Annotated in this window: 111 protein-coding genes and 1 pseudogene (2 of these 112 only partly in view); 70 read left to right on the forward strand and 42 right to left on the reverse strand. The window is 68.9% G+C overall.

The genetic code is table 11. The annotated features are described in order from the left end of the window. From sdhA to QZH52_RS05205, 4 genes are all read right to left on the reverse strand, one after another. Positions 1–1296, reverse strand: the 5' portion of a protein-coding gene (gene sdhA / locus QZH52_RS05190) for a succinate dehydrogenase flavoprotein subunit (RefSeq protein WP_301805032.1). It extends 513 nt beyond the left edge of the window; 1296 of the gene's 1809 nt are visible here — the first part of the coding sequence; its start codon is at positions 1294–1296; the stop codon falls past the left edge of the window. A 4-nt stretch (positions 1297–1300) separates the two neighbouring features. Next, positions 1301–1666, reverse strand: a complete 366-nt coding sequence (gene sdhD / locus QZH52_RS05195; protein WP_301805034.1) for a succinate dehydrogenase, hydrophobic membrane anchor protein — start codon at positions 1664–1666, stop codon at positions 1301–1303. A gap of 18 nt (positions 1667–1684) precedes the next feature. Then, positions 1685–2131, reverse strand: coding sequence for a succinate dehydrogenase, cytochrome b556 subunit (sdhC, locus tag QZH52_RS05200; RefSeq protein WP_301805037.1), 447 nt, complete (start codon positions 2129–2131; stop codon positions 1685–1687). A 145-nt stretch (positions 2132–2276) separates the two neighbouring features. Continuing rightward, positions 2277–3038, reverse strand: coding sequence for a GntR family transcriptional regulator (locus QZH52_RS05205; RefSeq protein ID WP_286536989.1), 762 nt, complete (start codon positions 3036–3038; stop codon positions 2277–2279). Positions 3039–3229: 191 nt separating this feature from the next. Between QZH52_RS05205 and QZH52_RS05210 the strand changes: the two genes are divergently transcribed. The 5 genes from QZH52_RS05210 (at position 3230) to QZH52_RS05230 (ending at position 9276) form a co-directional block, all read left to right on the forward strand. Further along, positions 3230–4216, forward strand: a complete 987-nt coding sequence (locus tag QZH52_RS05210; RefSeq protein WP_286368413.1) for a malate dehydrogenase — start codon at positions 3230–3232, stop codon at positions 4214–4216. A gap of 13 nt (positions 4217–4229) precedes the next feature. Beyond that, entirely contained in the window at positions 4230–5006 is a 777-nt protein-coding gene (tam, locus tag QZH52_RS05215) for a trans-aconitate 2-methyltransferase (RefSeq protein ID WP_301805043.1), read from the forward strand. Next, positions 5003–6010, forward strand: a complete 1008-nt coding sequence (locus QZH52_RS05220) for an HpcH/HpaI aldolase/citrate lyase family protein (RefSeq protein WP_301805046.1) — start codon at positions 5003–5005, stop codon at positions 6008–6010. Before tam ends, QZH52_RS05220 begins: the two co-directional genes overlap by 4 nt. 28 nt (positions 6011–6038) lie before the next feature. Further along, positions 6039–6620 carry a hypothetical protein gene (locus QZH52_RS05225; RefSeq protein WP_301805049.1) on the forward strand — a complete coding sequence of 194 codons (582 nt, stop codon included), beginning with the start codon at positions 6039–6041 and terminating at the stop codon, positions 6618–6620. Between the two features lie 70 nt (positions 6621–6690). After that, a complete protein-coding gene (locus tag QZH52_RS05230) occupies positions 6691–9276 on the forward strand; it encodes a bifunctional aconitate hydratase 2/2-methylisocitrate dehydratase (protein WP_286536993.1) in 2586 nt (861 codons plus the stop codon). A gap of 66 nt (positions 9277–9342) precedes the next feature. Here QZH52_RS05230 and QZH52_RS05235 read toward each other — a convergent pair whose 3' ends face one another. Both QZH52_RS05235 and QZH52_RS05240 read right to left on the reverse strand, forming a co-directional pair. Continuing rightward, positions 9343–9843 (reverse strand): pyridoxamine 5'-phosphate oxidase family protein, encoded by a 501-nt coding sequence (locus tag QZH52_RS05235; protein WP_301805053.1) that lies wholly within the window; start codon positions 9841–9843, stop codon positions 9343–9345. A 134-nt stretch (positions 9844–9977) separates the two neighbouring features. Then, on the reverse strand, positions 9978–10799 hold the full coding sequence (locus QZH52_RS05240) for a helix-turn-helix domain-containing protein (protein WP_436411541.1): 822 nt from the start codon (positions 10797–10799) through the stop codon (positions 9978–9980). Positions 10800–10944: 145 nt separating this feature from the next. Between QZH52_RS05240 and acnA the strand changes: the two genes are divergently transcribed. From acnA to QZH52_RS05265, 5 genes are all read left to right on the forward strand, one after another. Next, positions 10945–13680 carry an aconitate hydratase AcnA gene (gene acnA / locus QZH52_RS05245; RefSeq protein WP_301805055.1) on the forward strand — a complete coding sequence of 912 codons (2736 nt, stop codon included), beginning with the start codon at positions 10945–10947 and terminating at the stop codon, positions 13678–13680. Positions 13681–13816: 136 nt separating this feature from the next. Next, the gene (locus tag QZH52_RS05250; protein WP_286537041.1) at positions 13817–14098 is read left to right on the forward strand and encodes a FeoA family protein; all 282 of its coding nucleotides are present in this window, start codon (positions 13817–13819) and stop codon (positions 14096–14098) included. Further along, positions 14091–15989 carry a ferrous iron transporter B gene (gene feoB, locus QZH52_RS05255; protein WP_436411542.1) on the forward strand — a complete coding sequence of 633 codons (1899 nt, stop codon included), beginning with the start codon at positions 14091–14093 and terminating at the stop codon, positions 15987–15989. The genes QZH52_RS05250 and feoB overlap by 8 nt, the downstream gene beginning before the upstream one ends. 1 nt (position 15990) lies before the next feature. After that, positions 15991–16266: a DUF6587 family protein gene (locus tag QZH52_RS05260; protein WP_301805058.1), complete on the forward strand. Its 276-nt coding sequence runs from the start codon at positions 15991–15993 to the stop codon at positions 16264–16266. Between the two features lie 9 nt (positions 16267–16275). Next, complete coding sequence (locus QZH52_RS05265; protein WP_301805061.1) at positions 16276–17451, forward strand: FAD-dependent monooxygenase; 1176 nt, start codon at positions 16276–16278, stop codon at positions 17449–17451. Here the strand turns inward: QZH52_RS05265 and QZH52_RS05270 are convergent, their stop codons facing one another. The 6 genes from QZH52_RS05270 to QZH52_RS05295 form a co-directional block, all read right to left on the reverse strand. Beyond that, entirely contained in the window at positions 17452–18702 is a 1251-nt protein-coding gene (locus tag QZH52_RS05270) for an SMI1/KNR4 family protein (protein WP_301805064.1), read from the reverse strand. It lies immediately after the preceding gene. Between the two features lie 57 nt (positions 18703–18759). After that, entirely contained in the window at positions 18760–19596 is an 837-nt protein-coding gene (gene kynA / locus QZH52_RS05275) for a tryptophan 2,3-dioxygenase (protein WP_301805068.1), read from the reverse strand. Positions 19597–19610: 14 nt separating this feature from the next. Continuing rightward, positions 19611–20909 (reverse strand): kynureninase, encoded by a 1299-nt coding sequence (gene kynU / locus QZH52_RS05280; RefSeq protein ID WP_301805071.1) that lies wholly within the window; start codon positions 20907–20909, stop codon positions 19611–19613. Further along, on the reverse strand, positions 20906–21553 hold the full coding sequence (gene kynB, locus QZH52_RS05285) for an arylformamidase (protein ID WP_301805073.1): 648 nt from the start codon (positions 21551–21553) through the stop codon (positions 20906–20908). Before kynB ends, kynU begins: the two co-directional genes overlap by 4 nt. A 77-nt stretch (positions 21554–21630) precedes the next feature. Next, the gene (gene argF / locus QZH52_RS05290; RefSeq protein ID WP_301805074.1) at positions 21631–22557 is read right to left on the reverse strand and encodes an ornithine carbamoyltransferase; all 927 of its coding nucleotides are present in this window, start codon (positions 22555–22557) and stop codon (positions 21631–21633) included. Beyond that, entirely contained in the window at positions 22554–23759 is a 1206-nt protein-coding gene (locus QZH52_RS05295; protein WP_301805076.1) for an aspartate aminotransferase family protein, read from the reverse strand. Before QZH52_RS05295 ends, argF begins: the two co-directional genes overlap by 4 nt. 161 nt (positions 23760–23920) lie before the next feature. Between QZH52_RS05295 and QZH52_RS05300 the strand changes: the two genes are divergently transcribed. Continuing rightward, positions 23921–24253 (forward strand): DUF3579 domain-containing protein, encoded by a 333-nt coding sequence (locus tag QZH52_RS05300; RefSeq protein WP_286526800.1) that lies wholly within the window; start codon positions 23921–23923, stop codon positions 24251–24253. 109 nt (positions 24254–24362) lie between these two features. Here the strand turns inward: QZH52_RS05300 and rpsT are convergent, their stop codons facing one another. Continuing rightward, positions 24363–24680: a 30S ribosomal protein S20 gene (gene rpsT, locus QZH52_RS05305; protein ID WP_286526799.1), complete on the reverse strand. Its 318-nt coding sequence runs from the start codon at positions 24678–24680 to the stop codon at positions 24363–24365. Between the two features lie 118 nt (positions 24681–24798). On the opposite strand from rpsT, the gene murJ reads away from it, so the two are divergent. From murJ to QZH52_RS05320, 3 genes are read left to right on the forward strand one after another with little or no spacing between them, the layout of a single operon-like run. Continuing rightward, on the forward strand, positions 24799–26364 hold the full coding sequence (gene murJ, locus QZH52_RS05310) for a murein biosynthesis integral membrane protein MurJ (RefSeq protein WP_301805080.1): 1566 nt from the start codon (positions 24799–24801) through the stop codon (positions 26362–26364). A 56-nt stretch (positions 26365–26420) separates the two neighbouring features. Next, complete coding sequence (locus tag QZH52_RS05315) at positions 26421–27272, forward strand: SirB1 family protein (protein WP_286537007.1); 852 nt, start codon at positions 26421–26423, stop codon at positions 27270–27272. After that, positions 27272–27691 (forward strand): bleomycin resistance protein, encoded by a 420-nt coding sequence (locus tag QZH52_RS05320; protein ID WP_301805085.1) that lies wholly within the window; start codon positions 27272–27274, stop codon positions 27689–27691. The genes QZH52_RS05315 and QZH52_RS05320 overlap by 1 nt, the downstream gene beginning before the upstream one ends. Positions 27692–27707: 16 nt before the next feature. Here QZH52_RS05320 and QZH52_RS05325 read toward each other — a convergent pair whose 3' ends face one another. The 5 genes from QZH52_RS05325 to purM all read right to left on the reverse strand — a co-directional run bounded on the left by QZH52_RS05325 (position 27708) and on the right by purM (position 32069). Continuing rightward, positions 27708–28688 (reverse strand): GlxA family transcriptional regulator, encoded by a 981-nt coding sequence (locus QZH52_RS05325; RefSeq protein WP_301805089.1) that lies wholly within the window; start codon positions 28686–28688, stop codon positions 27708–27710. Further along, positions 28667–29287, reverse strand: coding sequence for a DJ-1/PfpI family protein (locus QZH52_RS05330; protein ID WP_301805092.1), 621 nt, complete (start codon positions 29285–29287; stop codon positions 28667–28669). The genes QZH52_RS05325 and QZH52_RS05330 overlap by 22 nt, the downstream gene beginning before the upstream one ends. Beyond that, on the reverse strand, positions 29284–29853 hold the full coding sequence (locus QZH52_RS05335) for an isochorismatase family protein (RefSeq protein ID WP_301805097.1): 570 nt from the start codon (positions 29851–29853) through the stop codon (positions 29284–29286). Before QZH52_RS05335 ends, QZH52_RS05330 begins: the two co-directional genes overlap by 4 nt. Positions 29854–29955: 102 nt before the next feature. After that, positions 29956–30957, reverse strand: a complete 1002-nt coding sequence (locus tag QZH52_RS05340; RefSeq protein ID WP_301805756.1) for an AI-2E family transporter — start codon at positions 30955–30957, stop codon at positions 29956–29958. Positions 30958–31028: 71 nt separating this feature from the next. After that, the gene (purM, locus tag QZH52_RS05345; protein WP_286537012.1) at positions 31029–32069 is read right to left on the reverse strand and encodes a phosphoribosylformylglycinamidine cyclo-ligase; all 1041 of its coding nucleotides are present in this window, start codon (positions 32067–32069) and stop codon (positions 31029–31031) included. 207 nt (positions 32070–32276) lie between these two features. On the opposite strand from purM, the gene hda reads away from it, so the two are divergent. From hda to QZH52_RS05370, 5 genes are all read left to right on the forward strand, one after another. Next, positions 32277–32963 carry a DnaA regulatory inactivator Hda gene (hda, locus tag QZH52_RS05350; RefSeq protein WP_301805102.1) on the forward strand — a complete coding sequence of 229 codons (687 nt, stop codon included), beginning with the start codon at positions 32277–32279 and terminating at the stop codon, positions 32961–32963. A gap of 19 nt (positions 32964–32982) precedes the next feature. Beyond that, a complete protein-coding gene (gene pcnB, locus QZH52_RS05355; protein ID WP_301805105.1) occupies positions 32983–34584 on the forward strand; it encodes a polynucleotide adenylyltransferase PcnB in 1602 nt (533 codons plus the stop codon). Further along, complete coding sequence (gene folK / locus QZH52_RS05360) at positions 34585–35043, forward strand: 2-amino-4-hydroxy-6-hydroxymethyldihydropteridine diphosphokinase (RefSeq protein ID WP_301805108.1); 459 nt, start codon at positions 34585–34587, stop codon at positions 35041–35043. 95 nt (positions 35044–35138) lie between these two features. Further along, positions 35139–35783, forward strand: coding sequence for a DUF47 domain-containing protein (locus QZH52_RS05365; RefSeq protein ID WP_286510057.1), 645 nt, complete (start codon positions 35139–35141; stop codon positions 35781–35783). An 18-nt stretch (positions 35784–35801) separates the two neighbouring features. Continuing rightward, positions 35802–36812, forward strand: a complete 1011-nt coding sequence (locus QZH52_RS05370) for an inorganic phosphate transporter (RefSeq protein ID WP_301805111.1) — start codon at positions 35802–35804, stop codon at positions 36810–36812. 1 nt (position 36813) lies between these two features. Here QZH52_RS05370 and QZH52_RS05375 read toward each other — a convergent pair whose 3' ends face one another. Both QZH52_RS05375 and QZH52_RS05380 read right to left on the reverse strand, forming a co-directional pair. Next, the gene (locus QZH52_RS05375) at positions 36814–37260 is read right to left on the reverse strand and encodes a TM2 domain-containing protein (RefSeq protein ID WP_301805114.1); all 447 of its coding nucleotides are present in this window, start codon (positions 37258–37260) and stop codon (positions 36814–36816) included. Continuing rightward, complete coding sequence (locus QZH52_RS05380) at positions 37257–37778, reverse strand: GNAT family N-acetyltransferase (protein ID WP_286537019.1); 522 nt, start codon at positions 37776–37778, stop codon at positions 37257–37259. Before QZH52_RS05380 ends, QZH52_RS05375 begins: the two co-directional genes overlap by 4 nt. A 164-nt stretch (positions 37779–37942) precedes the next feature. Here QZH52_RS05380 and rpsP point away from each other — a divergent pair, with 164 nt between their 5' ends. From rpsP to hisC, 7 genes are all read left to right on the forward strand, one after another. Then, a complete protein-coding gene (rpsP, locus tag QZH52_RS05385) occupies positions 37943–38206 on the forward strand; it encodes a 30S ribosomal protein S16 (RefSeq protein ID WP_028248676.1) in 264 nt (87 codons plus the stop codon). A 97-nt stretch (positions 38207–38303) separates the two neighbouring features. Next, positions 38304–38858: a ribosome maturation factor RimM gene (gene rimM / locus QZH52_RS05390; RefSeq protein ID WP_286526785.1), complete on the forward strand. Its 555-nt coding sequence runs from the start codon at positions 38304–38306 to the stop codon at positions 38856–38858. Positions 38859–38886: 28 nt separating this feature from the next. After that, the gene (gene trmD / locus QZH52_RS05395; protein ID WP_301805130.1) at positions 38887–39633 is read left to right on the forward strand and encodes a tRNA (guanosine(37)-N1)-methyltransferase TrmD; all 747 of its coding nucleotides are present in this window, start codon (positions 38887–38889) and stop codon (positions 39631–39633) included. A gap of 119 nt (positions 39634–39752) precedes the next feature. Next, positions 39753–40136 carry a 50S ribosomal protein L19 gene (rplS, locus tag QZH52_RS05400; RefSeq protein ID WP_286526782.1) on the forward strand — a complete coding sequence of 128 codons (384 nt, stop codon included), beginning with the start codon at positions 39753–39755 and terminating at the stop codon, positions 40134–40136. Between the two features lie 172 nt (positions 40137–40308). Then, the gene (locus tag QZH52_RS05405; protein WP_286537023.1) at positions 40309–41025 is read left to right on the forward strand and encodes a CoA pyrophosphatase; all 717 of its coding nucleotides are present in this window, start codon (positions 40309–40311) and stop codon (positions 41023–41025) included. Between the two features lie 53 nt (positions 41026–41078). Continuing rightward, positions 41079–42080: a CobD/CbiB family protein gene (locus QZH52_RS05410; protein ID WP_286526779.1), complete on the forward strand. Its 1002-nt coding sequence runs from the start codon at positions 41079–41081 to the stop codon at positions 42078–42080. After that, positions 42077–43168 carry a histidinol-phosphate transaminase gene (hisC, locus tag QZH52_RS05415; protein ID WP_301805138.1) on the forward strand — a complete coding sequence of 364 codons (1092 nt, stop codon included), beginning with the start codon at positions 42077–42079 and terminating at the stop codon, positions 43166–43168. Before QZH52_RS05410 ends, hisC begins: the two co-directional genes overlap by 4 nt. Here the strand turns inward: hisC and rsgA are convergent. From rsgA to QZH52_RS05430, 3 genes are read right to left on the reverse strand one after another with little or no spacing between them, the layout of a single operon-like run. After that, a complete protein-coding gene (gene rsgA / locus QZH52_RS05420) occupies positions 43162–44157 on the reverse strand; it encodes a ribosome small subunit-dependent GTPase A (RefSeq protein ID WP_436411543.1) in 996 nt (331 codons plus the stop codon). The two genes, hisC and rsgA, sit on opposite strands and share 7 nt — an antisense overlap. After that, positions 44124–44459: a 4a-hydroxytetrahydrobiopterin dehydratase gene (locus QZH52_RS05425; protein ID WP_301805141.1), complete on the reverse strand. Its 336-nt coding sequence runs from the start codon at positions 44457–44459 to the stop codon at positions 44124–44126. The genes rsgA and QZH52_RS05425 overlap by 34 nt, the downstream gene beginning before the upstream one ends. A gap of 14 nt (positions 44460–44473) precedes the next feature. Further along, positions 44474–45745, reverse strand: a complete 1272-nt coding sequence (locus tag QZH52_RS05430; protein WP_301805144.1) for a M48 family metallopeptidase — start codon at positions 45743–45745, stop codon at positions 44474–44476. A 117-nt stretch (positions 45746–45862) separates the two neighbouring features. On the opposite strand from QZH52_RS05430, the gene orn reads away from it, so the two are divergent. Continuing rightward, on the forward strand, positions 45863–46450 hold the full coding sequence (orn, locus tag QZH52_RS05435) for an oligoribonuclease (protein WP_301805147.1): 588 nt from the start codon (positions 45863–45865) through the stop codon (positions 46448–46450). Positions 46451–46697: 247 nt separating this feature from the next. Next, positions 46698–48581: a DEAD/DEAH box helicase gene (locus tag QZH52_RS05440; protein ID WP_301805149.1), complete on the forward strand. Its 1884-nt coding sequence runs from the start codon at positions 46698–46700 to the stop codon at positions 48579–48581. A gap of 174 nt (positions 48582–48755) precedes the next feature. On the opposite strand, the gene garD is transcribed toward QZH52_RS05440, so the two are convergent. Genes garD through QZH52_RS05455 form a run of 3 tightly spaced genes read right to left on the reverse strand, consistent with a single transcriptional unit; the run spans position 48756 to position 52532 of the window. Further along, on the reverse strand, positions 48756–50348 hold the full coding sequence (garD, locus tag QZH52_RS05445) for a galactarate dehydratase (protein WP_301805152.1): 1593 nt from the start codon (positions 50346–50348) through the stop codon (positions 48756–48758). Positions 50349–50380: 32 nt separating this feature from the next. After that, positions 50381–51532 (reverse strand): L-talarate/galactarate dehydratase, encoded by a 1152-nt coding sequence (locus QZH52_RS05450; RefSeq protein WP_301805155.1) that lies wholly within the window; start codon positions 51530–51532, stop codon positions 50381–50383. Positions 51533–51572: 40 nt separating this feature from the next. Further along, on the reverse strand, positions 51573–52532 hold the full coding sequence (locus QZH52_RS05455; RefSeq protein ID WP_301805157.1) for a Bug family tripartite tricarboxylate transporter substrate binding protein: 960 nt from the start codon (positions 52530–52532) through the stop codon (positions 51573–51575). Positions 52533–52815: 283 nt separating this feature from the next. Here QZH52_RS05455 and QZH52_RS05460 point away from each other — a divergent pair, with 283 nt between their 5' ends. Beyond that, on the forward strand, positions 52816–53811 hold the full coding sequence (locus QZH52_RS05460; RefSeq protein WP_301805158.1) for a LacI family DNA-binding transcriptional regulator: 996 nt from the start codon (positions 52816–52818) through the stop codon (positions 53809–53811). 1 nt (position 53812) lies between these two features. Here QZH52_RS05460 and QZH52_RS05465 read toward each other — a convergent pair whose 3' ends face one another. After that, the gene (locus QZH52_RS05465; protein ID WP_301805159.1) at positions 53813–54538 is read right to left on the reverse strand and encodes a FadR/GntR family transcriptional regulator; all 726 of its coding nucleotides are present in this window, start codon (positions 54536–54538) and stop codon (positions 53813–53815) included. Between the two features lie 169 nt (positions 54539–54707). On the opposite strand from QZH52_RS05465, the gene QZH52_RS05470 reads away from it, so the two are divergent. The 4 genes from QZH52_RS05470 to QZH52_RS05485 are packed head-to-tail and all read left to right on the forward strand — an operon-like array spanning position 54708 to position 58507. Continuing rightward, entirely contained in the window at positions 54708–55781 is a 1074-nt protein-coding gene (locus tag QZH52_RS05470) for an NAD/NADP-dependent octopine/nopaline dehydrogenase family protein (protein ID WP_301805162.1), read from the forward strand. Next, on the forward strand, positions 55771–56769 hold the full coding sequence (locus tag QZH52_RS05475) for a 3-hydroxybutyryl-CoA dehydrogenase (protein ID WP_301805165.1): 999 nt from the start codon (positions 55771–55773) through the stop codon (positions 56767–56769). The genes QZH52_RS05470 and QZH52_RS05475 overlap by 11 nt, the downstream gene beginning before the upstream one ends. After that, on the forward strand, positions 56766–57566 hold the full coding sequence (locus QZH52_RS05480) for an alpha/beta fold hydrolase (protein ID WP_301805168.1): 801 nt from the start codon (positions 56766–56768) through the stop codon (positions 57564–57566). Before QZH52_RS05475 ends, QZH52_RS05480 begins: the two co-directional genes overlap by 4 nt. Further along, a complete protein-coding gene (locus QZH52_RS05485; protein WP_301805171.1) occupies positions 57563–58507 on the forward strand; it encodes a quinone oxidoreductase family protein in 945 nt (314 codons plus the stop codon). The genes QZH52_RS05480 and QZH52_RS05485 overlap by 4 nt, the downstream gene beginning before the upstream one ends. 9 nt (positions 58508–58516) lie before the next feature. On the opposite strand, the gene QZH52_RS05490 is transcribed toward QZH52_RS05485, so the two are convergent. Further along, positions 58517–59050 (reverse strand): MarR family winged helix-turn-helix transcriptional regulator, encoded by a 534-nt coding sequence (locus tag QZH52_RS05490; RefSeq protein WP_436411544.1) that lies wholly within the window; start codon positions 59048–59050, stop codon positions 58517–58519. Positions 59051–59132: 82 nt separating this feature from the next. Between QZH52_RS05490 and QZH52_RS05495 the strand changes: the two genes are divergently transcribed. From QZH52_RS05495 to QZH52_RS05605, 23 genes are all read left to right on the forward strand, one after another. Next, positions 59133–61292, forward strand: coding sequence for a thiamine pyrophosphate-dependent enzyme (locus QZH52_RS05495; RefSeq protein WP_301805176.1), 2160 nt, complete (start codon positions 59133–59135; stop codon positions 61290–61292). Positions 61293–61302: 10 nt separating this feature from the next. Further along, on the forward strand, positions 61303–62799 hold the full coding sequence (locus QZH52_RS05500) for an indolepyruvate oxidoreductase subunit beta family protein (protein WP_301805177.1): 1497 nt from the start codon (positions 61303–61305) through the stop codon (positions 62797–62799). Positions 62800–62814: 15 nt separating this feature from the next. Then, a complete protein-coding gene (locus QZH52_RS05505) occupies positions 62815–63807 on the forward strand; it encodes a PDR/VanB family oxidoreductase (RefSeq protein ID WP_301805179.1) in 993 nt (330 codons plus the stop codon). Between the two features lie 77 nt (positions 63808–63884). After that, positions 63885–65198, forward strand: a complete 1314-nt coding sequence (locus QZH52_RS05510) for an aromatic ring-hydroxylating dioxygenase subunit alpha (RefSeq protein ID WP_301805181.1) — start codon at positions 63885–63887, stop codon at positions 65196–65198. Next, entirely contained in the window at positions 65198–65683 is a 486-nt protein-coding gene (locus QZH52_RS05515; RefSeq protein ID WP_286526758.1) for an aromatic-ring-hydroxylating dioxygenase subunit beta, read from the forward strand. Before QZH52_RS05510 ends, QZH52_RS05515 begins: the two co-directional genes overlap by 1 nt. A 7-nt stretch (positions 65684–65690) precedes the next feature. Then, positions 65691–67319, forward strand: coding sequence for an AMP-binding protein (locus QZH52_RS05520; RefSeq protein ID WP_301805191.1), 1629 nt, complete (start codon positions 65691–65693; stop codon positions 67317–67319). Next, positions 67316–68485: a thiolase family protein gene (locus QZH52_RS05525; protein ID WP_301805193.1), complete on the forward strand. Its 1170-nt coding sequence runs from the start codon at positions 67316–67318 to the stop codon at positions 68483–68485. Before QZH52_RS05520 ends, QZH52_RS05525 begins: the two co-directional genes overlap by 4 nt. Next, complete coding sequence (locus tag QZH52_RS05530) at positions 68482–69732, forward strand: SDR family NAD(P)-dependent oxidoreductase (protein WP_301805194.1); 1251 nt, start codon at positions 68482–68484, stop codon at positions 69730–69732. Before QZH52_RS05525 ends, QZH52_RS05530 begins: the two co-directional genes overlap by 4 nt. 18 nt (positions 69733–69750) lie before the next feature. Next, positions 69751–70563 (forward strand): cyclase family protein, encoded by an 813-nt coding sequence (locus tag QZH52_RS05535; protein WP_286526754.1) that lies wholly within the window; start codon positions 69751–69753, stop codon positions 70561–70563. Further along, complete coding sequence (locus QZH52_RS05540) at positions 70560–71297, forward strand: SDR family oxidoreductase (protein WP_301805197.1); 738 nt, start codon at positions 70560–70562, stop codon at positions 71295–71297. Before QZH52_RS05535 ends, QZH52_RS05540 begins: the two co-directional genes overlap by 4 nt. Positions 71298–71442: 145 nt before the next feature. Beyond that, on the forward strand, positions 71443–72597 hold the full coding sequence (locus tag QZH52_RS05545; protein WP_286535399.1) for an ABC transporter substrate-binding protein: 1155 nt from the start codon (positions 71443–71445) through the stop codon (positions 72595–72597). A 153-nt stretch (positions 72598–72750) separates the two neighbouring features. Then, positions 72751–73893, forward strand: a complete 1143-nt coding sequence (locus QZH52_RS05550) for an ABC transporter substrate-binding protein (RefSeq protein ID WP_286535401.1) — start codon at positions 72751–72753, stop codon at positions 73891–73893. Beyond that, a complete protein-coding gene (locus tag QZH52_RS05555; RefSeq protein ID WP_301805204.1) occupies positions 73894–75204 on the forward strand; it encodes an aromatic ring-hydroxylating dioxygenase subunit alpha in 1311 nt (436 codons plus the stop codon). After that, positions 75201–75671 carry an aromatic-ring-hydroxylating dioxygenase subunit beta gene (locus QZH52_RS05560; protein ID WP_301805207.1) on the forward strand — a complete coding sequence of 157 codons (471 nt, stop codon included), beginning with the start codon at positions 75201–75203 and terminating at the stop codon, positions 75669–75671. The genes QZH52_RS05555 and QZH52_RS05560 overlap by 4 nt, the downstream gene beginning before the upstream one ends. A gap of 42 nt (positions 75672–75713) precedes the next feature. Continuing rightward, on the forward strand, positions 75714–76871 hold the full coding sequence (locus QZH52_RS05565; RefSeq protein ID WP_301805209.1) for an ABC transporter substrate-binding protein: 1158 nt from the start codon (positions 75714–75716) through the stop codon (positions 76869–76871). A gap of 217 nt (positions 76872–77088) precedes the next feature. After that, positions 77089–78144 carry a branched-chain amino acid ABC transporter permease gene (locus QZH52_RS05570; protein WP_286526745.1) on the forward strand — a complete coding sequence of 352 codons (1056 nt, stop codon included), beginning with the start codon at positions 77089–77091 and terminating at the stop codon, positions 78142–78144. After that, positions 78141–79925: a branched-chain amino acid ABC transporter ATP-binding protein/permease gene (locus QZH52_RS05575; protein WP_286535408.1), complete on the forward strand. Its 1785-nt coding sequence runs from the start codon at positions 78141–78143 to the stop codon at positions 79923–79925. Before QZH52_RS05570 ends, QZH52_RS05575 begins: the two co-directional genes overlap by 4 nt. Further along, entirely contained in the window at positions 79922–80659 is a 738-nt protein-coding gene (locus tag QZH52_RS05580) for an ABC transporter ATP-binding protein (RefSeq protein WP_286535410.1), read from the forward strand. Before QZH52_RS05575 ends, QZH52_RS05580 begins: the two co-directional genes overlap by 4 nt. Further along, positions 80649–82247 (forward strand): ATP-dependent acyl-CoA ligase, encoded by a 1599-nt coding sequence (locus QZH52_RS05585; protein WP_301805217.1) that lies wholly within the window; start codon positions 80649–80651, stop codon positions 82245–82247. The genes QZH52_RS05580 and QZH52_RS05585 overlap by 11 nt, the downstream gene beginning before the upstream one ends. A gap of 3 nt (positions 82248–82250) precedes the next feature. After that, positions 82251–83000: an SDR family NAD(P)-dependent oxidoreductase gene (locus tag QZH52_RS05590; protein ID WP_301805219.1), complete on the forward strand. Its 750-nt coding sequence runs from the start codon at positions 82251–82253 to the stop codon at positions 82998–83000. Positions 83001–83056: 56 nt separating this feature from the next. Then, positions 83057–83830: an SDR family NAD(P)-dependent oxidoreductase gene (locus QZH52_RS05595; RefSeq protein WP_301805221.1), complete on the forward strand. Its 774-nt coding sequence runs from the start codon at positions 83057–83059 to the stop codon at positions 83828–83830. Continuing rightward, the gene (locus QZH52_RS05600; protein WP_286368490.1) at positions 83827–84366 is read left to right on the forward strand and encodes a MarR family winged helix-turn-helix transcriptional regulator; all 540 of its coding nucleotides are present in this window, start codon (positions 83827–83829) and stop codon (positions 84364–84366) included. Before QZH52_RS05595 ends, QZH52_RS05600 begins: the two co-directional genes overlap by 4 nt. Then, a complete protein-coding gene (locus QZH52_RS05605) occupies positions 84363–84797 on the forward strand; it encodes an acyl-CoA thioesterase (RefSeq protein ID WP_301805226.1) in 435 nt (144 codons plus the stop codon). The genes QZH52_RS05600 and QZH52_RS05605 overlap by 4 nt, the downstream gene beginning before the upstream one ends. 8 nt (positions 84798–84805) lie before the next feature. Here QZH52_RS05605 and QZH52_RS05610 read toward each other — a convergent pair whose 3' ends face one another. Then, a complete protein-coding gene (locus QZH52_RS05610; RefSeq protein WP_301805229.1) occupies positions 84806–85867 on the reverse strand; it encodes a phenylacetaldoxime dehydratase family protein in 1062 nt (353 codons plus the stop codon). 24 nt (positions 85868–85891) lie between these two features. Further along, entirely contained in the window at positions 85892–86947 is a 1056-nt protein-coding gene (locus QZH52_RS05615; RefSeq protein WP_301805232.1) for a carbon-nitrogen hydrolase family protein, read from the reverse strand. A gap of 171 nt (positions 86948–87118) precedes the next feature. Here QZH52_RS05615 and QZH52_RS05620 point away from each other — a divergent pair, with 171 nt between their 5' ends. Together QZH52_RS05620 and QZH52_RS05625 are read left to right on the forward strand one after the other, a co-directional pair. Next, positions 87119–88084 carry an AraC-like ligand-binding domain-containing protein gene (locus QZH52_RS05620; RefSeq protein ID WP_301805235.1) on the forward strand — a complete coding sequence of 322 codons (966 nt, stop codon included), beginning with the start codon at positions 87119–87121 and terminating at the stop codon, positions 88082–88084. 65 nt (positions 88085–88149) lie between these two features. Further along, positions 88150–89589 (forward strand): DUF2252 domain-containing protein, encoded by a 1440-nt coding sequence (locus tag QZH52_RS05625; RefSeq protein ID WP_301805238.1) that lies wholly within the window; start codon positions 88150–88152, stop codon positions 89587–89589. A gap of 11 nt (positions 89590–89600) precedes the next feature. On the opposite strand, the gene QZH52_RS05630 is transcribed toward QZH52_RS05625, so the two are convergent. The 4 genes and pseudogenes from QZH52_RS05630 to QZH52_RS05635 form a co-directional block, all read right to left on the reverse strand. Beyond that, positions 89601–90140 carry a CoA transferase gene (locus QZH52_RS05630; RefSeq protein ID WP_366919268.1) on the reverse strand — a complete coding sequence of 180 codons (540 nt, stop codon included), beginning with the start codon at positions 90138–90140 and terminating at the stop codon, positions 89601–89603. Between the two features lie 76 nt (positions 90141–90216). Beyond that, positions 90217–90351, reverse strand: a pseudogene (locus QZH52_RS38605) (CoA transferase); the annotation flags it as partial. 188 nt (positions 90352–90539) lie between these two features. Beyond that, on the reverse strand, positions 90540–90740 hold the full coding sequence (locus QZH52_RS38610; protein ID WP_366919269.1) for a DUF4256 domain-containing protein: 201 nt from the start codon (positions 90738–90740) through the stop codon (positions 90540–90542). A gap of 298 nt (positions 90741–91038) precedes the next feature. Next, on the reverse strand, positions 91039–91371 hold the full coding sequence (locus tag QZH52_RS05635) for a hypothetical protein (protein ID WP_301805241.1): 333 nt from the start codon (positions 91369–91371) through the stop codon (positions 91039–91041). Positions 91372–91407: 36 nt separating this feature from the next. Here QZH52_RS05635 and QZH52_RS05640 point away from each other — a divergent pair, with 36 nt between their 5' ends. From QZH52_RS05640 to QZH52_RS05665, 6 genes are all read left to right on the forward strand, one after another. Beyond that, positions 91408–91776 carry a hypothetical protein gene (locus QZH52_RS05640; protein WP_301805243.1) on the forward strand — a complete coding sequence of 123 codons (369 nt, stop codon included), beginning with the start codon at positions 91408–91410 and terminating at the stop codon, positions 91774–91776. 270 nt (positions 91777–92046) lie between these two features. Continuing rightward, a complete protein-coding gene (locus QZH52_RS05645) occupies positions 92047–92883 on the forward strand; it encodes a DUF6502 family protein (RefSeq protein ID WP_301805246.1) in 837 nt (278 codons plus the stop codon). Next, positions 92880–94226: a DUF5666 domain-containing protein gene (locus QZH52_RS05650; protein ID WP_301805248.1), complete on the forward strand. Its 1347-nt coding sequence runs from the start codon at positions 92880–92882 to the stop codon at positions 94224–94226. The genes QZH52_RS05645 and QZH52_RS05650 overlap by 4 nt, the downstream gene beginning before the upstream one ends. A gap of 148 nt (positions 94227–94374) precedes the next feature. Next, positions 94375–94557: a hypothetical protein gene (locus tag QZH52_RS05655; RefSeq protein WP_301805249.1), complete on the forward strand. Its 183-nt coding sequence runs from the start codon at positions 94375–94377 to the stop codon at positions 94555–94557. 111 nt (positions 94558–94668) lie between these two features. Beyond that, the gene (locus tag QZH52_RS05660) at positions 94669–95472 is read left to right on the forward strand and encodes a DUF2092 domain-containing protein (protein WP_301805251.1); all 804 of its coding nucleotides are present in this window, start codon (positions 94669–94671) and stop codon (positions 95470–95472) included. A 20-nt stretch (positions 95473–95492) separates the two neighbouring features. Then, complete coding sequence (locus QZH52_RS05665) at positions 95493–95948, forward strand: hypothetical protein (protein ID WP_301805254.1); 456 nt, start codon at positions 95493–95495, stop codon at positions 95946–95948. Positions 95949–96091: 143 nt separating this feature from the next. Here the strand turns inward: QZH52_RS05665 and QZH52_RS05670 are convergent, their stop codons facing one another. Then, on the reverse strand, positions 96092–98416 hold the full coding sequence (locus QZH52_RS05670) for an acyl-CoA dehydrogenase family protein (protein ID WP_301805257.1): 2325 nt from the start codon (positions 98414–98416) through the stop codon (positions 96092–96094). Positions 98417–98571: 155 nt separating this feature from the next. Between QZH52_RS05670 and QZH52_RS05675 the strand changes: the two genes are divergently transcribed. The 6 genes from QZH52_RS05675 to QZH52_RS05700 all read left to right on the forward strand — a co-directional run bounded on the left by QZH52_RS05675 (position 98572) and on the right by QZH52_RS05700 (position 105102). Further along, positions 98572–99354 (forward strand): citryl-CoA lyase, encoded by a 783-nt coding sequence (locus QZH52_RS05675; protein ID WP_301805262.1) that lies wholly within the window; start codon positions 98572–98574, stop codon positions 99352–99354. A gap of 11 nt (positions 99355–99365) precedes the next feature. Next, on the forward strand, positions 99366–100229 hold the full coding sequence (locus tag QZH52_RS05680) for an HTD2 family dehydratase (RefSeq protein ID WP_301805264.1): 864 nt from the start codon (positions 99366–99368) through the stop codon (positions 100227–100229). Between the two features lie 5 nt (positions 100230–100234). After that, entirely contained in the window at positions 100235–101395 is a 1161-nt protein-coding gene (locus tag QZH52_RS05685) for an acyl-CoA dehydrogenase family protein (RefSeq protein WP_301805267.1), read from the forward strand. Then, positions 101395–102585, forward strand: a complete 1191-nt coding sequence (locus QZH52_RS05690; protein ID WP_301805269.1) for a CaiB/BaiF CoA transferase family protein — start codon at positions 101395–101397, stop codon at positions 102583–102585. Before QZH52_RS05685 ends, QZH52_RS05690 begins: the two co-directional genes overlap by 1 nt. A gap of 32 nt (positions 102586–102617) precedes the next feature. Next, positions 102618–103985 carry an MmgE/PrpD family protein gene (locus tag QZH52_RS05695; protein WP_301805271.1) on the forward strand — a complete coding sequence of 456 codons (1368 nt, stop codon included), beginning with the start codon at positions 102618–102620 and terminating at the stop codon, positions 103983–103985. 295 nt (positions 103986–104280) lie between these two features. After that, positions 104281–105102: an HpcH/HpaI aldolase/citrate lyase family protein gene (locus QZH52_RS05700; protein WP_301805273.1), complete on the forward strand. Its 822-nt coding sequence runs from the start codon at positions 104281–104283 to the stop codon at positions 105100–105102. 13 nt (positions 105103–105115) lie between these two features. Here QZH52_RS05700 and QZH52_RS05705 read toward each other — a convergent pair whose 3' ends face one another. The 7 genes from QZH52_RS05705 to QZH52_RS05735 all read right to left on the reverse strand — a co-directional run. After that, positions 105116–105823: an arylmalonate decarboxylase gene (locus QZH52_RS05705; protein WP_301805277.1), complete on the reverse strand. Its 708-nt coding sequence runs from the start codon at positions 105821–105823 to the stop codon at positions 105116–105118. Position 105824: 1 nt separating this feature from the next. Then, positions 105825–106844 (reverse strand): Bug family tripartite tricarboxylate transporter substrate binding protein, encoded by a 1020-nt coding sequence (locus tag QZH52_RS05710; protein ID WP_301805280.1) that lies wholly within the window; start codon positions 106842–106844, stop codon positions 105825–105827. Between the two features lie 32 nt (positions 106845–106876). After that, positions 106877–108031, reverse strand: coding sequence for a mandelate racemase/muconate lactonizing enzyme family protein (locus tag QZH52_RS05715; RefSeq protein ID WP_301805283.1), 1155 nt, complete (start codon positions 108029–108031; stop codon positions 106877–106879). Between the two features lie 108 nt (positions 108032–108139). Beyond that, positions 108140–108511: a hypothetical protein gene (locus QZH52_RS05720; protein ID WP_286368567.1), complete on the reverse strand. Its 372-nt coding sequence runs from the start codon at positions 108509–108511 to the stop codon at positions 108140–108142. Between the two features lie 31 nt (positions 108512–108542). After that, the gene (locus QZH52_RS05725) at positions 108543–109436 is read right to left on the reverse strand and encodes a LysR family transcriptional regulator (protein ID WP_286526433.1); all 894 of its coding nucleotides are present in this window, start codon (positions 109434–109436) and stop codon (positions 108543–108545) included. A gap of 5 nt (positions 109437–109441) precedes the next feature. Next, positions 109442–110344, reverse strand: a complete 903-nt coding sequence (locus QZH52_RS05730) for a LysR family transcriptional regulator (protein ID WP_301805290.1) — start codon at positions 110342–110344, stop codon at positions 109442–109444. 31 nt (positions 110345–110375) lie between these two features. Next, on the reverse strand, positions 110376–110495 hold the final stretch of the coding sequence (locus QZH52_RS05735; protein WP_286535455.1) for an SDR family NAD(P)-dependent oxidoreductase. Its footprint extends 786 nt past the window's final position; 120 of the gene's 906 nt are visible here — the last part of the coding sequence; its start codon lies off the right edge, out of view — the gene reads right to left on this strand; the stop codon is at positions 110376–110378.

Raw genomic sequence — 110495 nt, forward strand, 5'->3', positions numbered from 1 at the left:
TTCCTTCAGCTTGTCGTTGAACTCGACGATGTGATTGCCGGCCGCGCGGCCGAACACCAGCAGGTCGAGCAGCGAGTTGGTGCCCAGGCGGTTGGCGCCATGCACGCTGACGCAGGAGCATTCGCCGACCGCGTAGAGGCCGTTGACCACGGCGCTGTTCTCTTCGCCCTTCTGGATCACGACCTGGCCGTTGATGTTGGTCGGGATGCCGCCCATCTGGTAGTGGATGGTCGGCACCACCGGGATCGGCTCCTTGGTGATGTCGACGTTGGCGAAGTTGACGCCGATCTCGTACACCGAGGGCAGCCGCTTGTGGATCGTGTCGGCGCCCAGGTGGTCCAGCTTGAGCAGGACGTAGTCCTTGTTGGGACCGCAGCCGCGGCCTTCCTTGATTTCCTGGTCCATCGAGCGCGAGACGAAGTCGCGCGGCGCGAGGTCCTTCAGGGTCGGCGCGTAGCGTTCCATGAAGCGCTCGCCGTTGCTGTTGAGCAGGATCGCGCCTTCGCCGCGGCAGCCTTCGGTCAGCAGCACGCCGGCGCCGGCCACGCCGGTCGGGTGGAACTGCCAGAACTCCATGTCCTGCAGGGGAATGCCCGAGCGGGCCGCCATGCCGAGGCCGTCGCCGGTGTTGATGAAGGCATTGGTCGAGGCCGCGAAGATGCGGCCCGCGCCGCCGGTGGCCAGCAGCACGGTCTTGGCCTGCAGGATGTGCAGGTCGCCGGTTTCCATCTCGAGCGCGGTGACGCCGACCACGTCGCCTTCGGCGTCGCGGATCAGGTCGAGGGCCATCCACTCGACGAAGAACTGGGTGCGGGCCTCGACGTTCTTCTGGTAGAGCGTGTGCAGCATCGCGTGGCCGGTACGGTCGGCCGCTGCGCAGGCGCGCTGCACCGGCTTCTCGCCGTAGTTGGCCGTGTGGCCGCCGAAGGGACGCTGGTAGATCGTGCCGTCCGGATTGCGGTCGAAGGGCATGCCGAAGTGTTCGAGTTCGTACACGACCTTCGGCGCTTCGCGGCACATGAACTCGATCGCATCCTGGTCGCCGAGCCAGTCGGAGCCCTTGATGGTGTCGTAGAAGTGATAGTGCCAGTTGTCCTCGCTCATGTTGCCGAGCGAGGCGCCGACGCCGCCCTGGGCTGCGACGGTGTGCGAGCGGGTCGGGAACACCTTGGAGAGCACGGCCACGTTGAGGCCGGCACGTGCCAGCTGCAGCGATGCGCGCATGCCGGAGCCGCCGGCGCCGACGATGACGACGTCGAACTTGCGCTTGGTGATTTGTTCTTTTGTGTATGACATGGGGTTACAGCCTCCAGAGCACTTGAATGGCCCAACCCGCGCAACCCACAAGCCAGACGATGGTGAAAACTTGGCACAGCAGGCGGATGCCGACCGGCTGGACGTAGTCCATCCAGACATCGCGCATGCCGACCCAGACGTGATAGAGAAGCGAAGAGATCACCACGAAGGTGAGCACTTTCATCCACTGCGCGGAGAAAATTCCGGCCCAGAGGTCGTAGCCGATCGGGCCGCGCTTGAAGATCACCTGCGCCAGCAGGATGACGGTGAAGAGCGCCATCAGGGCGCCGGTGATGCGCTGGCTGAGCCAGTCGCGCAATCCGTAGTGCGCGCCGACGACGATGCGCTTGGAGCCGTAGTTCACAGACATTTCAGTTTCCTTGCGCAATCAGTAGACACCGAACAGCTTGGCGCCGAGGACGACGGTCAGCAGGATGCTCAGGAAGAGGGTGGCGAGCGCGGTGCTGTTGCCGGACTTCTTGTCGACCGCGTGATGGTTCACGTCCATGTAGAGGTGGCGCAGGCCGGCGATGAAGTGGTGCAGGTAGGCCCAGATCAGTGCCAGGGCGACGAGCTTGATGAACCAGCCCGGGACGAAGCCGAGCCCGACATTGAAGGCGGCCGTGAAGCGGGCGAACGAGATCTCGGAGGACACCGAGGTGTCGAACATCCAGATGATGAACGGCAGCAGCAGGAACATCAGCACCCCGCTCACGCGGTGCAGGATCGACACGATGCCGGCCGGCGGCAGCCGGTAGGTGGTCAGGTCGGAAAGGGGGTTGATATTGCGGAACTCTCGCCGCGGCTGTCGGGGTGGGGTGGCCAACTCTGTCATGGGGGCTTTCGGGTTTTACGAGGGGCTACTTGTTCTTTGGCGAAAAGCAAACAACTCAAAATTCTATTGCAACGCACCATCTCGCGGCTTTCGCTGCTCCGGTCATCGCACCGCGATGGTCGGATGATGGCGCACGAGGCCGCTGTCAGCCGAGGTCGTTTCGATAGTGATGGGTGTCGGTGCGATAGAGCCCGCGGCGCAGTTCCATGGGCGTGTCGTGGTAGGTATAGGCCACGCGCTCCACGCTCAGCAGCGGGGTCGAGGTGACGACCTGCAACAGCGCCGCCTGCGCAGGATCGGGCAGCACCGCCCGGATCTTTTCCTCGGCGCGCACCATGCGAACGCCGAATTCGGTCTCGAACAGCGCGTACATCGGCCCGTGCCAGGCGGTGAGGCGCTCGGCGGTCAGGCCCCTGAACGGGGTTCCGGGCAGCCAGAGTTCCTCGAGGATGGTCGGCGTGCCGCGGTAGGCCAGCACCCGCCGCACCTGCAGCACGGCGTCGCCGGTGCGCAGGGCCAGGGCGCGGGCGACGTCGGCGCTGGCGCGCTGGCGCTTGCAGTCGACGATCTCGCGCTCGGCCGGGCCTTCGCTGTCGACGTCGCCGCTGTCGGGCACCAGCTTCAGGAAGCGGTACTGCACGTGCTGCTCGGCGTGCGTCGCGACGAAGGTGCCCTTGCCCTGGCGGCGCACCACCAGGTTTTCGGCCGACAGCTCGTCGATCGCCTTGCGCACGGTGCCCTGGCTGACCCGGAAGCGGGCGGCCAGGTCGATCTCGCTCGGGATCGGCTCGCCGGGCTTCCATTCGCCGGCATGAAGGCTCTGCAGGATCAGCGACTTGATCTGCTGGTAGAGCGGACTGAACGACGGCGTGGAGGGCTCGGCGACAGTGGTGGGAGAGGTGGCCATGGGGTTTCGTGGGTGCACCGCGAGGGTGCTTCGGGCCCACATCTTATATAAGACATAAGACAGGCGCCACCGAAAGCTCAAATCGGCATAAAATCGAAGACGGCCTGAAGGCCGGGCTTGGTGTCCCGGCCCGACCTCGTGGCCGCGCTCCGCGGCCGTGCCCCGTTTTCATCATTTCCTGGAGTATTCCCATGAGCAAGAAGCCTGTTCGCGTTGCCGTCACCGGTGCCGCTGGCCAAATCGGTTACGCCCTGCTGTTCCGCATCGCCTCCGGCGAAATGCTGGGCAAGGACCAGCCGGTCATCCTGCAACTGCTCGAGATCCCCGACGAGAAGGCCCAGAAGGCGCTCAAGGGCGTGATGATGGAGCTCGACGACTGCGCCTTCCCGCTGCTGGCCGGCATGGAAGCCCACGGCGACCCGATGACCGCCTTCAAGGACGCCGACTACGCGCTGCTGGTCGGTTCGCGTCCGCGCGGCCCGGGCATGGAGCGCGCCGAACTGCTGGCCGTCAACGGCGCCATCTTCACCGCCCAGGGCAAGGCCCTCAACGCCGTGGCGAGCCGCAACGTCAAGGTGCTGGTGGTCGGCAACCCGGCCAACACCAACGCCTACATCGCGATGAAGAGCGCACCGGACCTGCCGCGCAAGAACTTCACCGCCATGCTGCGCCTGGACCACAACCGCGCTGCCAGCCAACTGGCCGCCAAGACCGGCAAGGCCGTGGCCGACATCGAGAAGCTGACCGTCTGGGGCAACCACTCGCCCACGATGTACGCCGACTACCGCTTCGCCACCATCAACGGCGAAAGCGTCGCCAAGATGATCAACGACCAGGAATGGAACGCCAACACCTTCCTGCCGACAGTCGGCAAGCGCGGCGCCGCCATCATCGAGGCCCGCGGCCTGTCGTCGGCCGCTTCGGCCGCCAACGCCGCGATCGACCACATGCGTGACTGGGCCCTGGGCACCAACGGCAAGTGGGTCACGATGGGCATCCCGTCGGACGGCCAGTACGGCATTCCGAAGGACGTGATGTTCGGCTTCCCGGTCACCTGCGAAAACGGCGAGTACAAGGTCGTCGACGGCCTCGCCATCGACGCCTTCAGCCAGGAACGCATTGACAAGACGCTCAAGGAACTGACCGACGAGCAAGCCGGCGTCGCCCACCTGCTGTAAGCCACGGCCCGGCATGCTCGACTGGAACCCCGCGCTCTACAGCCGCTACGAGGACGAGCGCACCCGTCCCGCCCGGGATTTGCTGGCACGCGTGCCGCTGGCCCAGGCGGCGCGCGTGTTCGACCTCGGCTGCGGGCCGGGCAATTCCACCGAGCTGCTGGTGCAGCGCTTTCCGGCTGCCTCGGTGGTCGGCACCGACAATTCCGAGCCGATGCTCGCCAGTGCCAGGCAGCGCCTGCCGCAGGCCCGCTTCGAGCTCGGCGACATCGCCACCTGGGCGCCCGAGGCGGCGCCCGACCTCATCTATGCCAATGCCGCCCTGCAATGGGTGCCCGACCACGAGACCCTGATTCCCAGGCTCTTCGCGTTGCTGGCACCCGGGGGCGTGCTGGCGATCCAGATGCCCGACAACCGCCAGGAGCCCACGCATCGGCTGATGCGCGAGGTGGCGGCCGAGGCACCCTGGGCGCAGGCCATCGGAAACCCCGACCGGCTGCGCACCGAATTGCTGGGCATCGACGGCTACTACGACCTGCTGGCCGGCGAGGCCGCGGCGGTCGACGCCTGGCGCACCGCCTACCAGCATCCGATGGCCTCCGCGGCGGCCATCGTCGAATGGATCAGCGGCACCGGGCTGAAGCCCTTCGTCGATCCCTTGCCCAGCGAGCTGAAGACCAGCTACCTGGCCGAATACGGACGCCGCATCGCCCGCGCCTACCCGGCGCGCACCGACGGCCGGCTGCTGCTGGCCTTCCCGCGCATGTTCATCGTGGCGCAGAAGAAAGCATGAGCACCGACAACGCCGTTCCCCATCCGCGCGAGGTGCTGCTCGGCGCCCAGGCCGGCGCCGTCGCGCTGCCGGTCTGCGACCACTACAGCGGTGTCGAGGCGCGCATGCGCAAGAGCCTGGCGCTGCAAGCCGAGATGGCCCAGGAATTCGGCGCCTGCGTGTTCGACGTCACGCTCGACTGCGAGGACGGCGCACCGGTGGGCGGCGAGGCCGAGCATGCGGCGCTGGTGACCGAGCTCGCCCTGTCGGCGGCGCCTGGCATGCGTGTCGGCGCCCGGGTCCATCCGGTCGACCATGCCGCGTTCCCGGCCGATGTGATGACGATCGCCGGCCGCGCCGGCCATCGCCTGAGCCACCTGATGGTGCCCAAGGTGGAGTCGATCGACGATGTGCGCGAGGCCGCGCTGGCGCTCGATGCCGTCGGCGCCGAGACGCTGCCGCTGCACGTGCTGATCGAATCGCCGCTGGCGGTGCACCATGCCTTCGAAATCGCTGCCCATCCGAGGGTGCAGTCGCTGAGCTTCGGGCTGATGGATTTCGTCTCTTCGCACGGCGGTGCCATTCCGGCCGACGGCATGGCCGCCGCCGGGCAGTTCACGCACCCGCTGGTGGTACGCGCCAAGCTCGAGATCGCCTCCGCCGCGCATGCGCATGGCAAGGTGCCCTCGCATTGCGTCGTGACCGAGTTCAAGGACATCGACGCGATGCGCGCCTCGGCCCGCCGCGCCGCCACCGAGTTCGGCTACACGCGGATGTGGAGCATCCATCCGAACCAGATCCGCCCGATCCTCGAGGCCTTCTCGCCCGACGAGCGGCAGATTCAAATCGCTACAAAAATCATTGCCGCCGCCGCCCTTGCCGCGTGGGCGCCGGTCAGCATCGATGGCACATTGCATGATCGTGCCAGCTATCGCCATTTCTGGCAGGTGCTCGAACGGGCGCACGCCACCGGCCGCAGCCTGCCTTCCGAGGCGCAGCCGTGGTTCGCACCCGCTTCATCCTGAAATCCAACCCCCCCGAAAGACCATTCCCATGAAGACAATTGCTCTGATTGCCGCTGCTGCCCTGGCCCTGCCGATGGCCGCCATGGCCCAGACCAGCTCCACCGGCGCCACCGGCTCCGCAGCGAAGCCGGCCGCCAACACGACCGGCAAGAAGGTCGTCCAGAAGGTGGTGCCCAAGCGCATCATCAAGCGGGTCGAAGAAGCCAAGCCGATCAGCGAAGAAACCGACGTCACCCTGTCGGAGCAGGACCTGAAGGTGGCCGAGACCATCCTGACCGGCACCATCAAGTGCGAACTCGGTGCCAGCGTGAACATCGAGGCCGATCCCAAGAAGCCCGGCTTCTTCACCCTGACGCACGCCGGCGTCAAGTACCGCCTGCACCCGGTCAGCAGCCGCACCGGCGCGGTGCGGCTCGAGGACCCGGTGCGCGAGGCCATGTGGCTGCAGCTCGGCAACAAATCGATGCTCATGAGCCAGAAGCAGGGCCTGCGGCTTGCCGACGAATGCCAGGCGGCCAAGCAGCTCGAGGTGGCCGAGGACATGAAGAAGAACCCGCCCAAGAGCCTGTTCGAAAGCGGCGACGCGGCACCGACCGCCAAGACGCAGTAATCCCGCCAAGGCGCGGCTCTTGCTTCCCAGCGGGAGCCGCCCGCCCATTTGTGTTTCCGGAGAAAAGAAGATGTTGCAAGCCTACGTTGACCATGTCGCCGAGCGCGCCGCGCTCGGCATCCCGCCGCTGCCGCTCACTGCCAAGCAGACCGCCGAGCTGATCGAGCTCATGAAGTCGCCGGCCGTCGCCGACGCCGAGTTCCTGCTCAACCTGCTGACGCACCGCGTGCCCGCGGGCGTGGACGATGCGGCCAAGGTCAAGGCGAGCTACCTCGCGGCCGTCGCGCACGGCACCGAAAAGAGCCTGCTGCTGACGCGCGCCCGGGCGACCGAACTGCTCGGCACCATGCTCGGCGGCTACAACATCGGACCGCTGGTCGACCTGCTCGACGATGCCGAAGTCGGCGGCGTCGCAGCCGAAGGCCTCAAGAAGACCCTGCTGATGTTCGACCAGTTCCACGACGTCAAGGAAAAGGCCGACAAGGGCAATGCCAACGCCCGTGCCGTGCTGCAAAGCTGGGCCGATGCCGAGTGGTTCACCAGCCGTCCCGAAGTGCCGCAAAGCATCACCGTCAGCATCTTCAAGGTGGCCGGCGAAATCAACACCGACGACCTGTCGCCCGCGCCCGACGCGACCACCCGTCCGGACATCCCGATGCACGCGCTCGCGATGCACAAGAACGCCCGCCCCGGCATCGTGCCCGAGGAAGACGGCAAGCGCGGTCCGGTGAAGTTCATCGAGGACCTGCGCGCCCGCGGCCACCTGGTGGCCTACGCCGGCGACGTGGTCGGCACGGGCTCGTCGCGCAAGAGCGCGACCAATTCGGTGTTGTGGTTCACCGGCGAAGACATTCCCTACGTGCCGAACAAGCGCTTCGGCGGCGTCTGCCTGGGCGGCAAGATCGCCCCGATCTTCTACAACACGATGGAAGACTCCGGCGCGCTGCCGATCGAGCTCGACGTCAGCCAGATGAACATGGGCGACGTGGTCGAACTGCGTCCCTACGACGGCAAGGCGCTGAAGGACGGCAAGGTGATTGCCGAGTTCTCGGTCAAGAGCGATGTGCTGTTCGACGAAGTGCGCGCCGGCGGCCGCATTCCGCTGATCATCGGCCGCGGCCTCACGGCCAAGGCACGTGAGGCCCTCGGTCTGCCGGCCTCGACGCTGTTCCGCCTGCCGGTCAGCCCGGTCGACACCAAGAAGGGCTTCTCGCTGGCGCAGAAGATGGTCGGCCGCGCCTGCGGCCTGCCCGAAGGTCAGGGCGTTCGCCCCGGCACCTACTGCGAGCCGAAGATGACCTCGGTCGGCAGCCAGGACACCACCGGCCCGATGACCCGCGACGAACTCAAGGACCTGGCCTGCCTGGGCTTCAGTGCCGACCTGGTCATGCAGTCGTTCTGCCACACGGCGGCCTACCCCAAGAAGGTCGACGTCAAGATGCACCACGAGCTGCCGGACTTCATGGCGACCCGCGGCGGCGTGTCGCTGCGTCCGGGCGACGGCGTGATCCACAGCTGGCTCAACCGCCTGCTGACGCCCGACACGGTCGGCACCGGCGGCGACAGCCACACCCGCTTCCCGATCGGCATCAGCTTCCCGGCCGGCTCCGGCCTGGTGGCCTTCGCGGCCGCCACCGGCGTGATGCCGCTGGACATGCCCGAATCGGTGCTGGTGCGCTTCAAGGGCAAGATGCAGCCCGGCGTGACCCTGCGCGACCTGGTCAACGCGATTCCGCTCTACGCCATCAAGTCGGGCCTGCTGACGGTCGAGAAGAAGGGCAAGAAGAACATCTTCTCGGGCCGCATCCTCGAGATCGAAGGCCTGCCTGATCTGAAGGTCGAGCAAGCCTTCGAGCTGAGCGACGCCTCGGCCGAGCGCTCGGCCGCCGGCTGCACGGTGCACCTCAACAAGGAACCGATCATCGAGTACATCAACAGCAACATCACGCTGATGCGCTGGATGATCGCCGAGGGCTATGCCGACGGCCGCACGCTGGCGCGCCGCATCGCCGCCCAGGAAGCCTGGCTCAAGGATCCGCAGCTGCTCAAGGGCGACGACGATGCCGAGTACGCAGCCGTCATCGAGATCGACCTGGCCGACATCCACGAGCCCATCGTGGCCTGCCCGAACGACCCCGACGACGTCAAGACGCTGTCGGACGTGGCCGGCGCGGCCATCGACGAAGTGTTCATCGGTTCGTGCATGACCAACATCGGCCACTTCCGTGCGGCGTCCAAGCTGCTCGAAGGCAAGCGCGACATCCCGGTCAAGCTGTGGATCGCACCGCCGACCAAGATGGACGCGCAGCAGCTCACCGAGGAAGGCCACTACGGCGTCTTCGGCAATGCCGGCGCGCGCACCGAGATGCCGGGCTGTTCGCTCTGCATGGGCAACCAGGCACAGGTGCGCGAGGGCGCGACCGTGATGTCGACCAGCACGCGCAACTTCCCGAACCGCCTGGGCAAGAACACCAACGTGTACCTTGGCAGCGCCGAGCTGGCCGCAATCTGCTCGCGCCTCGGCCGCATTCCGACGAAGGAGGAATACATGACCAACGTCGGCGTGATCGACGCCTCCAGCGAACAGATCTACCAGTACCTCAACTTCGACAAGATCGACGAGTACAAGGAGATCGCCGACAAGGTCGCTGCCTGAGCTCCCTGTCGCGTCCGACCCCAGCAAAGCCCCGCTCGCGCGGGGCTTTTTTCATGGGCGGCCTGCTCAGGTGACGTTGAGTTTCTTCTGCTCGGCCATGTCGGTGGGCGGGTTGCCGGTGATGGCGGCCTTGGCCATCTTGAACAACTGCACCATCTTGCTGTCGTCGACGTCCCAGTATTCGGCGTCGACGATGCGCACCGCCAGCAGGCCCAGGTTCGGGTCGCCGGCGCCCTTCGGAAACCAGGACTTGGCCATGGTGTTGAAGAGCTCCTCCTTCTTCGCCGCATCTTCCTGCAGCGTGGCCTGGCCCGAGACCGAGACGTAGCTGTCGGCGTCGATGTCGGCGTAGGCGACGTTGACGCTCGGATCGGTGGCGACGTGGCGCGCGATCTCCCCGTCCTTCGGAATGAAGAAGTACAGGGTCGCGCCCTCGTCGAGCTTCTTGTTCTGCGTCGTCAGCGGATGGCTGTGAAGCTGGCCGTCGCTGTGGCGGTGGGTCAGCATGCCGAAGCGGGTGTCCTTGATCAGCTCCCACAGATTGGCTTGTTCGTCGGTTTGGCTCATTCGCGGTTCTCCGGTGTGTATCGGTGGATCGAAGCCCCGACGCTAGGGCCGTCCCGAGCGACGGCATGCGCTGGGCGGGCGCATTTGCGTGTCGTCCAGGACCGACGTGCGTGCGACGCGCTGCCGCCTGTTTTTCAGCGGCCGGCGAGCGTGCTCAGTGCCTTCGCGGTCTGCGCATCGGCCGGAAAGAAGGATTCGACCGCGAGTTCCTGCAAGGTGACGTCGACCGGCGTGCCGAAGATCGTCGTCGTGCTGATGAAGCTCAGCACGCCCTGCGGCGTCACGAGCTGGAAGGGCACGACCACGTTGGAGAGTTCGCCGCCGGCGGCCGGTGCGTCGTGGCTCACCTGGGGTTGCGGGTAGGCGGCCAGCTCGTCGTGCAGCTCGGCCAGCGTGGCGTCGCCGGTGGCGGCGATCTGCTGCTGCAGCCGTTCGAGCAGGTGCGCCCGCCATTGCGCCAGGTTGGCGATCCGCGGCGCCAGGCCGTCCGGATGCAGGCTCAGGCGCAACACGTTGACCGGCGCCTCGACCAGATGCGGGGCCGCGCCGGCCATCAGCATCGGCACCAGCGCGTTGTGCGCCACCAGGTTCCAGTGGCGGTCGACCGCCAGCGCCGGATAGGGTTCGTGGCCCTTGAGCACCAGGTCGACGGCCCGCCGTGCCGCCGCCAGCGCCGGGTCGTCGAGGGAGCGCTGCCGGTACATGGGGGCGTAGCCGGCCGCCACCAGCAGCGCGTTGCGCTCGCGCAGCGGCACGTCGAGCCGTTCCGCCAGCCGCAGCACCATCTCGCGGCTGGGTTCGGCGCGGCCGGTCTCGACATAGCTCAGGTGCCGGGTCGACACCTGCGCCTCGTGGGCCAGGTCGAGCTGGCTCAGGCGCCGGTGCTGGCGCCAGTGTCGAAGGTGGGCGCCGAAGGGGTCGGCCGCGGTCGGGGGGGCGCTGCTCGGGGTGTTCATGGCCGCCATCCTAGTGAAGCGGCGCAGGACGGCCATGACCTGCGAGGTCATCGACCCGGCGCAGCGGGCCGGGGGGCGACTGCAGCCGAGGTCATCGAACCCTGCTATCTTTGAGGCGCTTCCACGAAAACACAGGAGTTTCCACATGGCCAAAGCCCCGGCGCACGCCTTCGCCCCCACGCTCAAGACCTTCAAGACCGCATCGGGCAAGGCCGGAAAGTACTGGTCGCTCAAGGAACTCGCGAAGCAATATCCCAACGTCGCCAAGCTGCCGGTCTCGATCCGCATCGTGCTCGAGTCGGTGCTTCGCAACTGCGACGGCCAGAAGGTGACCGCCGAGCACGTCGAGCAGCTGGCCAACTGGGCGCCCAATGCCGAGCGCACCGACGAGGTGCCCTTCGTCGTCACCCGCGTGGTGCTGCAGGACTTCACCGGCGTGCCGCTGCTGGCCGACCTGGCCGCCATGCGCAGCGTCGCGCAGTCGCTCGGCAAGTCGCCCAAGACCATCGAGCCGCTGGTGCCGGTCGACCTGGTGGTCGACCACTCGGTGATGGTCGACTACTACGGCACGCCCAAGGCGCTCGACCTCAACATGAAGCTCGAGTTCCAGCGCAACAACGAGCGCTACCAGTTCATGAAGTGGGGCATGCAGGCCTTCGACACCTTCGGCGTCGTGCCGCCGGGCTTCGGCATCGTGCACCAGGTCAACCTCGAGTACTTCGCGCGCGGGGTCTACAAGAGCCCGAACGACAAGGGCGAGACGCCGGTGTACTACCCCGACTCGCTGGTCGGCACCGACAGCCACACGACCATGATCAACGGCATCGGCGTGGTCGGCTGGGGGGTGGGCGGGATCGAGGCCGAGGCCGCAATGCTGGGCCAGCCGGTCTACATGCTGACGCCCGACGTGGTCGGCTTCGAACTCACCGGCAAGCTGCGCGAAGGCGTCACCGCCACCGACCTTGTGCTCTACGTGACGGCGATCCTGCGCGGCGAGAAGGTGGTCGGCAAGTTCGTCGAGTTCTTCGGCCCCGGCGCCGCCTCGATCGCGGTGCCCGACCGCGCCACCATCGGCAACATGGCGCCCGAGTACGGCGCCACGATGGGCTTCTTCCCGGTCGACGAGATGACCGTGGCCTACTTCAAGGGCACCGGCCGCACCGATGCCGAGGTCGAGCGCTTCGAGGCCTATTACAAGGCCCAGGGGCTGTTCGGCATGCCGGCGCCGGGCGAGCTCGAATACACCAAGGTCGTCAAGCTTGATCTCGGCACCGTGTCGCCGAGCCTGGCCGGCCCGAAGCGGCCGCAGGACCGCATCGACCTCGGCCACCTGGCGACCAAGTTCTCCGAACTCTACAGCAAGCCGAACGAGGCCAACGGCTTCAACCAGCCGGCCGACACGCTGAAGGTGCGTCATCCGCTGCCGAAGAGCGAGGTCACGATCGGCAATGGCGACGTGCTGATCGCCGCCATCACCTCCTGCACCAACACCTCCAACCCGAGCGTCATGCTGGCAGCCGGCCTGCTGGCCAAGAAGGCGGTCGAGGCGGGCCTGACGGTCAAGCCGCACGTCAAGACTTCGCTGGCGCCCGGCTCCCGCATCGTGACCGAGTACCTCGAGAAGGCGGGCCTCTTGCCTTACCTCGAGAAGCTGGGCTTCTACCTGGCCGGCTACGGCTGCACCACCTGCATCGGCAATGCCGGCGACCTCACGCCCGAGATCAACGAGGCCATCACCCAGAACAACCTGATCGGCGCCGCCGTGCTGTCGGGCAACCGCAATTTCGAAGCCCGCATCCATCCGAACCTCAAGGCCAACTTCCTGGCGTCGCCGCCGCTGGTGGTGGCCTTCGCGATTGCCGGCAATGTGATGGTCGACCTGATGACCGAGCCGGTGGGCAAGGGCAAGAAGGGCCAGGATGTCTACCTTGGCGACATCTGGCCGACGCCGAAGGAGATCGACGACAACCTGCGCTTCGCGATGAACGCCAAGGCCTTCCGCCAGAACTACGAGCAGATCAAGGCCAACCCGGGCAAGCTCTGGAGCAGCATCAAGGGCACCCAGGGCCAAGTCTACGACTGGCCCAAGTCGACCTACATCGCCGAGCCGCCGTTCTTCGAGGGCTTCAAGATGAAGCCGCACGCGAGCGACGCCGGCTTTACAGGGGCGCGCATCATGGCGCTGTTCGGCGACTCGATCACCACCGACCACATCTCGCCGGCCGGCTCGATCAAGGAAAGCTCGCCCGCCGGCATCTGGCTCAAGGCGCACGGCGTGTCCAAGGCCGACTTCAACAGCTACGGTTCGCGCCGCGGCAACCACGACGTGATGATGCGCGGCACCTTCGCCAACGTGCGCATCAAGAACCTCATGATCCCGGCCGATGCCGAGGGTTCGCGCGAGGAGGGCGGACTGACGCTGTTCCAGCCGGGCAACGAGAAGATGTTCATCTACGACGCCGCGATGAAGTACATGGCCGAGGGCGTGCCGACCGTGATCTTCGGCGGCGAGGAATACGGCACCGGGTCGTCGCGCGACTGGGCTGCCAAGGGCACCCAGTTGCTGGGCATCAAGGCCGTGGTGGCGCGCAGCTTCGAGCGCATCCACCGTGCCAACCTGGTGGGCATGGGCGTGCTGCCGCTGCAGTTCCGCGGCGCCGATTCATGGGAGAGCCTGGGCCTGACCGGCGACGAGAAGATCGATGTCGTGATCGGCGGCGAGCTCAAGCCCCAGATGGACGTCAAGATCGTGGTCCACCGGCCGGACGGCAGCCACCAGGAAGTCACGGTGCGCCTGCGCATCGACACGCCGATCGAGGTCGACTACTACAAGCACGGCGGCATCCTGCCGTTCGTGCTGCGGCAGCTGCTCGCCGCCTGACCAGGACCTGACTTCTGCGGCGTTCGCGCGGTCGGACCGCGCGTTCCCGAGGGATTCTTGGGCACATCGCCCCCAACGCCAGAGTTTTCGAGAATAATTCTCATTTTGCAATCTCTGGATTCTGCGGGTGACCACAATGACCGGCGCGGCCTCGGCCGCCATCAGCCTCGATCAGCTTCCCAACCATCAATGGGCCACGGTGCTCGACGTGCTGCGTCCCGACGAGAAGGAGGGGCGGGAGCTGGTGCTGCGCCTGACCGAGATCGGCTTCGTGCCCGGCGAAGCGGTGCGCATCGTCGCCACCGGCGTGCCCGGCCGGGAGCCGCTGGCGGTGCGGCTGGGCCACACCACCTTCGCGCTGCGCCGCCACGAGGCGTCGCTGATCCGCGTGACCCCGGGAGCGGTCGGCCGTGGTTGAAGCGACCCTGAACTTCCAGCCCGGCGTCGCCGTCTCCCTGAGCCCGCCGGAGCGCATCGCGCTGCTCGGCAATCCGAACTGCGGCAAGACCGCGCTGTTCAACCTGCTCACGGGCAGCCGCCAGAAGGTCGCCAACTATGCCGGCGTGACGGTCGAGCGCAAGGAAGGCATCTCGCGCACGGCGGGCGGCCGGCGCGTCTTCGTGCTCGACTTGCCGGGCGCCTACAGCCTCAATGCGCTGTCGGCCGACGAGGCCGTGACGCGCGACGTCGTCACCGGCAAGAGCAGCGAGGCGCTGCCAGACCTGCTGGTCTGCGTGACCGACGCCACCAACCTGCGGCTCAACCTGCGGCTGGTGCTCGAAGCCCGGCGGCTGGGCCTGCCGATGGTGGTGGCGCTCAACATGACCGACATGGCGAAGAAGCAGGGCATCACGGTCGATGCGGCCGTGCTGTCGCGCGAACTCGGCGTGCCGGTGATCGAGACCGTCGGCGTCCACAGCGGCGGGGCCCAGGGCCTGCTCGAAGCCCTCGACGCGCCGGTGGCCGCCGCCATGCCGCAGTCCTGGCATGCGCCCGGCCTCGACGAGGTGCTCGACACCCAGCGCGAGGTGCGCCGCATCCTGGGGCTGGCGGTGCGCGAGCCGACGGGCAGCCTGGCCACCAGCGACCGCATCGACCGCGTCGTGATGCATCCGGTGTGGGGCATGCTGGTGCTCGCGGTCACGATGTTCCTGATGTTCCAGGCCGTGTTCAGCTGGGCCGCGGTGCCGATGGACGCGATCAAGGACGCCACCGCCGCCTTCGGCGAACTGATCAAGCACGTCGTGCCCGAAGGCATGCTCCAGAGCCTGCTGGTCGACGGCATCATCGCCGGCGTCGGCGGGGTCATCGTGTTCCTGCCGCAGATCCTGATCCTGTTCCTGTTCATCCTGGCGCTGGAAGATTCCGGCTACCTGCCGCGGGCCGCGTTCCTCCTCGACCGCGTGATGGGCACTGTCGGACTGTCGGGCCGCTCGTTCATCCCGCTGCTGTCGAGCTTCGCCTGCGCCATCCCGGGCGTGATGGCGACCCGCACCATCAGCAACTGGCGCGACCGCATCACGACCATCATGATCGCGCCGCTGATGACCTGCTCGGCCCGGCTGCCGGTCTATGCCCTGCTCATCGCCGCATTCATTCCGGCGCGCACGGTCGGCGGCGTCTTCAATCTGCAGGGCGTGGTGCTGTTCGCCCTCTATGTGTTCGGCATCGTCTCGGCGATGGCGGTGGCCTGGGTCATGAAGCGCTTCCGCGACAGCCAGCAGCGCTCGCCTCTGATGATGGAGCTGCCGGCCTACCGCTGGCCCAACCTGCGCAACCTGGCGCTGGGCCTCTACGAACGGGCCTGGATCTTCATCCAGCGCGTCGGCACGATCATCCTGACGCTGACCATCCTGCTGTGGTTCCTGTCGACCTTTCCGTCGCCGCCCGAAGGCGCCACCGGACCGGCCATCCAGTACAGCCTGGCGGGCATCATCGGCCGCGGACTCGAGCACATCTTTGCGCCGATCGGCTTCAACTGGCAGATCTCGATCGCGCTGGTGCCGGGCATGGCGGCGCGCGAGGTGGCGGTGGGGGCGCTCGGCACGGTGTATGCGCTGTCCGCCACCGGCGACGACGTCGCGGGCCAGCTGGAGCCCCTGATCGCTGGCAGCTGGTCGCTGGCGACGGCGCTGTCGCTGCTGGTCTGGTATGTGTTCGCGCCCCAGTGCATCTCGACCTTGGCCGCGGTCAAACGCGAGACCGGCTCCTGGCGTTATGTTTGGATCATGGCTGGCTATTTGTTCGCGCTCGCCTACATTGCGTGCTGGATCACCTATCGGGTGGCAACGGCGCTCACAGGAGGATGAGATGACGCAGGAAATCATTGTCGGATTGATCGTCGCGCTGGCCGCGTTCTATGCGCTGTGGCGCTGGATGCCTGCCAACTGGCGCCGCGCGGCCGCGGGCAAGGTGGCCGCCGGAACGCAGCGCGCCGGCCTGGTCGATGCCCAGCGGGCGCAGCAGCTGGCGGCTTCGCTCAGCAAGGCTTCGGGTTGTGGGGCCTGCGACAGCTGCGGCAGTTGCGGCAGCGCCGGCCGGAAGGCCCAAGCCGACGTCCAGACCGCTGCCACGCACTCCCGCTGAGTGCGGCCCATGCCAGCCCATGTCCTGATTGCGGGCGGTGGCATCGCGGGCCTCGCCAGCGCGCTGGCGCTGGCCCGGCGGCGCCACCGGGTCGACCTGCTCGAGCAGGCGGTGGCCTTCGGCGAGGTCGGCGCCGGCATCCAGCTCGGTCCCAACGTGACGCGCCGGCTGCAGCAGCTCGAGGTCTGGGAGCCGCTGGTGCGGATCGCCGCGCGGCCCGATGCGCTGGTGGTTCGCAGCGCCACCGACGGCCGCGAGATCGCCCGCATGCCGCTCGGCAACGCGATGCTGCACAACTACGCCGCCCCCTATTTTTGCGTCCATCGCGCCGACCTGCACGGGGTGCTGCTGGCGGCGGCGCGCGGCACTGGGGCCGTCACGCTGACCACCGCGGCCCGGGTCACCGGCGTGGTCGCGCGCGACCATGCGGTCTGTGTGTCCAGCACCGAGCGCCGGGCCTGGGAGGGCGATGCGCTGATCGGCGCCGACGGCCTCTGGAGCACGGTGCGGCCGTTCGTGCTGGAAGATTCGCCGCCCCGGGCCACCGGCCACACGGCGTGGCGCGCGCTGGTCGATCAGTCGGCCTTGCCGGCCGCGCTGCGCAGCACGCAGGTCACGGTCTGGCTCGGGCCGCGGCTGCACGCGGTGGCCTATCCGGTGCGCCGCGGCGATGCACTCAACTTGGTGGTGCTGGCCGAATCGGCGCCCGCCGGCGATGCGCGCGACTGGGACCAGGCCTCCAGCCTCGCCGCGTTGCAGGCCGCGACCGGGCGCACCAGCGGCGCGCTCCAGGCCCTGTTGGAGGCAGTGCCCGATTGGCGGGCCTGGACCCTCAACGACCGGCCGCCCCTCGCCAGTCCTTCGCAGATGGCGGGCGAACGCATCGCTCTGGTCGGCGATGCGGCGCATCCGATGCTGCCCTACCTCGCCCAGGGGGCGGGCATGGCGATCGAGGACGCCGTGGCGCTGGCGGAGGCCCTGGACGGCGGCGACGCGGCGGCGGTGCCGGCGGCGTTGATGCGCTTCGCCGAGGCGCGCTGGCAGCGCAATGCCCTGGTGCAGGCCCGCGCCCGGCGCAATGGCGGGATCTTCCATGCCACCGGGCTGGTGCGCTTCGGGCGCGACGCCGCCCTGCGGCTGCTGGGGGCGCGATTGCTCGACGTGCCGTGGCTCTACGAGGGTTGATCAGAGGCTGAAGCTCTGCAGATGGTCGACCCGCTTGGCCAGGCCCGCCGGGCCCAGGTAGTGGGTGAGACGGCCCGCATGCACTTCGACCAGGGCGGCTTCGAGCTCGGCGAGCATGCCGTCCCGGGCGGCGGCATAGCTGCCCGCCAGGTCGTCGTGCGAGCGCCCGTAGGCTTCGGCGATCAAGCGTGCGGCCGCTGGCGCGCCGCAGGCCACGCATTCGGCGATCGCGGTGGCGCTGGGCTCGGCCCCGCGCTCCAGCAGCAGGCCGACCAGTTCGGGCGAGACCGCGCTGTCGATGTAGTCGAGCGCATCGTGCGCCACCGGTGCGCCGGCCTGCACCAGCGCCTGCGCGGCCTGGTGGGCGCCGTGGCTCAGGGCCAGGTCGGTGGCGATCGCGCTGCCCAGCAGCGGGCCGTCGAGCGTCACGTCGGCGGCCGCCAGGCGCCCGACCAGTTCGGCGTCGTCGGTGGCGATCGCATGCCGCAGCGCGACGCGTGCCAGCGGGGCGTCCTGTGCCAGCGTGCCGGCCGCCAGCGGCGTGCGCCAGTCGACCATGGCGCGCCGGTAGAAGGCGATCAGCCGGTCCATCAGCTCGAGTGACAGGCCGTGCTCCTGGTGGCGCTGGTCGAGGTATTCGAGCAGCGCCTGGCCGGTGAAGTAGTCGCCCGCCGGTGCCAGCGGGTCCTCGTCGAGCTGCAGCGCCTCGAAGGCGGCGCACAGGTCGTGGGCGACGGTGGTCATGCCGTCCTCGTGCATCTCGTGCGCCCAGGGCGCCGGCAGACCCTGCTTCCAGGCCAGCACGTGGCCGTAGTCGGGGCCGGGCTCGACCACGGCGTAGACCCGGTCGCAGTCCTCGAAGCCGCCGAAGGGCAGCAGCGTGAGCTTGCCGTCCCAGGCCTCGCCGCTGGCCGCGGCCGCTTCCTGCGCGCCCTGGCGCTCGTGGTCGATCCACCCCTGCAGGTCGTGCGGGCCGTCGCCGCCGTTGTAGAAAAGCTCGCTCCAGACCACCGACTCCTCGTTGCCGTTCATGTGCAGGTGGAGGTCGTAGTCGATGCGCCCGCCGGCCGTCAGGCGCCAGAGCGACAGCAGCTCCGGCGGCAGCGGCCCGGCGCACTGGGCCTGCAGCGCCGCGACCTGGGTTTCGTCCATTGGGGGGCGGGCGTCGAAGATCACACGGCGCGCGAACAGCGCGATGCCGTGCGAGCGCAGCTGCGCGAGTTCCTCATCACCGAAGAAATCGTTGTCCATCGTTGTCTCCTCTCTTTGTTGTCGATGCGAAGCTGCGAAGGACGCCGCGCGGGCTGCCTAGAGGTCGGTCCGCAGCTTCCAGATCTCCGGGAACAGCACCACGTCGAGCATCTTGCGCAGATAGCTTACGCCGCCCGTGCCGCCGGTGCCACGCTTGAAGCCGATCACGCGCTCGACCGTGGTCACGTGGCGGAAGCGCCAGAGGCGGAAGGCGTCTTCGAGGTCGGTGAGTTCTTCGCCGAGTTGGTAGAGCTCCCAGTGCTTCTTGGGTTCGCGGTAGGCGACCAGCCAGGCCTGCTCGACACCGTCGCTGGCCTCGTAGGGCTTCGACCAGTCGCGCTCCAGGTGGTCGGCCGGCACGTCGAGGCCGCGGCGCGCCAGCAGCCGCAGCGCCTCGTCGTACAGCGATGGCGCGCGCCAGGCGGCCTCGACCTCGGCCAGCAGCTCGGGGCGGTGCGCGTGGGGCTTGAGCATCGCGGCGTTCTTGTTGCCGAGCGCGAATTCGATGCAGCGGTACTGCCAGCTCTGGAAGCCGCTGGAGGCGCCGAGGTAGGGCCGCATGGCGCTGTATTCGGGCGGTGTCATGGTCGCCAGCACGTCCCAGGCATGCACCAGCTGCTCCATGATCCGCGACACACGCGCCAGCATCTTGAAGGCGCTGGAGAGGTCGTCCTCGGCGATGGCGCGGATAGCGGCGCGCAGTTCGTGCAGCATGAGCTTCATCCAGAGCTCGCTGGTCTGGTGCTGGACGATGAACAGCAGCTCGTCGTGCGCCGGCGAGCGCGGATGCTGTGCGGTCAGGATCTGGTCGAGGCTCAGGTAGTCGCTGTAGCTCATCGAGGCGCTGAAGTCGAGCTGCGCCTTTTCGTCGTGGACGATTTTTTCGGTACTCATGACAGTCCTTGGCCTCAGGTCACCGCGAGCTTCTGGTTGAACTCGGGTCGTTTCCATTCTTCGCGGTCGAGCACCTGCACCAGGTGCTCGACCGCGTTCCATACATCTTCGAAGCCGAGGTAGAGCGGCGTGAAGCCGAAGCGCAGGATGTCGGGCATCTGCGCATCGCCGGCCCTGAAGTCGCCGATCACGCCGCGGGCGATCAGCGCCTGCACCATCGCATAGGCGCCCGGCCCGCCGTCGTTCAGGGCCAGGCAGACCTGCGAGCCGCGCCGCGCATGCTCGCGCGGCGTCACCAGCGCGAAGCGCCCGGCGCAGCGCTGCTCGACCAGCGTGATGAAGGTGTCGGTCAGCGCCAGCGACTTGGCGCGCAGCGCCGCCATCGGGCCCTGACCGGCGTCGAAGGGCTCGGCGGCCAGCACGCTGTCGAGCCCGCATTCGAGCCCGGCCAAGGCGATGATCGGCTGGGTGCCGCACAGGTAGCGGGCGACGCCCGGCGCCGGCCGGTAGTGCGGCGTGAACTCGAAGGGCGCCGCATGGCCCCACCAGCCCGAAAGCGGCTGCGTGAACTGGCCGGCGTGGCGCGTGTGCACCCAGACGAAGGCCGGCGCGCCGGGGCCGCCGTTCAGGTACTTGTAGCCGCAGCCGATCGCGAAGTCGGCCTCGCTGTCGTTGAGCGCCACCGGCACCGCGCCGGCACTGTGGGCGAGGTCCCACACCGTCAGCGCGCCCACCGCGTGGGCCGCGGCCGTGACGGCCTTCATGTCGTGCATGGCGCCGGTGCGGTAGTTGACGTGGGTCAGCATCAGCACCGCGACCTGCTGGTCGAGCGCCGCGGGCAGCTCGTCGGCCTCGATCAGCCGGAGCGTGAAGCCGCGTTCGCGGCAGATCGACTCGGCGATGTAGAGGTCGGTCGGGAAGTTGCTGCGCTCGCTGAGCACGACGCGGCGCTGCGGGCTGGCGTCGGGCGTCGCCAGCAGCACCTGGCTCAGGGCCGCGAACAGTACCTTGTAGAGATTGATCGAGGTGCTGTCGGTGCAGACCACCTCGCCCGGCGCGGCGCCGACCAGCCGCGCGACCTTGTCGCCGAGCCGCTGCGGCAGGTCGAACCAGCCGGCGCTGTTCCAGGAACGGATCAGGCCTTCGCCCCATTCCTTGGCGACCACCTCGGCGATGCGGGCCGGCGCGGTCTTCGGCAGCACGCCGAGCGAGTTGCCGTCGAGGTAGATAACGCCCTCGGGCAGCATGAAGCGGTCGCGCAGCGCGGCCAGCGGGTCTTCGGCGTCGAGGCGCCGGCAATCATCGAGTGTCATGGGGATTCCGGATTGAGTTCGCGCAGGACCGCGCGCACCGGCGAGGCATCGGCGCTCACCAGTTTCAGGGGCAGGGCGATCAGTTCGTAGTCGCCCTCGGGCACCTCGTCGAGCACCAGGTTCTCGAGCACGCGCAGGCCGAGCCGGCGGATCACCTGGTGGCTGTCGAGGGTTTTGCTGTCGGCCGGATCGATGCTGGCGGTGTCGATGCCGACCAGCGTCACGCCGAGGGCCGCGAGGCGCTCGATGGTGGCCGGCGCGTAGGCGGCGAGGGCGCCGTCCCAGCGTTCGACCGGTGCCCGCCGGTAGGTGCGCACCAGCACCCGCGGCGGCAGGTCGTCGAGGGCGTGCGCGATGTGCGCCCACTCGATCAGCGGGCCGCGCTCGATCGCATGGATCACGCGGCAGCGGCCGAGGAAGGGCGCGAGCGCGACCTCGCCGATGGGCGCGCCGGCGGGGTCGTAGTGCAGCGGTGCGTCGGCATGGGCGCCGACGTGCGGCGACAGGCTGATCTCGCTGACGTTGACCGGGCAGCCGGGCGCGATCGTCGCGGCCCAGCGCTGCCGATAGGGCGTGTCGCCGGGGAAGACCGGCGCGCCCTCATGCACCGGCGGCGAGATATCCCAGAGGCGTTGATTCGACATGGCGCAAAGTTAGCGCCATGCGAAGGGTCGTGGTGTCGGTTATTTCCAACAGGCTTTGAAACGAAGATGCAGCGGGCTCAGGCGACCGGCCCCAGCAGCAGGAACTCCATCAGCGCCTTCTGCACGTGCATCCGGTTCTCGGCCTCGTCCCAGACCACCGACTGCGGGCCGTCGATCACGTCGGCCTCGACCTCCTCGCCGCGGTGCGCCGGCAGGCAGTGCATGAAGAGCGCATCGGACTGGGCCACGCGCATCATCTCGGTGTCGACGCACCAGTCGGCGAAGGCGGCGCGGCGGGTCTCGTTCTCGGCCTCGTAGCCCATGCTGGTCCAGACGTCGGTGGTCACCAGGTCGGCGCCGCGGCACGCTTCCATCGGGTCCTTGAAGACCTGGTAGCTGGCGCTCGAGCGCAGCCCGGCGACCGACTGGTCGACCTCGTAGCCGCTCGGCGTGCTGACGTGCACCTTGAAGCCCAGGATCTCGCTGGCCTGCAGCCAGGTATTGGCCATGTTGTTGCCATCGCCGACCCAGGCCACGGTCTTGCCCGCGATCGAGCCGCGGTGCTCGATGAAGGTGAAGATGTCGGCCAGGATCTGGCAGGGGTGGAACTCGTTGGTCAGGCCGTTGATGACCGGCACCCGCGAATGGGCCGCGAAGGCCTCGATCTTGGTCTGCTCGTACGTGCGGATCATCACCAGGTCGACCATCCGGCTGATGACCTTGGCGCTGTCCTCGATCGGCTCGGCGCGGCCCAGCTGGCTGTCGCCGGTGGTCAGGTGCACCACGCTGCCGCCGAGCTGGTACATGCCGGCCTCGAAGCTCACGCGGGTGCGTGTGGAGGCCTTCTCGAAGATCATCGCCAGCGTGCGGTCGACCAGCGGCTGGTGGCGCTCGTAGGCCTTGAACTTCTTCTTGATCAGCGCCGCGCGCGCGAACAGGTGGGCGTAGTCGCCGGCATCGAAATCCGAAAATTGCAGGTAGTGCCGGATCGCGGTCGTGTTCATGGTTGAGGCTCCGTGAGGAAGGCCTTCACCAGCGGCGCCAGGATCGCGACGATCTCGTCGGCTTCGGCGATGCTGAGGATCAGCGGCGGCACCAGCCGGATCACGCTGTCGGCCGTGACGCTCAGCAGCAGGCCGGCGTCGCAGGCGCGGCCGAGGATCACGCCGCAGGGACGGTCGAGCTCGATGCCCAGCATCAGGCCCTGGCCGCGGATTTCCTTCACACCGGCCAGGCCCGCGAATTCGCGCTCCAGCGCCGCCTTCAGGTGGGCGCCGACGGTGGCGGCGTTCTCGAGCAGGTTCTGCTCTTCCATGATCCGGATGGTCTCGATGCCGGCGCGCATGGCCAGCGGGTTGCCGCCGAAGGTGGTGCCATGGTTGCCCGGGCCGAAGATGTGGGCGGCGCGCGGGCCGGCGACCACCGCGCCGATCGGCACGCCCGAGCCCAGGCCCTTGGCCAGCGGCATCACGTCCGGCTTGATGCCCGCCCATTGGTGGGCGAACCACTTGCCGGTGCGGCCCATGCCGCATTGCACCTCGTCGATCATCATGAGCCAGTCGCGCTGATCGCAGAGCGCGCGCACCTGGCGCAGGTATTCCCAGCGCATCGGATGGATGCCGCCTTCGCCCTGGATGGTCTCGAAGAACACGGCGACCACGTTCGGATTGCCCTCGGTGGCCTTCTTGAGCGCATCGATGTCGTTCAGCGGCACGCGGATGAAGCCCTCGACCAGCGGGCCGAAGCCCTGCTGCACCTTGGGATTGCCGGTGGCCGACAGCGTGGCGATGCTGCGGCCATGGAACGCGGCCTCGTAGACCACGATCTCGGGCCGCTCGATGCCCTTGTCATGGCCGAACTTGCGCGCCAGCTTGAGCGCGGCTTCGTTGGCCTCCAGGCCGGTGCAGCAGAAGAAGGCGTTGGTCAGGCCCGACAGCTCAGTCAGCTTCGTCGCGAGCTGCTCCTGGCCCGGCACGTGGTAGTAGTTGGAGCTGTGGATCAGCTTCGAGATCTGGTCCTGCAGCGCGGGCACCAGTTCGGGGTGGTTGTGGCCCAGCGTGTTGACCGCGATGCCGCCCAGGCCGTCGAGGTAGGCGCGGCCGTTGGTGTCCCAGACTCGGCAGCCCTGGCCGTGCGACAGCGCGATCGGCAGGCGACCGTAGGTGTTCATGACGTGGGGCGACGAGGGGACAACATTGGCGCTCATGCGGATCTCCGGAAAAGGGAACGCGGATTCTAGGCGGCCGGTCGCGACAGTTCAGTGAGGATTGCGCATCACAGCAATGCCCCCAGGCGTGTCGCCCGGGGGACCCCCGGATAGAATCTTGTGCGGCGCAGCAACTGCTCGCGCTTTTCTCTCGCCAACAGATGGTCTCTCCAAACGCCAAAGAAATCTTCATTCAGGGAATCACCCAGGATGGCCGCACTTTTCGTCCCAGCGACTGGGCCGAGCGACTGGCGGGCGTGATGTGCTCTTTCCGCCCCGGCGGCCCGCAGCCCGGCAGCCACCTGAACTATTCGCCCTGGTGCGTGCCGACCGTGATCAACGGCATCAAGTGCGTGGTGGTGAACCGCGAATTGCGCGATTTCGAGCCGATGGCCTGGGATTTTTGCGTCAACTTCGCCAAGGACAACGGCTTGCAGGTGGCCGAGGCCTGCCTGGTGCCCGACGCGCCGACCCTGCCCAAGACCTCCGCCTGAATCGAACGCCCATGAAAAAACCGCCCGAAGGCGGTTTTTCACTTTGCTGCAGCGCACCCCGATCAAACGGCGGATCGGCGAACCGATCCGGGCTGTTTGCCTGATAGCGTCAGGCGGCGACTGCCTTTTCAGGGGCGAGGGCCAGGGCCTTGACCTTGGCCGACAGGCGGCTCTTGTCGCGAGCGGCCTTGTTCTTGTGGAAGATGCCCTTGTCGGCGACGGTGTCGACGATGCTCTGGGCCTTCGCGAAGGCTTCTGCCGCCTTGGTCTTGTCGCCGGCCAGCACGGCCTTCTCGACATTCTTCACGGCGGTGCGGTATTTGGAGCGCAGCGAGGTGTTCGCGGCGTTGAGCTTGACGTCCTGGCGGACGCGTTTACGGCCCGACGCGAGGCGCGGGTTCTTCTTCTTGGGCTTGGCGGATGCCATATTCAGTGTTCCTTGAGGGTCTGGGGATGATGCAGCAAAGCCCTCCATTATAGGCGAGTTGCGGCAAACCGTCGCCAGACGCCGGGAGAGCACGCGCGGGCGCCTACACTTCTGCTCCGTGTCCCTGTTCAAATCCGCCTCCACCGTCTCGCTCCTGACGCTCGCCTCCCGGGTGACCGGCCTCATCCGCGACGTCCTCATGACCTCGGTGTTCGGCGTCAGCGCGATGACCGACGCCTTCTACGTCGCCTTCCGCATCCCGAACCTGTTCCGGCGGGTGTTCGGCGAGGGCGCCTTCAGCCAGGCCTTCGTGCCGGTGCTGGCCGCCTCCCGGACCGAACACGGCGACGCCGGCGCCAAGGCGCTGGTCGATCACGTGGCGACCCTGCTGACCTGGACCCTGGTGGTGGTCTGCGCGCTGGGCGTCGTCGGCGCGCCGCTGATGGTCTGGGCCATGGCCAGCGGCCTGCAGAAGAACCCGCAGGGCTTCGACGCCGCGGTGGTCATGACGCGCTGGATGTTCCCCTACATCGGCTTCATGTCGCTGGTGGCCCTGGCCGGCGGCGTGCTCAACACCTGGCGCAAGTTCGCGGTGCCGGCGGCCTCGCCGGTGCTGCTGAACCTGGCGCTGATCGCGGCGATCGTGGGAGGGGCGCCGCTGTTCAGGCGCCTGGGCATCGAGCCGATCTATGCCCAGTGCGTGGGCGTGATGGTGGGCGGCATGATGCAGCTGGCGATCCAGGTCCCGGCCCTGCGCGGCCTGGGCATGATGCCGCGCATCGGGGCCAGCTTCGGCGCGCTGCGCGCCGCCTGGCGCGACCCGACCACCCGCCGCGTGATGCGGCTCATGCTGCCGGCGCTGATCGGCGTCAGCGTGGCCCAGATCTCGTTGCTGATCAACACCCAGATCGCCTCCCACCTGGCGACCGGCAGCGTCAGCTGGATCACCAACGCCGACCGCCTGATGGAGTTCCCGACAGCGATGCTGGGCGTTGCGCTCGGCGTGGTGTTGATGCCGCAGCTGGCCAGCGCCCGCGCCGCCAAGGACGACGCCCGCTATTCGGCGATGCTGGACTGGGGCCTGCGCCTGGTGGTGCTGCTGGCGGTGCCCTGCGCCCTGGCGCTGCTGGTGTTCGCACGCCCGCTGGTGGCGGTGCTCTTCCACAACGGCGAATTCAGCGCGCTGCATGTGCAGCGCACCAGCGTGGCGCTGATGGGCTACGGCGTCGGCCTGGTCGGCCTGGTGGCGATCAAGGTGCTCGCGCCCGGCTACTACGCGAAGCAGGACACCCGCACGCCGATGCTGATCGCGGTCGGGGTGCTGGTGCTGACCCAGATTCTCAACGTCTTCCTGGTGCCGCTGCTGCAGCACGCGGCGCTGACGCTCACCATCAGCATCGGGGCGCTGGTCAACGCGCTGTGGCTGCTGGTCGGGCTGATCCGGCGCGGCAGCTACCGGCCGCTGCCGGGCTGGGGAAAATTCGTGCTCCAGGTGCTTTTCGCCAGCCTGGTGCTCGGCGCGCTGCTGGTCTGGGGCGATCGCCATTTCGACTGGATCGGCCTGCAGGCGCATCGGCTGCAGCGCATCGGCCTGCTGGCCGCGCTGGTCGCGGGCGGGGCGCTGCTCTATTTCGCGGTGCTGGCGCTGACCGGGCTCAAGCTGCGCAGCTTCGTGCGCCGCTGATCGACGCGTTTTCGCTCGCGCCTTGACGGTCTCCGTCCGCTCCTCTACAAAGACACATGACGTTCCGCTTCTCGACGCCCACCGCTCTCGAATACTTCGAATCGCTCGTCAAGAGCGACGAGCAGTTCCCGCTGCTGGAGGCGGCCGCCAGCCTGGCGCAGGACGAATACCCCGAACTCGACGTCCAGCAGGTGCTGGGCGATGTCGACCAGCTGCTCGCGCGCCTCAAGCGGCGCCTGCCGGCCGACGCGGCGCCGCTGCACCGGCTGCGCTCTCTCAACCAGTTCTTCTTCCATGACCTGAGCTTCGGCGGCAACGTCAACGACTACTACGACCCCGACAACAGCTACCTCAACGCTGTGCTGCGCACCCGCCGCGGCATCCCGATCTCGCTCGCGGTGCTCTGGATGGAGCTGGCGCAGGGGCTGGGCCTGCAGGCCCGGGGCGTCGGCTTTCCGGGCCATTTCATGCTCAAGGTCACGCTGCCGAAGGGGCAGGTGGTGATCGATCCCTTCACCGGCAAGTCGCTCTCGCGCGAAGAGCTCAGCGAGCGCCTCGAGCCCTACAAGCGCAGCAACGGCCTGGTCGGCGATTTCGACGTTCCGCTCGGCCTGTACCTGCAGCCGGCGACGCCGCGCGAAATCATCGGGCGCATGCTGCGCAACCTGAAGGAAATCCACCAGGCCCAGGAAGACTGGCAGCGTGCCATCGCGGTCCAGGACCGGCTGGTGGCGCTGCTGCCCGAAGCCTGGGGCGAGCACCGCGACCGCGGGCTGGCCCACGCCGAGCAGGGCAATGCCGCGTTGGCGGTGCGCGACCTCGAGACCTACCTCGCGCATGCCGAGGACGCGCTCGACCTCGACGCGATCGCCGAGCGGGTGGCCGCGCTGCGCCGGGCGGAGTTCTGATGGAATCCGCCAAGGCGCCGCTGGCCGACCTTGGTACCCGGCACCAGTTCCACGGCGTCCAGCCGGTGCTGCCTGTGGCCGATGCGGCGCGCGCGGCGCGATATTTCTGCGACGTGCTGGGCTTCGACCTGGACTTCATCGCCGGCGAGCCGCCGAGCTATGCGCGAGTCAAGAAGGGCGACCGAAGCTATGGCGACCCGGTCTACCTGCGCCTCTGGCAGTGCGGTCGGCGCGAGGCCAGCCCGTGGCGCGGCGAGATCGTGATCCATGTCGGGCAGGACATCGACGGCCTGCATGCGGCCTACGTGAAACGCGGGGTCGACGTGGTCGAAGCGCCCACCTCCCAGCCCTGGGGCCTGCGCGAATTCGCCATCCGGGAGCCCGACGGGCACGTTCTTCGATTCTGCGGATATCTCTAGCTCAGCGCCGGCCGGATCAGGTCGGCGTCGAAGGTGAGCCTGGCAGTCCGAACTGGTGCCAGGCGCGGCGCAACTGGGTGTCGGAGCCGAAGCCCGACATTTCTGCCGCCTGCGTGACGTTGGCGCCCGACTGCAGCGCCAGCTGCGCCGTGGCCAGCCGCAGCCGGCGCAGGTAGGCCAGCGGCGCGACGCCGGCGTGCTCGACGAACAGCCGCGTCAGGTGGCGCGGCGAGGTGTGGGCGACCTCGGCCATGCGCGGCACCGTCCAGTCGGTCTGCGGCGCCTCGCTGACCGCATCCTGGACCCGGTGCAGTGCCGCATGCAGGTGGTTGCGGTAGGCCAGGAAGGGCGAGAGTTCGGGGTCCTGCGGGCCGCGTCGCATCGCCACCACCATGGTCTGGGCCACCCGGGCCGCCAGTGTCTCGCCGCAGGTCTGGCCGATGCGGTGCAGGATCAGGTCGATGCCGGTGGTGACGCCGGCGCTGCTGTAGAGCGGCGCATCGAGCACGAAGACGCGGTTGGCGACCACGTCGCAGCGCGGTTCGACCTGCTTCAGTTCGTCCAGGTGGTGGTGGTGCGTGGTCGCGCGCCGGCCCGCGAGCAGGCCGGCGTGGGCGGCGAGCAGCGTGCCGGCGCAGACCGTGACGAGTTCGAGCCGGCCAGGCTCGAGCCGCAGGCCGCGCAGCCAGTGCAGCAGGGCCCGCGCCGGCGGGTTGTCGACCGCGATGGCCTCGCCCGGCAGTCCGACCAGAACCACCCACGTCGGCGTGCGCCAGTCCGACGGCAGTGGCTGCAGGCCGGCCAGCCGGACGCCGACCGAACTGGCGGATTCGGGCTCCGGGCTCGCGAACACCAGTTCGAAACGGGGCGGCAGTCCGGCGGCAGCCCGAAGCTGGTTGGCGATGCGCAGCGCCTCCGCCGGGCCGGCCCAGTCGAGCACCAGGCTGTGCGGCAGCAGCGCGAAGACGACGCGAATCAGGGTGGGGTTCGGGTCCACGCGAAATCCATCTGCCGCGCGGTGCGCAGCGCCAGCGGCTCGCCGGCCAGCCGTGCCACCAGGTGCAGGCTCATGTCGATGCCGGCCGTGATGCCGGCAGAGGTGACGATGCGGCCCTGGTCGACCCAGCGCACGCCTTCGCGCACGTTCAGAGCCGGAAAGCGGTGGCGCAGGTCGTCGATGTCTTCCCAATGGGTGGTCACGGATGCCCCGGCCTGCAGCACGCCGCTGGCGGCCAGCAGGAAGGCGCCGGTGCAGACCGAGGCCGTGAGGCGGGCCTCCAGGCTGGCGCGGGCGATCCAGTCGCGGGTCGCCCCGCAGGCCATCGCGGCATCGACCACCCCGCCCGGCACGATCAGCACGTCGGCCGCGGGCGGGTCGTCGAAGCTGCGGTCCGGCAGCACCTGGAGGCCGGCCCGCATGCGCACCGGCGCCGTGGTGCGGGCGACGCATTTCACCTCGAAAGGCGGCGCCGTGCCGGCCGCGTCGCGCTGGTGCATGCGGGACGCGGTCGTGAAGACCTCGTAGGGACCCGCCAGGTCCAGGGCCTCGACGTCGTCGAAGGCGAGGATCGCGACCTGCAGCGTCCGGGCGCTCATGGCCTTGATTCCGCGAGGCGGACCAGCGCTTCTTCGGCGCTGCACACCTTGGCGAAGCGGCCGTCGAGCACGGTGGCGGTGCGGGCCTGGATGTCCGCCGCCGTCAGCGGCCGGCCGTCGGGCTGCACCATGTCGAAGGTCAGCGTCGCCTCGGTCACGTAGTCGACCTGCCAGCCCAGGTCGGAGGCATGGCGCGTGGTGGTCTCGCAGCATTGCTCGGTGCGGATGCCGCTGACCACCAGCCGCTCGATGCGGTTCTGGGTCAGCCAGACGTCGAGTCCGGTGCCGACCAGCGCGCTGTGGCGGCGCTTGGTGAAGGTGGCGGCGGGCTCGAAGGGCGCGAGGCCTTCGAGCGGGCGCACATGGCCCGATTCGATCGCGAAGGCGTTGCTGGCGACGGCCGGCCCGTCGCTGTGGAAGACCCGGACGATCGGTGCACCGGCGGCGGCGAAGCCCTGGATCAGCGCGTTCTGCGCCGCCAGGTAGGCCGGCAGGCCGCGCGCGTCGAAATAAGGGCGGTGGCGGAACGACTCCTGCGCGTCGATCACTATCAGACAGCTAGTCATGGGGGCATCTCCGGAAACGAAAGTGGATGATGCACCCGATTTTTCAGGATATGCGGCTTGTCGTCCCGGCCGCGGCGGACCGGAATCGATCACTTTCGGACATCAGACCAGGCCCGCCGTCTTCAGTTCTTTCTTGAGGTAGGCGTAGAACAGGGGTGCCGCCACCAGCCCGGCCGGCCCGAACACCGCTTCGGCGACGAACATCACGGCCAGCAGCTCCCAGACCGACATCTGCGTGCGGCTGCCGACCACCTTGGCGTTGATCAGGTATTCGGCCTTGTGGATCAGGATCAGGAAGCCCAGGCAGACCAGCGCGGTGAGCGGCGACACCGACAGCCCGACCAGCGTGATGACCGTGTTGCAGATCAGGTTGCCCACGATCGGCACCAGGCCGGCGACGAAGGTGAGGGTGATCAACGCCGGCGTGTAGGGGAGTTCCATCTGCCACAGCGGCAGCAGGAACAGCAGGAAGAGGGCGGTCAGGAAGGTGTTGAAGGCCGCGATCCAGAACTGTGCCGCGACGATCTGGCCGAAGGCCTCGCCGAACAGCACGATGCGCGCGCGCAGCTCGCGCGCCAGCGGCCGGCGCGAGGGCGGCTGGATGGCCACCGCGGCCAGCGAGCCGACGATCAGGCCGACATAGGCGAACAGCAGCCCGCCGAGCCAGGCGCGGCCGGTCAGCGCCAGCGAACCGGCCTGCCCGCGCAGGTAGTTGGCGATCATGCGCTGCACCTCGCCCGAGCCCTCCGGCAGGTAGGCGCCGATGTCCGGCGGCAGCTTGAGCCGCAGTTCGAGCACCGTGCGGGCGATGTAGTCGAGCAGTTCCTTGTACTGGTCGGGCGCGTTCAGCACGAACTCGCGGGCCTCGGAGAAGCCCAGGATCAGGAGGCCGATCGGCGCCAGCATCACCAGCGTCGCCGCCGTCACCCGCGGCAGCGCCGGTGCCGCGCTCCAGGCCGGGTCGTTGGCGCTGATCTTGCGGCGCCGGCGCAGCGCCAGATCGAAGGCCCGCGTCAGCCAGCGCGTGCCGAGGTAGCCGATGCAGGCGGACAGCAAACCCGGCAGCAGCCCCTGCCACATGATCAGCAGCAGCCCCGCCGCCATCAGCAGGTAGCTCGCCGTGACGACGTAACGCGAAGGGGCAGCGGTGGGGTCGCTCACGCGGGCGGGGCGCTTCAGGCGACGACCACGGCGGCACCGGTGCCGCGCTCGGCGATCACGCCGATGGTGTGCACGGTCTCGCCGGCAGCCTGCAGCGTCGCGGCGCAGGCGGCGGCCTGGGCGGCCTCGATCACCACCACCATGCCGATGCCGTTGTTGAAGGTCCGGTTCATCTCGATGTCGTCGATGCCGGCCACCTTCTGCAGCCAGGCGAAGAGTTCGGTCTGCGGCCAGCTGCCCTTCCGGAGGTGGGCGGCCGTGCCTTCGGGCAGCACGCGCGGGATGTTCTCGAGCAGGCCGCCGCCGGTGATGTGGGCCAGCGCCTTGATCGGGTGCTTGCCCAGCGCCTCGAGCACCGGCTTGACGTAGAGATGCGTGGGTTCCATCACGGCCTCGCGGAAAGGCTTGCCGTCGAGCGTGGCGGGCAGGTCGGCGCCGGCGCGCTCGATCACCTTGCGCACCAGGCTGAAGCCGTTGGAATGCACGCCGGCCGAGGCCAGGCCGAGCACCACGTCGCCGGGCTTGACGTCCTTGCCCGTGAGAATGAGCGACTTCTCGACCGCGCCGACCGCGAAGCCGGCCAGGTCGTATTCGCCGGCCGGGTACATGCCGGGCATTTCGGCGGTTTCGCCGCCGATCAGCGCGCAGCCGCTCAGTTCGCAGCCGCGGGCGATGCCGCCGACCACCGCCGCGGCGGTGTCGACGTCGAGCTTGCCGCAGGCGAAGTAGTCGAGGAAGAACAGCGGCTCGGCGCCCTGCACCAGCACGTCGTTGACGCTCATGGCCACCAGGTCGATGCCGACGGTGTCGTGCATGTTCCATTCGAAGGCCAGCTTGAGCTTGGTGCCGACGCCGTCGGTGCCGCTCACCAGCACCGGTTCTTTATAGCGCTTGGGCACCTCGAACAGGGCCCCGAAGCCGCCGATGCCGGCCAGCACGCCCTCGCGCATCGTCTTTTTCGCCAGCGGCTTGATGCGGTCGACCAGCGCGTCGCCGGCATCGATGTCGACGCCGGCGTCCTTGTAGCTGAGCGGGGTGGTGGAGTTGGAGTTCATGGTCGGGCCGGGCAGAAGAAGGGAGGGCGGAAGGAGGAGGACAATGAGGGCCGGCAACCGATCTGGGCGGGCCGATAGAATTCGCCACGATTTTAAGGGCGCCGGTCGACCCGGCCCCCGCTTGCCACTTCGTGTCCTGCGCCAATCCCTCATGAACCCTTCCTTCGCGTCGTCCGCGCCCTTCCAGCCGCCCCCGGCGGCCCTGGCATGAAGCAGCTCGCGCTCGATATCGGCATCGCCACCGGTCCGACCCTGGCGGGCTTTTTCGCCGGTCCGAACGAGCCGGCCCTGCGCCACCTGCAGTTGTGGGTCGGCGACGCGCGCGCGCCCACCCTTCATTCGCCGGTGCCGACCTACCTCTGGGGCGAAGGCGCCAGCGGCAAGACGCACCTGCTGGAGGCGGTCCGTGGCGCGCTGCGCGAGCAGGGCGCCAGCGTCGGCTGGCTCGACCCCGCGGCCGTCAACCCGCCCGAGTTCGACGAACGCTGGGGCGCGGTGCTGCTCGACGACGTCCATCTCTACACCGCGGTGCAGCAGCACGCGGCCTTCAACTGGTTCATCAACGCCCAGAGCCTGCAGCGAGGCGTGGTCGCCGCCGGCGCCCTGCCGCCGGCCGACCTGCCGCTGCGCGAGGACCTGCGCACCCGGCTGGGCTGGGGCCATGTGTTCCACTTGCAGGTGTTGAGCGAAGCCGAGCGGCGCGCTGTGCTGCGCCAGGCGGCCGACGACCGCGGCGTTGCGCTGTCCGACGAAGTCCTCGACTACATGCTGCACCGCTTCAGCCGCGACCTCGGCAGCCTTATGGAGCTGCTCGCGCAGCTCGACGGCTATGCCTTGCAGACCCAGCGCGCGATCACCATCCCGCTGATCCGGTCGATGCTCGAAAACGAATAGGGCTCAACCCCTCTCTCCAATGATCAAGAAATTCATCGACAAACTCCTCGGCAAATCCGGCGCTCCCGGTTCCGGCGGCAAGGCCCGCTTCGGCAAGCGCCAGGAGGTGGACGCCTCGGTCCACGGCATCGACCCGGCGCTGGTCGACGAGCGCGCCAGGAACGTGGTGACCACCTTGCAGCAGGCCGGCTACGAGGCCTACGTGGTCGGCGGCGCGGTGCGCGACCTGCTGCTGGGGCTGCGTCCCAAGGATTTCGACGTCGCCACCAATGCGACGCCGGAGCAGGTCAAGGGCCTGTTCCGCCGCGCCTTCATCATCGGCCGGCGCTTTCGCATCGTGCACGTGGTGTACGGCCGCGGACGCGAGCACGAGGTGATCGAGGTGTCGACCTTCCGCGCCTACATGGACAACGCCGGCGCCGAGCAGGTGGCCGGCAACGAGCGCACCAGCAAGGGCGAGCTGGCGGGCATGAAGCACGCCGTGGACGCCAGCGGGCGGGTGCTGCGCGACAACGTCTGGGGCCCGCAGGAAGAAGACGCCGCACGCCGCGACTTCACGGTCAACGCGATGTACTACGACCCGGCGAGCCAGATCGTGGTCGACTATCACAACGGCATCAAGGACGCGAAGAAGCTCACGCTGCGCATGATCGGCGACCCGATCACGCGCTACCGCGAGGACCCTGTGCGCATCATCCGCGCCATCCGCTTCTCGGCCAAGCTGGCGCAGCTGGGCTTCAAGCTCGAGCCCAAGACCGCGGCGCCGCTGGTCGAATCGAGCCGGCTGCTGGCCGACGTGCCGCAAAGCCGGCTGTTCGACGAGATGCTCAAGCTGCTGCAGACCGGTCACGCGGTCGCGACGGTGGCGCAGCTGCGCAAGCTCGGCCTCGCGACCGGCATCTATCCGCTGCTCGACGTCGTGGTCGAGCGCGCCGACACGCCCTTCGTCCAGGCCGCGCTGCAGGACACCGACCGCCGGGTCGGCGAGGGCAAGCCGGTGGCGCCGAGCTTCCTGCTGGCCTGCGTGCTGTGGGCCGACGTGCGCGACGGCTGGGCCCAGCGGCTCGAAGGCCGGCACGGCCAGCGCCCGCAGGCGCCGTTCCCGGCCCTGCAGGACGCGATCGACGATGTCTTCAATGCCCGGATCGGCGATGTGTCGGGCCGCGGCAAGCTGGCCGCCGACATGCGCGAGATCTGGATGATGCAGCCGCGCTTCGACAAGCGCAGCGGCAGCACGCCGCACAGCCTGGTCGAGCAGGCGCGCTTCCGTGCCGCTTTCGACTTCATGCGCCTGCGCGCCGACGTCGGCGAAGTCGGCGAGGCGATCGCCGAGTGGTGGCAGGAGTTCAGCACCGCCGACGACCTGCGCCGCCAGGACCTGATGGACCAGGTGCGCGACGAACAGCACAAGAAGACCCGCCAGCGGGTGCCGGCGCGCACGCCGGCCCCGGCGTCCGCCGAGCGCCGCGCGAGCGGCCAGGACGAGGGCGAGCGCGAGGACGCCGAGACTGCGCCGCGCCCCGACGGCGAGGCCTCGGATGCGCCGCGCAAGCGCCGCCGCCGCCGCAAGCCGCGCAGCGGCGGTGCCGGCGAGGCCGGCGGCGTGGCGGCGGCCGAGTGAATGGACAGTAGGGCCTTCGTCGCGATCGGCGCCAATCTCGGCGACGCGCGCGCCACGGTGCTCCGGGCCATGGACGACCTGGACCGGCTGCCTCGCACCCGCGTCAGCGCCCGCTCGTCGCTCTATCGGAGCGCGCCGGTGGATGCGGGAGGCCCCGACTTCATCAACGCGGTGGTGGCGCTCCAGACCGGGCTCGATCCGCACGCGCTGCTGGCCGAGCTGCAGCGCCTCGAGGCCGGCGCCGGCCGCGAGCGGCCCTATCGCAACGCCCCGCGCACCCTCGATCTCGACCTGCTGCGCCATGGCGACGCGGTGCTCGAAACCCCGCAGCTCAGCCTGCCGCATCCGCGGCTGGCCGAGCGCGCCTTCGTCCTGCTGCCATTGGCGGAAATCGCCCCGGAGCAGGTCACGTCCCAGCAACTCGCACAGGTGGCGGACCAGCGGATCGAGCGGCTCTGAGAGCCGTTGCGGGCCCGCCCATTACACTTGCGCGGTTTTTCACGATGGCGTCACAGGCATGTGCTTGCGACGATCCATGAACCCAGGAGAGCGCCATGTTCGGCAAGCTGCTGCCCCGCGAGGGGAATTTTTTCGAGATGTTCAATCAGCACGCCGACCGCATCGTCGAAGCCGCGCGCGCGTTCGAGCAGCTCGTGGCCAACTACAACGACCTGCACCTTCGGGAGCAGTACAACCGCGATGTCGACAACGCCGAGCGGGCGGCCGACCGCGTGACGCATGACGTCAACCGGCTGATCCACAAGACCTTCATCACGCCGATCGACCGCGAGCAGATCCACAAGCTGATCAACACCATGGACGACGTCGCCGACCTGATCCAGGACTCGGCCGAGACCATGGCGCTCTACGACGTGCGCCACATGACCGAGGAGATCACGCGTCTCACCACGCTGAGCGTGAAGTGCTGCGAGCGGGTCAAGGACGCGGTCAAGTTCCTCTCGAAGATCACCGACCCGGCCACGGCCGAGGCCACGCTGAAGACCTGCGAGGAGATCGACCGGCTTGAATCCGATGCCGACCGCGTGATGCGCAGCGCCATGAGCAAGCTGTTCCGCGAGGAGCCCGACGTGCGCGAGGTGATCAAGCTCAAGGCGATCTACGAGCTGCTCGAAACCATCACCGACAAGTGCGAGGACGTCGCCAACGTCATCGAGGGCATCGTCCTCGAGAACTCCTGAAGCAACGGGATCTTTCGAATGGCAACGGTTCAGGTCGCCCTCTGGGTGGTGGTGGGTTTGGTCGCACTGGCCATCGCCTTCGATTTCATGAACGGATTCCACGACGCGGCGAACTCGATCGCCACCGTGGTCTCGACCGGGGTGCTCAAGCCCGGCCAGGCCGTGGTGTTCGCGGCCTTCTTCAACCTGGTGGCGATCTTCGTCTTCCACCTGAGCGTGGCGGCGACGATCGGCAAGGGCATCGTGCAGCCGGGCATCGTCGACGTGCACGTGGTGTTCGGCGCACTGGTGGGCGCCATCAGCTGGAACCTGGTCACCTGGTACTACGGCATTCCGAGCAGTTCCTCGCATGCGCTGATCGGGGGCATCGTGGGCGCGGTGATCGCCAAGGCCGGCTCGAGCTCGCTGATCGCGGCCGGCATCTGGAAGACCGTGGCCTTCATCTTCGTCTCGCCGCTGCTCGGTTTCCTGCTCGGCTCGTTCATGATGATCCTGGTGGCCTGGGTGTTCCGGCGTTCGACGCCGTCGCGCGTGGACCGGTGGTTTCGCACGCTGCAGCTGATCTCGGCCGGCGCCTACAGCCTCGGGCATGGCGGCAACGACGCCCAGAAGACCATCGGCATCATCTGGATGCTGCTGATCGCCACCGGCTACGCGGCCGCCGATGCGGCGCTGCCGCCGACCTGGACCATCGTCGTGTGCTATGCCGCGATCTCGCTCGGCACCATGTTCGGCGGCTGGCGCATCGTCAAGACGATGGGCCAGAAGATCACCAAGCTGAAGCCGGTCGGCGGCTTCTGCGCCGAGACCGGGGGTGCGCTGACCTTGTTCCTGGCGACCGCGCTGGGCATCCCGGTGTCGACCACCCACACCATCACCGGCGCGATCGTCGGCGTCGGCTCGGTGCAGCGCGCCAGCGCGGTGCGCTGGGGTGTGGCCGGCAACATCGTCTGGGCCTGGGTGCTGACGATCCCGGCCTCGGCTTTCGTGGCGGCAATCGCGTACTGGATCGGGATCCAGGTTTTCTGAGTTACTGCGACATCTTCCGCCCGGCTTCGATCTCGTGTTCGAAGTAGCGCTGGAAGCTGAAGGCGATGCTGGCCATCAGGATCGTGCTGCCGAAGAACAGTGCCAGCACCACGGCACCGATGGTCAGCCAGCTGGTGTTGCCGGCCGCGGCGTCGCCTGTGCGGCCGGCGTTGTAGCGTGCATTCCACTTCTCGGGCGTCATGAGCCCGTACACGATGGCGGTCAGGGCGCAGCCCGCGATCGTGAAGCCAAGCAGCGGCAGCAAGGCCCAGCTCAGGCCGTCGTCTGTGCCGTAGAGGCGCACCCGCTCGAGGCCGTAGAGGCCGAGTGCGGTCGGGATCGGCAGCAGCCAGCCGAGCAGGCTCGAGAAGCCGCGCAGGTAGAAGCAATGCAGGCCCAAAGGCCCGCCGAGGAAGGCCAGCCACGCGGCCACGGTCTTGTTTTTCATTCGGGACGGGTGGTGCTGCCTTCGCCCAGCACCTTCTCCATCAGCACCACGTCGCGCCACTCGCCGAACTTCCAGCCGCAGTCCTTCAGCACGCCGACGTGGCTGAAGCCCTGGCCGCGGTGCACGCCGATCGAGCCGGCGTTGGCCGAGTCGCCGATCACCGCGATCAGCTTGCGCACGCCCACCGCTTCGGCGGCCTGGGACAGCGCCGCCAGCAGTTGGGCGCCGAGGCCCTGGCCGCGGGCGCCATCGGCCAGGTAGATCGAGTCCTCGGCCGAGAAGCGGTAGGCCGGGCGCGGCTTGAACCAGTTGCAGTAGGCGAAGCCGAGCAGTTCGCCGTCGCGTTCGGCCACCAGGTAGGGCAGGTTCTTCGACAGCACATCGGCGCGGCGCGCGGCCATGTCGGCGGCGGTCGGCGGGTCGGTCTCGAAGGTGCCGGTGCCGTGCAGCACGTGGTGGGCGTAAATGGCGGTGATGGCAGCGACGTCTTCGTCGCGGCTGGGTCGGATCTGTGTCATTCGGGGGACTCGGCGCGGCCGAGAATTGGAGAATCGGGAGAGCGGGCTATAATCATGGGCTTTTCAGCGTGTCGCTGGCCGGGTGGCCATGTCGCGTGTCTCGACGCTGAAAGAACACTGTGGGCGAACCTTGCGGGTTTGCTGCACCACCCCAAGGATAAATCATGGTCGTCATTCGACTCTCCCGCGGCGGTTCCAAAGGCCGTCCGTTCTTCAACATCGTCGTGTCGGACAAGCGCGTTCGCCGCGATGGCCGTTTCATCGAGCGCCTGGGTTTCTACAACCCGACCGCCAAGGAAAACGAGGAAAGCATCCGCATCGCCCAGGACCGCCTGACCTACTGGAAGAGCGTCGGCGCGCAAGCTTCGCCCACGGTCACCCGCCTGATCAAGCAAGCCGCTGCCGCTGCGCCCAAGGCCGCGGCCTAAGCATGGCCCCCACGCTCGGCACTGTCGTGTCCTCGCTGCCCCCCAAGGGGGCCGCAGCCGCCTTGGGGCGGCCCGGCGGCGTCTGAGCAGCCAGGCGATGCTGCCATCACTCGAAGCCGCCGAATTGCCGGCGGATGCGATCGAAGTAGGGCGCATCGCCGATGCCTGGGGCATCAAGGGCTGGTTCAAGGTCCTGCCCCACAGCGCCGAACCCGAGGCGCTGTTCTCTTCCAAGCGATGGTTGCTCCAGCCCCCGGGCGCCGCGGGCAGCCAGGCGTTCAAGCTCGCGATCCGCGAAGCCAAGGAACATTCCGACGTCATCGTCGCCTCGTCCGAGGACGTGCCCGACCGCAATGCGGCCGAGGCACTGCGCGGCGCGCGCGTGTTCGTGCCGCGCTCCAGCTTCCCGACCGCCGGCGACGACGAGTACTACTGGGTCGACCTGATCGGCCTGGCGGTGGTCAACCGCGAAGGCGTGGCGCTCGGCAAGGTGCGCGAGCTGCTGGCCACCGGCCCGCAGACCACGCTGGTGCTCGATGCGATCGAGGACGGCAAGCCGGTCGAGCGCATGGTGCCCTTCGTCTCGGCCTTCGTCGACAAGGTCGACCTGGCCGGCCGGCTGATCACTGTCGACTGGCAGCCCGACTACTGAGCCGTCCAGGCCCGGCCCTGGTGCCGCCATGCGCTTCGACGTCATCACTCTCTTCCCCGAGCTGTTCGCGCCCTTCCTCGCGAGCGGCGTGACGCGCCGTGCTTACGAATCGAAGCAGGTCGAGGTGGTGCTGTGGAATCCGCGCGACTTCGCCGAGGGCAACTACCGGCGCGTCGACGACCGGCCCTTCGGCGGCGGCCCTGGTATGGTCATGATGGCCGAGCCGCTGTCGGCCTGCCTCGACGCCGCACTGGCCGCCCGCGGCGCCGCGGCGCCGGTGCTGCTGTTCTCGCCGATCGGCGAGACCTTGCGCCATCAGGCGGTCGAGCAATGGGCGGCCGGCGAGGGCGCGGTGCTGGTCTGCGGCCGCTACGAGGGCATCGACCAGCGCTTCATCGACGCCCGCGTCACGCACCAGCTGAGCCTGGGCGACTTCGTTCTCTCCGGCGGCGAGATCCCGGCCATGGCGCTGCTCGATGCGGTCGCGCGGCTGCAGCCCGGCGTGCTCGGCGACCAGGCCAGCCACGTGCAGGACAGCTTCAATCCGGCGCTCGACGGCCTGCTCGACTGCCCTCACTACACCCGCCCCGAGCAATGGCGGGGCGAGGGCGTGCCGGCGCCGCTGATGTCGGGACACCACGTCCAGATCGAGCGCTGGCGCCGCGACCAGCGGCTCGCCATCACCCGCGACAAGCGTCCCGATCTGATCGACGCGGCGAGGGTCGCCGGACGCCTCAGCGCGATCGACGAGAAGACGCTCAAAAAAAAGCTATAATCGCCGGCTCCCCGATCCTCTGGCCGGCCGCGCCGGGTTCAGTGAAGCGACCCAAGGGTCACTCCAACGAACCCACAGCGCCTTTTGTGTAGCGCGGACAAGATCGAATCCAGGACATCATGAACCTCATCCAGACCCTCGAGCAGGAAGAAATCGCCCGGCTCAACAAGCAGATTCCCGATTTCATGCCCGGTGACACGGTCATCGTCAGCGTGAACGTCGTCGAAGGCTCGCGCAAGCGCCTGCAAGCCTACGAAGGCGTCGTGATCGCCAAGCGCAACCGCGGCCTCAACAGCGGCTTCATCGTGCGCAAGATCTCCAGCGGCGAAGGCGTGGAACGCACCTTCCAGACCTACAGCCCGCTGATCGCCAAGATCGAAGTCAAGCGCCGCGGCGACGTCCGCCGCGCCAAGCTGTACTACCTGCGCGAGCGCAGCGGCCGTTCGGCACGCATCAAGGAAAAGCTGCCGGGCAAGGCTCCGTCCGCTGCGGCCGCTCAGTAAGCAGAGAGCGCCCCTTGCCGTGCAGAAAGCCGCCGTCCGAGGCGGCTTTTTGCATTGGCGCCGCGTGCGGGCGGGCGGTTCGTGATTTAGTTGTGTGCCCTTGGTCGTCGCGCCAGGGCCTTTTGCGTTTAATTTGTAGAGATCCATTTTTTTGACCACCTCACCGCCGGCCATGCGCGCCTCCCCCGTCGAAGTCATCAACGCCGTCGTCCCGACGGCCTTGCAGTCCTTCGATCCGCGCGAGGTGCCACCGATCGGTGTCGACAGCGGCCTGCCCGCTGTCGATCCGGCGCAGCTCGGGGCCCGGGCCTTGCGCGCGCGCTTCGCCACGCCGCCGGCCTGGACGCCCGAGGTGCGGCGCGAGCCGCGCATGTTCGACCGCGCGCCGGCGCAGGCCGCGGTGCTGGTGCCGATCGTGATGCGGGAGCAGCCGACGGTGCTGCTGACCGAGCGCAGCTCGCACCTCAAGAATCACTCGGGGCAGGTCGCCTTCCCCGGCGGTCGGGTCGACCCCGAGGACGCCAACATCGCCGCCGCTGCGTTGCGCGAGGCCTGGGAGGAAGTCGGCCTGTCGGCGGACTACATCGAGATTCTCGGCAGCCTCCCGACCTACACCACGGTCACCTCGTTCATCGTCACGCCGGTGGTGGCCCTGGTGCGTCCGGGCTTCGAACTGAACCTCAATCCCTACGAGGTCGAAGAGGCCTTCGAGGTGCCGTTCGCCTTCCTGATGGATCCCGCCAACCATCGCCGCCATGCCATGGTCGGCGCGGACGCGACCGCGCGCGAGTGGCTGTCGATGCCCTACCAGGATGGCCCGCACGAGCGCTTCGTCTGGGGCGCGACCGCCGGCATGCTGCGCAACCTCTACCGCTTCCTCAGCGCTTGACGGCGGACGCGGGGGCGTCCGAACCAGCCCTGGGCAGTCGCTATCATCGAGCAATGAGCTTCTTTGCGATCCTCTGCGCATTGCTGATCGAGCAGGTGCGCCCGCTGGCGTACCACAACCCCGTCTACGGCGGCGTGCTGGCGTGGACGCGCTGGACCAGCCGCAATTTCGATGCCGGCAAGCCGCACCACGGCTGGGTGGCGTGGTCGCTCGCGGTGGGCGTGCCGACCTTGCTGGCGCTGGCGGTCCACTGGGCGCTGATCCTTACGCTGGGGCTGCCCTTCGCGGTCCTGTGGAGCATCGCGCTGCTCTATGTCACGCTGGGCTTTCGCCAGTTCAGCCACCATTTCACCGGCATCCGCGATGCCCTCGATGAAGGCGACGAGCCGCTGGCCCGGTCGCTGCTGGCCCACTGGCAGCAGGTCGATGCGGCCAACCTGCCGCGCAGCGAGATCGTGCGCCATGTGATCGAGCACTCGGTGATCGCGGCGCATCGGCACGTGTTCGGCGTGCTGGCGTGGTTCTCGATCCTCGCGGCGATCGGGCTCGGTCCGGCCGGCGCGGTCTTCTATCGGATGAGCGAGTTTGTCTCGCGCTACTGGGCCCACAAGAACGGCGCCTCGATGCAGCCGTCCAGCATCTGGGTCCAGCAGGCCGCGGCGCGCGCCTGGGGCGTCATCGACTGGTTGCCGGCGCGGATCACGGCGCTGGGCTTCGCGGTGGTCGGCAGCTTCGAGGAGGCGATCGACTGCTGGCGCAACGACGCCCGCCGCTTCCCGAACGGCAACGACGGCGTGATCCTCGCGGCCACCTCCGGCGCAGTCAACGTGAGCCTCGGCGGCGGCACGCTGAGCACGGTGCCGGTCAACGATCCGCTGTCGCGCGCCCAGGCCGGGGAGTCGTTCGCCGGGGGCGCCTTGCCCGATGGCGGCAGCACACCCGGGCGCGAGCCCGAGCCCGGCCACCTGCGCAGCGTCGTCGGCCTGGTCTGGCGTTCGGTCGTGATGTGGATGGTGCTGCTGGCGCTGCTGACGCTCGCCCGCCTGCTCGGATGACGCCGACGTTCTGGAGCCCGCGCATCGCGGCACTCGAGCCCTACGTGCCGGGCGAACAGCCGCGCATCGCCAACCTGGTCAAGCTCAACACCAACGAGAACCCGTATCCGCCATCGCCGCGCACGATCGATGCGATCCAGCGCGCCGCCGAAGAGGGGCTGGAGCGCTACCCGGACCCTGAATCGACCGTGTTGCGCGAGGCGATCGCCGCTCGCCACGGGCTCGACATCCGGCAGGTGTTCGTCGGCAACGGCTCGGACGAAGTGCTGGCCCATGCCTTCTTCGCCTTCTTCCAGCAGGACGCGCCGCTGCTGCTGCCCGACATCACCTACAGCTTCTACCGCGTCTACGCGCAGCTCTACGGCATCGATTGCGCGCTGCAGCCGGTCGACGAAGCCCTGCGCATCGACGCCGACGCGCTGGCCGCGCGTGCCAAGGCGGGCTGCGGCGGCATCGTGGTCGCCAACCCGAACGCACCGACCGGCAGGGGATTGCCGCTGGCGCAGATCGAGACGCTGCTGTCGGCCTGCCCGGAGCGCGTGGTGCTGGTCGACGAGGCCTACGTCGATTTCGGCGGCCAGAGCGCGCTGCCGTTGATCGCCCGGCATCCCAACCTGCTGGTGGTGCAGACGCTGTCGAAGTCGCGCTCGCTGGCCGGCTTGCGGGTCGGCTTCGCCTGCGGGCAGGCGCCGCTGATCGATGGGCTGCAGCGGGTCAAGAACAGCTTCAATTCGTACCCGATCGACCGCCTCGCCAGCGCCGGCGCCGTGGCCGCGCTCGAGGACGAGGCCTGGTTCGCGAAGACCCGCGATGCGGTGGTCGACACCCGCGAGGGCCTGGCGCTGGAGCTCGAGGACCTGGGCTTCGAGGTGCTGCCTTCGCAAGCCAACTTTCTTTTCGTGCGCCATCCCGCGCACGACGCGGCGGCCCTGGCCGCGGCACTGCGCGCCCGCGCGGTGCTGGTGCGCCATTTCGCCCAGCCGCGCATCGCGCAGTACCTGCGCATCAGTGTCGGCACCCGGGAGCAGTGCAGTGCGCTGGTTGGCGCGCTGGGCGAGATCCTGAGCGATCCCGCAACGTCTCAATAGCGGGTCTGGCTCAGCTCCGCGAACAGCTCGCCGTAGATGCGGTAGCGCGAGGCGCTGATCGTCCCGGCCTGCGTCGCCGACTCGACCTGCGCGATGACGCCGCAGCCCGGCTCGTGCAGGTGGCTGCAGTTGTAGAACTTGCAGGCCGTGGCTTCCTGGGCGATGTCGGGCATCAGGTGCGCCAGCTGCATCGGCTCGATATGGTGCAGCCCGAATTCCTGGAAGCCCGGCGAGTCGATCAGCGCGGTCGAGCGCTCGGCGTCGACCCAGTACCAGGTGGTGCTGGTGGTGGTGTGCTTGCCCGAGTTCAGTGCTTGGGAGATTTCGCCGGTCAGCGCGCTGGCGCCGGGCACCAGCAGGTTGATCAACGTGCTCTTGCCGGCGCCCGAGGGGCCCAGCACCAGGGTCACCTTGCCCGCCAGCAGTTCGGTCAATTCGCCATGGCCGGCGCCGCCGTCGGCCCTGAGCGACATCGGCAGCACGCGATAGCCCATGCGGCGGTAGGGCTCCAGCCGCTTCGAGGCGCGCTCGAAGGGCACGGCCAGGTCGCTCTTGTTCAGCGCGATGACCGGCGTGATGCGCTCGGCGCCGGCTGCGATCAGGGCGCGGGTCAGCTGGGTTTCCGAGAACTCGGGCTCGGCCGCGATCAGGATCAGCACCTGGTCGAGGTTGGCCGCGAAGGACTTGGTGCGGATCTCGTCCTGGCGATAGAACAGGTTCTTGCGCGGCAGCACGCGCTCGATCGTGCCCTCGTCCTCGCTGGCCTGCCATTGCACGCGGTCGCCGACCAGGGCCTGGCTTTTCTTGCCGCGCGGATGGCAGATCAGGCGCGTGCCGTCGGGGGTCTCGACCATGCAATGGCGGCCATGGCTGGCGACCACCAGGCCGTCGTGGAGGGCAGCGCCGGTGTTGCCGCCGCGCTGCTGCTTAGCCAAGGGTGCTTTCCATTCGGAGATCAGGCGAGCAGGGCATCGGCCAGGCCCGCGCACTCGAAGTCGGTCGCCGAGAGGCCGCCGACGTCGTGCGTGTTGAATCGCACCACACAGCGGTTGTAGTGCACCGAGAGGTCGGGATGGTGGTCGTGCCGGTGCGCCACCAGGGCCAGCGCGTTGACGAAGGCGATGGTCTCGAAGTAGTTGGCGAAGGAGAAGCTCTTCTCGATCGCGACGTCCTTGCCGTCGCCCGTGAGCTTCCAGCCCTCGAGCCGCGCCAGCGAGGCGACGATCTCGGTGGCGCTCAGCGCGCGGCGCGCCTGGGTCTTCCAGTCCTTGGTTTTCAGCATGCTGCTCATGGTCGGCTTTCGGTTCAGGCAGCGGCCATGCGCGCGAGGCGCTCGGAGGCTGGCGGATGCGAGTAGTAGAACTTCACGAACAGCGGGTCGGGCGTCAAGGTCGACGCGTTGTCCTGGTAGAGCTTGAGCAGGGCCGCCGACAGGTCGGCGCCGCTGGTCTGTGCGATGGCATAGGCGTCGGCCTCGAACTCGTGCTTGCGTGACACCAGCACCGGCAGCGGCGCCACGAAGAAGCCGAACACCGGCATCGCGAGCATGAACAGCAGGATCGCCAGCGCGTCGTTGGGCGCCATCAGGTTGGGCTGCACCCCCAGGCCGGTGTAGAACCAGCTGTGGGCCGACAGCCAGCCGAGCAAGGCGAAGCCGGCCAGGCTCAGGGCGAACATCGCGACCATGCGCTTCATCACGTGCTTGTGGCGGAAGTGCCCCAGTTCGTGCGCGAGCACGGCCTCGACCTCGCCGGCACTGAGCTGGCGCAGCAGCGTGTCGTAGAAGACCACCCGCTTGCTGGCGCCGAAGCCGGTGAAGTAGGCATTGGCGTGGGCGCTGCGGGTGCTGCCGTCCATCACGAACAGGCCCTTGGCCGCGAAGCCGCAGCGCTGCATCAGTGCGTTGACGCGCTCCTTCAAGGCGAGGTCGTCGAGCGGCTTGAACTTGTTGAAGATCGGCGCGATGAAGGTCGGATAGACCAGCATCAGCAGCAGGTTGAAGCCCATCCACGCGGCCCAGGCCCACAGCCACCACAGCTTGCCGGCGGCGCCCATGAGCCAGAGGATCAGCGCCGCGATCGGCAGGCCGATCAGCGCCCCGAGCAGCACGCCCTTGACCGCGTCCGTGAGCCACAGGCGCCAGGTCATCTTGTTGAATCCGAAGCGCTCCTCGAGCCTGAAGGTCTGCCACAGCGTGAAGGGCAGTTCGGCCAGGCCGCCGATCAGCGCGAAGGCGGCCAGCAGTGCCAGCTGCTGCCACATGCCGCCGCCCAGAAGGTCGAGCAGCAGGCGGTTCAGCAGGTCGAGCCCGCCGAACAGGGTCCAGGCCAGCAGCACGGCCGCGCCCCAGGCCAGTTCGAGCAGGCCGAAGCGGGTCTTGGCGACCGTGTAGTCGGCGGCCTTCTGGTGGGCGTCGAGCGTGATGGCTTGCCGGAAGGCGGCGGGCACCGCACCGCGGTGGCGGGCGACGTGTCGCACCTGGCGGCTGGCGAGCCAGAACTTCACGACCAGGCCCGCGACCAGCGCGAGCGCGAAGGCCATCGTGAGGATGAGGGAGGCGGGCAGGGGGGTGGGCATGGCGGTCGAGTTTAGCCCCCCGCCTGCCGGGCCTCCAGCCGGGCGGGCCGGTCGGCCTGCTGGCAGCAGGGGCGTCCGGCGCGCGGGCGGCGCCGGGGCATCGACGACAATCGCCCGATGCCCGAAACCACCGAACCGACCGCCCCCGCCACACTCAAGAAGAGCGACCAGAACCTCGTCTGGCTCGATTGCGAGATGAGCGGCCTGGACCCCGAGAAAGAGCGCCTGCTGGAAATCGCGGTGGTCGTCACCGGACCCGACCTGACGCCGCGGGTCGAGGGGCCGGTGCTGGTGATCCACCAGAGCGACGAACTGCTCGACGCCATGGACGCCTGGAACAAGGGCACGCACGGCCGCAGCGGCCTGATCGACAAGGTCAAGGCCTCGACGCTGGACGAGGCGGCGGCCGAAAAAGAGCTGATGCATTTCATCTCGCGCTACATCCCCAAGAGCGGCTCTCCGATGTGCGGCAACACGATCGGCCAGGACCGGCGCTTCCTGGTCAAGTACATGCCCAAGCTGGAGGCCTATTTCCACTACCGCAACCTCGACGTCAGCACGTTGAAGGAGCTGGCCAAGCGCTGGAAGCCCGCGGCCTACAACGGCTTCAAGAAGCAGCAGGCCCATACGGCGCTGGCCGATGTGCACGAGTCGATCGACGAACTGGCGCACTACCGGGAGACTTTTCTGAGGCTTGTGGACTAAGGATTAGGTGAAAACCCGAGTTCATGCGATAATTGCGGGCTTCGCTGAAAGAGCTTTCAGCGTTTTCTTGCATCTCCCTATCTTGCACATCGCGCCCGAGCCACTGAGTGACTGAGTCATTCGAGTGACTGAATCACGGGCCGCAGCCCCGACGAGAGTCGACGGCTGAACGTCGTTGGATGGTTGATGTTTTTCACCACCCGACGGGGCGCCGCCTACGGCAGCGCTCGCGTTTGAGATTGAATAAATGACCGACGCTTTTGAAGCGCAGGGCGAGTTCGCGCCTGTGCAATCCGATGATTTCGCTGTTTCCCCTGTGGTCAGCGAGTCGCTTTCCGTTGCCGCCGAAGTGCCCGAGCTCGAGGCGCTCGACGCAGTCGAGACCGCCGCCGAACCCAAGCTGCCGAATGGCTTCGTCAAGCTGGGCCTGGCGCCCGAGCTGATCGCCGCGGTCGAAGACCTGGGCTTCACCCAGCCGACCACCGTGCAGGAGCAGGTGATCCCGCGCGCCATGACCGCCAGCGGCGGTGCCGACGGCGCCACCCGCTTCGTCGACCTGATGGTGTCGAGCCAGACCGGCAGCGGCAAGACCGCGGCCTTCCTGCTGCCAGTGCTGCACACGCTGCTGCAGCGCCAGGCCGAAGCCGAAGCCGCCAGCAAGGCCGAGTTCCAGCGCCTGGCCGCCGAAGCCGCCGCTCGCGGCGAAGCACCGCCCAAGAAGCCGAAGCGCAAGGACCCGACCAACTCGCGTCACTTCAAGGCCGCCACGCCCGGCGCCCTGATCCTCTGCCCGACGCGCGAACTCGCCCAGCAGGTGGCACATGACGCCATCGACCTGGTCAAGCATTGCCGCGGCCTGCGCATCGCCAACGTGGTGGGCGGCATGCCCTACCAGTTGCAGATCGCCAAGCTGCAGAACGCCGACCTCGTGGTCGCCACGCCCGGCCGCCTGCTCGACCTGCAGCGCTCGATGCAGATCAAGCTCGACCAGGTCAAGTTCCTGGTGGTCGACGAAGCCGACCGCATGCTCGACCTCGGCTTCTCGGACGACCTGGCCGAAGTCAACCAGCTGACCATCGAACGCCAGCAGACCATGATGTTTAGCGCCACCTTCGCGCCGCGCATCCAGCAGCTGGCCCAGCGCGTGATGCGCGAGCCGCAGCGGGTCACCATCGACAGCCCGCAGGAAAAGCACGCCAACATCAAGCAGAGCCTGTTCTGGGCCGACAACATGCAGCACAAGCGCAAGCTGCTCGACCACTGGCTGCGCGACACGACCATCAACCAGGCGATCGTGTTCGCCAGCACGCAAGTCGAATGCGACGGCCTCGCCAACGACCTGCAGCAAGACGGCTTCAGCGCCGTGGCGCTGCACGGTGCCCTGAGCCAGGGCCTGCGCAACCGCCGCCTGATGGCGCTGCGCCAGGGCCAGGTGCAGATCCTGGTGGCGACCGACGTGGCCGCGCGCGGCATCGACGTGCCGACCATCACGCACGTCTTCAACTACGGCCTGCCGATGAAGGCCGAGGACTACACCCACCGCATCGGCCGCACCGGCCGTGCCGGCCGCGACGGCCTGGCGATCACCTTCGCCGAGCAGCGTGACCGCCGCCGGATCTTCGACATCGAGGGCTACACGCGCCAGCAGTTCAAGTCCGAAGTCATCCCCGGCCTCGAGCCGCAGCAGCGTGCGCCGCAATCGCGTGCGCCGCAGGGCGACTTCCGCGGCCGCGACAGCCGTGACAGCCATTCGCGCGACCGCAAGTTCGGCGGCGGCGGTGGTGGCCATCGTGGCGGCAATGGCGGTGGTTTCGGTGGCGGCGGCAGCAACTATGCCGGTGCCAGCGGCTTCAACGACCGCAATGCACGGGGCCCGGGCGCCGGTGCGCCGCGCGGCTTCCAGAATGCGGGCAATGCCGGTTTCGGCGGTGGCCGCGATGAAGGCGGCGGCGGCTACGGCCGCAAGCCGGGCTGGGGCGACAGCGCTCCGCGCGGCGGTGGCTTCGGTGGTGGTGGCGGCGCCGGTCGCGGCGAGGGCTTCGCGCCGCGCGGCCATGCTGGTGGCGGTGGCGGCAAGGTGTTCGTGCCGCGCGATGCGCAGAAGCCGCGCGGGTTCAAGCCGACGCGTTGAGGGACGTGCCGAGCGGCGCTGGTCGCTGCTCGCTGCCATGAAGGAAGCCCGCCTTGTGCGGGCTTTTTTGCGTCTGCTCGTCCCGCATCCGATCAGTTGGGGATCGAAGGCATCTGATCAGTTGAGGACAGAGCAAAAACTGCTGCGCAGTTTGTTGGTCTGTCCCGCAAGGCCTCAGGTGACAGGCGCCGGATTGAACAACACCAGCGCGTTGTGCAGCTTCCACTGCTCCGCCCAGGTCTTCCTGCGGCCGCTGGCCACATCGAGCATCAGCTTGAACAGCTCCCAGCCCACCTCCTCGATGCTGGCCTCGCCGTCGGCGATGCGCCCGGCGTTGACGTCCATCAGGTCGTGCCAGCGGCGCGCCAGGTCGCTGCGCGTGGCGACCTTGATCACCGGCACCTCGGCCAGGCCGTAGGGGGTGCCGCGGCCGGTGGTGAAGACGTGCAGGTTCATGCCCGCGGCCAGCTGCAAGGTGCCGCAGATGAAGTCGCTGGCCGGCGTGGCGGCGTACAGCAGCCCCTTCTGGCGCGCCTTCTCGCCCGGCGCGACGACACCCGAGATCGGCGCGCTGCCGCTCTTGACGATCGAGCCCATCGCCTTCTCCACGATGTTCGACAGCCCGCCCTTCTTGTTGCCGGGCGTGGTGTTGGCGCTGCGGTCGACCCGCCCGCGCTCGAGGTAGGCGTCGTACCAGGCCATCTCGCGGATCATCGCCTCGGCCACCTCGGGCGTGGTCGCGCGCGAGGTCAGCTGGTCGATGCCGTCGCGCACCTCGGTCACCTCCGAGAACATCACGGTGGCGCCGGCGCGCACCAGCAAGTCGGTGCAGAAGCCCACCGCCGGGTTGGCCGTGACGCCCGAGAAGGCGTCGCTGCCGCCGCACTGCACGCCGACCACCAGCTCGCTGGCCGGCACGGTCTCGCGCCGGCGGTCGTTCAGGCGCTCCAGGTGCTCCTCGGCCTGGCGCAGGATCGAGTCCACCATCGACATGAAGCCCACGTGGGCCTCGTCCTGCAGGCAGACCACGTCGAGCTTGGCGTCGGCGCTGTCGCCGACATCGGCCACGTTGCGCTCGTCGATCAGGGGAATGGTGCCCGGGGGCATCAGGCGCTCGGGCTGCAGCTTCTCGCAGCCCAGGCTGACGACCATCACCTCGCCGCCGAAGTTCGGATTGAGGCTGATGTTGCGCAGGGTGCGGATCGGGATGACGGCGTCGGGCGCGTCGATGGCGACGCCGCAGCCGTAGCTGTGTTCGAGCGCCACCACGTCGTCGACGTTGGGAAACCGGGGCAGCAGTTCGGCCTTGATGCGCTGGACTGCGAACTCGGTGACGCCGGCCACGCACTGCACGGTCTGGGTGATGGCCAGGATGTTGCGGGTGCCGACCGAGCCGTCGGGGTTGCGAAAGCCCTCGAAGGTGTAGCCCTCGAGCGGGGGCATGGCGGGCGGCTTGACGGTGGCGATGGGCAGGCCGTCGAGCTCGCGCGCGGCGGGCATCCTCAGGAGCCGCTCGTGCACCCAGCTGCCGGCCGGGATGGGCTTGAGGGCGTAGCCGATCGGCACGTCGTAGCGGCGCACCTCGCCGCCCTCGGGGATGTCGACCAGCGCCACCTTGTGGGCCTGGGGGACCTTCTCGCGCAGCGTGAGGCCCGAGGCGAACACGGTGCCGGCCGCCAGGCCGCCGTCGTTGGCCACGATCGCGACGTTGTCGCGCGCGTGCATGAGGATGGTGAGCGGCGGCCTGGGCGTGGGGGTTTCAGTCATGGGGGTGCTTCGGTGTCTCGCGTTCCCGCGGATCAGGCTCGCCGCCCGATCTCGGCCTCTTCGCGGGTCCAGCCCTTGACCTGCTCGCTCAGGCTCAGGCCGAGGCCCGGGCGGCTCGGCACCCGCATGCGGCCGTCGCGGATCTCGAGGCGCTCGTTGAACAGGGGTTCGAGCCAGTCGAAGTGCTCGACCCAGGGCTCGGTGGGATAGACCGCGCCCAGATGGACATGCAGCTCCATCGCGAAGTGCGGCCCGAGGCCGAGGCCGGCCTGCTCGGCGAGGCCGGCCACTTTCAGGAACGGCGTGATCCCGCCCACGCGAGGCGCATCGGGCATGAGGTAGTCGGCGGCGCGGTGACGGATGAGTTCGCCGTGCTCGGCCGCGCTGGTCAGCATCTCGCCGGTCGCGATCGGGGTGTCGAACTGGGCCGCGAGCGCGGCGTGGCCCTCGAAGTCGTAGGCATCGAGCGGCTCCTCGATCCACACCAGATTGAATTGCTCGAAGATGCGGCACATGCGCTGCGCGGTCGGCCGGTCCCACTGCTGGTTGGCATCGACCATCAGCGGCATGTCGTCGCCCAGGTGCTTGCGCACCGCTTCCACGCGCCGGACGTCCAGCGCGCGGTCGGGTTGCCCGACCTTCAGCTTGATGCCGCCGATGCCGCGTTCGCGCGAGGCCTGCGCATTGACGAGCAGTTGCTCCAGCGGCGTGTGCAGGAAGCCGCCCGAGGTGTTGTAGCACTGCACCGAGTCGCGCTGCGAGCCGAGCAGCTTGGACAGCGAGAGACCGGCGCGCCGGGCCTTGAGGTCGTACAGCGCGACGTCGAAGGCGCCGATCGCCTGCACCGCCATGCCGCTGCGGCCGACCGAGGCACCGGCCCAGCACAGCTTGGTCCAGAGCCTGGAGATGTCGCTCGGGTCTTCGCCGATCAGTGCCGGCGCGATTTCCTTCGCATGCGCGAACTGGCCCGGCCCGCCGGCCCGCTTCGAGTAGCTGAAGCCGAGGCCGCGATGGCCGTCCTTGGTCTCGATCTCGGCGAACAGCATCGCGATCTCGGTCATCGGCTTCTGGCGGCCGGTCAGGACCTTGGCGTCGCTGATCGGGTTGGCCAGCGGCAGGTAGCACGACGAGATGCGTACCCAGCTGATGCTGTCGCTCGCGAACGAAGGGGAGGAGGGGGTCATGACGGCGGAGTCCATGCGCTTCGGGGTGGTGGGGGCGTGCTCAGTCGATCGTGATCTTGCCGGCCTCGATCACGGTCTTCCAGCGCGCGTATTCCTTCTGCTGGAATTCCGCGAACTGAGCCGGCGTGTTGGCGACCATCTCGAAGCCGATCGAGGTGAACTGTTCCTTGACCTTCGGGTCGTTGAGCGCTTCGACGAAGGCGGCATGGGCCTTGTCCCGTGTCGCGGGGGCCAAGCCCTTGGGGGCGACGATGGCCTGCCACGACGCCACCTCGACATTCTTGACCCCCGCTTCGGCCAGCGTCGGCACCTCGGGCAGCACCGGCGAGCGCTTCGGGCTGGTGATCGCCAGTGCGCGCATCCGGCCGCCCTTGATGTATTGCGCCACCGAGTTGATGTTCTGGAACGACGCATCGACCTGGCCGCCCATGAGGTCGGTGTGGGCCGGCGAGCCGCCCTTGTAGGGGACATGGAGGCCCTGGGTGCCGGTCTGCTGCCAGAACAGCTCGGCCGTGAGGTGGTCGCTCGAGCCGTTGCCGGCCGACGCGAAGGTCATCTTGCCGGGGTTGGCCTTCAGGCCGGCGATCACGTCGGCCACGTTCTTGTACGGCGAGCTCGCCGGCACCACCAGCACGTTGGGCGATGCCACCGCCACGGTGATCAGGTCGAAATCCTTCAGCGCGTCGTACTGCAGGCCCTTGACCAGGTGCGGCACGATCACCAGCGGACCGAGCGAGGTCACGAGGAAGGTGCTGCCGTCGGCCGGAGCCCGCTTGACGAAGGTGGCGCCGATGGTGCCGGTGGCCCCGGCCTTGTTGTCGACCAGGAAGGACTGCTTGAGCTTCTCGCTGAGCCGCGGCACGATCGCGCGCGCCACCTGGTCGGTCGAGCCGCCGGGCGGGAACGGGACCACCAGCGTGACGGTCTTCTCGGGCCAGCCCTGCCCATGGGCGGCCAGGGCCGCCAGGCTCAGCGCGATCGCGCCCAGGTACTTCTTCATGTCATGTCTCCTTGGATTGATAACGTTGTCATTTTTGGCCTGGGAAACGAATCGGACGACGGGTGGTTGCGCGTTATCAAGATTCTGTCGATATAGCGAAATCGGATTCGAGGCGCCAAGACAAATGATATCGTTGTCATTTTGACCGGTCAACCCAGGCGGTGATCGGGGTTTTCCCGGTTTCGCGCCGGCCCGCAGGCCTCGACGGCTGCGCTGTTAACGATGTCAGCGCGAGGCCCACCGATTTTGGTAGGCTCCCGGGATCCAACGCCAGACGCCCGAAATGAACGACGTTTCTCCCTTCAAGGCGGCCACGCTCCACGACGTGGCCAAGGCGGCGGGCGTTTCGCTGATCACCGCCTCGCGCGCGCTCGGCAATCCCGGCGTGGTGTCGGCGAAGACGATCGAGAAGGTCCAGGCTGCGGTCGAATCGACCGGCTACATCCCGAATCTGCTCGCCGGCGGCCTGAAGTCGAAGCGCAGCCTGATGGTGGGCGGCATCGTGCCGGCGCTCTCGGTGTCGCAGTTCCTTCCGACCGTGCAGGCCCTGACCACCGAACTCGCCGCGGCCGGCTACCAGCTGATCCTGGGCCAGACGGCATACGACGCCGAGCGCGAGGAATCGGTGCTCAACGCGATGATCGGCCGCCAGCCCGACGGCATCGTCATCACCGGCCTGGTGCAGTCCCAGCGGGCCCGCGACCGGCTGCGCCGCTCGGGCATTCCGGTGGTCGAGACCTGGGACCTCAGCGACCGGCCGATCGACATGGTCGTGGGCTTCTCGCACCTGAAGGTGGGCGGCGCGCTGGGGGGCTATTTCCTCGGCAAGGGATGGAAGCGGATCGGCATCGCCTCCGGCGACGACCATCGGGCGCGGATGCGCCGCGACGGCTTCCAGACCACGATCGGGCGCGAGCTGCCGACCGCCTTCGTGCCCGCACCCAGCAGCCTCGAACTGGGCCGCCGTGCGCTCGGGCAGCTGCTCGAGACCGATCCGGAACTGGCGGCGATCTGCTGCAGCTCTGACCAGCTCGCGCATGGCGTGATCGTGGAGGCGCTGGCGCGCGGCCTGCGGGTGCCGCAGGACCTCGCGATCTGCGGCTTCGGCAACGCCGACTTCGGGGCCCACACGGTGCCGTCGATCTCCACCGTCCATGTGGACGGGGCCGAGATCGGCCGCCTGGCGGCGCAGCTGATCGTCGCCCGCTGCCGCGGCGAAGCGGTGGCCCAGCCGGTGATCGACGTCGGCTTCCGGATCGTCGAGCGGCAGTCGACTTGAGCTAACGAGCGCGCTGCGGCAGCTCGGACGCGCGGCGCCGCTCGCGGCCGTTCACGAGATGGGTGCGCATGGCGGCACGGGCCGCATCCGCATCCTGCTGCGCGATCGCGTCGACGATGCGTCGATGCTCCAGCAGCACCTGGTCGCTCGTGGCGATGCCGGGGTCCTCGCCGGCCGCGGCTTTCAGGAAGGCGGTCGGCACGCAGGCCGGGCCCAGCGCTTCGAGCACCGCGGCGTAGTGCGGGCTGTGGGCCGCGCGCGAGATCTCGAGGTGAAGCTGGAAGTCGGGCACCGCCGTGTCCATGCCTTGCGCCATGGCGCTGCGGAAGGCGTTCAGCGCGCCGGCGATGGCTTCCAGGTCGGCGCCGTCGCGACGCTGCGCCGCCAGGGCGGCGGCTTCGGATTCGAGGCCGATGCGCAATTCGATCAGCGCCAGCGCCTGCGGGAGGCTGTCGTCCGGGCTGCTGTCGACCAGGAAAGGCTTGGCGCGCGACGCCCCGACCACGAAGGTGCCGACGCCCCGGCGCGACCGCACCATCCCGGCCGCTTGCAGCCTCGACAGCGCTTCGCGGACCACGGTCCGGCTGACACCGAACTCGCTCATGATCTCGGCCTCGGTCGGCAGCTTGTCGCCGGCCCGCAGCGGGCCGATCCGGATCCGGTGGCTGAGGGCGTCGACCACGCCCATGCTCAGGTTGCGCGGCTGGGATCGGTGGGGGCTCTGCATGTTGATAACGTTGTCATCGATGCTAGTCGAAAGCGGCCGGACGGTCCAGGAAACGGGGCGCGGCGAGCGCCTCAGGGGAAACGCGAACACGGCCTATTTTTAGTTGACACATGAAAGGTTGAAAAGTAATGTATTGACGCCTCCTCCTGTTCCACTTCGACTGCAACCCATGAAAATCGCAATCCTCGGCGGCGGCCACGGCGCCTATGCAGCCGCCGCCGACCTGTCCGAAGCCGGCCACGAAGTCCGCCTCTGGCGCCGCGACGGCGCCGCGCTGGCACCGGTCGTGCAAGCCGGATCCATCACGTTGAAGGATGCCGATGGCAGCCGAGACGTGGCGATCGCGCTGGCCACGCCCGACATCGGCGCCGCGCTGCGCGATGCCGAGCTGATCGTGATTCCCACCCCGGCGATCGCCCAGCAGGACATCGCCCGCGCGATGGCGCCGCACCTGGTCGACGGCCAGGTGGTGTTTCTGCCGCCCGGCACCTTCGGCAGCTACGTCATGGCGCGCCAGGTGGCCGAGTCCGGCAGCCGCGCCGATGTCGCCTGGGCCGAGACCGGCACGCTGCCCTACCTGGCGCGCAAGCACGGCGAGCGCGAGGTGAACGTGACGATCCGCGCCATCCGCATGCCCACCGGCGTCTATCCGGCGCGCAAGGAGGCGCAGGCGATCGAGGTGATCCGCCGGGCCTATCCCGCGGTGCACGGCTGCGGCGACGCGCTGTCGGGCGCGCTGATGAATGCCGGCCCGGTGATCCATCCGCCGCTGATGGTCATGAACGCCGCGCCGCTGCAGCACTTCGAGCGCTGGGACATCCACAACGAGGGCACCCAGCGCGCGGTGCGCGACGTCACCGACCGGCTCGACCAGGAGCGCATCGCGGTGCGCGAGGCGCTCGGGCAGGGCGCGCCGCACTATCCGCTGGCCGACCACTACAACAACGACCAGTGGATGTACGGCGATGCCCACAAGCAACTGGTGAAGTCGGGCGACTGGCGCGAGAACATCGACCTCCACACGCACCGCTACATCACGGAGGACACCGAGCTCGGGCTGGCCTTCCTGGCCTCGACCGCGCGCTTCGTCGGCGTCGACGCGCCGATCGCCCATGGGCTGCTGGCGATCGTCGGCGGCTTCCTCGGACGTGACCTGCGCCGGGGGCCCCGCACATTGGAGACGCTCGGCCTCTCCGAACTGAGCGCGGCGCAACTCAAGAAGAGATTGCACGATGGTGAATGACCTGCCGCGCTTTGCAGCTGTCGGCGCGGGCCGGATGGGCCGCGGCATCGCGATCGCCTTCGCCTATGCGGGCCATCGCATCTCGCTGGTCGACCTGCGCCAGCGCAGCGACGAGGCTTGGCAGAAGCTGCGCAGTGAAGCACGGGCCGAGATCGAAGGCAGCCTGTCAGGGCTGGCCCAGCTCGGCGTGATCGATGCCGCGCAGGTGGCGGCGATCGCGGCGCGGGTCGAGTTCATGAACGCCGCCGACGCACCGGCCGCGCTCGGCGCTGCCGAACTGCTGTTCGAGGGCGTGCCCGAGACCCTGGACGCCAAGCGCGAGGCCTTCGAATGGCTCAACCGGCACTGCCGCGACGACGCGATCATCACCTCGACCACCAGCAGCATCCTGGTGACGCAGCTGGCGGCGTTGGTGCACAAGCCGGAGCGCTTCCTCAACATGCACTGGCTCAATCCGGCCTACGTGATCCCGGTGGTCGAGCTGAGCTGCCATGTCGGCACCGACCCGGCCGTGCTGGCGCGCACCAAGGCGATCATGGAAGGCATCGGCAAGCTGCCGGTGGTCTGCGGCGCGACGCCCGGCTACATCGTGCCGCGGCTGCAGGCGCTGGTGATGAACGAGGCGGCCCGCATGATCGAGGAGGGCGCCGCCACGGCCGAGGAGATCGACAAGGCCACGCGCTACGGCCTGGGGCTGCGCTTCGCGGCGCTCGGCGTGGTCGAGTTCATCGACTTCGGCGGCTGCGACATCCTGCACCACGCAAGCCGCGAGATGTCGGCCTCGATCGACCGTGCGCGCTACACGGCGCCCGCGATCGTCGACCGCATGGTCGACGAAGGCCGGCTCGGCTTGAAGAGCGGCAGCGGCTTCTACGACTACGAAGGGCGAGACGTCGACGCCTACCGCCGCGACGTGCTGTCGCGCACGCTGGGCATGCTGAGGCATGCCGGGCTCTGGCAGCCGCCGGCCGCAGAGACCCAGCCATGAAGATCCGGCGCGCCTTCGCCGACCTGTCGGTGGGCCAGGTGCACTATGCCGAGTGCGGCGCGGCGCAGGCCCCGCCGGTGCTGCTCTTGCACCAGTCGCCGCGCAGCTGGACCGAATACCGCGAGGTGCTGCCGCTGCTCGGTGCCCGACATCGCGCGATCGCGATGGACACCGCCGGCTTCGGCGACTCGGCCGCCATCGACGGGCCTGCCAGCATCGAAGCCTGGGCCCGGATCGCGGTCGAACTGCTCGACGCCCTGGGCATCGCGCGGGCCGATGTCGTCGGCCATCACACCGGCGGCGTGATCGCGATCGAGATCGCGGCCAGTGCGCCAGAGCGGGTGCGCGGCCTGGTGCTGTCGTCGACGCCTTTCACCGACGCCGATTTTCGGCGCGTGCGCGCTGAACGGCCGCCGATCGACGAGGTGGCGGCTAGCGGCGACGGCAGTCACCTCGCCGCGCTGTGGCAGCGCCGCCAGGGTTTCTATCCGGCCGGGCGCCCTGAACTGCTCGAAGCCTTCGTGCGGGATGCGCTCAAGGCCAGCGGCAGCCCCGAGGACGGGCATCGCGCGGTCGCCGCCTACCGGATGGAAGACAGCATCCATCGCGTGCGGCAGCCAGTGCTGATCCTGCGCGCGACCGACGACCCCTTCGCGTCGCCGCATGCCGCCGAGCTGCAGCACGCGCTGCCGCAGGCGCGCACCCTCGACATCCCGGGCGGCATGGTGCCGCTGCCCGACCAGATGCCCGAGGCCTTCGCGGCCGCGGTGCTGGACTTTCTGGAGACGCTCCCATGAAGGCGATGCGCGTGGCGGCCTTCGGCGCGCCGCCCTTGCCAGCGCAGCTGGCCGAGCCGCAGCTGCGCGCCGGCCGCACGATCGTCCGCATGGAGGCGGCCACGGTCGGCCACATCGACCGCACCGTCTGGGGCGGCAAGTTCCTGAGGCATCCGCCGTTCCCGTACACGCCGGGCGTCGAGGCCGCGGGCGTGGTGGTCGCGAGCACCCTCCATGCCGTGGGCCAGCGCGTCTGGCTGCGCGGCTCCGGCCTGGGCACGCTGTTCGACGGCACCTGGTGCGAACTGATCGATGCCCCCGACGAGGCGCTGGGCTTGCTGCCCGATGCGGTGCCGTCGACGCTGGGCTCGGCCTTCTTCTCTCCTTGCACCTCGGCCTGGGTGGCGTTGCACGACATTGCCCGGATGCGCGCCGGCGAGCGGGTGCTGGTGACCGGCGCGACCGGTGCGGTCGGCTCGCTGGCGGTGCAGCTGGCGCTCGACGGCGGGGCGCATGTCATCGCGGTGGTTGGCCAGGCCGCGCAGGCGGCGGCGATGCCGCCCGCGGCGCAGGTACTGGTGCTCGGCGACGATCCTTCCGAAGCGCTGGCCTCGGTCTCGGCCGACCTGCTGGTCGACACGGTCGGCGGGCCGTTGCTGGCCGCCGCCCTGCCGCGCGTGGAGCCCGGAGGCCGCGCAGTGCTGGTGGGCTACACCGCAGGCAACGGGCTGGCCCTGGACCTCGCGCATTTCCTGCAGCGCGACGTGGCGCTGCTGCCGCTCAACATGTTCCGCCGCGACGCCGCCGGCCGGGCGGCGGCGCCGGAACTGCTGGCCCGGCTGGCCGACGGCAGGCTGCGCCTGGACGTCCAGCCCTTCGCGCTCGAGGACGCCGCCGCGGCGCTGGACTGGATCGCCCAGCGCGGCCATCGGGGCCGGGCGGTGCTGGTGGCGCGGCCCTGAGGCCGGCCTTCACTCGTCTTCTTCGACCGCCTCGCCCGCTGCGTGCGCGTGCAGCGCAATGATGTGGCGCAAGGTGCGCTTGAGCTCTTCGGCACGCTCCAGGCCGAAGGGCTCGAGCACCCGCAGCTCATGCTCGCGCGCCAGCTCCATCAGGTGCTCCACCGCCTGCGTGCCTTGGGGCGTGATGCGCACCAGGGTGACGCGCCGATCACTGTCATGGGGCAGGCGCTCGATCTGGCCGCGCGCTTCCATGCGGTCGAGCAGACGGGTCACGGTCGGCTGCTTGGTCACCGTGACCTGCGCCAGCGCGCCGATGCTGATCGCCTGGCCGCCGGCCAGCGAGGCCATCACCCGCCATTCGGAGACCGAGAAGCCGTGCTGGCGCGCCACCCGGTGGAACTCCGACGAGATCAGCTGGCTCGCCTGCGCCAGCAGCGCGGGCAGGTAGTCGTCGACGAAACGGTGGCTCGGCGCCGCCGCTTCTTCCCTGAACGGCCCCGCACTCAGGGTGGGCACGCTACTTGCTCGTCTAGGGTTATCCATGATTTTGAATACATTCAGTTGTCAATATTATAAAGACCGCGGTGCCGATAGTGATCCGCGGTCCCACGAATGAAGGAACAAGATGGCAGAGCGCTCGTTCGTCGAAGAGGTGAAGAAGCTGCGGCTTTCCGGTGGCGATGTATTCCGCGGTGAAGGCATTCTGGCAGTCACCAAGGCTTTGCTGGAGTCCGGTGTGTCCTACGTCGCGGGCTATCAGGGTGCACCGATCTCGCACCTGATGGATGTGCTGGCCGACGCCCAGGACATCCTGAGCGAGCACGGCATCCGCTTCGAGAACAGCGCCAGCGAGGCCACGGCCGCGGCGACGTTGGCGGCCTCGGTCAACTATCCGCTGCGCGGCGCCGTGACTTTCAAGGCGACGGTGGGCACCAACGTGGCCTCCGACGCGCTGGCCAACCTGGCCTCGGGCGGCGTCACCGGCGGCGCGCTGATCATCGTCGGCGAGGACTACGGTGAGGGCTCGTCGATCATGCAGGAGCGCAGCCACGCCTTCGCCATGAAGTCGCAGATCTGGCTGCTCGATCCCCGGCCCAACCTGCCGTCGATCGTCGAGGCCGTGAAGCAGGGCTTCGAGCTCTCGGAAGCCAGCCACACGCCGGTGATGCTGCAGCTGCGCATCCGCGCCTGCCACGTGCACGGGCACTTCGTCGCCGGCGACAACAAGCGCGCCAAGTTCACGCTCCAGGATGCGCTCGAGAATCCGCAGCGCGACGTCGGCCGCATCGTGCTGCCGCCCGCGAGCTTCGTGCACGAGCAGGAGAAGGTGCGCGAGCGCTGGCCCGCGGCCGTGAAGTTCATCGAGGAGCGCGGGCTCAACGAATTCTTTTCCGAGGGCGCCGACGACATCGGCATCATCGTGCAGGGTGGCAGCTACAACACGATGGTGCGAGCGCTCGAGCGTCTCGACCTGGCCGACGTGTACGGCAATTCGAAAATTCCGCTGTACGTCATGAACGTGGCCTACCCGGTGATCGAGAGCGAGGTGCTGCGCTTCTGCGAAGGCAAGCGCGCCGTGCTGATCGTCGAGGAAGGGCAGCCCAACTTCGTCGAGCAGAACCTCGCGACCATCCTGCGCCAGGCCGGCTCGACCACCGTGCTGCACGGCAAGGACATCCTGCCGGTGGCCGGCGAATACACCGCGGCCGAACTGCTCAAGGGCGCGCGCGCCTTCGGCGAGCGCTACGGCCGCCTGCAGCCGCTGCCGGCGCCGGTACGCAAGGTGATCCCGCTCACCGAACTGGCGACACCCGAGCCCGCTTTGCCGCTTGGCGACAGCGTCCATGCACGGCCGCCGGGCTTCTGCACCGGCTGCCCCGAGCGGCCGATCTTCAGCGCCATGAAGCTGGTCGAGCGCGAGCTCGGCGCTCACCACGTGAGCGCCGACATCGGCTGCCACCTGTTCTCGATCCTGCCGCCGTTCAACATCGGCAACACGACCATGGGCTACGGCCTGGGCGGCGCCGGCGCGGCCGCGCTCAACGCGCCCGCCGGCAAGCGCGCGATCTCGGTGATGGGCGACGGCGGCTTCTGGCACAACGGCCTCACCAGCGGCGTCGCCAACGCGGTGTTCAACCGCAGCGACAACCTGACCATCGTGGTCGACAACAACTACACCTCGGCCACCGGCGGCCAGGACATCCTGTCGTCGAGCGCCAACAACGCGACCCGCAGCACCGGCCATGCGATCGAGCGCGCGGTGCGCGGCGTCGGCGTGAAGTGGGTCCGGACCTTGCGCCGCACCTACGACATCGCCGCCATGCGCGACGCCCTCAAGGACGCGCTGACCACGAAGGAAAAAGGCCCAAAGGTGCTGATCGCCCAGTCGGAGTGCATGCTGAACCGCCAACGGCGCGAGAAGCCGCTGGTGCGCAAGGCGATCGCCGACGGCAAGCGGATGGTGCGCGAGAAGTTCGGCGTCGATTCCGACACCTGCACCGGCGACCACTCCTGCATCCGGCTGTCGGGCTGCCCCTCGCTGTCGATCAAGCCGAACCCCGATCCGCTGCGCACCGACCCGGTGGCGACCGTCATGGACAGCTGCGTCGGCTGCGGCGTCTGCGGCGAGGTCTCGCATGCGGCCGTGCTGTGCCCCTCGTTCTACAAGGCGCAGATCGTGAGCAACCCGAGCCGCTGGGACCTGGTGCGCGAGAGCTTCCGCGCGAAGGTCATCGGCTGGCTGCAAAAGGGCGAGGCCAAGCGCCGCGCGGCCTATGCCTTCTGAAGTGAAAACGATGCGCGCACAACCGATCAAGATTGCGATTCTCGCCATGGGCGGCGAGGGCGGCGGCGTGCTGGCCGACTGGATCGTCGAAATGGGCGAGTCCAACGGCTACCTGGCGCAGACCACCTCGGTGCCGGGCGTGGCCCAGCGCACCGGCGCCACCATCTATTACGTCGAGCTGTACCCCGAGGCGCAGGCCGAGGCCGACGGCGGCCGGCCGGTGCTGGCGCTGATGCCGCTGCCGGGCGATGTCGACGTGGTGCTGGCCTCCGAACTCATGGAAGCCGGCCGGGCGGTGCAGCGCGGGCTGGTCACGCGCGACCGCACGACCTTGATCGCCTCCACCCATCGGGTCTACTCGATTGCCGAGAAGAGCGCTCTCGGTGACGGCCGGGTCGACAGCAGCGAATTGCTCAAGCACGCCGAGCGCGCCGCCCAGCGCTTCATCCGCTTCGACATGGCGCAGGCCGCCGAAGCCTCGGGCAGCGTGATCAGCGCGGTGCTGTTCGGCGCGCTCGCGGGTGCCGGCGTGCTGCCCTTCGGCCGGGCCCAGTTCGAGGCCACGATCGAACGCGGCGGGGTCGGCGTCAAGCCCAGCCTCCGTGCCTTCGGCGCCGCCTTCGCGCGGGCCCAGGGCGCGCTCGAACCCGAAGCCGCCGCGGTGCCCGAGGCGGCGGCGCCGCAACCGCGCCATCCCGCGGTGCGGGCCCTGGTCGAACGCGTGCAGCGCGACTTCCCGGCCTCGGCGCAGCACTTCCTGCTCGAGGGCGTGCGTCGCCTGATCGACTACCAGGACCTCGACTACGCCGGCCTCTACCTCGATCGCATGGCCGTCGTCGCGGCGCTGCCCGGCGACGACGAAGCACGTCTGCTGCGCGAGACCGCGCGCCACCTGGCCCTGTGGATGTCCTACGAGGACACGGCCCGGGTCGCGGCGCTCAAGACCCGGTCGTCGCGCTTCGACCGCGTGCGCGGCGAGGCCCGCGTGCAGGATGGCCAGGTGCTGGCCATCAACGAGTACATGCATCCGCGGCTGCAGGAGATCTGCGAGACGCTGCCGGCCGGCATCGGCCGATGGCTGATGGATTCGCGCCTGCCGCGCCGCGTGGTCGAGCACTTCACTCAGAAGGGCCGCGTGGTGCAGACCAGTTCGCTGCACGGCTACCTGATGCTGCGCACGGTGGCGGCCTGCAAGCGCTGGCGCCGCTCGACCTTGCGCTATGCCGAGGAGAACCGTCGCATCGAGGAATGGCTCGCGCGCATCGCCGAGACCGCGCCGCACCATCCCGCGCTGGCGGTCGAAGTCGCGCAGTGCCAGCGCCTGGTCAAGGGCTACAGCGACACCCACGAACGCGGCCTGCGCAACTACGACACCGTGATGGCGGCCGTGCAGCGTGCCGGCGGCGTCATTGCACCCGCCACCCTGCGCGAGTTGCGCGATGCGGCGCTTGCCGACGAGCACGGCCACAAGCTGCAGGCCGCGCTCTTGCGGCACGCGCTCGCCTGAACCACGGAGCCCGTCATGACCGCCCAGCCGATGACCCTGCAACTGCGCGTCGCCGAAGCACGCGAACTGAACCCGCTGATCAAGACCTTCAGGCTTCGATCGGCCGATGGCGGCGTGCTGCCCGGATTTGCCGCCGGCGCCCACATCCGCGTGCGGGTCGAGCTGCCCGATGGTTCGGCCGACTGGCGCCACTACTCGCTGATCAACTTCTCGGCCGATGCGAAGGCCACCGAGGCGCCGACCGACTACGTGATCGCGGTGCGCAAGGAAGCCGAAGGCCGCGGTGGCTCGCGCTTCATGCACGAGCGGCTGCGCGAAGGTGACACGGTCACGATCGAGGTGCCCAAGAACGACTTCCCGCTGCACACCGGCCCGGGCGGCACGGTGTTGCTGGCTGGCGGCATCGGCGTGACGCCCTTGGCCAGCATGGCGACCCGCCGCCGGGCCGAGGGGCTGCCGGTGCGCATGCACTATGCCGGCCGCAGCCGCGAGCTGATGGCCTTCGTGCCCGAACTCCAGGCACTGCTGGGCGACGACCTGCGCCTGCATGCCGACGTCGAGCAGGGCGGCCCCTTCGACATCGGCGCCATGCTCGACGGCATCCCGGCCGGCGACCGGCTCTATGTCTGCGGCCCCAAGCTGATGCTCGACGCCGTGCTGGCCCAGACCCAGGCCCGCGGCTGGACCCACGACCGCGTGCACTTCGAGCTGTTCACCACGCCGGTGGTCGAGGAGGGCGACCATGCCTTCGAGGTCGAGCTCGCGCAGTCGGGCCAGCGCTTCACGGTGCCGGCCGACCAGAGCATCCTCGACTGCCTGATCGAGCACGGCTGCGACCCGATGTTCGACTGCAAGCGCGGCGAATGCGGCGTTTGCGCGACGCCGGTCATGGAGGGCGAGATCGACCATCGCGACTATGTGCTGACCGCCCGCGAAAAGGCGGAGGGCAACGTCATGCAGATCTGCATCTCGCGCGCCAAGGGGCAGCGGCTGGTGCTGGATATATGAGATTTTGCGGGACAGACCAAGAAACTGCGCAGCAGTCTTTGCTCTGTCCTCGACTGATTAGAAGGAGCCACACACACATGACTTCCTACCGAGGCAACCCCGAAGCAGTGCGCGCACTGGTGCAGCCCGACCGGGTGCATCGCGACCTCTACACCAGCGCCGAGCTGTTCGAGCTGGAACAAGAGCACTTCTTCGCCAACACCTGGAACTACGTCGGCCACGAGAGCCAGCTGCCCAAGGCCGGCGACTACCTCAACACCGAGATCGCCGGCCGGCCGCTGATCGTCGTGCGCCACAGCGACGGCACGGTGCGCGCGATGATGAACAGGTGTGCCCACAAGGGCTCGCGGCTGGTCAGCGCGCCCTGCGGCAACACCGGCAAGTTCTTCCGCTGCCCCTACCACGCCTGGACATTCAAGACCGACGGTTCGCTGCTGTCGATCCCGCTGAAGAACGGCTACGAGGGCTCGCAGCTGCACGAATGCGAGTCGGCCAAGGGCCTGACGACGGTGAAGAACGTGCGCAGCTACCGCGGCTTCATCTTCGTCAAGATCAACGACGTCGGCCCCGACTTCGAAGAGTTCTTCGGCGACTCGCTGAGCTCGATCGACAACATGGCCGACCGCTCGCCCGAGGGCGAGCTCGAGATCGCCGGCGGCTGCCTGCGCTTCATGCACCAGTGCAACTGGAAGATGTTCGTCGAGAACCTCAACGACACCATGCACCCGATGGTGGCGCACGAATCGTCCGCCGGCACCGCCAAGAGCATGTGGGCCGGCAAGCCTGAGGACGAGCCCAAGCCGATGGCGATCGAGCAGTTCGTGCCCTTCATGTCGGACTACAAGTTCTTCGAGGACATGGGTGTGCGCACCTACGACAACGGCCACAGCTTCACGGGGGTCAACTTCAGCATCCACAGCAAGTACAAGGCGATCCCCGCCTACGACGATGCGATGAAAGCGAAGTACGGCGAGGAGCGCACAGCGCAGATCCTCGGCATGGCGCGGCACAACACGGTGTACTACCCGAACCTCACGATCAAGGGCGCGATCCAGGCGATCCGCGTGGTGCGGCCGATCGCGGTCGACAAGACCCTGATCGAGAGCTGGACCTTCCGCCTGAAGGGCGCGCCGCCCGAGCTCTTGCAGCGCACGACCATGTACAACCGCCTGATCAATTCCCCCTTCTCGGTGGTGGGCCACGACGACCTTCAGGCCTATCGCGGCATGCAGGCCGGCCTGCATGCGAGCGGCAACGAATGGGTCAGCCTGCATCGCAACTTCGATCCGGCGGAGACCGCGGGCGGCGAGATCACCACGGTCGGCACCAGCGAGCTGCCGATGCGGAACCAATACCGCACCTGGGCGAAATTCATGACGGAGACGATGTGATGCCGGCCGAACCGACCCGCCAGGACCTGATCGACTTCGTGGTCCACGAAGCGCGCCTGCTCGATGCCAGGCGCTACGAGGAGTGGAACGCGCTCTTTACCGACGATGCCTTCTACTGGGTGCCGCTGGTGCCCGACCAGGAGGACGGCCTCAACCACACCTCGCACCTCTACGAGGACAAGCTGCTGCGCGAGCTGCGCATCGAGCGGCTCAAGAGCCCGCGCGCCTTCTCGCAGCAGCCGCGCAGCCGTTGCCATCACCTGCTGCAGACACCGACGGTCGAGGTCTTCGATGCCGAGGCCAGGCACTTCGTGGTGCGCACCGAGTTCCACTACACCGAGTCGCAGGGCGACGAGCTGCAGTTCTACGTCGGCACTTTCTTCCATCACCTGACCATGGTCGATGGGGCGTTGCGCATGACGCTCAAGCGGGTCAACCTGCTCAACTGCGACGCCGCGCTGCCGGCGGTGCAACTGTTCATCTAAACACGCCATGCACGCCACCGTCCACGCTGTTTTCGCCGCCACGGCCCGCCGCACCCCGGGGGCCGAGTTCCTGTTCACCGAGTCGGTGACCGCAGCGGCATACGGCATCCCAGCCGGCGCGATCCGCTGGGGCGAGGCCTCGGCGGCGGTCGAGCGCTTGCGCAGTGCCTACGCCGCCGCGGGCTACGGCCACGGCCACCGCGTCGGGCTGCTGCTCGAAAACCGGCCCGCCTTCCTGCTTCACTGGTTCGCCCTCAATGCGCTGGGTGCCAGCGTGGTGCCGATCAATGCCGAGATGCGTTCGGCCGAACTGATCTACCTGATCGGCCACAGCGAGATCAGCCTCGCAGTCACGCTGCCCGAGCGGGCAGCAGACCTGCGGGCGGCGGCGGCCGAGGCAGGCATCGCCTTCGACACCATGGAGGCGGAAGCGGTCGACGCGATCCCGCCGGCGCGAGGCGCGGCCCCACAGGCCGGCCGGCCGATCGGCGCCGACACCGAATGTGCTCTGCTCTATACCTCGGGCACCACCGGCCGGCCCAAGGGCTGCATCCTGTCCAACGCCTACTTCCTGTGCGCGGGCGACTGGTATGCGGCGCTCGACGGCGTCTGCGGCATCCGCCGCGATGCCGAGCGCGTGATCACGCCGCTGCCGCTCAACCACATGAACGCGATGGCGTTCTCGACCATGGTGGTGCTGGTCGCGGGCGGCTGCCTGGTGCAGCTCGATCGCTTCCATCCGAAGAGCTGGCTGCAGAGCGCGCGTGAGTCGGGGGCGACCATTGCGCACTACCTGGGCGTGATGCCCGCGATGCTCCTCTCCGCGCCGCCGTCGCCGTCCGATCGCGACCACGCGATCCGCTGGGGCTTCGGCGCTGGCGTCGACCGCAAGAACCATGCGCCTTTCGAGCAGCGCTTCGGCTTTCCGCTGGTCGAGGCCTGGGCCATGACCGAGACCGGCGCCGCCGCCTGCGTGATGGCGAACCGCGAGCCGCGCCTGGTCGGCACCAGCTGCTTCGGACGGCAACCGGATTTCATGGAAGTGCGGCTGGTCGACGACGAGGGCCGCGACGTCGCAGCCGATGCGCCCGGCGAGCTGCTGGTGCGTTCAGCCGGCGCGGATCCGCGGGCCCGCTTTTTCTCGGGCTACCTGAAGGACGAGCAAGCCACCGCCGAGGCCTGGGCCGATGGCTGGTTCCACACCGGCGACCTGGTGCGCCGCGACGCCGAGGGCAATTTCTTCTTCGTCGACCGCAAGAAGAACGTCATCCGGCGCAGCGGCGAGAACATCTCCGCCGTCGAAGTCGAGAGCGTGCTGAACCAGCACCCGGCCGTGAAAACCTCCGCCGTGGCAGCCACGCCCGATGCGGTGCGGGGCGACGAAGTGCTGGCCTGCATCGTGCTGCGCGAAAACGCCGGTGCTTCCGCGCCTGAACAACTGGCCGCCAGCATCGTCGACCATGCACTGGCCCAACTGGCGTACTACAAGGCGCCGGGCTACGTCGCCTTCGTCAACGCGCTGCCGCTCACGGCCTCGCAGAAGATCCAGCGCGGGCAGCTGCGCGAACTGGCGCATGCGCTGCCGGGGCAGGCGAATTGCATCGACACCCGGGCGATGAAAAAGAGGCAGTCATGACAAGGCGGATGTCCTACGACGGCGTGGCGGTCGCGGTGCCCGTCACCGTGCCCTACCAGCGCTACTCGACCCTCGGCGCCCACTGGTTCCTCGGCCAGGCCATGGAGGCGTTGGTCAAGGCCAGCGGGCTGAAGAAGGAGCAGATCGACGGCCTCTGCGTCAGCAGCTTCTCGCTGGCGCCCGACACCGCGGTCGGCGTGACCCAGCACCTGGGCCTGTCGCCGCGCTGGCTCGACCACATGCCGACCGGCGGCGCCTCGGGCGTGATGTGCCTGCGGCGTGCGGCGCGCGCGGTGCAGGCCGGCGACGCCGACGTGGTGGCCTGCGTCGCGGCCGACACCAACCATGTCGACTCGTTCCGCCAGACGCTGGGCAGCTTCAGCAACTTTGCACGCGATGCCACCTATCCGTATGGCTCGGGCGGCCCGAACTCGATCTTCGCGATGATCACGGCGCACTACATGCGCACCTTCGGCGCCACGCGCGAGGACTTCGGCCGCATCTGCGTCGACCAGCGCAGCAATGCGCTCAAGAACCCGGACGCGATGTTCAAGAAGCCGCTGACGCTCGACGAATACATCGCGGCGCGGCCGATTTCCGATCCGATCCATCTCTTCGATTGCGTCATGCCCTGCGCCGGGGCCGAGGCCTTCCTCGTGATGAGCGAAGAGCGGGCGCGCGACCTGGGCCTGGCGCATGCGGTGATCCGCGGCGCGATCGAGCGCCACAACGCCTACTCGGAAGATCCGGTGATGGTTCGAGGCGGGTGGCGCCGCGACCGCGACGACCTCTACGCCCAGGCCGGTGTGCAGCCGGCCGACATCGACTTCGTCCAGACCTACGACGACTACCCGGTGATCGTGATGATGCAGTTCGAAGACCTCGGCTTCTGCGAGAAGGGCGAGGGCTCGGCCTTCGTGCAATCGCACACGATGACGCATGACGGCAGCTTTCCGAACAACACCAGCGGCGGCCAGCTTTCGGCGGGCCAGGCCGGTGCGGCGGGGGGCTTCCTCGGCATGACCGAGACCATCCGGCAGCTGACGGACACCGCCGGCCCACGTGCCGTGCCGGATGCGCAACTCGGCCTGGTCGCCGGCTTCGGCATGGTGACCTACGACCGCTGCCTTTGCACCGGCGCGGTGATTCTGGGGAGACCCGCATGACCATGCCCTTGATGCGCCCCAAGCGCAAGAACCCGGTGCTGCGCACCCGGCAGATGAACCTGCCGCCGTGGGCCCGTGGCCGCGTGGCGCTGGGCATCACCGCGGCCGCCGCCGAAGGCCGCTTCGAACTCCAGACCTGCGAGGACTGCGGCACCGTGCAGTACCCGCCGCGCGAGGCCTGCCACAAGTGCCTGTCGCCCCGCCTGCACTGGCAGGAGCAGAACGGCGAAGGCGCACTGCTCAGCAGCACCACCTTGCACCACAGCAACGACCTTTTCTTCCGCGAGCGGCTGCCCTGGCGGCTGGGCCTGGTGCAGCTCGATGCCGGGCCGACCTTGATGGTCCACCTGCATGGCGAGGTCGGCGAGGCGCCGGCGCGCGTGCGCGTGGGCGCCCGGCTCGACCGCGCCGGACAGGCGGTATTGATTGGATTTCCGAACGAAGGGAGCGCCCATATGGCCGACGACAAGATGCTGAGGGAAATGACCAGCGATCCGAAGTTCCGCAAGGTGCTGGTCACCGACGGCAAGACCGAGGTCGGCCAGGCGATCGTGCGGGCGCTGGTCAAGGCCGGCGCCGACATCGTCTGGGTCGGCCATGCCGAGCCGTGGAAGAAGATGGGCGGCCTCGAGGACATCACGGCGCTGCCGCAGGTGACGCTGGTGCCGCTCGACCTCACCAACGGCCGCTCGGTGAGCGAGCTGGCCGGCGAGATCGGCGGCAAGGTCGACATCGTGATCAACAACGCCGAGGTGCACCGCAGCTTCGGCATCGGGTCGCGGCGCGGCACCGATGTCGCCAAGGCCGAGATGGACATCAACTACTTCGGCCTGCTGCGCCTGGCGCAGGAGTTCGGCCCGGCGCTCAAGGGCCGCTCGGCCGACGGCGCGACCGGCGCCACCGCCTGGGTCAACCTGTTGTCGATCTACGCGCTCAGCAACTTCCCGCCGCACGGCACCTTCAGCGCCTCGAAGGCGGCGGCGCATTCGCTGGCCCAGTGCCTGCGCGCCGAGATGCGGCCGGCCGGCATCCGCGTGATCAACGTGTTCCCGGGGCCGATCGACGACGAATGGAACCAGCACACGCCGCCTCCCAAGCTGGCCGGCAGCGCGCTGGCCAACGCCATCGTGAAGGCGCTGCGCGACGGTGTCGAGGACGTGTACCCCGGCGACGTGGCGCAGGAGTGGCTGGAGCGCTGGCGCGACAACCCCAAGATCCTTGAGCGCGAACTCGCGGCCGGTGGCTAGAAGCAGGAGCAACACACGATGACGACGACAACCCAACTGATGTCCGCCGCCGAGATCCTCGGCGGGCTGGTGAGCGCGATGGCCAGCGGCCGCATCCGCGTGGTCGACCTCACGCAGACCCTGACACCCGAGTTCCCGCAGATCGCGCTGCCGCCCGAGATGGGCCAGTGCTGGCCCTTCCGCATCGAAGAGGTGTCGAAGTACGACGAGCGCGGGCCCGGCTGGTACTGGAACAACTTCTCGTGCGGCGAGCACACCGGCACCCACTTCGATGCGCCGATCCACTGGATCTCGGGCCGCGACCTGCCGAACAATTCGGTCGACACCATTCCGGTACAGCACTTCGTGGCACCGGCCTGCGTGATCGATTGCTCCGAACAGGTCAAGGGCGACGACGACTACCTGCTGAGCATCGCCGATATCGAACGCTACGAGAGCCTGCACGGCCGCATTCCGAAGGGTGCCTGGGCGCTGATGCGCACCGACTGGTCGAAGCGCCAGGACCCCGAGGCCTACCAGAACTTCGACGAAACCGGCCAGCACACGCCGGGCCCGAGCACCGAGGCGGTGCGCTTCCTGGTCGAGGAGCGCGACGTGATCGGCTTCGGCTCCGAGGCGATCGGCACCGACGCCGGCCAGGGCTACCACCTGCGCCCGCCGTACCCGTGCCACTACTACATGCACGGCGCCGGTCGCTATGGCCTGCAGTGCTTGAGCAACCTCGACCTGCTGCCGCCCGCCGGCGCGGTGCTGATCTGCCCGCCGCTCAAGATCGAGAAGGGCAGCGGCAGTCCGCTGCGCGTGCTCGCCCTGGTGGGAGCTGCCGCATGACGCCTGTGTCCGCCAACAAGGTCGCGGCCGTCACCGGCGGCAGCGCCGGCATCGGCAAGGTCATCTGCGAAGACCTGCTCGCGCAAGGGTACGAAGTCGTCTCGCTGGCACGCCGGCATTGCGATATCGACCATCCGAAGCTGCACAGCATCGAGGTCGACCTGGCCGATCGCGCCGCCACTGCGCAGGCCGCGGCCGAACTGGTGCGGCGCTTCGAAGTGACCACCGTGGTGCACAACGCCGGCGTCATCCGCCCGGCGCTGATTTCCGACGTCAAGCTCGACGACCTCGACGCACTGGTCGACCTGCACCTGGGCTGTGCCATCCAGCTGGTGCAGGCGGCACTGCCGGCGATGCGTGCGCAGCGCTTCGGCCGGGTGGTGCTGCTGTCGTCGCGTGCGGCGCTGGGGCTGCAGACGCGCACCAGCTATTCGGCGACCAAGGCCGGCATGCTGGGCATGGCGCGCACCTGGGCACTCGAGCTCGCGCCCGAGGGCATCACGGTCAACGTGGTCGCCCCAGGGCCGATCCGCACCGACATGTTTTATGACGTCGTCGAGGCCGGCAGCGAGCGCGAGCGCGCGCTCGCCGCGTCGGTGCCGGTGCGGCGCCTTGGCGAGTCCGCCGACGTGGCACGGGCCGTGCGTTTCTTTGCCGATCCCGTGAACGGTTTCGTCACGGGGCAGGTGCTGTACGTGTGCGGCGGAACGAGCGTCGGCAGCCTCGCGCTCTGACACCGATCGACCGCGAACTCATGGTTCTTTCCCTTGCCATCGCAGCATTGCTTCATTAGCATTCTTGACACTTAAACATTTCATAAATCATGTTCTTGTTTGAAGTCCCCGCTTCGTCGTTTGTCTCCAACCTGAGGAGGTTTGCATGAAAGTCTTGACCCGACTCTGCGCACTGGCGGGCCTTGCGGCCGGCTTCGGCGCCTTCCACGCCACGGCGCTGGCCGCCGACCTCAAGGTCGGCTTCATCACCTCGCTGTCGGGGCCCGTGTCCTCGCTGGGCATCCCCTACGAGAAGGGCATGAAGGCCGCGGTGGCCTACAAGTCGGAGCTCAACGGCCGCAAGATCCAGCTGGTGCAGCTCGACGATGCCTCGGACCCGTCGACCGCTGCCCGCAACGCGCGCAAGATGATCGACGAGGACAAGGTCGACGTCATCATCGGCACCGCCGGCTCGCCCGGAGCGCTCGCGATCGCCGCGGTGGCGCGCGAGACCAAGACGCCGTTGATCTCTATCGCCAACGCCAACCTGCCGGGCGACGACGGCGCCTGGATGGTCACGCTGCCGCAGCCGGCGCCGCTGATGGTCAGTGCGGTGGTCGAGCGCATGAAGAAGTCGGGCGTCAAGACGGTGGGCTACATCGGCTTCTCCGACGCCTGGGGCGACCTGGTCTACGACGCGCTCAAGAAGAGCGCCGAGCCGGCCGGCATCCAGGTGGTGTCGAACGAGCGCTATGCGCGCGCCGATTCATCGGTGACGGGCCAGGTGCTGAAGATCGTGGCGCTCAAGCCCGATGCGGTGATCACCGGCACCTCGGGCACACCCGGTGCCTTGCCCTACCTGGCACTCGCCGAGCGCGGCTACAAGGGCCAGATCTACGGCATGCACGCCCTGATCAACCCCGACTTCGTGCGCGTCGGCGGCCCGTCCGTCGAAGGCCTGCTGGCTCCGACCGGCCCGGTGATCGTGGCCGAGCAGCTGCCCGACTCGAACCCGATCCGCAAGGTCTCGATGGACTTCCGCACGGCCTACCAGAAGGCCAACGGCGCGCCGCCGACCGATGCCTTCTCGGCCTACTCGTTCGATGCCTGGCTGCTGTTCCTCGATGCCGCCGCGCGCGCCAAGGGCGAGCCCGGCACGCCGGCCTACCGGGTGGCGCTGCGCGACGCGATCGTCAACACCAAGGAGCTGGTCGGCACCCACAGCGTCTACAACTTCAAGCCCGACGACCGCTACGGTTCGGACGAGCGCTCCCGCGTGATCGTCAAGCTCGAAAAAGGCCAATGGAAGCTGGTTCCTTAGCTCGCCCCCAGGTTGGCTCACTTCGTGTAGCCGCCCACCCCCGACCGGGGGCAATACCAGCGGCCCGGCATAGCCGGTTCCGCGGTATTCCTGGAATGTCCCTTGCATTGAGTGCGGGCGGTTGACCGCTTTGCATACCGGAACAAATTGATCATGCGTCCCTTCCTTCGATTTCTCAGCGCCACGGCAGTTGCCTTCGCTGCTGCTCAAGCCACAGCCGCGGACCTCAAGGTCGGCTTCATCAGCTCGCTCTCGGGGCCGGTGTCGGCGCTCGGCATTCCCTACGAGAAGGGCATCCGCGCTGCGATCGCCGAGCACCCGGCGCTGGCCGGCCACAAGGTCGAGCTGATCGTGCTCGACGATGCCTCCGATCCGACCACCGCCGGGCGCAATGCGCGCAAGCTGGTGGTCGAGGACAAGGTCGACGTGCTGATCGGCACCTCGGGCGTGCCCGGCGCGATGGCGATCGCGGCGGTGGCGCGCGAGCTCAACACGCCGCTGATCTCGCCGACCCCGGTCACCATTCCCGGGCCCGAGGGCGCATGGACCGTGACCGTGTCGCAGCCCTTCCCGCTGATGGTCGCGGCGGTGGTCGATCGCATGAAGAAGTCGGGCGTGAAGACGGTCGCCTTCATCGGCTTCTCGGACGCGCTCGGCGACCTCGCCTACGACTCGCTCATGAAGAGCGCCGAGGCGGCCGGCATCAAGGTGGTGGCCAACGAGCGCTATGCGCGCAGCGATTCCTCGGTCGCCGGCCAGGTGCTCAAGATCATCTCGACCCGCCCCGACGCGGTGTTCGCGGGCAACTCCGGCACGCCCGGCGCGCTGCCCTACCTGGCGCTGGCCGAGCGCGGCTACAAGGGACAGATCTACGGCACGCACGGCCTGATCAACGCCGACTTCGTGCGCGTCGGCGGCGCCTCCATCGAAGGTCTCCAGGTGCCGAGCGGCCCGGTGCTGGTGGCCGATCAACTGCCCGACAGCAACCCGATCAAGAAGGTCTCGATGGCCTTCCGCAGCGCCTACCAGAAGGCCAATGGATCGGCGCCGAACGACGCCTTCTCGTCCTACACCTACGACGCCTACCTGCTGCTGGCCGACGCGGCGTCGCGCACCAAGGGCGAGCCCGGCACGCCGGCCTATCGCACGGCACTGCGCGATGCGATCGTCAGCACCAAGGAGCTTGCCGGCACCCACGGCATCTACAACTTCAAGCCCGACAACCGCTACGGCTCCGACCAGCGCGCGGTGGTGATCGTGCGCAGCGAGAAGGGCCAGTGGAAGCTGGTTCCATAGATGAACTATCGCGACCGGCCCGATGCGATTGCCGCGCTCGTCCAGGACGATCGCGTGCATCGCGACCTGTACCTGAGCGAGGAGCTGTTTGCGCTCGAGCAGGAGCGCCTCTTTGCCCGCACATGGCTCTACGCGGGCCATGCGAGCCAGGTGCCGAACAGCGGCGACTTCTGGTCGCTGGAGCTGGCCGGCCGGCCCGTGATGATGGTGCGGCAGGCCGATGGCGCGGTGCGCGTGTTCTACAACCGCTGCGCCCACAAGGGCAGCCGGCTGGTCACCGACGAGAGCGGCAACACCGGCAAGTTCTTTCGCTGCCCCTATCACGCCTGGACCTACAAGCTCGACGGCGCGCCGCTCGCGATCCCGCTCAAGAGCGGCTATGAAGGCACGCGGCTGAAAGAGTGCGAGTCGGGGCAGGGCCTGACCGAGCTGAAGCACACGGCTGTGTACCGCGACTTCGTTTTCGTGCGGCTGTCCGACGAGGGGCCGGGCTTCGAGGAATTCTTCGGCGAGGTGGTGGGCGCGATCGACAACATGGTCGACCGCTCGCCCGAGGGCCGGCTCGCGGTCGGCGGCGGCGTGCTGCGCAACATCATCCACTGCAACTGGAAGATGTACCTCGAGAACATCAACGACACGGTGCATCCGATGTCGACCCACGAGTCGGCCACGCAGGCGGCCGATGCGCTGTGGCAGGGCCGCGCGCCCGATGCGCCCAAGCCGATGGCGATGGAGCAGATCCTGCCCTTCGGCTCGGGCTACGACTTCTTCGACAAGATGGGCGGACGGGTGTTCGCCAACGGTCACAGCGTGCTGGGCGTCAACTTCAGCATCCACTCCAACTACGCCCAGCTGCCCGACTACGAGCAGGCGATGCGCGATGCGCACGGCGCCGAGCGCGCCGTCGAGATCCTGCAGCGCTCGCCGCAGAACTCGGTGTTCTTCCCCAGCCTGTCGGTCAAGGGTTCGCCGCAGGCGATCCGCGTGATCCGGCCGCTGGCCGCCAACCTTACGCTGATCGAGGCCTGGAGCTTCCGCGCCGCCGGCGCGCCCGACCTGCTGTTCGAGCGCGCAATGAACTACAACCGGCTGGTCTTCTCGCCGATGTCGGTGGTGGCCCACGACGACGTGCACCTGTTCGAGAGCATGCAGCAGGGCCTGCGCGCCGATGGCAACGAGTGGGTCAGCCTGCACCGCGATTTCGATCCCTCGGAACTGCAGCAGTCGACGATCACGACCAACGGCACCAACGAACTGCTGATGCGCAATCAGTTCCGCGCCTGGGCCCGGTACATGGCGGCTGCCGCATGACGACGCCGGAAGACTTCGTCGCGGCCGAGGCCGCCTTGCTCGACGCCGGCCGTTTCGACGACTGGCTGGCCCTGTTCACCGAGGACGGCCACTACTGGGTGCCGCTGCAGGGCGCGGCGCAGGCCGACCCCTACTCCCACAACTCGATCGCCTACGAGGACCGGCTGTTGCTGCAGCTGCGCATCGAGCGTCTCAAGAACCCGCGCGCCCATTCGCAGCATCCGGCGAGCCGGTGCCAGCACGTGCTGCAGCGTTCCCGCATCGAGAGCGACGACGCCGCAGGCGGCGAGCTGGTGCTGCGCACCCCCTTCCTCTATGTCGAGGCCCGCGGCGAGCAGCAGCTGATGCTCGCCGGCAGCTATCGCCATCTGCTGGTGCGCACGGCCTCCGGCTGGGCGATCCGGCAGAAGCGGGTCGACCTTCTCAATGCCGGGCAGGCGCTGCCGGCCATCCAGTTGTTCATCTGAGCGATCCGCTCATTTCATTTCCACCCACCAGGAGCCCACGACATGAAGAGCTTGATGCAGACCTTGACCCGCAGCGCGCTGGCGGCCGCGCTGGGCGTCGGCCTCACGGCGACGGCGATCGCCGCCGACCTCAAGGTCGGCCTCAGCGTTTCGCTCTCCGGCCCCAACTCCTCGCTCGGCGTTCCCTACGCCAAGGGCATGCAGGCCGCGCTGGCCTACAAGCCCGAGGTCAACGGCCGCAAGATCCAGCTGATCGTGCTGGACGACGGCTCCGACCCGACCACCGCCGGGCGCAATGCGCGCAAGCTGGTCGAGGAAGACAAGGTCGACGTGCTGATGGGCACCTCGGGCGTGCCGGCCGCGATCGCGATGGCGCAGGTGGGGCGCGATGCCAAGGTGCCGATGATCGGCCTGACGCCGATCCAGCTCGATGCGGCCGAGAACCCCTGGGTCTTCACGGTCGCGCAGCCGACCCAGCTCATGATCGACGCGGTGGTCCAGCGCATGAAGAAGGACGGCGTCAAGTCGGTCGGCTACATCGGCTTTTCCGACGCCTGGGGCGACCTGGTCTACAACGCGCTCATGAAGTCGGCTCCCGAGGCTGGCATCAAGGTGCTGGGCAACGAGCGCTATGCGCGCGCCGACGCCTCGGTCACCGGCCAGGTGCTGAAGCTGGTCGCGATGAAGCCCGATGCGGTCATGACCGGCGGCGCCGGCACGCCGGGCGCGCTGCCCTTCCTGGCGCTGACCGAGCGCGGCTTCAAGGGACCCGTGTATGGCCAGCATGGCTTGATCAACCCCGACTTCGTGCGGGTCGTCGGCGCCTCGGGACAGAACGCGCTGATGCCCACCGGCCCGGTGATCGTCGCCGAGCAGCTGCCCGAGGGCTACCCGACCAAGAAGATCGCGATGGACTTTCGCGCCGCCTTCCAGAAGGTCAACAACGCGCCGACCAGCGATGCCTTTTCGGCCTACTCCTTCGACGGCTGGTTGGTCTTCACCGATGCCGCCGCGCGCGCCAAGGGCGAGCCCGGGACGCCCGAGTTCCGCCTCTCGCTGCGCGATGCGATCGCCAGCACCAAGGAAGTGGTGGGCACGCATGGGGTCTACAACTTCAAGCCGGGGAACCTGTATGGCGTCGACGAGCGTGCGCGCGTGATCGTCAAGCTCGACAACGGCCAATGGAAATTGGCGCCATGAGAAAGGCTGAGAGTGGTGCGGACATAGGCCGGCGCCGGGCCGCCCCAAGGCGGCCTGCGGCCCCCTCGGGGGGCAGCGACCCACACGCAGTGGGGGAGCGTGGGGGCCACACAGGCCGGCGCCGGGCCGCCCCAAGGCGGCCTGCGGCCCCCTCGGGGGGCAGCGACCCACACGCAGTGGGGGAGCGTGGGGGCAACATTTTTCGAAGGGCATTTCAATGACATGGGACGTGGCGCTCATCCTGGGCATCGACGGGCTCGCCAATGGCGCGGTCTATCTGCTCGCAGGGCTCGGGCTGGTGCTGATCTTTTCCGTCACGCGAGTGGTCTTCGTGCCCTTCGGCGACATCGCGGCCTTTGCCGCGCTGACCCTGGCGGCCTTCGAGACCGGCCGCCTGCCGCCGACCATCGGACTGGTGATGGTGCTGGCCGCACTGGCCACGCTGACCGAAGTCGGCAGCCTGCTGCGGCGCGGCGAAGGGCGCAAGGTGCCGAAGGCGATCCTGGCCTGGGGCGTGCTGCCGCTGCTGCCCTGCCTGCTGGCCTGGGCCACCTCGCGGCCCGGCATGCCGGCGGCCGTGCAGATCGCGGTCACGGTGCTGCTGGTGGTGCCGATCGCGCCGCTGCTGGCGCGCGTCGTGTTCCAGCCGATCGCCGATGCGTCGGTGCTGGTGCTGCTGATCGTCTCGCTGGCGCTGCACTTCCTGCTGTCGGGCCTGGGCCTGCTGTTCTTCGGGCCTGAGGGCTCGCGCACCCAGCCGCTCGCCAGTGGCAGCATCGCGCTTGGCGACGGCTTCTCGGTCAGCGGCCAGGTGGTGCTGATGGTCGGGGCGGCGATCGTTCTGAGCGGCCTGTTCTTCCTGGTGTTCGAGCGCACGGTGGCGGGCAAGGCGCTGCGCGCCACCGCCGTCAACCGGGTCGGTGCGCGGCTGGTCGGCATCCGGCCGGCGCGCACCGCCTTGCTGGCCTACGGCAGCGCCTCGTTGCTGGCCGGCCTGATCGGGGTGCTGATCGCACCCGTCACCACCATGTACTACGACTCCGGCTTCATCATCGGCCTCAAGGCCTTCGTGGCCGCGATCATCGGCGGCCTGGTGAGTTACCCGATGACCGCCATCGGCGCGCTCGCGGTCGGCGTGGTCGAAAGCTTCGCCTCGTTCTGGAGCGGCGCGCTCAAGGACGTGATCGTCTTCAGCCTGCTGATCCCGGTGCTGATGCTGCGCTCCTTCATGAGCGTGCATTCGGAAGAGGAAGAAGACGAGGTGGACCAATGAGCCTCCTTCGCAACCGCAACTTCTGGATCGGCGTGATCGTCGTCGCATTGGCCATCGCGCCGATGCTGGCCGGCAACTTCACGGTCTCGCTGCTCAACGACATCGGCATCGGCGCGCTGGTCGCGCTGGGGCTGGTGCTGCTGACCGGCATCGGCGGCGCCACCTCCTTCGGGCAGGCGGCCTTCGTCGGCATCGCGGCCTATGCGACCGCCTGGCTCACCACCACGCAGGGCATGTCGCCCTGGATCGGCCTTCTGTTCGCGCTGCTGCTGACCGGCCTATCCGCGCTGGCCATCGGCATGCTGACCCTGCGCCTGGGCGGGCACTTCCTGCCGCTCAGCACCATCGCCTGGGGGCTGTCGATCGCGATGCTGTTCGGCAACGTCGATGCGCTGGGGCGCCACACCGGACTGTCGAACATCCCGCCGCTGCGCATCGGCGGCTGGTCGCTGGCCGACCCGCGCGCCATCTACTACCTGATCTGGGTGCTGGTCGGGCTGGCCTTCCTGTTCAGCCAGAACCTGCTGCAGTCGCGGCCGGGCCGCGCTATCCGCAGCCTGCGCGGCGGCGCCACGCTGCTGGCCAGCGTCGGCGCCGACGCCTACCGCGTGCGGCTCACGCTGTTCGTGACGGCGGCGCTGTTCGCGGGCCTGGCGGGCTGGCTCTATGCCCACATGAACCGCTTCGTGAGCCCGTCGCCCTTCGACGTCCGCGCCAGCATCGAATACCTGCTGATGGCGGTGGCCGGCGGTCTCGGGCAGCTTGCGGGCGCCTTGGTCGGTTCGGCCCTGGTGCTGGTGCTCAAGAACGGCTTGCAGGACGTGCTGCCGATGCTCACGCAGCGCGCCGGCCAGCTCGAGGCGGTGGCCTTCGCGGCGCTGTTCATCCTGCTGCTGCATTTCGCGCGCGGCGGCCTGATGGGCTTCGTCCGGCGCTGGACCCGAGGCCGCTTCAGCGCCGCGCCGGCGCAGGCGTCGGCGACGCCGGTCGAGCCGCTCGCGCACCGCACGCTGCCCGATCGCGGCTCGCCGATCCTGACGGTGACCGGGGCGGTCAAGCGCTTCGGTGGCCTGGTGGCGGTCAACGACGTGAGCTTCGACGTCAAGGCGGGCGAGATCGTCGGCCTGATCGGACCCAACGGCGCCGGCAAGTCGACGATGTTCAATCTGCTGACCTGCACCTTGCCGATGACCGCGGGCCAGGTGCGCTTCCTCGGCCAGGACATCGCCGGCCTGCCGCAGCGCACGGTGGCGCGCCTGGGTCTGGCGCGCACCTTCCAGCACGTGAAGCTGCGCCCGCACATGAGCCTGCTCGACAACGTGGCGCTCGGCGCCCACTCGCGCACCAACGCCGGCGTGCTGAAGGCCGGCCTGCGGCTCGACCGCGCCGAGGAGCGCCAGATCCTGCAGGAGGCGCAGCGGCAGCTCGACCGCATCGGCCTCGGCGACCGGGCGCATGAGCTCGCAGGCAGCCTGCCGCTGGGCACCCAGCGCATCCTCGAGATTGCGCGGGCGCTGGCGGCCGACCCGGTGCTGCTGGTGCTCGACGAGCCCGCCGCCGGCTTGCGGCGCAAGGAGAAGATGGCGCTCGGCGAGCTGCTGCGCAAGCTGCGCGAGGACGGCGTGACGATCCTGATCGTCGAACATGACATGGATTTCGTGATGAAACTGGTGGACCGGCTGGTGGTGATGAACTTCGGCTCCAAGCTGGTCGAGGGCGTGCCCTCGGCGGTGCGGGCCGACGAACGGGTGCAGGCGGCGTATCTGGGGAGCGTCGTATGAGCGGCTCGACCATGCTTGAAATCGGCGACCTGCACGTGTCCTACGGCCAGGTCGACGCGGTGCGCGGCGTCACGCTGAAGCTCGAACACGGCCAGATCATCTCGGTGATCGGCCCCAACGGCGCCGGCAAGACCACCTTGCTGGCCGCCGCGATGGGCCTGCTGCCGAGCAAGGGCATCCTGAAGTTCGAGGGCGAGGACCTGCACGGGCTCGATGTCGAGGCGCGGGTCGAGCGCGGCCTGTGCCTGGTGCCCGAGAAGCGCGAGCTGTTCGGTGAGCTCAGCGTGCTCGACAACCTGCAGCTCGGGGCCTACTCCAAGCGGCTGGCGAGCGCTGCGCTCAAGCGCCAGCTGCAGCAGGTCTACGAGCGCTTTCCCCGGCTGGCGGAGCGGCGCTCGCAGCGCGCCGACACGCTGTCGGGCGGCGAGCGCCAGATGCTCGCGGTCGGCCGGGCGCTGATGTCGGCGCCGCGCCTGCTGATGCTCGACGAACCGAGCCTGGGCCTGGCGCCGCTGATCGTGCGCGACATCCTGGCCATCGTGCGCAAGCTGCGCGACGACGGCGTGTCGATCCTGCTGGTCGAGCAGAACGCGCGCGCCGCGCTCGAGAGCTCCGACCACGGCTATGTGCTGGAGACCGGAGAGATCGCGCTGTCGGGGCCCTCGGAGCAGCTGGAGAGCGATCCGCGCGTGCAGGCCACCTACCTCGGCGGAGGCACCCACGATGACGATTGAGCCGCGCCAGCTGCCGGCGGCGCAGCGCACCCTGCCTGCGATGCTGCAGCGGCAAGCGGCCGAGTTCGGGCAGCGGCCCCTGCTCAGGGTCGCGGGCCGCAGCTGGTCGCATGCCGATGCGGCCGCGGCCGCCGCCATCCGCGCCGGGGCGCTGGCGCAATGCGGCGTGACGCGCGGCGACCGCGTGGCGCTCATGAGCGGCAACCGCATCGAGTTCGTCGAAGCCTTCCTCGGCGCCGGCTGGCTCGGCGCCGTGGCGGTGCCGGTCAACACCGCGTCGATGGGCCCCCAGCTCGAATACTTCCTGGCCAACAGCGAGGCCAGGCTGCTGGTGATCGAGGCCGATCTGCTCCAAAGGCTGCACACCGCCGACCTGGCGCGCACGGCGTTGCAGACGATCTGGGTCATCGGCGAAGCGACCGGCAGCTGGCAGCCTCCCGAAGGTATCCGCCTGGTGCCCTGGCCGGCAGGCGCCGAGGCGATCGCGCCGGCCGCGGTCCAGCCCGGCGACCCGCTCGCCATCCTCTACACCTCGGGCACCACCGGCCCGGCCAAGGGCGTGGTCTGCCCGCATGCCCAGTATTTCTGGTGGGGCGTAAACAGCGCCGAGGTGCTCGGCGTCGGCGCCGACGACGTGCTGTGCACCACCTTGCCGCTGTTCCACATCAATGCGCTCAACACCTTCTCGCAGGCCGCGCTCACGGGCGCCGAGGTGGTGTTCGAGTCGCGCTTCTCGGCCTCGGGCTTCTGGCCTTCGATGCGGGCCAGCGGCGCCACGGTGGTCTACCTGCTCGGTGCTATGGTGCCGATCCTGCTGGCCCAGCCCGAAGGGCCCGGCGAGCGCGAGCACCGCGTGCGCACCGGGCTCGGCCCCGGCGTGCCGGCGGCGGCCGGGCAGGCCTTCTTCGCACGCACCGGCGTGCGCCTGCTCGAAGGCTACGGCTCGACCGAGACCAATTTCGCGATCGCCACCGCCCCCGATTCGCCGCGCGGCGGCGTCATGGGATGGCTGCGGCCGGGCTTCCAGGCCCGGGTCGCCGATGCCGACGACGCTGAACTGCCAGCGGGCGAGGCCGGCGAACTGCTGCTGCGCGCCGACGAGCCCTACGCCTTTGCGAGCGGCTACTTCAACATGCCGGAGAAGACGGTCGAGGCCTGGCGCAACCTGTGGTTCCATACCGGCGACCGCGTGCTGCGCGAGGCCGACGGCGCCTTCCGCTTCGTCGATCGCATCAAGGACGCGATCCGTCGCCGCGGCGAGAACATCTCCTCCTTCGAGGTCGAGCAGGTGCTGCTGAGCCATCCGGCGGTCGCTGCCTGCGCGGTCTACCCGGTGGGCTCCGAACTGGCCGAGGACGAGGTGATGGCCGCGCTGGTGGCGCGGGACGGCAGCGTGATCGAGCCGGCCGAGCTCATGCGATTCTGCGAGTCGCGCCTGCCGTACTTCGCGGTGCCGCGCTATGTCGACCTGCTCGACGACCTGCCGCGCACCGAGAACGGCAAGGTGCAAAAGTACAAGCTGCGCGAGCGCGGCGTGTCGGCCGCCACCTGGGACCGCGGGCCGGGCGCCCCACGCGCCAAAGGCTGAGCCATGTTCTCCCTCGACGGGCAGGCGGCTTTCGTGACGGGTGCGGGGCAGGGCCTGGGCGCCGCGATCGCGCTGGGGCTGGCGCAGGCGGGCGCCGGCGTGATGCTGGCCGATGTCGACGCTGCGGCCGCCGAGGCGGTGGCGGCGGGCCTTCGCGACGCCGGCCACCGCTGCATCGCGATGGCGCTCGATGTCCGCGACGAGTCCGCGTTCGAACGCAGCTTCGAGGCCGCCGTGCAGCACTTCGGCGCCATCGACCTGCTGGTCAACAACGCCGCGCTGACGCCCTCGACCTCGCTCTGGGACATCACGGCCGGCGAATGGGACGAGGTGATGGCGGTGAACCTGCGCGGCAGCTTCTTCGGCTGCCGCATCGCCGGACGCCACATGCGCGAGCGCGGTGCGGGCCGCATCGTCAACCTGACGTCGATCGCAGGCCAGCAGGCCAGCGCGGCGACCGGCGCCCATTACGCGGCCTCGAAGGCCGGGCTGATCGCGCTGACCCGCTCCTTCGCGCAGGCCCTGGCGGCCGATGGCGTCACGGTCAATGCGCTGGCGCCGGCGGCGATCCGCAGCCCCTTGCTCGACGCCATGGCGCCGGAGCGGCAGCAGGCGCTGCTGCGCGGCATCCCGCTCGGCCGCTTCGGCGAGGCGCAGGAAGTGGCGGCAGCCGTGGTCTACCTGGCCTCGGCGGCCGGGGCCTTCGTCACGGGCACGACGCTCGATCTCAATGGCGGCCGGTCGATGCGCTGAGCCCCCAAAAAAGCACCCGTGGTTAAAATGTTTAGTTGTCAACGGTTTTGCTAGCCATGAAAAATTCACTGAATGGGCGCCACGCGGTCGTGACCGGCGCGGCTCGTGGAATCGGCGCCGAGATCGCGCGCACCCTGGCGGCCGAGGGCGCCCGTGTCACCTTGCTCGGCCGCGACAGCGCCGCGCTGGAGCGCGTGCGCAGCGAACTGGCGGGCAGCGGGCACGGCGTGGCCGCGGTCGATGTCGCCGATGCCGAATCAGTGCGCGCGGCCTTCCAAGCCTTGCGTGCGGCGTCGGGTCCGGTCGAGATCCTGGTCAACAACGCCGGCCAGGCCGAGAGCGCGCCCTTCCTCAAGACCTCGGTCGAGCTCTGGCAGCGCATGCTCGGCGTCAACCTCACGGGCAGCTTCCTCTGCGCGCAGGCGGCGCTGCCCGACATGCTCGATGCCGGCTGGGGCCGCATCGTCAACATCGCCAGCACCGCGGGCCAGAAGGGCTACGCCTACGTCGCTGCATACACCGCGGCCAAGCACGGCGTGATCGGGCTCACGCGCTCGCTGGCGCTCGAGGTGGCGCGCAAGGGCGTCACGGTCAACGCGGTCTGCCCCGGCTACACCGACACCGACATCCTGCGCAACAGCGTCGCCAACGTGGTCGGCAAGACCGGCCGCAGCGAAGCCGATGCGCTGGCCGAGTTCGCGGTCGTCAATCCGCAGCGCCGCATCGTGCAGCCGGCCGAGGTGGCCGATGCGGTGCGCTGGCTCTGCGGCGAGGCTGCGGCCTCGGTCACCGGCCAGTCGATCTCGGTGTCGGGGGGAGAAGTCACATGATCGACAGCACCAACGACCCGTCGCACGCGGCGCTCAGCGACGCCGAGGAACTGGGCCACGAGGCCCGCGCCGGCAACGACGACCACGCCGTGCTGAAGCTCTGGCTGCGCATGCTGGCCAGCACGACGCAGATCGAGGCCGAGATCCGCAAGCGGCTGCGCGAGCGCTTCGACATCACGCTGGCGCGCTTCGACTACATGGCCCAGCTCTACCGCTACAAGGACGGGCTCAAGATGCGCGTGCTGTCGCGCTACCTGATGGTCACGGGCGGCAACGTGACCGGGCTCACCGACGAACTCGAGCGCGAGGGCGTGGTCTCGCGCACCGCCAGCCCCGACGACCGCCGGGCCTGGATCGTGAGCCTCACGCCCAAGGGCCGGCGCAGCTTCGAGGCCATGGCCAGCGAGCACGAGCAATGGATCCTCGAGATGTTCTCGGGGCTCGACATGAAGACCGTGAAGCAGCTGCACAGCCAGCTGGGGCAGCTGCGCGTGCACGTGATGCGCAACGAGGCCGGCGGCGAGGAGCCGGCGTGAGCGACGCCGCCGCCCGGGCGTTCCGTCGTGAACGGCTGATCCGCTTTTCCGACTGCGACCCGGCGGGCATCGTCTTCTACCCGCAGTACTTCGTGATGTTCAACGGCCTGGTCGAAGACTGGGTGAATGCGATGGGCGTGGGCTACCAGCGGCTGATCGTCGAACAGCGCATCGGCCTGCCGACCGTGCGGGTCGAGGCCGATTTCCGCGCCGTGAGCCGCTTCGGCGACAGCGTGACCTTGGCGCTCGTGGTCGAGCGCCTCGGCACACGCTCGCTGACCCTGGCGCTGCAGTGCGTGGGCGCCGCCGGCGAACTTCGCATGCAGATGCGCCAGGTGCTGGTGACGACCTCGCTCGAGACGCATCGCGCGCTCGAGATCCCCGCGGCGCTGCGCGATGCGATCCTGCGCGGCGTGCCCGACGAGGGCTGAGTCCTCGCTCAGGCCGCCAGGCCGTTCATGAGCCCGGTGCGCGGGTGGCAGTTGATGTACTCGTAGCTCTGCTCGTCCATCTTCAGCACCGACACCTCGTGGTACACGCGCAGCTGCAGCTCGAAGTTGAGCTCCTGCACATAGCGCATGAAGCTGCCGAAGATCGCCACGTGCGTGGGATGCGACTCGGCCCAGCGCTCCATGTCGGCCAGCGAGCGCCAGAAGCTCAGGCCGAAGGACTTCTGCAGCGGCGCGCCCCTGGCGTCGAGGTGGTGCATGTAGCGGTTGCTGTAGCAGCCGATCGCGAGGCCCTGGTCGCGCAGGAAGTCCATGCCCTCGCGCAACGTCGGCTCCATGTCCTCGAGGTAGAGGGTGCGCTCCTTGCCGGTGGTGTCTGTCCATTCCTGGCCCGAGCGGATCATCGCCACGTTCTGGTGGCCCGCGATGCGCACGCGCTGGCCCGGCGCGGGCGTGGCCGGGATCGCGCTGCGGCTTCCCGATGCCACCATCGCGTCGGTCTGCGACAACGGGATCCGGTCGCGCATCGAACCCCAGTAGCCATGCTCCTGGATCTCGCCGCTGACCCCGCCGCCCATCACGACACCCACGCCCTCAAAGCGGTCGGGCGTGCTGAACATGGTCTCGTAGTGCTCGGCCCGCGGCGAGGCGATCTCGCGGAAGTAGCCCAGGCCGTCGTCGAGCCGCGCCGGCGAGCGCCACCAGTCGTCGATCTCGGGCGTGGCGCACCAGCGTCCGAAGGCGGCCGGGTCGCTCCAGTAGGCGATCGCGATCATGTTGTCGAAGCCCTCGGCGTCGACGAAGTGCGCCAGGTCGTGGTGGCCCGGCCCGTCGGCGAGGCCGAAGTCGCGCGCGATCTGCATCAGGGCGGCGCAGGCGCGGCCCTGCAGTTCGGGCCCGCGCGACTGCACGCCGAAGTAGCCCATCACCACCTGGCCCACGCCGGCGGCTGCGCGAGCCGACCAGACGGGGTAGGGCGGCGTGTAGTCGTCCTCCACCCGGCGGTGCCGGGTGCGCGGACATTTCAGGTGCTCGGCAATGGCGGATTCCATGGCGCTTCCCTGTGAGCCGGCGGCTCAGGCCACGACCGGCTGGCGGGCGACGGCCGCAGCCGCAGCCGCTTCCACCGGCGTGGACACCGGCTCGGCGGCTGCCTTCTCGGGCTCGGCCGGGCCCTGCAGCACCACCGGCTCGCGCCGCTTCCTGTTGAACAGCAGCTGCGTCACGTCGGGCCGCGAATAGTGGCCGGCCGGGTCGCCGGCGGCCTTGGCCAGCGAGATCATCCCGAGGTCGATGTCGGCCACCACCAGGCCTTCCTCGTCCTCGGCGAGGTTCTTGCCGAGCGGCGATCCGTCGGGTCCGTAGATGCGCGCGAAGCCGCCGCCGACCAGCAGCATCTGCTGCTTGCCGGCATCGGTGCACAGCAGTTCGTGCATCGCCTTCGACACCGTGGCGCAGGGCGCCACCACGAAGCACTGGCCCTCGGCCGCGTACACCTGGCTGGCGGCGTTGTTGACTTCGGCGCCGAGCGCGTAGGCGCCGCCGCGGTAGAGGGAGAAGCTGGGCCAGGCGCCGCAATGGATCTGCTCGTTCTGCGAGTACATCGCGTACTTGCTGAGCGGCTGCAGGTGCTCCCAGCACGACAGCGAGCCGATGTTGCCGATAGCCGTCTCGACCACGGCGAGGTCCGAGCCGTCGCCTTCGCCGAAGACGGTGCGCTCGACGTGCGTCGGCTTGAGCTTGCGCCGGGTCTGCAGCGTGTTGCCCTGGTCGTCGATCAGGGCCTGCGCGATGTAGAGGCTGCCGGCGGCCTTCTCGCTGTAGCCGAGCGAGACCCAGATGCGGTGCTTGCGCGCGGCCTCGCGGATGCGGTCGAACTCGGGCGAGCCGACGACCAGGGCGTTGTCGTGATAGCGCTGCACGAACTGCATGCCCCAGGCCGGCGAATCGAGCCAGATCCACCACGGATAGCCGGGCACCCAGGTCTCGGGAAAGGCGATCAGCTGCACGCCCTGGCCGGCCGCCTGGGCCATCAGGTCGATGGTCTTGTCGATGGTGCCGTCGAGGTCGAGGAAGACGGGGGCGGCCTGCACCGCGGCGACGCGCAGGCGGGGATGGGTGGTGCTGGACATGGCGTTTCTCCAAAGGGGTGGAAGGGGCCCGCGGCATCCGGGTTAGCGCGGTGGCATGCGGGTTGCTTGAAGCGTAAGTTCGCCGCCTGGAAGCGCCTTGTCCGGAATTCGCGGCGTTCTTGATCCAGCGTTGCAAGCGGCCCTTTGGCGCACCTCCCCGGAAGGATCCCCATGACCCAACTGCTCAGCACAGCCGTCGTTCCGCGCGAGCAGCGGCTCGCCTACTGGACCGACATGATCTGCAACGTCTACGTGCAGCTCGGCTGCGATCCGGTGCCGGGCGATCGCCCCCGAGGCGAATTCGACGGCAGCATCCGCCAGCACACGCTGCCCAGCCTCGATGTCTCGGTGGTCACGTCGGGCCCGCAGAAGGTGATGCGCACGGCCGGCCACATCGCGCGCTCGTCGGACGACTATTTCCTGGTCAGCATCCAGGCCCGCGGCCGCGGCGTGGTCCGGCAGGACGGCCGCGACGCCGTGCTGTCGGTGGGCGATTTCGCGCTCTACGACAGCACGCGGCCCTATCAGCTGCAGTTCGACGACGCCTTCGAGCAGATCGTGCTCAAGCTGCCGGGCGAGCGCCTGCGCAGCGAACTGCGCCAGACCGAGGCCCTGACCGCCACCACGGTGTCGGGCCGCGAGGGCGCCGGCCATCTGCTGCTGGGCATGATCCGCACCCTGCACGAGGACATCGACGCGCTGCAGCCGGCCTCGGCGCTGGCGGTCGCCAATGGCGTGCTCAACATCCTGGTGGCCGGGCTGCAGACGCTGCCGGCGGCGCGCGCGCCGGCCCTGAGCAACCTGACGGCCTTCCACCTGGCGCGGATCAAGCGCCGCATCGACGAGCAGCTCGACGATCCGGCGCTGTCGGTCGGCACGCTGGCGGCTGCGCTCGGCCTGTCGGTGAGCCAGATCCACCGCGTCTTCAAGAGCGAGCCGGTGACGCCGGCGCAGTACATCTGGGAGCGCCGGCTCGAGGCCTGCAGCCGCGATCTGCTGGACCCGCGCGCCGCCGGCTGCACGGTCGGCGAGATCGCCTATGGCCGCGGCTTCAGCGACGCGGCGCATTTCAGCCGGGCGTTTCGCGAGCGTTTCGGCTGCTCGCCGCGCGAGTGGCGGCAGCGCATCGCGCATTGAATCGGCGCCCGGGTGCCGGGCATGGATTGCGGCATGATGCGCGAAAAGCCACACCGGAGACACCCATGGCGCGCGCCGACAGAGCCGACCCTGACGAAGAACTGGACCGCCGGGCACGCGCCCTGGCAAGCGCCTTCACGACGCCCCGTCCCAGTGTCGAGGAGCGCATGGCCATGGGCAAGGCGCTGCGAGAGCGCCTGCCCCGGGCCAGCCATGGCGCCTTCGAGCGCTCGCCGCAGGTCGATCCGGTGGCGATCCTGCTGGCGCAGGCGAGCACCCGCATACCGGAACTGATACCGGTGCGGCACGCCCGCATGCTGCAGTCGCCGTTCGCCTTCCTGCGCGGCGCGGCGGCCGTCATGGCGGCCGACCTAGCGCCGAGCCCGAGCACGGGGCTGCAGGTGCAGGCCTGCGGCGACATGCATGTCGCCAACTTCGGCGTCTTCGCGTCGGCCGAGCGGCAGCTGGTGTTCGCGATCAACGATTTCGACGAGACCCAGCCCGGGCCGTGGGAATGGGACGTCAAGCGGCTGGCGGCCAGTGCCTATGTGGCGGCCGATCATCTGGCGTGCGACAAGGCCGGGCGGGAAGCCGCCGCGCGGGCCGCGGTGGAGAGCTACCGCAGCCGGATGCGCCGCTATGCGGGGATGGGGCAGCTGGAGGTCTGGTACGACACGATCCACAGCGATCGGCTGCTGGAATCGCTGCCGCCGGCCATGCGCGGGAGCGCCGATGCAGTGCTCGACAAGGCGCGCAAGCGCACCCACATGCAGGTGCTCGACAAGATGACCGACCTGGTCGACGACCAGCACCGGATCATCGAGCAGCACCCCTTCATCGTGCGCGCCAGCGTGACCTCGATGGGGCGGCCGGTGGACGAGGCGATCGGCCACTGCCTGGCCCACTACCTCGACTCGCTGGCCCCGGACCGGCGGCTGCTGCTGTCGCGCTACCGCGTGCTCGACGCGGCGCAGAAGGTGGTCGGCGTGGGCAGCGTCGGCACCCGCTGCTGGGTGGTCCTGATGCAGGGGCGCGACTGGGACGACCCGCTGTTCCTGCAGCTGAAAGAGGCGCAGCCCTCGGTGCTCGAGGCCTATGTGGGCTGCGCGGCATCGCCCGACGCGCCGACCAACCATGGCGAGCGCGTGGTGCGCGGGCAGCGCCTGATCCAGGGTTCGCCCGACATCTTCCTCGGCTGGGGCGAGATCGACGGCGTGCACTTCTACATCCGCCAGCTGCGTGACATGAAGGGCGGCGTCGAGCTGGAGCCGGGCCAGACCACGCAGGCCGGCTTCATCGAGTACTGCCGCCTCTGCGGCTGGGCGCTGGCGCTGGCGCACGCCAAATCGGGCGACGCGGCGATGATCGGCGGCTACCTCGGCAAGTCGGACGTGTTCGACGATGCGCTGGTGGCGTTCGCGACCGCCTATGGGGCACAGACAGAGGCCGACCATGCGCGGTTCGCCGCGGCGGCGAGGGAGGGGCTGGTCGAAGTCGCCGAATAGGCCCGCAGGCGTCAGACGATCGCCCGCTCGCGCAGCGCCTGCAGCCGCTCGGCGTTCAGACCCAGCTCCGTCGCCAGCACCCGCGCACTGTGCTCCCCCAGCATCGGCGAAGCCCGGTGCACCACCGGCGTGCCCGAAAAGCGCAGCGGGCTGCGCAGGCTCGGCACGTCCACGCCCCGGCTGTGCGGCAGGCACAAGGCCAGTTCGCGGTGCCGGGTCTGCGGGTCGTCGAACACGCCCCGCATGTCGTTGATCGGATCGCAGGGCACGCCGGCCGCCTCGAGGGCGGCAAGCAGCTCCGCCCGCTGGCGGCGTGCCAGTGCCGGGGCCAGCAAGTCGCGCAGCGGACCCCGGTTGGCGACCCGCAGCGCGTTGCTGGCGAAGCGCGGATCGTCGGCCCACCCGGGGCAGCCCAGCGCGCGGCACAGCGCCTGGAACTGGCTGTTGTTGCCGGCCGCCACGATCAGGTGGCTGTTGGCACAGGCGAACACCTCGGACGGCGAGGCGATCGGGTAGGTGTTGCCCACCCGCGGCGGCACCTTGCCGTTCATGAGGAAGCCGCGCCAGATGGCCGTTGAGCGCGACCGAGGCTTCTCGCATGGCCGCATCCACATGCTGTCCTTCGCCGGTCTCGCGCCGGTGGAAGAGCGCGCCCACCACGCCGATCGCGGCATAGAGCCCGGTCACCACGTCGGTGATCGGGATCGCGGTGCGCATCGGTTCGGCGCCCGGCGTGCCCTCGGCCTGGCCGCAGGTGCTCATCACGCCGGCCAGGCCCTGCAGGATGAAGTCGTAGGCCGGCCGGCCGGCCGGCCGGCGTAGGGGCCGCCCGCCACACAGTCTTCTGATGTCGGGGGGCGTCGACGTATTGAGCCTCCGTCAGCAGCGAGACGCCATGGCCGCGGCCACGTCGACGGCATTGTTCTGCGGCTTGTTCTGTTTCCTGGAATTCAAAGCTTCTGCGTCGTGGACAGGCTCCTTCGCCCCTGCGGACCTTCAGCGACGCAATCGCAGAAAAGGCAGGCGCCGCCATCGTCCGCTGCCCCGATCACATCGGGTTCATCTCCCGTCCTCTCCGCCTCATGAAGCGACCTCAGCTTGTCTGGGCTGTCTTGCAAGCGACCATTGCCATATCGCGTCTTGGATGCCATTGGCCGAACCCAGGCGTCGCGAGCGGAGCCGCGAGGCTCGCTGGTTCTCGCGAGAGATGCCCGGTCTGCCAACCCGTTGGAGTCGCCGCCATCGTTTGGCGCAGCTTGGCGTCCCGAAAGCCGTGACGTCGTCCACCAGCGTCACGCCCGCCTGCCAAAGCAGTGGTCTTCGGCTCCCGGGATACCCGGAGTCGGCCGCGGAATGGCGCCCTGCACCTTCACGATGTGGTCGTGGCAGATTCGGTCGAGCCAGGCCCCCGCGATGTTTCGCATGATCGCCGGGCGAGCGAGGGCCGAGCTACGGCACAGGAATGAGACTGGTGACGAGGACAAGTGAATTGATCACGATGAAGAACGCCACGAAGTCCAGCGCCGACGCGCGTCGCGGCACGGCGAGTCCATCCCATTGCGGTGCCGCCATGGTCCCCAGTCCCTTGTCGACATAGAAGCCCGCCAGCTTGTGGGAGCAGCATTTGCAGTAGCGCGCCGAACCGAGGTTGATCGTGTTGCAGGCATCGCATACCTCGGCCGAACTGGCACTGATCCGCAGCCTCACCAGATCGATCAAGCTGCCGAAGGCGGTGGAGGGCGGCGCCGGGGCGGTCCAGTCGGGCGCGTCGGCGGCCATCATCGGAAATCCCCCGGGCGCCCGAGCCCTGCAACTCGCATGGACGACGTTGCCGAGCTGCAGCATGGATGGACCCTGGCCCGCCGGAAGGCTCGCCTGAGCCTTTCCTCGGCGACGGCAATCCTGGCGAACAGACGCAACTCGATGTCGGTCGGCCCGGCCCCCTGGCCCTCGACCTGGCTGCGAAACGCGGCGACGATGCGAAGGTGGATCGCCTGTCTTGCCCGCACGGCCGCATTCCACGCCCTGCGCGCGCTCATCTCGCCGGGTCGCAGCGAGTCTCGCGCGGCTGCTCCTCGGCGGCGGATCGATACCGAGGCCCGGCTGGGCTTCCGACTGGCCGGCTTTCCGTCGTGTGTGCTGCTTGACATGGGTCTCTCCAGTTGGATGGGAAGTTTTCACATTTAAGCGCTCTTGTCCTATAGTGGTTGCAACGGATTTGTAAGACACAGGCTTGTCACTGTGTCCCAGTGGTAACCGGGCGTTAACAGCCCGACAAAGGTCGTGCATGAAGTGCTCCCCCATCCGACGCGCCGCCGCAACCAACTCGGCTCGGCCCCGCCGTAGCGCGGGCAACTAGGCTCCATGGCCGCTCATCCCGCTGGATCGAAGAACGCCAGGAATCCGCGCGGCCGACCGTCCCATCGGGAAGGGATCGCCCAGAACAGGCAGGGCCAAATGGCTTGGGTACTCGGGGCTTGGGCGCGCGTGCTTCGACCGCTGGTGCGGCTGGCCCTGGCCTTCGGCGTCAAGCATTCGCATCTGGAAGAGCTGCTGCGCGACATCATGGTCGATGAAGCGCGCCGCATATGGCTCGAGCAGGGCGTCGAACCCAACATCAGCCAGATCTCGGTGACGACGGGATTGAATCGGAAGGCTGTCACGGTCAAGGTTCGGGAGGAGGGCGTCGAAGACCTGCCGAGATCCGAGCTGTCCGCCGAAGCGAAGACGATCACGCTGTGGCTGCAGATGTTGGCAGACGACCCCAAGCTTCGACGGCTGCCGATCGTGGCCGAAGGGAGCGGGCCTTCGTTCGAGGCGCTGGCCCGCCACGCCAGTCGAGGCAACGTGCACCATCGCACCATCCTCGACGAACTGGTGCGGCTCAACATGGTCAGCGAAGGCGACGGCCGTGTGGCACTGGACGCGGCCGGCTTCGTTCCGGCCGGCGACCTGAAGGAGATGCTTGCGTTCCTGGGCGACAACACGCGCGATCACCTGGCGGCCGCAGTCTCCAACACCCTCGGCGCCGAGCCGCCCCTGCTCGAGCGGTCGGTGTTCGCCGGTGGAATCTCGCTCGAGGGCTGCGAGCGCATCCACCAGTTCGTGCGCGAGCGGTGGGGTGGGTTGCATCACGACCTGACGCAGGAAATGACGCGCGCCTACGAAGCCGCCGACAAGAGCGCGACAGGGCGGATCCGGGTCGGCATCTATACCTACTACGAAGACACCGCAGCCGGAACCACCGCACCCGTGCCGGCCGCAACCTCCAGATCATCAGGGAAAAAAGCATGAAGAACCAAGCGCTTCGCATCGGGATCTTTGCTTTGCTTGTCGCGTCGCTCCTTTCCTGTGGCGGCGGCGGCGGTGGCGGCGGAGGGGCAGCGTTCGGCAATGCCGCGGGCGGCGCGTCGCTCGCGAGTGCCGGCGGCAGTCCTGCGCCGACGGCGGACGCCACGCCAAGCGGCAACGGCAACGGCCTGGGCGGCATCGCGGCCGACGATGGCAGCAGTTCGACGACCACCGCGGCCTCTGGAGGCGACGATGGATCGGGCGTCGGCTCGGGAGGCACGGGCGTGAGCACCGCAGACGCCACGGGCATCGGTGCGGTCGACGGCGCGGGCAGCATCATCGTCAACGGGCTTCGCTACGAGACCGGGTCAGCAGTCGGGCACATCGAGGACGCCGCGGGGCTGCAGTTGGGGATGAGCGCGAAGGTCACAGGGCCGGTCAACGCCGACTTCACGAGCGGCATCGCCCGCCGCGTGGACTCGGCGGCAGACATGCGCGGCCCGCTGCTGTCGGTCGACCTGGCCCAGGGCCGCTTCGTCGTCCTCGGCACCACGGTGACCACCGACGAGGCCACCGTGTGGGCCGACGCCACCGGTCTTGCGGCGCTGCCGCCCGGCCAGACGCTGCAGATCTGGGGGCTGCCTGCGGCGCCGGGCGTGCTGCGGGCGACCCGGGTCGAGCAGCGAGACCCCGCTGCGTTCATTCTCACGGGCACGGTGCAGAACCTCGACGCGATCGCGCGAAGCTTCACGCTCGGCGGCCTCGTCGTCGACTACGGCAGTGCCGTGTTGTCCGGCAGCCTGGACGGTCGGCCGCTGTCCGACGGGACCATCGTGCGCGTGCGGGCCGACAGCGCGTCGCCGGGCAGGCTCGCCGCCACCCTGGTGCAGTGGTGGTACCCGGTGCCGATGGCAGAGGGCAGCACGGTGCAACTCGCCGGCGTCATCACCGACTTCGCGGGCACGGGCGCCCTGCGCGTGCTGGGCCTCCAGGTCGATGCGTCGTCGGCCCGGATCACGGGCGGGCCTGCGGGAGCCGTCGGCAATGGCGTCAAGGTGGAGGTCGGCGGCAAGCTGTCCGGTGGCGTCCTCAAGGCGACCCAACTGAAGATCCGCCACATACCCGGTACCGGGGGGCCGGCTTCGTTCGACCTGATCGGAACCGTCGGTTCCTTCCGTTCGGCCGTTGACTTCAAGGTCAGAGGGCAGGCCGTGAATGCCGGTGGCCCGGGCGTCTTGTTCACGAACGGCACTGCGGCCAATCTGGGCAACGGCGTCAAGGTGCACGTGCACGGCGCCCAGGTCTTGAACGGCGTGCTGACCGCGACCAGCGTCAACTTCGAATGACGCCCCACGCTTGTTCCCGCCAGCGTTTCTTGGTGAGAAATTCAATCATGTCAGACAGCTCCTACCGACCGTCGGGCCTCTTTCTTGCAAATCAAATTGCGAACCTTTTACTTATACTCCGAGCCCGTGAATAGTAACAATTTATGACATGAAACAGAGCTTCGATGATTGGGAGAGTCAATGGTCCTCGGCGCGTCGGCGCGAGAATCTCGCCACCGAGAGGCAGCACCTCGAGCAGGAGAGATACGTCGCCGGATGGAAGCGCAACCTGGCCATCATCGCTGTCCTGGTGGTGGGTCTTGCCGTCTGGCTGGTCCGTCACTTTGCCTAGTCGAGGATGGCGCGCCGCTCCGGCGCACCCTCCCTAAAGGGCAATAGACAGCGGGCGCGAGGCCGCAGACAGTGGCGAGGAAGCCATGAGCGCCACCGCTGGAGAGCCCGCATGAACGTCAACCTGAGACGAATCACCCGACCGTTCGCCTGCGCACTGATCGCGGCCTCCGCCTCGCTTTGGGCGCCGGGCCTTGCGCTCGCGCAAGAGAAAGCCCCGCCCGCGGCCGCACCCGCCAAGGACATCAAGGACCAGAGGGCACTCACGATCCTCAAGGCCATGAGCGACACGCTGGCCGGCGCGAAGACGCTCGGCTTCAAGGTGCGCGGCATCGTGCCGACCCATTCGCCGACCGGCCAGTACGTCAGCCTCCATGCATCGTCGCGCGTCGTCATCCAGCGGCCCGACAAGTTGTTCGTGTCGGCGCGCGGCGACCTGTTCCCGAGCGACGCCTTCTACGACGGCAAGACCGTGACCGTGGTCGGATCAGACGGCAGGTTCTATGCGCAGCGCGATGCGGCGGGCGGCTTCCTCGAGGCGCTCATGAACGGCGTGCAGCCGGGGTCCGACGCCACGGCGCCTTTCCTGGATCTTCTGGTGGCGGACCCGTATGCGTTCCTGACCAAGGATTTCACCAGCGCGCTCTGGGTTGGGCAGACGACCGTCGGCGGCGTCAAGACCGATCACCTGGCATTCACCGCGCCGGGCCTCGACTGGGAAGTGTGGATCGGCGCCTTGGACAAGCTGCCGCGCCTGATGGTCGTCTCGTACCGGACGGGCGAGCGTCAGCCGACGTTCACCGTGGAGTTGTCCGACTGGAAGCTCGACGCAGCGGTTCCGGCGCAGACCTTCAAGGCGAGCATCCCGAAGGGCGCGGTGAAGCTCGAGTTCAAGCAGATGGGCCAGGACAAGTGATCACGCAGAGGAGCAGCGCGATGAAGCCAATCAAGACACTCCTTTCCGGCATCGCGATCGTGGCGGGCGTTTTAGTTCCGCTGTCGGGTGCCAACGCGTGGATTGCTGCAGCCGGAGGCTGGCGGGGTGGCGCCGTTGCGGTCGGCGGCTATCACCCCTATCACCCGTATTACCGACCCGCCGGCTGCTACGGCTGCGGCGCGGCCGCGGGCGCCGTGGCGGGCATGGCGGTGGGTGCCGCCATCGCAGATTCATACCGGCCCGCCGTGGTCGTGCAGCAACCCGCAGTGGTGGTGCCGCCGCCCGTCTACGTCACCCAGAGCAACCTGCCGCTCGGCACGCAGGTGGCCGCATTGCCCGGCGGGGCGCGCAGCATGGTGGTGAACGGCGTCAACTTCTATCAGTTCGGATCGACCTGGTACAAGCCGTACTTCGGATCGAGCGGCGTGTATTACGAGGTCGTTCCGGCGCCGTAGTCGGGTCGGTGGTGGGGGCGTTCGGGGCGCGTGCCGAGGGCACCGGGTGGCCCCCTCCGCACGGGTAGTGCCGTGGGGCGCTGTCGAGGATGAACCGTCGGCGTGAGCCCCGCCCCAACTCAACCAGACTGCGGTTGCCGACCTCAGCCCGGCAGGTCGAGCACCTGCCGCGCGAGGATGTTCCGCTGGATCTCGTTGGTGCCGCCATAGATCATTGCGGAGGTCGATCCGATCAATGGCGAGAGTGCATTGAAAGGCTGGCCGTCGACGTCGACATCGCCGGCGATCGCGCCTTGTTCCTCGCTGGCCTCGACCAGCAGACCGCCGATGCGGTGGTAGGTCTCGCTGGCAAAGATCTTCAGCAGCGACACCGAGGCAGGCAACGGCTTGCCGGCCTTCACGATGTTGGCGAAGCCCGTGTATGCGGCCGACAGGTCGGCGACGTCGAGCCTGAGGGCCGTGTAGCGCTGCATGAACACCGGGTCCGCGAACAACCGCCGCGCTTGTGCCAGGCGCGCCAGCTGGCCCAGCGCGTACTGCGACTGCTTCGGGCTGCCGAGGAAGATGCGCTCGAAGCCCAGCAGCGCCTTGGCGATGGTCCAGCCGCCGTGCAGCCGGCCGACCAGGTTCTCGGCCGGCACCCGCACGTTGTCGAAGAACACCTCGCAGAATTCAGGCTCGCCGGCGAGCGTGTGGATCGGCCGGATCGTGATGCCCGGCGTCGCCAGGTCGCACAGCAGGAAGCTGATGCCTTCCTGCTTCTTGGCATCGCGGTCGGTGCGCACCAGCATGAAGATGTGGTTGGCTTCCTGCGCCAGCGTGGTCCAGATCTTCTGGCCGTTGACGATGAAGTGGTCGCCCGCGGCATCGCGCGCCTGCAGCGCCTCGGTGCGCAGGCCGGCGAGGTCGGAACCGGCGTTCGGCTCGGAGTAGCCCTGGAACCAGACGTGGTCGCCCGCCAGGATGCGTGGCAGAAAGCGCTGCTGCTGCTCGGGCGTGCCATGCTGGATCAGCAGCGGCCCGATCATCACGATCCCCTGGTCGGGCGCGCGGGCCACGCCGTATTGCTCCAGCTCCTCGATCCAGGCGATCATCTTGTCGGCCGGCAGGCCCATGCCGCCGTGCGCCTGCGGCCAGGCCGGCGCGATCCAGCCCTGCGCCGACAGCGTCAGGTACCAGTCGCGCATCTCGCTCCAGCGCGCGCGGTGCGACAGGTAGCGCAGCTGCGCCGGGTATCGCTGCTGCAAGAAGGCGCGCACCATGCGCCGGAAGTCGGGCTCGGACATGGCGCCCCAGTCGGCCGTGCGCGGGAATTCGCCGGTCCAGGCGATCGCGTCGTCGGCCCGGGCGCCGGCCTCGGCCAGGGCGGCATAGCGGCGCTGGTGCGCCGTGGCGTTGCCGAGCCAGGCCGCGAGCCGCAGCGTGCGCTTGTAGAACAGGCTCAGGTCGCATTCCTGCGTGTAGCCGATCGCGCCGTGCAGCTGCACCGCCGAGCGCGAGATCTGCAGCGCGGCCGCGCTGCAGCGTGCGTTGACGCGGCTGGCCTCGGCCTCGAGCCGCTCGATCGGCAGACCCGGCTCGGCCGCCAGCGCCAGCACCTCGGCCAGGGTGGCGCGCGCCACTTCGAGCTGGATGAACATGTCGACCGCCCGATGCTGCAGCGCCTGGAAGCTGCCGATCGGCTTGCCGAACTGCGCGCGCGTGCGCAGGTAGGCCAGGGTCTGGTCGAGCATCGCCTGCGCCGTGCCCGTCAGTTCGGCGGCCTGCAGGATCTGACCGGCGGCCAGGGTCTGGCGCAGCGCCTCGCGGGCGGTGCTGCCTTCGGCCAGCACGGCTTCGGCGGGCAGCGAGACGCGGTCGAAGCGCAAAATGGCCGCCTGTTCGCCATCGACCAGCGGCGTCAGCGTCTCGGTCACGCCGACGGTGCCGCGCGGCACCCACAGCAGCACGGTGTCGTCATCGCCGCGCGCCGACACCAGCCAGCCGCTGGCGGCCGCCCCCGGCAGCACCATCATCTTCTCGCCCTGCAGCAGCACGCGGCCCTGCGGATCGGCTTCACAGCCGCAATCCAGCGGCACGTCGCTGAGGTCGCCTGCGCTTTCCTGCCAGGCCAAGGCAGGCAGGCTCCGGCCTTCGACCAGTTCGCACAGCAGCCTGCTGGCGGCGGCACAGTCCAGCCGCCGCAGCAGCAGGGCGCCGAGGCCGGCCACGGCCAGCAGTGGCTCGGGCGCCACGTGCTCGCCGGCGGCGCGCAGCAGTTCCGCGGCGCCGGCCAGGTCGAAGGCCAGGCCGCCCGCGGACTCGGGCGCCAGCATGCCGGGCCAGCCCAGTGCGACCAGCGCGGACCAGGCCGCCGCTTGGGCGCCGCGCGGGCTTTCGGTCAGTGCGCGGCAGCGGCGGATGCTGCCGCTGCGCTCGAAATAGTCCAGTGCCGCTTCGCGGATGGCGGCCAATGAGTCGTGGTCCATGGTGTCCAACTTGGTGAGATCCGGGTTGGGAGCGTGCCAGAGCGGGCGCGCACCGACGTTCACGATTGCCGAAGGGAGCCTTCGGCAATCACAGACCGCGATCGCTGCAACGGGACTAGATTCGCGGGGTCGACATTTCGCGCACCCATTCCTCCATGACCAAGATCAAGAAGTCCCTGCACACCGAACTCGGCCACAGCACGCCCGACAAGATCACCGTGCGCGGGCGCGACCTGCCCTCCGAGATCCTCGGCCACCTGAACCTCGGCGACATGGCCTTCCTCGAGCTCACCGGCCGGGTGCCGACCCCGCAGGAATCGATCACTTTCAACGCCATCGTGGTGACGCTGGTCGAGCACGGCATCACGCCGAGCGCGCTGGTCGCCCGCCTGACCTACGCCGGCGCGCCCGAGGCGCTGCAGGCCGCCGTGGGCGCCGGCCTCTGCGGGCTGGGCAGCGTGTTCGTCGGCAGCACCGAAGGCGCCGCGCGCATGCTGTACGAGGCGATCCCGCCCGGCACCCAGCCCACCCGGCCGTTGGCCGACCTGGCGCGCGAGATCGTCGCCGCCTACCGCGCCCGCAAGGAGATCGTGCCGGGCCTGGGCCATCCGCTGCACAAGCCGATCGATCCGCGCACGCCGCGGCTGTTCCAGATCGCGGCCGAGAACGGCCTGTCGAGCCACTACGTGGCGCTGATGCAGGCGGTGCAGGCAGAAGCCGAGCGGGTCTCGGGCAAGTCGCTGCCGATCAATGCCACCGGCGCCATCGGTGCCATCGCGGCCGAATTCGGCTTCCCCTGGCGCATCATCCGCGGCTTCGGTGTGATGGCGCGCGCCATCGGCCTGGTCGGCCACATCCTGGAGGAGATCGACGATCCGATGGGCGTCGAGATCTGGCAGCGGGTCGAGCGCGAGGCCGGGGGCCCGCGCCAAGACTGAAAGGCCAGGCCATGACCGACCCGCTCGACATCGCCCACCTGCAAACCTGGATCGGCCGCACCGAGACCCATGACGACCTGCTGTCGCCCTGGACCGCGAGCGCGCTGGCAGCCACCCTTCGCAACGACGACCAGCCCTGGCCGGCGGGCCGGGCGCTGCCGCCGCTGTGGCACTGGTGCTACTTCCTGCCGACCGCGCCACAGATCCAGCTCGGTCCGGATGGCCATCCGGCGCGCGGCGGCTTCCTGCCGCCGGTGCCGCTGCCGCGCCGCATGTGGGCCGGCAGCCAACTCGAGTTCTTCGCGCCGCTGCCGCTCGGCGCGCCGGCGCGCAAGACCTCGCGCGTGGCTGACGTCACCCTGAAGCAGGGCAAGGCCGGTGCCCTGGTGTTCGTCAAGGTCGCGCACGAGGTGCACGCAGGCGACACGCTGGTGCTGCGCGACCTGCACGACATCGTCTACCGCGAGGCGGCGAAGCCGGGCGAATCGGCGCCGCCGCAAGTTCCGCCGGCCGATGCGGCCTGGTCGAACGAGCACCGGCCCGACGCCACCCTGCTGTTCCGCTACTCGGCGCTCACCTTCAACAGCCACCGCATCCACTACGACCATCCCTACGTCACGCAGGTCGAGGGCTACGAGGACCTGGTGGTGCACGGTCCGCTGATCGCCACGCTGCTGCTCGAGGCGGCGCAACAGCACAACCCGGGCCGGCAGGTGCTTGGCTACAGCTTCAAGGCCGTTCGCCCGCTGACCTGCGGCCGCCTGCTGCGGGTCTGCGGCCACGCGGCCGATGCCGACGGCAAGGTTGCACTCTGGGCCGAAGACGGCCAGGGCGCGCTGCTGATGCAGGCCAGCGCCGAACTCTCATCCTCCTGATCGCCATGACCGATTCCAATCCCCGCTTCCCCGACATCCGCGACGCCGTGCGCGACCTCTGCGCCCAGTTCCCCAACGAGTATTTCCGCAAGGTCGACGAGGCCCGCGCCTATCCGGCCGAGTTCGTCGACGCGCTCACTAAGGCCGGCTGGATGGCGGCGCTGATCCCGCAGGAATACGGCGGCTCGGGCCTCGGGCTCACTGAAGCCTCGGTGATCATGGAGGAGATCAACCGCGCGGGCGGCAACTCGGGCGCCTGCCATGGCCAGATGTACAACATGGGCACCTTGCTGCGCCATGGCTCCGAGGGGCAGAAGCGCCAGTACCTGCCGAAGATCGCCAGCGGCGACCTGCGACTGCAGTCGATGGGCGTGACCGAGCCGTCGACCGGAACCGACACCACCAAGATCAAGACCACCGCGGTGAAGAAGGGCGACCGCTACGTCATCAACGGCCAGAAGGTCTGGATCTCGCGCATCCAGCACTCCGACCTGATGATCCTGCTGGCGCGCACCACGCCGCTGGCCGACGTCAAGAAGAAGTCCGAAGGCATGTCGATCTTCATCGTCGACCTGCGCGAGGCCATCGGCAACGGGCTCACGGTGCGGCCGATCCTCAACATGGTCAACCACGAGACCAACGAGCTGTTCTTCGAGAACCTCGAGATCCCGGCCGAGAACCTCATCGGCGAGGAAGGGCAGGGCTTCAAGTACATCCTCGACGGCCTCAACGCCGAGCGCACGCTGATCGCGGCCGAGTGCATCGGCGACGGCTACTGGTTCATCGACAAGGTCACCGCCTACACCAAGGAGCGCGTGGTCTTCGGCCGTCCGATCGGCCAGAACCAGGGCGTTCAGTTCCCGATCGCCGAGGCCTTCATCGAGGTCGAGGCGGCCGACCTGATGCGCTACGAGGCCTGTCGCCGCTTCGACGCCCGCGAGCCCTGCGGCGCCCAGGCCAACATGGCGAAGTACCTCGCCGCCAAGGCCTCGTGGGAGGCCGCCAACGCCTGCCTGCAGTTCCACGGCGGCTTCGGCTTCGCCTGCGAATACGACATCGAGCGCAAGTTCCGCGAGACCCGGCTCTACCAGGTGGCGCCGATCTCGACCAACCTGATCCTGAGCTACGTGGCCGAGCACATGCTGGGCCTGCCGAGGAGCTTCTGATGCGGCCGCTCGAAGGCATCACGGTCCTCACGCTCGAACACGCGATCGCGGCGCCGTTCTGCACCCGGCAACTGGCCGACCTGGGCGCCCGCGTCATCAAGGTCGAGCGGCCCGGCAGCGGCGACTTCGCGCGCGCCTACGACCAGCGCGTGCACGGGCTGGCCTCGCACTTCGTCTGGACCAACCGTTCCAAGGAGAGCCTCACGCTCGACGTCAAGCACCCGCAGGGCCAGGAGATCCTCCAGCGCCTCGTCGCCGAAGCCGACGTGCTGGTGCAAAACCTCGCGCCGGGCGCGGCCGCGCGGCTGGGCCTGTCGTTCGAGGCCTTGTCGCCGAAGCATCCGGGCTTGATCGTGTGCGACATCTCGGGCTACGGCGACGATGCGCAGAAGCCCGGGCCCTACCGCGACAGCAAGGCCTACGACCTCTTGATCCAGAGCGAGTCCGGCTTCCTGTCGGTCACCGGCACGCCGCAGGACATGGCGAAGGCCGGCTGCTCCATCGCCGACATCTCGGCGGGCATGTACGCCTACAGCAACATCCTCGCGGCGCTGCTGCAACGCGGCAAGACGGGCAAGGGCTGCCGCATCGACGTCTCGATGCTCGAGAGCATGGTCGAGTGGATGAGCTTCCCGATGTATTACGCCTTCGACGGTGCCGAGCCGCCGCCGCGCGCGGGCGCCGCGCACGCGACGATCTATCCCTACGGTCCGTTCCAGGCCGGCGACGGCAAGCTGGTCATGCTGGGCCTGCAGAACGAGCGCGAATGGCAGGTGTTCTGCGCCCAGGTGCTGGAGCAGCCGGCCCTGGCGACCGATGCGCGCTTTGCCTCCAACACGCAGCGCACCGCGTCGCGCGATGCGCTGCGCGAGATCATCGTGCTGGCCTTTGCGCCCTTCACCGCGGCGCAGATCATGAAGCGCCTCGACGCCGCGCAGATCGCGACCGCGCAGGTCAACACGATGCACGACGTCTGGCGCCACCCGCAGCTCGAGGCGCGCGGGCGCTGGACCGAAGTGGGCACAGGCGCCGGCCCGATTCCGGCGCTGTTGCCGCCGGGCGTGCCGCGCGAATGGGATGCACGCATGGATGCGGTGCCCACCCTGGGCCAGCACACCGATGCGATCCTGGCGCAATGCGGCTACGACGCGGACGCCATCGCGGCACTGCGTTCCGACGGCGCCGTGTGAGCAACGAAACCTTTTCGACCGAGACCCTTGCCATGAGCACCCACGCATCCGATCACCCGAGCCAGGCGCTCGCCACTTTCGCCTCCGAACTGACGTTCGAGCGCATTCCCGATCCGGTGCTGCGCCGCGCCGAGGACCTGATGCTCGACTGGCTGGGCTCGGTGCTCGCCGCCCGGTCGGCGCGCCCGGTGCAGGCCATCCAGCGCTTCGCCGAGATGATGGGGCCGGCCGAGGGGCCGAGCGAGGTGCTGATCTCGCGCCGTACCACTTCGCCGGTCTTCGCGGCGCTGGTGAATGCCGCGGCCTCGCACTACGTCGAGCAGGACGACGTCCACAACGGTTCGGTGTTCCATCCGGCGGCGGTGGTGTTCGCACCCGCGCTGGCGACCGCACAGGCACTGGGCGCGAGCGGCGCGCAGTTGCTCACGGCCGTGGTGGCCGGCTACGAAGTCGGCATCCGGGTCGGCGAGTTCCTCGGCCGTTCGCACTACCGCACCTTCCACACCACCGCCACCGCCGGCACGCTGGCGGCCGCTGCGGCCGTGGGCCGGCTGCTCGAACTCACGCCGGCCCAGATGCTGCACGCCTTCGGCTCGGCCGGCACCCAGTCGGCCGGCGTGTGGGAGTTCCTGCGCGACGCCGCCGATTCGAAGCAGCTTCACTGCGCACATGCGGCGGCGAGCGGGCTGATGTCGGCCTACCTCGCGAAAGATGGCTTCACGGGCGCGCAGCATGTGCTCGAAGGCGCGCAAGGCCTGGGCGTGGGCATGTCGAGCGATGCCGATCCCGCGCGCCTCGTCGATGGGCTGGGCACGCGCTGGACGCTGGCCGAGACATCGTTCAAGTACCACGCCTCCTGCCGCCACACGCACCCGGCCGCCGATGCGCTGCAGCAGGTCATGGCGCGCGAACGGCTCGCGCACGGCGACGTCGCGCGCGTCGTGACCCATGTCCATCAAGGGGCAATCGACGTGCTGGGCCGCGTGGTCGTGCCGACCACCGTGCACCAGGGCAAGTTCTCGATGGGCACGGTGCTGGGCCTGATCGCGGTGCACGGCCGCGCCGGCCTGACCGAGTTCGACCGCGACTACATGGCGCCCGAGGTGGCTGCCTTCCGCGACAAGGTCATGATGGAGCTAGACCGCGAGGTCGACACCGCTTACCCGGCGCGCTGGATCGGCAAGGTCAGCGTCACGACCACCGACGGGCGCACCTTCTCCGGCCGGGTCGACGAGCCCAAGGGCGACCCCGGCAACACGCTGAGCCGGGCCGAGATCGAGGACAAGATGAAGCGGCTCGTCGCGTACGGCGAAGCTGCCACGCCGCAAGAGGCGCAGGCGCTGTGCGATGGCATCTGGTCGCTGGCGGCGGCGCCGCGCGTCGAACGCCTTCTGGCATAGGTCGGGGGCGGGCTCACGCCGACGGTGTGCTCTGCTCCGCGAATGTCCCCCGGCCTGCGGCCTCCTCCTTTATTTCGCTGCGCAGAGCACACCATCGGCGTGAGCCGTCAAGTCGGTGGTTCATCCTCGGCCAGTACGACACGACGCTACCCGTGACGAGGGCGCCGGGTGGCCCCCGCAGCGAAGTAAAGGAGGAGCCGAAGGCGGGGGACATGAGCGGAGGGGGCCACCCGGCGCCCTCGTCACACGCCCCGGACAACCCGGTGCCCTCGACACGCATCACTGGAGACCCGACATGACACAACCCGCCCGAAGCCTGCTCTTCGTACCAGGCCATCAACCCACGCGCTTCGACAAGGCCTGCGAGAGCGGCGCCGACGCGGTCGTGCTCGATCTCGAGGACGCGGTGCCGCTCGACCGCAAGGACGAAGCGCGCATGCAGGTCGCCCACTGGCTCGAGGCGCGCGATGTCGATGGCGGCCCGATCGTCGGCGTGCGCATCAACGCCGCCGACACGCCCTGGCATGCCGCCGATGTCGCGATGTGCGCGCAGGCTCGTGTCGCCGCTCTGATGCTGCCCAAGGCCGAAGACGCGGCCGTGCTGCGGGCCATCGCCGCGGCGCTGCCTTCGTCCGTTCTGTGGCCGCTGATCGAGACCGCGCGCGGCATCGACCAGCTCGGCGCGATCGCAGCGGTACCGCGGGTCCAGCGGCTGGTCTTCGGGTCGATCGACTTCCAGGCCGACCTGGGCATCGAAGGCGAGGGCGTCGAACTGCTTCTGTTCCGCTCGCAGATCGTGCTGGCGTCGCGCCTTGCCGGACTGCAGCCGCCGGTCGATGGCGTCAGCACCTCGATCGACGATCCGGCCAGTGTCGAGGCCGATGCGAGGCAGGCGCGGCGCCTGGGTTTCGGCGGCAAGCTCTGCATCCATCCGAAGCAGGTCGAGACCGTCAACCGCGGTTTCTCGCCGACGCCGGCACAGCTCGAATGGGCGCGGCGCGTGATCGAAGCCGATGCGGCCAGCGGCGGCGCGCCGGTCGCGGTCGACGGCAAGATGGTCGACCGCCCCGTGGTGCTCAAGGCGCAGGCGCTGCTCGCCGCGGCCGACCGCGGCTGAGCCGCCCGCGCGTTCAGGCGAACAGGCGCCCGTGGCCCGGCGAGCGCGCGTCGAGCCCGGCGCTTCGCACCAGGTCCCAGAAGCCCGCGGGCGAACTCGACACCACCGGCACGCCGAAGCGTGCCTCGACCTCGCGCACCGCGTCGAGCGTGACCAGGCCGCCGCACGAGATCAGGATGCCGTCGGCGCCCGGACTCGCTTCGAAGACAGTCGCGCAAAGGTCGACCAGCACGGCGGTCGGCACCTCGCCGACCGCCTGCACGTCGGAGATCGACAGCCCCTGCAGCGCCAGCGGCTCGAAGTCGCTGTCCTCGAGGTAGCGCCGCAGATGCACGTTGACTTCGTCGATGTAGGCGGTGGCCACCGCGACCCGCCGCACGCCGAGGCTGCGCAGGCCGCCGACGATTGCGTTGCTCATCGTGCTGCAGGGCAGCCCGGTGGCGCGGGCCATCTCCTGCTGCAGCTCGCGGTTGAATGCGGCGCCGCGAAAGAAGCTCAGCGAGGTGCCCATCAGCGAGACCGCGGCCACGCCTTCGGCCTTGAGTTCGAGCGCTTTCTCGACCACCGAGTCGATCACCTCGGTGTAGCCGCGGGTGGAAATCTCGCCGAGGCCGAGCCCGCGGGCGCTGAAGCGGATGCGCTCGCCGTACAGCAGCGGGCCATCGACCGGCACCGCGCCGGCGGCCGGGGGAACGATCAGGCCCAAGTGCGCTTGCGTCACTTCAGCTCCCTTCGGCCACGATGCGCTGGTCGGTGATGATGCGTTTCCAGCGTGCCGTCTCGTCGGCCAGATCCTTGCGCAGCTGCGCGGGCGGCGCGTAGGCGCGCAAGGTGCCTTGCGCGGCCGCCGCGGTGGCCGCCTCGGGGGTGTCGAGCACGGTCTTCACGGCCGCCGAGATCTTGTCGACGATGTCGTCGGGCGTGCCCGCCGGCGCCAACAGGAAGAGCCGCGGCGCGACGTCGAAGCCCGGCAGCGCATCGGCCAGCGGCGCCACGCCGTCGGCGCCGTCGAGCTTCGCCTTGTTCATGAGCGCCACCGCGCGCAGCTTGCCGGCCTTGGCCTGCGCCATGCCCGCCGTGGCGCTGACGACGCCGATCGGAACCTGCCCGCCGACCACGTCGGGCACGATCTGCGCGGCTCCGCGGTAGGGCACATGCACCACGAAGCTGCCGGTGGTCTGCTTGAGCATCTCGAAGCCCAGGTGCTGCACCGTGCCGACGCCCGAGGTGGCGAAGGAATAGCGGCCCGGATGGGTCTTGAGCTCGGTCACCAGTTCGGCCGGCGTGCGGGCCGGGAAGTCGTTGCCGGTGACGATCATCAGCGGCGAGACGAAGGCGCCCGCCACCGGCTTGAAGCTGGTCAGGGGATCGATCGCGATTTTCGGCTGCAGCAGCTTGGTGATCAGCATGGCGCTGTCGCCCATCATCAGCGTGTAGCCGTCAGGTGCCGCCTTGGCGACCAGGTCGGCCGCGATCATGCCGGTGGCGCCGGCGCGGTTCTCGACCACCACCTGCTGGCCCAGCACCGCCGGCAGGCGGGCGCTCAGGATGCGTGCCGCGGCGTCGACGCCGCCGCCGGCCGAATAGCCCACCACCAGGCGGATCGGCCGGTCGGGGTACTTCTGGGCCCAGGCGGCGCCCGTCATCCCGAGCGCCATTCCCAGGGTTCCCAGCGTTGCCAGGGTCGCCAGGCGCAGGGCCCGCCGGCGTGAGGATCGAGTCGCTTGCTGTCTCTTGTTCATCGTGTCTCCGTTGTCCTTGTCCATGGCCTGCCTCAGGCTTTGCCCTTGCCGTGGGAGGTCGGGAGCTTCGCCAGCTCCCGCACCCGCTCCGCGTTGGGCGCGAAGCCGAGCCCCGGCGTCTCGGGCAGCGTGAGCCAGCCCTGGTCGGGCACCGGCAGGCCGTCGAAGATCTTCTTCAGCATCTCGACTGCGACGTAGTGGTATTCGACCATGCCGCCGTTGGCGACGCCCGCATGCAGGTGCATGTTGTGGAAGGGCCAGGCGCCGCCATTGTCGATCGGCACGTTGAAGGCCTGGGCCATGCCGGCGATCTTCAGGCACTGCGAGTAGCCGCCCGAGATCGTCACGTTGGGCTGCAGCACGTCGGCCGCCTGGTTGACCAGCAGGTCGCGGAAGCGGAAGGCCAGGCCTTCGTTCTGCCCGCAGGCCAGAGGGATCGTGGTGCGGCTGCGCAGCTGCGCCATCTGCCGCACGTCGTTCTGCGTCAGCGGCTCCTCGAAGAAGCTGATGCCGTAGGGCTCGATGCGGCGCGCCAGCTGAGTCGCGTGGAACAGGTCGAGGCCGCAGTTGGCGTCGACGTAGAGCTTGACGTCAGGGCCCACGGCCTCGCGCACCGCGGCGACGCGGCGCACGTCCTCGTCGATCACCTCGTCGATCGGGCGCGGCTCGTCGCGGCGCGCGAGCGCATGGCCGCCGACCGTCATCTTGAGCCGCTGGAAGCCCTGCGACACCCAGAGCTTCGCCGCCGCGGCGAGCTGGTCGCGCTCGAAGAAGCCGAAGCCGAAGGTGGCATAGACCGGGACCCGCGAACGCGCGCCGCCCAGCAGGCGCCACAGCGGCTGGCCCAATGCCTTGGCCTTGAGGTCCCACAGCGCGATGTCGAGCGCGGCGATCGCGTGGCTCGCGTAGCCGGTCTGGCCGCGCGGCGAGAGCAGCCAGTAGAGCTTCTCCCAGAGCCGCTCGGTGGCCATCGGGTCTTCGCCGATCAGCGCCGGGCCGGCCACTTCGCGCACCGCGGCGGCGATGATCTCTTCTTCGGTGATGGCGGTCATGCCATGGCCCACCAGGCCGGTGTCGGTCTCGATCTCGGTCAGGCAGAGCGACAGCGAGGTCTGCTTGGCCAGGCCCAGCACGTCGATGGTGACCGGGATGTTCAGCGGCGTGGCGCTGACGCGGATGATCTTCAAGAATGTCTCCTTTGCTTGCTCGGTTGCGCGATTCTTGACGCGCGCGAGCGGGAGAACAATTCGTTTGTGGCGGGCGCGAGGCTTCGCGGGACGCGAAGGCTCGGGCTGCTATGACCAGCGCTGCACGGCCTCGGCGGTATCGCTCGGCCGGGTGTTGAAGCAGATGCGGGCGCCGGGGGCAGCCCGGTGCACGACGTTGATCAGCTGCTCGAACAGAAGAAAGTAGGCCGGGAGGGTCCGGATGCCGGCACCGATGACCACGCAATCGAAGGCCTTCTCGGACAGCTTCCGGGCCACCACGTCGGCAGCGGTCTCCCCGAGGTCGGTCAGGCACAGCTCGGCCTCGTACCCCAGGGCTGCGAGCTTCGCCTGGTCCGCTTCGAGCCCGGCCCGGACCTTGCCGGCGTTCATGTCGGGCATGCTGCTGAAGTCGACCAGCGTCGGCTCCAACCCGATCACCAGCACTTGCGTCTTCGTCATGGGCTTCTCCTTCGAAAAGATCAAGGGCCGGTCAGGCCGGATCCGGCATCCGCAGATGCTCCAGCACCGAACGCGCCGCCGCGGTCAGGTCCTGTTCGCGCCGCACGCACAGCAGGTGGCGGCGCATGGCCCAGGGCGCGTCGAGCCGCAGGCAGCGCAGCCGCAGGATCTGCAACTGCGGCAGGATGGCGGCGAAGGGCAGCACGCCGATGCCGATGCCCTGCTCGACCATGCGGCAGACCATGTCGAAGCTGCCGACCTGCATCCGCACCTTGAGCGGCACCTGGGCCTCGAGCGCCGCGGCGAGCAGCACGCGGTGCAGTGCCGTGCCTTCGCGAACCACGATATGGTCGTGCCGCAGCACCTCTTCGACGCCGACCCGCTTGCGGCGTGCCAGCGGATGGTCGCGTGCCACCACGACGGCGAGCTCGTCGCTGCGGTAGGCCAAGCATTCGAGCCCGTCGGCTGGCGTGTGGCCCTCGATGACGCCGATGTCGGCCAGGCCGCCGACCACGGCCTTGACCACCTCGGTGCTGGCGCGCTCCTGGAGGTCGATCTTGAGCACCGGATGCAGCCGCAGGAAGGAGCCGATCTGCGCCGGCAGGAACTGGGCGATGGCCGATGCATTGGCCGTGATGCTGACCACGCCGGCCACGCCGTTCTGGAAGTCGTCGAGCTCGGCGCCGAGCCGGTCCATGGCCGACAGCACGGCGCGGGCATGCAGCAGCAGGCCGTGGCCGGCTGAAGTGAGCGTGACGCCGCGCGCATGGCGCACCAGCAACGGCAGCTTGGCCCGCGCCTCGAGGTCGGAGATGCGCTTGCTGGCGGCGGCCAGCGCGATGTGGCAGCGCTTGGCGCCCTCGCTGATGCTGCCGTGGTCGGCCACGGCCACGAACAGGCGCAGCGATTTGAGGTCGGCCGACATCGGGCTCAGTCCGGCTTCGAGGGCTGGGCCAGGTAGTCGAAGAGTTCGCGTGCGGACGCCGGCAACTGCTCGCGGCTGCGCGCGATGATCTTGAGCTCGCGCTCGGCCCAGGCGTCGGTCAGCGGCACGGTCTTGATGCGAAGCGCGCGCGACAGGCGCCGCGCCGACGAGGCCGGCAGCACGCCGACCCCGACACCGGCCTCGATCATCAGGCAGATGGCCTCGAAGCTGCCGACCTGGATGCGGGGCGCGTAGTCGCGGCCCGCCAACTCGGCCTTGCGCAGCAGGAAGCGGTGGATCGCGCTGGCATGGTGCAGGCCGACATGCTGCTCCTCGAGGGTGTCGACGAAGGCCATCGCGCTGGCGTCGGCAAAGCGGTGGGCCGTGGGCACCACCAACACCAGCTGGTTGCGGCCGAAGGGGCGGGCGTCGAAGTCGCCGGTGTGGGCGTCGCCCGCGAGGATGCCGATGTCGGCGCCGCCGTCGGCCACCGAGCGCACGATCTCCTCGCTGAGGTATTCGCGCAGGTCGACCTGCACCGCCGGATGCTGGGTCAGGAAGCCGGCCAGCTTCTCGGGCAGGTACTCGGTGATCGACGTGGTGTTGGCGAACACCCGCACGTGGCCCTTGATGCCCTTGCCGAAATCCTGCATGTCGATGCGCAGGTGCTCCATCTGCTGCATCACGCGCTTGGCGTGATAGAGCAGGGCCTCGCCGGCGGCCGTGAGGTTCACGCCCTGGGCGGTGCGGTGCAGCAGCTTGCCGCCGATGGCCTCCTCCATCTGCTTGATGCGGGTCGAGGCCGCTGCGAGCGAGATGCAGGCGCGGTCGGCGCCGCGCGTGAGGCTGCGGGCCTCGGCGACGAAGGCGAAAAGCTTGAGGTCGAAAAGATCGAAGTGCAAGTTCACGGGCAGATTGTCCCGCAAGCTTGGGGGCTCGTCAGATCGGGTCCCAGCTGAACACATCGGCGGAGCGGTCGAGCGGATAGAAGCTGGCCCGCATCGCCGGCATCGCATGCTCGGCGATGGTCTGCGGCGTCCAGCCTTCGGAGCGGTGCAC

This window comes from Variovorax ginsengisoli (assembly GCF_030486595.1).
Lineage (GTDB): Bacteria > Pseudomonadota > Gammaproteobacteria > Burkholderiales > Burkholderiaceae_C > Variovorax > Variovorax ginsengisoli_B.

What these genes read in the sequence shown, in the direction of transcription:
- QZH52_RS05610 (WP_301805229.1), bottom strand. Translation starts at nt 85,867, where the DNA reads ATGGAATCCGCCATTGCCGAGCACCTGAAATGTCCGCGCACCCGGCAC.
- rplS (WP_286526782.1), top strand. Translation starts at nt 39,753, where the DNA reads ATGAACCTCATCCAGACCCTCGAGCAGGAAGAAATCGCCCGGCTCAAC.
- QZH52_RS05710 (WP_301805280.1), bottom strand. Translation starts at nt 106,844, where the DNA reads ATGAACAAGAGACAGCAAGCGACTCGATCCTCACGCCGGCGGGCCCTG.
- argF (WP_301805074.1), bottom strand. Translation starts at nt 22,557, where the DNA reads ATGAACACGACCGCGATCCGGCACTACCTGCAATTTTCGGATTTCGAT.
- QZH52_RS05630 (WP_366919268.1), bottom strand. Translation starts at nt 90,140, where the DNA reads ATGAACGGCAAGGTGCCGCCGCGGGTGGGCAACACCTACCCGATCGCC.
- QZH52_RS05485 (WP_301805171.1), top strand. Translation starts at nt 57,563, where the DNA reads ATGAAGGCGATGCGCGTGGCGGCCTTCGGCGCGCCGCCCTTGCCAGCG.
- QZH52_RS05470 (WP_301805162.1), top strand. Translation starts at nt 54,708, where the DNA reads ATGAAAATCGCAATCCTCGGCGGCGGCCACGGCGCCTATGCAGCCGCC.
- QZH52_RS05570 (WP_286526745.1), top strand. Translation starts at nt 77,089, where the DNA reads ATGACATGGGACGTGGCGCTCATCCTGGGCATCGACGGGCTCGCCAAT.
- QZH52_RS05515 (WP_286526758.1), top strand. Translation starts at nt 65,198, where the DNA reads ATGCCGGCCGAACCGACCCGCCAGGACCTGATCGACTTCGTGGTCCAC.
- rpsT (WP_286526799.1), bottom strand. Translation starts at nt 24,680, where the DNA reads ATGGCATCCGCCAAGCCCAAGAAGAAGAACCCGCGCCTCGCGTCGGGC.
- sdhD (WP_301805034.1), bottom strand. Translation starts at nt 1,666, where the DNA reads ATGTCTGTGAACTACGGCTCCAAGCGCATCGTCGTCGGCGCGCACTAC.
- QZH52_RS05410 (WP_286526779.1), top strand. Translation starts at nt 41,079, where the DNA reads ATGAGCTTCTTTGCGATCCTCTGCGCATTGCTGATCGAGCAGGTGCGC.
- QZH52_RS05700 (WP_301805273.1), top strand. Translation starts at nt 104,281, where the DNA reads ATGACACAACCCGCCCGAAGCCTGCTCTTCGTACCAGGCCATCAACCC.
- QZH52_RS05315 (WP_286537007.1), top strand. Translation starts at nt 26,421, where the DNA reads ATGACGTTCCGCTTCTCGACGCCCACCGCTCTCGAATACTTCGAATCG.
- QZH52_RS05490 (WP_436411544.1), bottom strand. Translation starts at nt 59,050, where the DNA reads ATGGATAACCCTAGACGAGCAAGTAGCGTGCCCACCCTGAGTGCGGGG.
- QZH52_RS05230 (WP_286536993.1), top strand. Translation starts at nt 6,691, where the DNA reads ATGTTGCAAGCCTACGTTGACCATGTCGCCGAGCGCGCCGCGCTCGGC.
- QZH52_RS05250 (WP_286537041.1), top strand. Translation starts at nt 13,817, where the DNA reads ATGACCGGCGCGGCCTCGGCCGCCATCAGCCTCGATCAGCTTCCCAAC.
- acnA (WP_301805055.1), top strand. Translation starts at nt 10,945, where the DNA reads ATGGCCAAAGCCCCGGCGCACGCCTTCGCCCCCACGCTCAAGACCTTC.
- QZH52_RS05270 (WP_301805064.1), bottom strand. Translation starts at nt 18,702, where the DNA reads ATGGACAACGATTTCTTCGGTGATGAGGAACTCGCGCAGCTGCGCTCG.
- QZH52_RS05460 (WP_301805158.1), top strand. Translation starts at nt 52,816, where the DNA reads ATGAACGACGTTTCTCCCTTCAAGGCGGCCACGCTCCACGACGTGGCC.
- QZH52_RS05585 (WP_301805217.1), top strand. Translation starts at nt 80,649, where the DNA reads ATGACGATTGAGCCGCGCCAGCTGCCGGCGGCGCAGCGCACCCTGCCT.
- QZH52_RS05300 (WP_286526800.1), top strand. Translation starts at nt 23,921, where the DNA reads ATGGTCTCTCCAAACGCCAAAGAAATCTTCATTCAGGGAATCACCCAG.
- QZH52_RS05220 (WP_301805046.1), top strand. Translation starts at nt 5,003, where the DNA reads ATGAGCACCGACAACGCCGTTCCCCATCCGCGCGAGGTGCTGCTCGGC.
- QZH52_RS05335 (WP_301805097.1), bottom strand. Translation starts at nt 29,853, where the DNA reads ATGACTAGCTGTCTGATAGTGATCGACGCGCAGGAGTCGTTCCGCCAC.
- QZH52_RS05625 (WP_301805238.1), top strand. Translation starts at nt 88,150, where the DNA reads ATGGCGCGCGCCGACAGAGCCGACCCTGACGAAGAACTGGACCGCCGG.
- hisC (WP_301805138.1), top strand. Translation starts at nt 42,077, where the DNA reads ATGACGCCGACGTTCTGGAGCCCGCGCATCGCGGCACTCGAGCCCTAC.
- QZH52_RS05495 (WP_301805176.1), top strand. Translation starts at nt 59,133, where the DNA reads ATGGCAGAGCGCTCGTTCGTCGAAGAGGTGAAGAAGCTGCGGCTTTCC.
- QZH52_RS05560 (WP_301805207.1), top strand. Translation starts at nt 75,201, where the DNA reads ATGACGACGCCGGAAGACTTCGTCGCGGCCGAGGCCGCCTTGCTCGAC.
- QZH52_RS05260 (WP_301805058.1), top strand. Translation starts at nt 15,991, where the DNA reads ATGACGCAGGAAATCATTGTCGGATTGATCGTCGCGCTGGCCGCGTTC.
- QZH52_RS05675 (WP_301805262.1), top strand. Translation starts at nt 98,572, where the DNA reads ATGACCAAGATCAAGAAGTCCCTGCACACCGAACTCGGCCACAGCACG.
- QZH52_RS05660 (WP_301805251.1), top strand. Translation starts at nt 94,669, where the DNA reads ATGAACGTCAACCTGAGACGAATCACCCGACCGTTCGCCTGCGCACTG.
- QZH52_RS05645 (WP_301805246.1), top strand. Translation starts at nt 92,047, where the DNA reads ATGGCTTGGGTACTCGGGGCTTGGGCGCGCGTGCTTCGACCGCTGGTG.
- QZH52_RS05380 (WP_286537019.1), bottom strand. Translation starts at nt 37,778, where the DNA reads ATGACACAGATCCGACCCAGCCGCGACGAAGACGTCGCTGCCATCACC.
- QZH52_RS05595 (WP_301805221.1), top strand. Translation starts at nt 83,057, where the DNA reads ATGAAAAATTCACTGAATGGGCGCCACGCGGTCGTGACCGGCGCGGCT.
- QZH52_RS05475 (WP_301805165.1), top strand. Translation starts at nt 55,771, where the DNA reads ATGGTGAATGACCTGCCGCGCTTTGCAGCTGTCGGCGCGGGCCGGATG.
- sdhC (WP_301805037.1), bottom strand. Translation starts at nt 2,131, where the DNA reads ATGACAGAGTTGGCCACCCCACCCCGACAGCCGCGGCGAGAGTTCCGC.
- QZH52_RS05340 (WP_301805756.1), bottom strand. Translation starts at nt 30,957, where the DNA reads ATGGCGGCGGGGCTGCTGCTGATCATGTGGCAGGGGCTGCTGCCGGGT.
- rpsP (WP_028248676.1), top strand. Translation starts at nt 37,943, where the DNA reads ATGGTCGTCATTCGACTCTCCCGCGGCGGTTCCAAAGGCCGTCCGTTC.
- QZH52_RS05375 (WP_301805114.1), bottom strand. Translation starts at nt 37,260, where the DNA reads ATGAAAAACAAGACCGTGGCCGCGTGGCTGGCCTTCCTCGGCGGGCCT.
- QZH52_RS05225 (WP_301805049.1), top strand. Translation starts at nt 6,039, where the DNA reads ATGAAGACAATTGCTCTGATTGCCGCTGCTGCCCTGGCCCTGCCGATG.
- QZH52_RS05655 (WP_301805249.1), top strand. Translation starts at nt 94,375, where the DNA reads ATGAAACAGAGCTTCGATGATTGGGAGAGTCAATGGTCCTCGGCGCGT.
- QZH52_RS05520 (WP_301805191.1), top strand. Translation starts at nt 65,691, where the DNA reads ATGCACGCCACCGTCCACGCTGTTTTCGCCGCCACGGCCCGCCGCACC.
- QZH52_RS05720 (WP_286368567.1), bottom strand. Translation starts at nt 108,511, where the DNA reads ATGACGAAGACGCAAGTGCTGGTGATCGGGTTGGAGCCGACGCTGGTC.
- QZH52_RS05580 (WP_286535410.1), top strand. Translation starts at nt 79,922, where the DNA reads ATGAGCGGCTCGACCATGCTTGAAATCGGCGACCTGCACGTGTCCTAC.
- QZH52_RS05450 (WP_301805155.1), bottom strand. Translation starts at nt 51,532, where the DNA reads ATGACCCCCTCCTCCCCTTCGTTCGCGAGCGACAGCATCAGCTGGGTA.
- tam (WP_301805043.1), top strand. Translation starts at nt 4,230, where the DNA reads ATGCTCGACTGGAACCCCGCGCTCTACAGCCGCTACGAGGACGAGCGC.
- QZH52_RS05555 (WP_301805204.1), top strand. Translation starts at nt 73,894, where the DNA reads ATGAACTATCGCGACCGGCCCGATGCGATTGCCGCGCTCGTCCAGGAC.
- QZH52_RS05405 (WP_286537023.1), top strand. Translation starts at nt 40,309, where the DNA reads ATGCGCGCCTCCCCCGTCGAAGTCATCAACGCCGTCGTCCCGACGGCC.
- purM (WP_286537012.1), bottom strand. Translation starts at nt 32,069, where the DNA reads ATGAACTCCAACTCCACCACCCCGCTCAGCTACAAGGACGCCGGCGTC.
- QZH52_RS05590 (WP_301805219.1), top strand. Translation starts at nt 82,251, where the DNA reads ATGTTCTCCCTCGACGGGCAGGCGGCTTTCGTGACGGGTGCGGGGCAG.
- hda (WP_301805102.1), top strand. Translation starts at nt 32,277, where the DNA reads ATGAAGCAGCTCGCGCTCGATATCGGCATCGCCACCGGTCCGACCCTG.
- QZH52_RS05725 (WP_286526433.1), bottom strand. Translation starts at nt 109,436, where the DNA reads ATGTCGGCCGACCTCAAATCGCTGCGCCTGTTCGTGGCCGTGGCCGAC.
- QZH52_RS05320 (WP_301805085.1), top strand. Translation starts at nt 27,272, where the DNA reads ATGGAATCCGCCAAGGCGCCGCTGGCCGACCTTGGTACCCGGCACCAG.
- QZH52_RS05210 (WP_286368413.1), top strand. Translation starts at nt 3,230, where the DNA reads ATGAGCAAGAAGCCTGTTCGCGTTGCCGTCACCGGTGCCGCTGGCCAA.
- QZH52_RS05530 (WP_301805194.1), top strand. Translation starts at nt 68,482, where the DNA reads ATGACCATGCCCTTGATGCGCCCCAAGCGCAAGAACCCGGTGCTGCGC.
- QZH52_RS05680 (WP_301805264.1), top strand. Translation starts at nt 99,366, where the DNA reads ATGACCGACCCGCTCGACATCGCCCACCTGCAAACCTGGATCGGCCGC.
- QZH52_RS05430 (WP_301805144.1), bottom strand. Translation starts at nt 45,745, where the DNA reads ATGCCCACCCCCCTGCCCGCCTCCCTCATCCTCACGATGGCCTTCGCG.
- QZH52_RS05695 (WP_301805271.1), top strand. Translation starts at nt 102,618, where the DNA reads ATGAGCACCCACGCATCCGATCACCCGAGCCAGGCGCTCGCCACTTTC.
- pcnB (WP_301805105.1), top strand. Translation starts at nt 32,983, where the DNA reads ATGATCAAGAAATTCATCGACAAACTCCTCGGCAAATCCGGCGCTCCC.
- QZH52_RS05455 (WP_301805157.1), bottom strand. Translation starts at nt 52,532, where the DNA reads ATGAAGAAGTACCTGGGCGCGATCGCGCTGAGCCTGGCGGCCCTGGCC.
- QZH52_RS05365 (WP_286510057.1), top strand. Translation starts at nt 35,139, where the DNA reads ATGTTCGGCAAGCTGCTGCCCCGCGAGGGGAATTTTTTCGAGATGTTC.
- rimM (WP_286526785.1), top strand. Translation starts at nt 38,304, where the DNA reads ATGCTGCCATCACTCGAAGCCGCCGAATTGCCGGCGGATGCGATCGAA.
- QZH52_RS05240 (WP_436411541.1), bottom strand. Translation starts at nt 10,799, where the DNA reads ATGAACACCCCGAGCAGCGCCCCCCCGACCGCGGCCGACCCCTTCGGC.
- QZH52_RS05525 (WP_301805193.1), top strand. Translation starts at nt 67,316, where the DNA reads ATGACAAGGCGGATGTCCTACGACGGCGTGGCGGTCGCGGTGCCCGTC.
- QZH52_RS05545 (WP_286535399.1), top strand. Translation starts at nt 71,443, where the DNA reads ATGAAAGTCTTGACCCGACTCTGCGCACTGGCGGGCCTTGCGGCCGGC.
- garD (WP_301805152.1), bottom strand. Translation starts at nt 50,348, where the DNA reads ATGACTGAAACCCCCACGCCCAGGCCGCCGCTCACCATCCTCATGCAC.
- QZH52_RS05500 (WP_301805177.1), top strand. Translation starts at nt 61,303, where the DNA reads ATGCGCGCACAACCGATCAAGATTGCGATTCTCGCCATGGGCGGCGAG.
- QZH52_RS05510 (WP_301805181.1), top strand. Translation starts at nt 63,885, where the DNA reads ATGACTTCCTACCGAGGCAACCCCGAAGCAGTGCGCGCACTGGTGCAG.
- orn (WP_301805147.1), top strand. Translation starts at nt 45,863, where the DNA reads ATGCCCGAAACCACCGAACCGACCGCCCCCGCCACACTCAAGAAGAGC.
- folK (WP_301805108.1), top strand. Translation starts at nt 34,585, where the DNA reads ATGGACAGTAGGGCCTTCGTCGCGATCGGCGCCAATCTCGGCGACGCG.
- QZH52_RS05665 (WP_301805254.1), top strand. Translation starts at nt 95,493, where the DNA reads ATGAAGCCAATCAAGACACTCCTTTCCGGCATCGCGATCGTGGCGGGC.
- QZH52_RS05535 (WP_286526754.1), top strand. Translation starts at nt 69,751, where the DNA reads ATGACGACGACAACCCAACTGATGTCCGCCGCCGAGATCCTCGGCGGG.
- QZH52_RS05370 (WP_301805111.1), top strand. Translation starts at nt 35,802, where the DNA reads ATGGCAACGGTTCAGGTCGCCCTCTGGGTGGTGGTGGGTTTGGTCGCA.
- QZH52_RS38610 (WP_366919269.1), bottom strand. Translation starts at nt 90,740, where the DNA reads ATGGCATCCAAGACGCGATATGGCAATGGTCGCTTGCAAGACAGCCCA.
- QZH52_RS05440 (WP_301805149.1), top strand. Translation starts at nt 46,698, where the DNA reads ATGACCGACGCTTTTGAAGCGCAGGGCGAGTTCGCGCCTGTGCAATCC.
- QZH52_RS05620 (WP_301805235.1), top strand. Translation starts at nt 87,119, where the DNA reads ATGACCCAACTGCTCAGCACAGCCGTCGTTCCGCGCGAGCAGCGGCTC.
- QZH52_RS05235 (WP_301805053.1), bottom strand. Translation starts at nt 9,843, where the DNA reads ATGAGCCAAACCGACGAACAAGCCAATCTGTGGGAGCTGATCAAGGAC.
- QZH52_RS05540 (WP_301805197.1), top strand. Translation starts at nt 70,560, where the DNA reads ATGACGCCTGTGTCCGCCAACAAGGTCGCGGCCGTCACCGGCGGCAGC.
- QZH52_RS05425 (WP_301805141.1), bottom strand. Translation starts at nt 44,459, where the DNA reads ATGAGCAGCATGCTGAAAACCAAGGACTGGAAGACCCAGGCGCGCCGC.
- QZH52_RS05635 (WP_301805241.1), bottom strand. Translation starts at nt 91,371, where the DNA reads ATGATGGCCGCCGACGCGCCCGACTGGACCGCCCCGGCGCCGCCCTCC.
- QZH52_RS05575 (WP_286535408.1), top strand. Translation starts at nt 78,141, where the DNA reads ATGAGCCTCCTTCGCAACCGCAACTTCTGGATCGGCGTGATCGTCGTC.
- QZH52_RS05565 (WP_301805209.1), top strand. Translation starts at nt 75,714, where the DNA reads ATGAAGAGCTTGATGCAGACCTTGACCCGCAGCGCGCTGGCGGCCGCG.
- QZH52_RS05690 (WP_301805269.1), top strand. Translation starts at nt 101,395, where the DNA reads ATGCGGCCGCTCGAAGGCATCACGGTCCTCACGCTCGAACACGCGATC.
- QZH52_RS05550 (WP_286535401.1), top strand. Translation starts at nt 72,751, where the DNA reads ATGCGTCCCTTCCTTCGATTTCTCAGCGCCACGGCAGTTGCCTTCGCT.
- kynB (WP_301805073.1), bottom strand. Translation starts at nt 21,553, where the DNA reads ATGTCGAATCAACGCCTCTGGGATATCTCGCCGCCGGTGCATGAGGGC.
- QZH52_RS05615 (WP_301805232.1), bottom strand. Translation starts at nt 86,947, where the DNA reads ATGTCCAGCACCACCCATCCCCGCCTGCGCGTCGCCGCGGTGCAGGCC.
- QZH52_RS05330 (WP_301805092.1), bottom strand. Translation starts at nt 29,287, where the DNA reads ATGAGCGCCCGGACGCTGCAGGTCGCGATCCTCGCCTTCGACGACGTC.
- QZH52_RS05505 (WP_301805179.1), top strand. Translation starts at nt 62,815, where the DNA reads ATGACCGCCCAGCCGATGACCCTGCAACTGCGCGTCGCCGAAGCACGC.
- kynA (WP_301805068.1), bottom strand. Translation starts at nt 19,596, where the DNA reads ATGAGTACCGAAAAAATCGTCCACGACGAAAAGGCGCAGCTCGACTTC.
- QZH52_RS05295 (WP_301805076.1), bottom strand. Translation starts at nt 23,759, where the DNA reads ATGAGCGCCAATGTTGTCCCCTCGTCGCCCCACGTCATGAACACCTAC.
- QZH52_RS05480 (WP_301805168.1), top strand. Translation starts at nt 56,766, where the DNA reads ATGAAGATCCGGCGCGCCTTCGCCGACCTGTCGGTGGGCCAGGTGCAC.
- QZH52_RS05205 (WP_286536989.1), bottom strand. Translation starts at nt 3,038, where the DNA reads ATGGCCACCTCTCCCACCACTGTCGCCGAGCCCTCCACGCCGTCGTTC.
- QZH52_RS05265 (WP_301805061.1), top strand. Translation starts at nt 16,276, where the DNA reads ATGCCAGCCCATGTCCTGATTGCGGGCGGTGGCATCGCGGGCCTCGCC.
- trmD (WP_301805130.1), top strand. Translation starts at nt 38,887, where the DNA reads ATGCGCTTCGACGTCATCACTCTCTTCCCCGAGCTGTTCGCGCCCTTC.
- kynU (WP_301805071.1), bottom strand. Translation starts at nt 20,909, where the DNA reads ATGACACTCGATGATTGCCGGCGCCTCGACGCCGAAGACCCGCTGGCC.
- QZH52_RS05685 (WP_301805267.1), top strand. Translation starts at nt 100,235, where the DNA reads ATGACCGATTCCAATCCCCGCTTCCCCGACATCCGCGACGCCGTGCGC.
- QZH52_RS05600 (WP_286368490.1), top strand. Translation starts at nt 83,827, where the DNA reads ATGATCGACAGCACCAACGACCCGTCGCACGCGGCGCTCAGCGACGCC.
- QZH52_RS05465 (WP_301805159.1), bottom strand. Translation starts at nt 54,538, where the DNA reads ATGCAGAGCCCCCACCGATCCCAGCCGCGCAACCTGAGCATGGGCGTG.
- QZH52_RS05670 (WP_301805257.1), bottom strand. Translation starts at nt 98,416, where the DNA reads ATGGACCACGACTCATTGGCCGCCATCCGCGAAGCGGCACTGGACTAT.
- QZH52_RS05650 (WP_301805248.1), top strand. Translation starts at nt 92,880, where the DNA reads ATGAAGAACCAAGCGCTTCGCATCGGGATCTTTGCTTTGCTTGTCGCG.
- QZH52_RS05640 (WP_301805243.1), top strand. Translation starts at nt 91,408, where the DNA reads ATGGACGACGTTGCCGAGCTGCAGCATGGATGGACCCTGGCCCGCCGG.